The organism is Paenibacillus sp. N3.4 (genome assembly GCF_008017805.1).
In the GTDB taxonomy this organism is placed as follows: domain Bacteria; phylum Bacillota; class Bacilli; order Paenibacillales; family NBRC-103111; genus Paenibacillus_E.
Window position 1 is genome coordinate 1 of record NZ_VRTT01000025.1, and the last position, 90735, is coordinate 90735.

General features: G+C 43.1%; 64 protein-coding genes, 1 rRNA gene, 3 pseudogenes and 1 riboswitch. Of the genes and pseudogenes, 61 read left to right on the forward strand and 7 right to left on the reverse strand.

What is annotated here, in order from left to right; translation table 11 throughout:
• From FU659_RS14595 to FU659_RS37170, 17 genes and pseudogenes are all read left to right on the forward strand, one after another.
• The coding region (locus FU659_RS14595) for a dynamin family protein (RefSeq protein WP_147948259.1) at positions 1–1451 on the forward strand (1451 nt) is incomplete at its 5' end.
• A 22-nt stretch (positions 1452–1473) separates the two neighbouring features.
• Positions 1474–3753: a dynamin family protein gene (locus tag FU659_RS14600; protein ID WP_147948260.1), complete on the forward strand. Its 2280-nt coding sequence runs from the start codon at positions 1474–1476 to the stop codon at positions 3751–3753.
• Between the two features lie 11 nt (positions 3754–3764).
• Positions 3765–4376: a hypothetical protein gene (locus FU659_RS14605; RefSeq protein ID WP_147948261.1), complete on the forward strand. Its 612-nt coding sequence runs from the start codon at positions 3765–3767 to the stop codon at positions 4374–4376.
• Between the two features lie 78 nt (positions 4377–4454).
• Positions 4455–7556 carry an ATP-binding protein gene (locus tag FU659_RS14610; protein ID WP_147948262.1) on the forward strand — a complete coding sequence of 1034 codons (3102 nt, stop codon included), beginning with the start codon at positions 4455–4457 and terminating at the stop codon, positions 7554–7556.
• On the forward strand, positions 7537–8199 hold the full coding sequence (locus FU659_RS14615; protein WP_147948263.1) for an HNH endonuclease: 663 nt from the start codon (positions 7537–7539) through the stop codon (positions 8197–8199). Before FU659_RS14610 ends, FU659_RS14615 begins: the two co-directional genes overlap by 20 nt.
• Positions 8200–8219: 20 nt before the next feature.
• Positions 8220–8423: pseudogene (locus FU659_RS38835) on the forward strand (SMI1/KNR4 family protein); the annotation flags it as partial.
• Positions 8424–8482: 59 nt separating this feature from the next.
• Positions 8483–8605 (forward strand): SMI1/KNR4 family protein, encoded by a 123-nt coding sequence (locus FU659_RS38840; RefSeq protein ID WP_397355756.1) that lies wholly within the window; start codon positions 8483–8485, stop codon positions 8603–8605.
• Between the two features lie 233 nt (positions 8606–8838).
• Positions 8839–9483 (forward strand): vWA domain-containing protein, encoded by a 645-nt coding sequence (locus FU659_RS14630; protein WP_147948266.1) that lies wholly within the window; start codon positions 8839–8841, stop codon positions 9481–9483.
• A gap of 3 nt (positions 9484–9486) precedes the next feature.
• Complete coding sequence (locus tag FU659_RS14635) at positions 9487–9831, forward strand: hypothetical protein (protein WP_147948267.1); 345 nt, start codon at positions 9487–9489, stop codon at positions 9829–9831.
• Between the two features lie 108 nt (positions 9832–9939).
• Positions 9940–10107, forward strand: coding sequence for a hypothetical protein (locus FU659_RS35480; RefSeq protein WP_187274156.1), 168 nt, complete (start codon positions 9940–9942; stop codon positions 10105–10107).
• A gap of 29 nt (positions 10108–10136) precedes the next feature.
• Positions 10137–10463, forward strand: a complete 327-nt coding sequence (locus tag FU659_RS14640; RefSeq protein ID WP_147948268.1) for a hypothetical protein — start codon at positions 10137–10139, stop codon at positions 10461–10463.
• A 190-nt stretch (positions 10464–10653) separates the two neighbouring features.
• Positions 10654–11961: a hypothetical protein gene (locus FU659_RS14645; RefSeq protein ID WP_147948269.1), complete on the forward strand. Its 1308-nt coding sequence runs from the start codon at positions 10654–10656 to the stop codon at positions 11959–11961.
• On the forward strand, positions 11945–13972 hold the full coding sequence (locus FU659_RS14650; protein ID WP_147948270.1) for an McrB family protein: 2028 nt from the start codon (positions 11945–11947) through the stop codon (positions 13970–13972). The genes FU659_RS14645 and FU659_RS14650 overlap by 17 nt, the downstream gene beginning before the upstream one ends.
• The gene (locus tag FU659_RS14655) at positions 13956–15821 is read left to right on the forward strand and encodes a hypothetical protein (RefSeq protein ID WP_147948271.1); all 1866 of its coding nucleotides are present in this window, start codon (positions 13956–13958) and stop codon (positions 15819–15821) included. The genes FU659_RS14650 and FU659_RS14655 overlap by 17 nt, the downstream gene beginning before the upstream one ends.
• Positions 15822–15888: 67 nt before the next feature.
• The gene (locus FU659_RS14660; protein ID WP_147948272.1) at positions 15889–18147 is read left to right on the forward strand and encodes an McrB family protein; all 2259 of its coding nucleotides are present in this window, start codon (positions 15889–15891) and stop codon (positions 18145–18147) included.
• Positions 18122–18939, forward strand: a pseudogene (locus tag FU659_RS14665) (DUF2357 domain-containing protein); the annotation flags it as partial. The gene FU659_RS14660 and the pseudogene FU659_RS14665, both read left to right, overlap by 26 nt.
• Positions 18940–19053: 114 nt before the next feature.
• Positions 19054–19620, forward strand: a complete 567-nt coding sequence (locus tag FU659_RS37170) for a nuclease domain-containing protein (RefSeq protein WP_261807826.1) — start codon at positions 19054–19056, stop codon at positions 19618–19620.
• A gap of 157 nt (positions 19621–19777) precedes the next feature.
• On the opposite strand, the gene FU659_RS14675 is transcribed toward FU659_RS37170, so the two are convergent.
• Complete coding sequence (locus tag FU659_RS14675) at positions 19778–21208, reverse strand: SpoVR family protein (RefSeq protein ID WP_147948275.1); 1431 nt, start codon at positions 21206–21208, stop codon at positions 19778–19780.
• Entirely contained in the window at positions 21205–22362 is a 1158-nt protein-coding gene (gene yhbH, locus FU659_RS14680; protein WP_147948276.1) for a sporulation protein YhbH, read from the reverse strand. The genes FU659_RS14675 and yhbH overlap by 4 nt, the downstream gene beginning before the upstream one ends.
• 647 nt (positions 22363–23009) lie before the next feature.
• Here yhbH and FU659_RS14690 point away from each other — a divergent pair.
• The 8 genes from FU659_RS14690 (at position 23010) to FU659_RS14725 (ending at position 39558) form a co-directional block, all read left to right on the forward strand.
• Entirely contained in the window at positions 23010–24155 is a 1146-nt protein-coding gene (locus FU659_RS14690) for a hypothetical protein (RefSeq protein ID WP_147948278.1), read from the forward strand.
• 475 nt (positions 24156–24630) lie between these two features.
• Positions 24631–31770, forward strand: a complete 7140-nt coding sequence (locus tag FU659_RS14695) for an S-layer homology domain-containing protein (RefSeq protein WP_147948279.1) — start codon at positions 24631–24633, stop codon at positions 31768–31770.
• 683 nt (positions 31771–32453) lie between these two features.
• Entirely contained in the window at positions 32454–33872 is a 1419-nt protein-coding gene (locus tag FU659_RS14700) for a CorA family divalent cation transporter (RefSeq protein WP_147948280.1), read from the forward strand.
• Positions 33873–33942: 70 nt separating this feature from the next.
• Complete coding sequence (locus FU659_RS14705) at positions 33943–34632, forward strand: DUF4145 domain-containing protein (RefSeq protein ID WP_222708557.1); 690 nt, start codon at positions 33943–33945, stop codon at positions 34630–34632.
• Positions 34632–35033 carry a hypothetical protein gene (locus FU659_RS14710; protein WP_147948282.1) on the forward strand — a complete coding sequence of 134 codons (402 nt, stop codon included), beginning with the start codon at positions 34632–34634 and terminating at the stop codon, positions 35031–35033. The genes FU659_RS14705 and FU659_RS14710 overlap by 1 nt, the downstream gene beginning before the upstream one ends.
• Positions 35034–35198: 165 nt before the next feature.
• Complete coding sequence (locus FU659_RS14715) at positions 35199–37310, forward strand: PAS domain-containing sensor histidine kinase (protein ID WP_147948283.1); 2112 nt, start codon at positions 35199–35201, stop codon at positions 37308–37310.
• Entirely contained in the window at positions 37307–38617 is a 1311-nt protein-coding gene (locus FU659_RS14720; RefSeq protein ID WP_147948284.1) for a sigma-54-dependent transcriptional regulator, read from the forward strand. Before FU659_RS14715 ends, FU659_RS14720 begins: the two co-directional genes overlap by 4 nt.
• Complete coding sequence (locus FU659_RS14725) at positions 38614–39558, forward strand: ABC transporter substrate-binding protein (RefSeq protein ID WP_147948285.1); 945 nt, start codon at positions 38614–38616, stop codon at positions 39556–39558. The genes FU659_RS14720 and FU659_RS14725 overlap by 4 nt, the downstream gene beginning before the upstream one ends.
• A 343-nt stretch (positions 39559–39901) precedes the next feature.
• Here FU659_RS14725 and FU659_RS14730 read toward each other — a convergent pair whose 3' ends face one another.
• A complete protein-coding gene (locus FU659_RS14730; protein ID WP_147948286.1) occupies positions 39902–40516 on the reverse strand; it encodes a hypothetical protein in 615 nt (204 codons plus the stop codon).
• Between the two features lie 692 nt (positions 40517–41208).
• Here FU659_RS14730 and FU659_RS14735 point away from each other — a divergent pair.
• The 14 genes and pseudogenes from FU659_RS14735 to FU659_RS14795 all read left to right on the forward strand — a co-directional run.
• The gene (locus FU659_RS14735; protein WP_147948287.1) at positions 41209–42339 is read left to right on the forward strand and encodes a mandelate racemase/muconate lactonizing enzyme family protein; all 1131 of its coding nucleotides are present in this window, start codon (positions 41209–41211) and stop codon (positions 42337–42339) included.
• Positions 42339–42959: an ABC transporter permease gene (locus FU659_RS14740; protein ID WP_147948288.1), complete on the forward strand. Its 621-nt coding sequence runs from the start codon at positions 42339–42341 to the stop codon at positions 42957–42959. Before FU659_RS14735 ends, FU659_RS14740 begins: the two co-directional genes overlap by 1 nt.
• Before the next feature lie 137 nt (positions 42960–43096).
• Positions 43097–43462, forward strand: a complete 366-nt coding sequence (locus FU659_RS37175; protein WP_261807822.1) for a hypothetical protein — start codon at positions 43097–43099, stop codon at positions 43460–43462.
• Positions 43459–43728, forward strand: a complete 270-nt coding sequence (locus tag FU659_RS37180; RefSeq protein WP_261807823.1) for an ABC transporter permease subunit — start codon at positions 43459–43461, stop codon at positions 43726–43728. The genes FU659_RS37175 and FU659_RS37180 overlap by 4 nt, the downstream gene beginning before the upstream one ends.
• A 63-nt stretch (positions 43729–43791) precedes the next feature.
• Complete coding sequence (locus FU659_RS14750; RefSeq protein WP_147948289.1) at positions 43792–44736, forward strand: ABC transporter substrate-binding protein; 945 nt, start codon at positions 43792–43794, stop codon at positions 44734–44736.
• Positions 44737–44749: 13 nt separating this feature from the next.
• Positions 44750–46195: an NAD-dependent succinate-semialdehyde dehydrogenase gene (locus FU659_RS14755; RefSeq protein ID WP_147948290.1), complete on the forward strand. Its 1446-nt coding sequence runs from the start codon at positions 44750–44752 to the stop codon at positions 46193–46195.
• A 15-nt stretch (positions 46196–46210) separates the two neighbouring features.
• A complete protein-coding gene (locus FU659_RS14760) occupies positions 46211–47194 on the forward strand; it encodes an ABC transporter ATP-binding protein (RefSeq protein ID WP_147948291.1) in 984 nt (327 codons plus the stop codon).
• Entirely contained in the window at positions 47124–48479 is a 1356-nt protein-coding gene (locus FU659_RS14765; RefSeq protein ID WP_261807824.1) for a lyase family protein, read from the forward strand. Before FU659_RS14760 ends, FU659_RS14765 begins: the two co-directional genes overlap by 71 nt.
• On the forward strand, positions 48472–49968 hold the full coding sequence (locus FU659_RS14770) for an aldehyde dehydrogenase family protein (protein ID WP_147948293.1): 1497 nt from the start codon (positions 48472–48474) through the stop codon (positions 49966–49968). The genes FU659_RS14765 and FU659_RS14770 overlap by 8 nt, the downstream gene beginning before the upstream one ends.
• Positions 49969–49988: 20 nt before the next feature.
• Positions 49989–51113 (forward strand): Zn-dependent alcohol dehydrogenase, encoded by a 1125-nt coding sequence (locus tag FU659_RS14775; RefSeq protein ID WP_147948294.1) that lies wholly within the window; start codon positions 49989–49991, stop codon positions 51111–51113.
• Positions 51110–52279, forward strand: a complete 1170-nt coding sequence (locus FU659_RS14780) for an iron-containing alcohol dehydrogenase (protein WP_147948295.1) — start codon at positions 51110–51112, stop codon at positions 52277–52279. Before FU659_RS14775 ends, FU659_RS14780 begins: the two co-directional genes overlap by 4 nt.
• Complete coding sequence (locus tag FU659_RS14785; RefSeq protein WP_147948296.1) at positions 52276–52821, forward strand: DUF2179 domain-containing protein; 546 nt, start codon at positions 52276–52278, stop codon at positions 52819–52821. Before FU659_RS14780 ends, FU659_RS14785 begins: the two co-directional genes overlap by 4 nt.
• A gap of 159 nt (positions 52822–52980) precedes the next feature.
• On the forward strand, positions 52981–54285 hold the full coding sequence (rpoN, locus tag FU659_RS14790; protein ID WP_147948297.1) for an RNA polymerase factor sigma-54: 1305 nt from the start codon (positions 52981–52983) through the stop codon (positions 54283–54285).
• An 8-nt stretch (positions 54286–54293) separates the two neighbouring features.
• Positions 54294–55193, forward strand: a pseudogene (locus FU659_RS14795) (NAD(P)-dependent malic enzyme); the annotation flags it as partial.
• Between the two features lie 936 nt (positions 55194–56129).
• On the opposite strand, the gene FU659_RS14800 reads toward FU659_RS14795, so the two are convergent.
• Positions 56130–57263 (reverse strand): glycoside hydrolase family 88 protein, encoded by a 1134-nt coding sequence (locus FU659_RS14800; RefSeq protein WP_187274158.1) that lies wholly within the window; start codon positions 57261–57263, stop codon positions 56130–56132.
• A 266-nt stretch (positions 57264–57529) separates the two neighbouring features.
• On the opposite strand from FU659_RS14800, the gene FU659_RS14805 reads away from it, so the two are divergent.
• From FU659_RS14805 to FU659_RS14835, 8 genes are all read left to right on the forward strand, one after another.
• Positions 57530–59809 carry an AraC family transcriptional regulator gene (locus tag FU659_RS14805; protein ID WP_261807825.1) on the forward strand — a complete coding sequence of 760 codons (2280 nt, stop codon included), beginning with the start codon at positions 57530–57532 and terminating at the stop codon, positions 59807–59809.
• A complete protein-coding gene (locus FU659_RS37185) occupies positions 59794–59898 on the forward strand; it encodes a helix-turn-helix domain-containing protein (protein ID WP_261807827.1) in 105 nt (34 codons plus the stop codon). The genes FU659_RS14805 and FU659_RS37185 overlap by 16 nt, the downstream gene beginning before the upstream one ends.
• A 202-nt stretch (positions 59899–60100) precedes the next feature.
• Positions 60101–61735, forward strand: a complete 1635-nt coding sequence (locus FU659_RS14810) for a type 2 periplasmic-binding domain-containing protein (RefSeq protein ID WP_187274159.1) — start codon at positions 60101–60103, stop codon at positions 61733–61735.
• Positions 61736–61908: 173 nt separating this feature from the next.
• On the forward strand, positions 61909–62868 hold the full coding sequence (locus FU659_RS14815) for an ABC transporter permease (protein WP_147948299.1): 960 nt from the start codon (positions 61909–61911) through the stop codon (positions 62866–62868).
• A gap of 18 nt (positions 62869–62886) precedes the next feature.
• Positions 62887–63765, forward strand: coding sequence for a carbohydrate ABC transporter permease (locus FU659_RS14820; RefSeq protein ID WP_147948300.1), 879 nt, complete (start codon positions 62887–62889; stop codon positions 63763–63765).
• Positions 63766–64074: 309 nt separating this feature from the next.
• Positions 64075–64165, forward strand: a riboswitch (cyclic di-GMP riboswitch).
• A 93-nt stretch (positions 64166–64258) separates the two neighbouring features.
• The gene (locus FU659_RS14825; protein WP_147948301.1) at positions 64259–71065 is read left to right on the forward strand and encodes a non-ribosomal peptide synthetase; all 6807 of its coding nucleotides are present in this window, start codon (positions 64259–64261) and stop codon (positions 71063–71065) included.
• Between the two features lie 138 nt (positions 71066–71203).
• Positions 71204–71545, forward strand: coding sequence for a hypothetical protein (locus tag FU659_RS14830; RefSeq protein ID WP_147948302.1), 342 nt, complete (start codon positions 71204–71206; stop codon positions 71543–71545).
• An 82-nt stretch (positions 71546–71627) separates the two neighbouring features.
• Entirely contained in the window at positions 71628–72893 is a 1266-nt protein-coding gene (locus FU659_RS14835; protein ID WP_147948303.1) for a methyl-accepting chemotaxis protein, read from the forward strand.
• A 91-nt stretch (positions 72894–72984) separates the two neighbouring features.
• Here the strand turns inward: FU659_RS14835 and FU659_RS14840 are convergent, their stop codons facing one another.
• On the reverse strand, positions 72985–73983 hold the full coding sequence (locus FU659_RS14840) for a zinc-binding dehydrogenase (protein ID WP_187274160.1): 999 nt from the start codon (positions 73981–73983) through the stop codon (positions 72985–72987).
• A 217-nt stretch (positions 73984–74200) separates the two neighbouring features.
• Here FU659_RS14840 and FU659_RS14845 point away from each other — a divergent pair, with 217 nt between their 5' ends.
• The 6 genes from FU659_RS14845 to FU659_RS14870 all read left to right on the forward strand — a co-directional run bounded on the left by FU659_RS14845 (position 74201) and on the right by FU659_RS14870 (position 82186).
• On the forward strand, positions 74201–75157 hold the full coding sequence (locus tag FU659_RS14845; RefSeq protein ID WP_147948305.1) for a carbohydrate ABC transporter permease: 957 nt from the start codon (positions 74201–74203) through the stop codon (positions 75155–75157).
• Positions 75154–75996 (forward strand): carbohydrate ABC transporter permease, encoded by an 843-nt coding sequence (locus FU659_RS14850; protein WP_147948306.1) that lies wholly within the window; start codon positions 75154–75156, stop codon positions 75994–75996. Before FU659_RS14845 ends, FU659_RS14850 begins: the two co-directional genes overlap by 4 nt.
• Before the next feature lie 80 nt (positions 75997–76076).
• Positions 76077–77810 carry a cache domain-containing sensor histidine kinase gene (locus FU659_RS14855; protein WP_147948307.1) on the forward strand — a complete coding sequence of 578 codons (1734 nt, stop codon included), beginning with the start codon at positions 76077–76079 and terminating at the stop codon, positions 77808–77810.
• A gap of 17 nt (positions 77811–77827) precedes the next feature.
• Positions 77828–79462, forward strand: a complete 1635-nt coding sequence (locus FU659_RS14860; RefSeq protein WP_187274161.1) for a response regulator transcription factor — start codon at positions 77828–77830, stop codon at positions 79460–79462.
• 117 nt (positions 79463–79579) lie between these two features.
• A complete protein-coding gene (locus FU659_RS14865) occupies positions 79580–80908 on the forward strand; it encodes an ABC transporter substrate-binding protein (RefSeq protein ID WP_147948309.1) in 1329 nt (442 codons plus the stop codon).
• Positions 80909–81046: 138 nt separating this feature from the next.
• Positions 81047–82186: a hypothetical protein gene (locus FU659_RS14870; RefSeq protein ID WP_147948310.1), complete on the forward strand. Its 1140-nt coding sequence runs from the start codon at positions 81047–81049 to the stop codon at positions 82184–82186.
• A 216-nt stretch (positions 82187–82402) separates the two neighbouring features.
• Here the strand turns inward: FU659_RS14870 and FU659_RS14875 are convergent, their stop codons facing one another.
• Both FU659_RS14875 and FU659_RS14880 read right to left on the reverse strand, forming a co-directional pair.
• Positions 82403–82867, reverse strand: a complete 465-nt coding sequence (locus tag FU659_RS14875) for an ImmA/IrrE family metallo-endopeptidase (RefSeq protein WP_147948311.1) — start codon at positions 82865–82867, stop codon at positions 82403–82405.
• An 11-nt stretch (positions 82868–82878) separates the two neighbouring features.
• Positions 82879–83316 (reverse strand): helix-turn-helix domain-containing protein, encoded by a 438-nt coding sequence (locus FU659_RS14880; RefSeq protein WP_147948312.1) that lies wholly within the window; start codon positions 83314–83316, stop codon positions 82879–82881.
• A 232-nt stretch (positions 83317–83548) separates the two neighbouring features.
• Here FU659_RS14880 and FU659_RS14885 point away from each other — a divergent pair, with 232 nt between their 5' ends.
• The 8 genes from FU659_RS14885 to FU659_RS14915 all read left to right on the forward strand — a co-directional run.
• On the forward strand, positions 83549–84061 hold the full coding sequence (locus tag FU659_RS14885) for a sigma factor-like helix-turn-helix DNA-binding protein (protein ID WP_147948313.1): 513 nt from the start codon (positions 83549–83551) through the stop codon (positions 84059–84061).
• A 179-nt stretch (positions 84062–84240) separates the two neighbouring features.
• Positions 84241–84405: a hypothetical protein gene (locus tag FU659_RS35485; RefSeq protein WP_187274162.1), complete on the forward strand. Its 165-nt coding sequence runs from the start codon at positions 84241–84243 to the stop codon at positions 84403–84405.
• Positions 84324–84671 carry a phage tail terminator family protein gene (locus FU659_RS38845; RefSeq protein ID WP_397355780.1) on the forward strand — a complete coding sequence of 116 codons (348 nt, stop codon included), beginning with the start codon at positions 84324–84326 and terminating at the stop codon, positions 84669–84671. The genes FU659_RS35485 and FU659_RS38845 overlap by 82 nt, the downstream gene beginning before the upstream one ends.
• Positions 84672–84900: 229 nt before the next feature.
• The gene (locus tag FU659_RS14895; RefSeq protein ID WP_147948315.1) at positions 84901–85371 is read left to right on the forward strand and encodes a phage holin family protein; all 471 of its coding nucleotides are present in this window, start codon (positions 84901–84903) and stop codon (positions 85369–85371) included.
• Positions 85368–86153, forward strand: a complete 786-nt coding sequence (locus FU659_RS14900) for a glycoside hydrolase domain-containing protein (RefSeq protein ID WP_147948316.1) — start codon at positions 85368–85370, stop codon at positions 86151–86153. The genes FU659_RS14895 and FU659_RS14900 overlap by 4 nt, the downstream gene beginning before the upstream one ends.
• A 225-nt stretch (positions 86154–86378) precedes the next feature.
• Entirely contained in the window at positions 86379–89510 is a 3132-nt protein-coding gene (locus FU659_RS14905; protein WP_147948317.1) for a S8 family peptidase, read from the forward strand.
• Between the two features lie 12 nt (positions 89511–89522).
• Positions 89523–90194, forward strand: a complete 672-nt coding sequence (gene tenA, locus FU659_RS14910) for a thiaminase II (RefSeq protein WP_147948318.1) — start codon at positions 89523–89525, stop codon at positions 90192–90194.
• 449 nt (positions 90195–90643) lie between these two features.
• Positions 90644–90735, forward strand: a 16S ribosomal RNA gene (locus tag FU659_RS14915); the annotation flags it as partial.

A 90735-nucleotide genomic window follows, 5' to 3' on the forward strand; every position in this document is an offset into this window, starting at 1 on the left:
ATGCGATGTATCCTGTGAGAAGTGTCAGCTATGAAATTAGAAGTGGATATTTGGCCGTATTATACAAATGTTTATTAGAATCGAATAACAAATTATCTATTATAGATGAGTATTTTAAAATGTACTTCATGTCTTTTCAGATTACGAAGGAAGATGCAAATCTAATAAAAACAAGTATTCAAGACATTAAGATTTATAGATCCAAGTTGAAACTATCCACAAAAAACCATTGGTACCGAACTGGATTTTTGCAATTTACTAGAGGTAATTATAAGTATTCGCTTTTTGTTGATGAGATACTGCTGCGCTTATATATGCATGAAGGCTCTTTGGAAGTTGAACAAATTATTAGTAGTGCCAAGAAACTAAGAATTAGTAATAAACGGGCCGAACTGCTTTCTAAGTACTGTATAAGTATTTATACCAAGGACAGTAAGGCTTCTGAGGCATTACTATTGTCTATTCAACATTCGAGATTGCACAATGAGATTAGTTTTTTACATAAACGATTGCATAATAATCTGTTAATGAATAGCTACAGAAAGTTTCATGTTCCAGTTGTCGCAACCATGAGTGCTGGTAAATCTACATTTATTAATTCTTTAGTTGGCGATAATATATTTCCATCAAAAAATCAGGCGTGTACTTCAAAATACACATCGATTACTAGCAACCAATTCATACACCATCCTATCGGTCGTTGTAATATGAAAAATACTAAAACGGAATATGCGGGTGTGGTGACTAAAGAAGGACTGCTCAATTGGAATGAAGATCCCGAAGTAGAATCGATTGAACTTGAATGTCATGTAACTGGAATTAGAAGTAGTAAAACTTCAATTGTACTTTATGATACTCCTGGCACTAATTTTTCACAGGATACATCGCATAGCAATATTACTTATCGATTGATGGAAAATGGAGGATTCAACCTTATTATTTATTTGTTCAACGCCTGCAACATTGCTACGAATGATGACAAGATTCTCTTGGAAAAGTTACGCAGAATAATCAATGATAATCCAGAGACGGCTGTTTTGTTCGTGTTAAATAAAGTGGATGAATTTGATGTAGAAGGGAATGACAACCTCCATGAAACCATGAACCAGTTATCAAGTGATCTGGAGGAAATTGGATTTAATAGCCCCAGTATCATACCTACCTCTGCCTATGCAGCAAAATTATTTAAATTGGCGTTAAAGGGGGTGATATTTACCAAAAAAGAAGCTTGGGACTTTGAAAGATTGGTCTCTCAGTTTAGTAAAAGTACGGATGATTTGACACAATCCCCATTAATCAACGATCAGGCCGATAAATTGGTGATTGAAAACCATTCACTTTTTCTTATAAATGGAAACCAGTACTCTTCGGAGCAATTATTAAGCGCTCTTAGGGGCACGAACATCCCGTTAATTGAACAATACGTAGATAATTTAATTATGAATTATTAACACAATTCCGAGGAGGATTAAGATGGCGAAGTTTTTTATCAAGTACAATCCCTTTACGGTCGAATCGTTCATGACTATAAATAATCAAGAAGTTACTGCAATGAGTAAATTATATAACTATCGTAATGAAAGGTTCCAACTGTGGCTTGAGAATTTATTACCAATATTGGTCGATGAGTGTAATGACGACGAGTTGGACATAACCTTTCATGGCACCTTGTTGGATTATGATGACCTGTTGGAGCAAATTCATGAGTATAGTATGAAAAACCCCTCTATCAAGGTGAGTGTCGAACATATAGAGTCACAAGCTTCAACAGCCAGATTTAAAGAGCTCTCGGAGCTATTTGAGTATATGCAGAGTGAATGCCCTTTTGAAGATTTAAGGGATGAACAAATTAAAGAGAATTTCTATAAGGCCTTGAGCTCTGAATTTGAAGTAAGTGTTATAGCAACCATGAGTTCAGGTAAATCGACATTGATTAACGCTATGCTTAGAAGTGAGTTAATGCCAGCCAAGAACGAAGCTTGTACCGCTACGATTGCACGAATTAAAGATGTCGATGGACAGTCCTCGTTCTCTGCAATATGCAGGAATGCACACAATGCTGTTGTATGCCAATATGAAGAAGTGGATTTGGAAACTATGCAGCAGCTTAACAATAATCCAGAAGTTTCTTATATTGATATTGAAGGTGATATTCCTTTTATAACCTCCAAAAGTGTTGAACTTGTACTGCTTGATACCCCAGGACCTAATAACTCAAGGTCGGAAGAGCATCGAGAACATACCTACAGAATAATTAAAGAAAAAGCGATGCCTATGGTACTGTATGTGCTAAATGCTACTCAGCTTGCTACAAATGATGATAATGCCTTACTTAAATCTGTTGCAAAGGCCATGAGAGTAGGGGGCAAGCAGTCGAAGGACAGATTCATATTTGCTGTAAATAAAATTGATACATTTGATACAGAAAGTGAATCTCTTAGCGGAGCATTGCAAAATGTCAAGGATTACCTCGGAAAACATGGGATTGAAAATCCTAATATTTATCCTATTTCCGCTGAAATGGCAAAAGTTATTAGACTGAATCAAAACGGTGCTAGTATGACCACCAAACAACGTGTAATGATGAATAGTTATCATTTGTTTAATGAAATTGAACAGATGCACTTGTCTGCGTATGCCCCCTTGACTCAAAAAAATAAGGACCTACTTGATGAAATAATCCAAACAGCCAAGTCTAATGAGGATCCGTACGCAGAGGCTCTTGTTCATACAGGCTTGCCTGCAGTGGAGATAGCGATTAATGAGTACCTCGATAAGTATGCTATTACTGCTAAAGTAAAAACAGCAGTGGATACTTTTCGTAAAAAAGTAGAAGAAAAAAAGCTGTATAGTCATCTTATGGATGAGTTGAAGGAAAATAATCAGGCAAGAGAAGAACTGAATGAGCGGCTTAAAAAGGTCGAAAAGCAATTGAATGATGGGAAATTGGCAAGTGTATTCAGGGATAAAATCAGAAAGTTGGATATGGTTAGTGAAGCGAACAATCAGGTTGGGACCATTAGAGCTAAGATAACAAATACGATGAAGATCACAGGCTCCTTTAATCACAAGATGACAATAATGGAAGCCGAGCAGTTTATGAATAAATTGGTTAGAGATATTGAGTATTTACAAAGCGATGTAAAAACAGATTTGGAAAAGCTAGTGGATGAAATTATTGTTGATAATGCAACGCAACTTATTAAAGAATATGAACATTATATTCAAAGTTTAATAGAAGATGAGGCAATTCATACGGGCCGCTTCCAGACAGATCAATCGATTACGTATTTAGCAGGAACAGTTCCAGATGCTAAGGAACTCATAAAAAAATATGAGTTTTCTGAGGAGATTAAGACTGGCGAGAAAGAAGTAGATAACCCTAAGAAAAAGGGATTTTTTGGTAAGCTTAAATTTTGGCAACCTGGAAAGATAACTCGTAATGTGTATGAGAGTCGTGATTTCGTTGATCAGGAGATACTATATACTGAATTTGTAAGACCTATTACAGGGGATTTCAATGAAATTCTTGAAGAAGCTAAAGTGAAAACTCAAGAGGAAGCTGAGAAATTCAAGAATTTCTTTTTGAAGGAGCTTGACAAGCTTGATATGACACTGAAGAAAAAGGTTTTAGAATTGCAGGAGTTAAGCGGAAATCAACAGCTTCTAGAGCAGAAGATCAGTGAAAACCACTACAAAAAAGTATGGCTGGATGACTTCTCAGACAAGCTCAATCAGATTCTGGACGTTTAGGGGGAAAAATTTTGTTTAAGCCAAATGACTATTTAGCCGATGCTGTAAAAAATAAAAACCTTATACGAATTTATAATGAGTTTTCTGTAATTGCACATGAAGATCCTTCGTTTTCGACCGGTAAATTTATGAGGACCCTAGAATACATCGAATCACAATCGATTCCTGGCTTGTTCAAAGAGCATGAAGAACGGCAAATCACCTATAATGATGCATATTGGAATGATGCATATTGGGCTTTGATCGTATCCTCTTTACTGGATAACTTTTCGCATAAGAGAATTGATCATTTGAAAACAGTAAGTCAATATCTTTATGGTAAAAAGGAAGACAAGGAAAACAAGGAAAACAAGGAAGTCATTACTCGGACTCTCGCTTCCACTTCTCGAAATCAAAGAAATACAACACCTGAAACTCACAGGGCGCCGACTCGTGTAACTTATGCGAAGAGCTCTCCTCGGGGTATCCGATCAAAAAAAGCACGCCCGATTGCCTTAATGGTAGGAATAGCCTTGATAATTCTAGTGGTATGGGCAGTCGGGATAAAAGTGATCGCCACTGTGACGATTACGATAGCGATTATAGTGATAATCCTACGAATATACGCGAACAGAAGAAAGTGATAGATAGGAATAAAAATAAACACTTGTATGAAAGTACGCTCAAAAATTCTATTGTGAATAAACGAGGAGGTCGTTTTCTTGAATGAACTCGATGTAAGAGAACAAAGCAGTCTAGATACAGCTTTTGAACAAGCTGATAATCTCTTAATGAAGAAGTACATTTCGAATATATCTAACTATCAAGTAGTGCCAATATCAACTGAACTTCAAAATAAAAATGTGAGCAGCTTTTCTCGGTTTTTCAAGATAGAAAGCATAGTCTATGATAAAGAAGAGAATAATTTGGACAAGCTTTCAAGCGTGTATAATGCGATAGCGGGATGCGGCGGCTCTATCGTAATGGTAATAAAAAGCGATGGGAACAGTGTAAGTTTCTACCTTGGTACGAAGTCGGATGAAAGTTCAGTTTCGGCCTGCCAATCGGTATTAGCGAAAGCTCTTAAAGGAAATTTTCCAGGCAGTAATCTTACATTACTAAGAAATAATGAACTTGAACTCGTGGTAAATAATGTATTTAAGACTGAATATGAGAATAGCACTAAATCTATCTCTGCCATCTCGGGCATTTCAAGCTTCAGGACTTCGTTATACGATTCGGAGAAGACAGGCTTCGTGCAGGGAATAGAAAAGCTGATAGACGCCATGCGTGGTGAGAAGTATACGGTTATGTTGATAGCTGATCCCGTTTCTCAGGTGCAAATAGAACAAATAAGAAGTGGTTATGAAAATTTGTATTCACAGCTCGTTCCATTTGCTTCCACGGAGTTGAATTTTAGTGCAAATGAAAGTGATGCTATAACTGACTCGATTACGACGGGATTGTCGAAGAGTATCAGTGAGAATTTATCCAAAACGCAAAGTTACTCTCAAGGATCTGCAAAAAATTACAGTAATACGAAGTCGTCATCAAAGAATGGTGGTTTATCTCTAATAGTAGTAAATGCAGGCAGTACGACTAACAAATCAAGAACAGAGGGTGGTTCGGAAACATGGAATAATACGGATTCTGAGGCTAAAACTTCAGGAGTTGTGGACACTAAATCTGATCAGAAAAGCACTTCTTCAACTACTACAGAAGGACGTTCACGAAGTCTTCAAATTAAATTTGAAAATAAATCTGTTAAGAATCTATTGGGCAAAGTTGATGAGCAATTAGATCGTTTAAATGAATGTAGTGATTTGGGTATGTGGAACTGTTCTGCCTACGTAATTGCGGATGATATTCAAACATCCAAGGTAGTAGCGAGTACCTATCAATCGTTGATGCGCGGCGAAAATTCTTCGATTGAAAATGCTGCTGTTAATACTTGGTCTGATAAGGATAAACTATCAGTGGTAACATCCTACTTGAAAAAAATGCATCATCCTTTGATTGATATAAATGAGAATAACAAGAATGAACTTCCTTACGTAACACCCACATCACTATTGAGTGGGAATGAATTAACCATTCAAGCTGGTTTCCCACAAAAAAGTATCCCTGGATTAGCTGTAATTGAATATGCAGCATTTGGTAGGGAGATTTTATCTCAACAAAGTGATTCTGACAGGAATATTTCTCTGGGGAAAATCTATCATATGGGAAAAGAAGAGACTCTCGATGTAAACCTTGATTTACAGAGTCTTGCTTCTCACACGTTTATTACAGGTTCTACAGGTTCAGGTAAGTCCAATTTGGTCTATAAGCTTCTTACAGAGATTAATGAGCGTAATGTCACCTTCCTAGTTATCGAGCCTGCCAAGGGGGAATACAAGCATGTTTTTGGGAATAGAAGCGATGTCCATGTATTTGGCACTAATCCAGCGGTATCGCCTTTACTCAAAATCAATCCGTTTAAGTTTCCCATCGGCATTCATGTCCTAGAACACATCGATCGACTTATTGAGATATTTAATGTTTGTTGGCCAATGTATGCCGCAATGCCTGCTGTGTTAAAAGAAGCCATTGAAGCATCCTATATGTCGTCAGGATGGGATTTAGAAACGTCACTAAATAAGCATAATGATCAATTGTTCCCAACCTTCGAAGATGTCTTATTCGATCTTAACCGTGTCATATCGAACTCAGCTTACTCGGATGAGGTGAAAAGTAATTATAAAGGCGCGTTATTTACACGCATTAAGTCTTTAACCAATGGGCTAAACGGAAAGCTCTTTAGTAGTGATGAAGTGGAGAACCATATTTTATTTGACAGTAATACGATTGTTGATTTAAGCAGGATTGGTTCGATGGAAACAAAATCCTTAATCATGGGGATCCTGATCATGCGCCTACAGGAACATCGAATGTCACAAGGAGGTATGAATGTCCCATTAAGGCATGTAACTGTTTTAGAAGAAGCTCATAATCTGCTGAAACGTACTTCTACCGAACAAGCAACAGAATCAGCTAATCTTATCGGGAAATCTGTCGAAATGCTAACCAATGCAATTGCCGAGATGAGAACGTATGGCGAGGGCTTTATTATTGCGGATCAATCACCTGGCTTACTTGATATTGCTGTCATTCGTAATACGAACACCAAAATTATTTTGAGGTTGCCTGACGTGTCTGATCGAGAATTAGTGGGACGTTCCGCAAGTTTGAATGATGAACAAATCGTAGAACTAACCAAATTGCAAACAGGTGTTGCGGCTATTTATCAAAATGGTTGGTTATATCCCGTATTATGTAAAATAGATAAACAAGACACATCGCAAGTCAATTATATGTCACCTTCAGTTAATCACATCGAGCATGGAGAGCTAGGTAGAAAAAAAGATATTATTAAATTTCTTCTAAAGGATCACTTAGGTGAGCGTATTGATTATAATGTGGATGATCTGAAGGGGAAAATAATAGCTTCTTCATTTGCCACGGGAATAAAGGCTGAGTTACTAGAACTTATCAACGAGGGAAAAGTAATCAGGTTTACTGAAGCTGCCACGCTTATTAACAGAATGGTTTTTCAAGAAAATAGTTTCAGAAAAGCAATAGCTGCGACCGATTTTGCAGAATGGAATCAGTCTATGTTATTAAATATGGATGAAAGTATCAGGCAACTCGAACCATTGTTTCGAAATGCTGTCTTGCAATGTTTGCTATCCGAGCAGACGAAAGGTGATAAAGAAGTCGAATCCTTTTATTATAATTGGGTTGATTATATGAAAGGTGGGGTAAATGATAGAGACCCTTGTTAAACTTGTGGATGTATCCAAAGAATTGAGTTCTAAAATAAAAGATATGCTGCCTGAGTTTGCAAAGGACTTAAAACCTGAGACAGACAGCATGGAGAAGGCAAATAGCCCGCTAAATAACGATGTTGACTATACGAATCAGCCAGACATTGAATCAGGATCAGACATTGAAAAAGATCCTGTTGCTACTTATAAAGAGCGTATAGATCAAACACCAATTAACAATGGATCATGGACTGGAGATAGAGGTGATTCTAAATTTATCCCCGATGATCCCATAGTACAAGAGGCATTAAAGAAAAATGGGATTGATGGGATTGAGTATAAACAAGGATATCCTGATTTCAGCCCTACCTCTATATTTGATGCACAATTACCCGATGATAAATTAGATGCATCCAACGTAGAACAGAAAAAGGAATGTATTCAGCAGTTAAAAGATGCCATTCAAAAGGATCCTGAACTGGCTGGGAAATTCACTCCCGACCAACTCGAACGAATAGAGAACGGAATCACTCCAAAAGGTTATGTCTGGCATCATGATATTGAACCGGGTAAAATGCAATTAGTTCCAGAATCCATACATCAAAAGTTTGGCCATTATGGTGGACAATATGTTTGGGCTGGCGGAACTGAAAATAGATAAGATGGAAGGGAAAGGCTGATATGGCTAATATTAAATGGATAAGTGCTAAACTAGTGAATCAATCGGTCATTACTAAACTTGAACATGATTTGGAAATTGTTCTGCCAACTGATTATAAAGCTATCGTATCTGAATGTAATGGTGGATCGCCTATTCCACAAACATTTGATATTGGAGATAAGAAGGGATTTGAACTAAATGCATTACTAGATATTACATCTGAGCCTTTTAATGAGCTATTGGATGCATATAAAGTAATCGCGGAACGAAGCAAGAAAAATTGGTGCCTTTCGCTTCTGATTCGTTTGGGAATTATCTTTGTTTTGATTACTCAAAAGATGGCAATCATGAAGTTGTTTTTTTGAACATGATTCCAACAAAGTATATGTTATATGTGATAGTATAACGGAACTGCTTAATAGCTTATACTGATTTAAAAGGTGAGCCAGGTGGAACTGTTCTAGGTTTGAAGAGTTGTAATGGAAACAGCGCAAAGGTCGATTGTTATCGATCAATGGCGCTGTTTTTGTGTTGCAAAATCAATGCATAGATATTAACCGAACAAACTTTCTCTGACACTGAGTTGACCAACGCATTTGCTACACTACAATCAGAAGTCCACAAGAGAGGAAGATACACATGAACGCACCCATTCAAACCACGCACGCTTGGAATAACGAGTTTTGGCCAACGGGAGGAACGGAGAAAGCATTCTTGCTACTCGAAATGAAAGGGAATGCTGGTATTCAATCGGAGCGAGCACCAATGAATGTATCGGTAGTGATGGACCGCAGTGGATCCATGTCAGGTGCGCCGCTTGCGTATAGTAAGAGAGCTTGTCAGTTCATAACGGATCAAATGAGTAAAGAAGATATACTCAGTATAGTTGCCTTTGATAATGAGGTAGAAACGGTTTTTACTCCTCAGCATGTCACTCACAAGGATATGATGAAGCATAAAATTGAAAGCATCCAAACAGGTGGATCTACCAATTTGAGCGGAGGATTGCTGAAGGGGATCCAGTATGTTGTTGAGGAGAAATCAAACGGGAGCATCAACAGGGTTCTGCTATTGTCAGACGGACATGCAAATGCAGGTATCACAGATCGCGAGAAGCTGCAGTCTATATGCAGATGTGACAGAAATGCGGGGGATGACAAGATCTGGAAACCTGGAAAAACTGGTACCCCTCATCCATTAGAACATACAGCTCAATTTCGAAATCTGAACAGGAATCGGCTTGATCAAGAGGAGAATAATCCGAAATATATGAAAAGGTGTTGAACAATGATATATAGAGAACAAAAGCTAGTGATAGATAATATAAATACTGGTGTCCTAACATTACTCGAAGGTAAAGTAATTAATTACATATTAAAAGACTTTGATATTAAACATATATATTTTGATTCTGATACTTCAGTGTCAGATATGAAATATTTCTTAAATCTAACGATGGACGAAACATATGAACTGGCACGAAATTTAATTGACAAAAAGTATGTTTGGACAATGGGTGACGATCTGAATAAAAACAAACTATTGAATGCAACCTTAAAGACGGCTCGCATGCATGATGAATGGAACGAAGAATTTGCAGAAATGCACTATTGGGGGGCTGACTCGGTCTGAGGTTTAATAAATTTAGGTTGAAGAAGGAACGTACGTTTCCTGACAACTAGATGTCAAGCTTATCTTTTATACTAAGATAATAAGAACGGTAGAAGGGAGATAATTAACATGCAAACGATCGAACTAACTGAAGTAATACTGAAATCTAATGGTTGGGCCTATCTCTTTGACTTGTCTCAATCGGACTCGCAAGATGATGATGAAATCAACGAACACATCAGGAAAATTTATTTGTCTGCCGTCGAAGCATTGTATAAACAAAGATCCAAAAAGTAAAAAAAGGTCCCTTCGTTATTTGGAATTGTTTGAAGAGACTGGTTGGTGATGACAATCAGCATACAGACGGCTACGTATTAATCATAACTCCTTTTTATCACGAGGTTGTAGGAAGAGATGTTGATCCTATTGTTGAAGAAATGTGGAAACATAAAGGCTATATTAGAACCTCGTCAGCGACACCTATATTAGAAGGGGCTGTACCTGTTTGTTTTTTTGAAGATGGGGAGGCTTATCCTATTGAACTGGATCAGGAATTTTTCTCTCAATTGTCCGATTTATTCGAAGAACATCAATATATGCTCTCGCTTAGCAATCCGGGTATGACGATCCGGTCTAATCCATATGAAACCTAGGAGACGACTACGGTCGTCTTTTTCATTTCACATCATATGCTGCTGGACAGGACTAAAGGATCATTTTGTCGAATTAACAAGAAAGGGATTTAATTCCACGGGGAACATACATTCCATGACAAAGAGATGACCCATTCCTATGATTTAATAGTAGTAATAGACTAATAAATGAATCTAAAGGAGACACCATATGGCTGCAAAAGTTAAGAGCAATAAAGAGACGGTAATAGACCAAGACTCTTGGCTAGAAATGATATATAAACTGCTTAGTGAAAATGAACTACGTAAAATTGCAACAATCATTCAGCCTCAAATCCAAGGTTTTACGGCGAAAAATCTAGTGAAGGCTCCATTAGCTATGCTGCGTAAGAAAACGATTGAGAAACTAAGGCAAAATATGAATAAATATATCTGGATGAAAAAATGGTTTGAACCGACTGTATCTAAGGTGAAGGAGGAGAAAATAAATTTCGAAGAATTTTATCATAGATCTAGGCTTGGAGATCATGTTACACCAGCTGAGGCCGTTGCAATAACCGGTATATTATATCCTGAAATGTTCAATGAGAATAAGAACACAATGCAACAGAACATAGAAGGGAAGAAGCACCCTTTAGAGGACTTGGGGACGAAGAAGCTCGCCCCTAAGAGGCAGCTTCAAGTAAAAGCATTAGCATGGGAGGACTCTTCAGCAAAGGAAGCATATCGTTTGCTTATTCAAGAAAGTTTGGGTCTGAAGCTGGAACTAGAGGGTAGTGTGAAAGATTGGGTACAAGAGAAAAGTTCAGTAGAAATCGGCGAAATCTCTTATCTTGCTTCCACTAAAATGGAGGAAATCAACAAATGGACGGAAGGGGAAAAGGCAGCTTTTTTTCAGATGGCATTTCATGATAGTCAAAAGGTAATTTGGAAGATGATAGAGGACCTTTTAAAAGAAAAGAGTGAGCTGGAAAAGGAAGACAAGGCAAAAGAGAAAAAGCTGAAAAAGCTCGAGAAGCACAACACCGAGAGAGAAGAAGTAGAAATGGCGCTAAAGAGACAGATGACCGAAATGGAGAAAAAGTTAGCAGAAGCTGACAATGAATATGAAAAATCAGTTGCCGAGCTGCAAGATGAGATTGAATGTCTTAGGCAGCAACAAGGGGCTAGGGAGCAGGTCGCTGCTGCACAAGTAATGGATGAACCCCTCCTAGTTACAGAGTCGGAATTTGTACTTGTTACACGCTTTAACCAGGAAGAATATGCGAGTATGCTTCCAATAGGTCAAATTATACATATTCAAGATGTTTCTGACTTTCTGGATTGTCAGCTCGAAGATGACGTGAAATACATATTCATACATTCCGATTGTTTCACATCGAAAGAGCAATTTTACTTAGATGAGATCGTAGAACTTTTTGAACGGCCATTCAAATCGGTAAGCGGCAGTAGTGCGGCTGTAACTAGACAAATCATCTATTATTTAGAAGGAGCCATTATCAATGAAATTAACACGTGAACTCACGAGTGATATAGAAGCACGTTTAAAGAAAGCGGTTTTCGTCGGAAGGCTAATGACACAAGAAGAATTAGCCTATTCTATGCTTGAACCGGTAAAAGAAGATAGTCAGGAATTCCTTATATTTCAAATCAAATGTTTGTCGGATATACCAGACGAGCTTTCACAACATTTTGCATTCCAGAACAAAATCTTTCGCGGCAGCACGCGGAGCCCCAATAATTTACAGAAAATAAGATCTCAGCTTGTCCCCAATTTCGATCGTTTAAAATTAGAAGATCAGAGGAAAAAGTTACAGCAAAGCTTGGAGAACAAACTTATGCTTTTCTCGCTGTATGCAAGCAGTACGAATCTTTTTCTGGATATTCTAAAGATTGAAGAGATGGATGATCAAGTCTTAGATGATAAATACGAAATGATCTCAGGTCCTCTTTTAGGCGTGAACGAAAAAGGTGGGGACTTTGATGAGCGATTGAAACAAGGTAGACCTTTCGTTTTGCCGCACCACCCCGATTTATTCCGAAATCCTTCTCTTATTTATCTCGATAAGGTTCTTTACAGTAAGGTTAAGCTGAAAACGTCAGGCAATCCTAGCACATACTATTTGCAAAATCCTGATGAGGTCCGCTGTTTGGAGGTCTCGCATGATTTCTTTAATAACGTTCTGATTAGACTAGCGGATCAAGTTTACGTAGTTGGTTCCGGATATTATCATAAGCTGCTAAGAGAAATAATGGCCAATGGTTTTTCATTGCAGGAAGCTAAAGACAAACGGCTTGAGAGAAAAAAGAAACAGCTGTTAACGGGAAAATCGGAGACAGAGGGTAAAGAGAATGATTCAAAAGTGATTGAACGAAGCCAAAAACAAGAAAAGATCGGAGAGGTAAAGGCTGGAGCTAGTGAATCTACCTTTATGGGCAATTTACTGGATAATGCCATTACGAAGGGGCTATATTTTGACCAAACTGACCTCGTGAATTTACATCTGAGCTTAAAAACAAATATGCTGACCATCATTGGGGGAATGTCTGGAACAGGGAAGTCACAACTCGCGCTATTGTATGGAGAGACTCTCGGTCTCGAATACGGTATTCATTTAAAATTACTCCCCATTTCGCCATCGTACCACGAACCAGGAGATATATTGGGCTTCATGAACCCAACCACTGAAGTATATCAGGAGAGCGAAACAGGACTTGTTAGTCTATTGATGGAGGCTGAGTCCAATCCTGAGCAAATGTATATGCTTATTTTTGATGAGATGAACTTGGCTCAGGTGGAGCACTGGTTCAGTCCGTTTATTTCTTTACTTGAACTAGAGAAGAGTAAGCGAGTGCTTCAGCTGTATCATTCACAGATCCAGTGTAAGAATGCATATCCATCTGAAGTGAAAATCGGAGATAATGTCATTTTCGTTGGTACGGTGAATTTGGATGAAACAACCAAAGCATTTTCTCATCGTCTTCTTGACCGGGCAAATGTCATTACACCACGAAAACTAAACTTTAAAGAAGTACGCGACATGCAGAAGCATCTAGCCCATAGACCATACATGACTGCTCAGACTTCTAAGTCCGTTTTCCGGGAGGGGTGGATGCGCAGCTTAACTGGGGACATCTCTGATTTGACTGACGACGAGATCTCACTTATGGATCAAATTCATAGCACGATGCAGCAGGCAGATAGCGGGCAGGGAATCTCTTTTCGGGTGATACGTGCGATTGCACATTACGTCAGCAATGTTCCTGCTCTAGCTGACGGTTCAATGGCAATAAGCCGCGGAACTGCTTTAGATATACAATTTAAGCAGCGAGTTTTATCCAAGCTCTCCGGGATGGAAGCAACCATCGGGAGGCTTGTAGGATTATTTCATGGAGAGGATTATCAGGAAGGCCATCTCACCCGTATTCTTCAATCTGCATCCAGTCAGAAGATTTCTACTTTTGAGCAATCGATTCAATTGCTAAAGAAAAAGGCGAAAGAGCTGACGGTACATGGTTATGCCAACTGATTTGCCTTTTCTCTTAACCTTATGGGAAGGGGAAGGCTCGTCGGTTAGACGAATTCCCCTAGATAACCTTACCATGCAACCGACACATGTTAGTCCTGTTCAAATGACAGAAAATCTGCAGCTTAGTGTTGAGTTTACTGTTTGTGAGGAAGAGGCCGAGGTTATTTTTCTTTGGGACCATTTAATCGATCGGAACGAAACAGCGACGGAACAACCCATTATACTTTCTTCGGACTATAAAAAACACGTTTTGACTCGTGGCTTTGAAGAATACCCATGGCGCTGCGGTTTGTATCAGTATCGAGTTATCTATCAAGGAATTACCTATTATGGAACGTTCGAGATTGTACCTAGAAATGTTACTGAAGAACAGATGGAGTCCATTCATTTTACGTTAAATCAGACTTTGGAAGGCTTGGTTCAGGATTATTTGAAAATGAAACGAGCCGTTGCAGATCCAGGTGAACTTGAACAATACGCTTCATGGAGGTATTTCACTTGGTATAAAGGAGTTGAGAAGCAGCTTCTTCAGGCGATGAAGGCAATTGAGTTGAATTACGAAGTAGAGCTAAAGCAAAGCTATGTGATTGAGTCCATTGAACGCAGACAAACATTAAAAAGCGTTCGGTGGAGTGCATGGGGTAATGGCGCTAGATATGAAGGAGTTAAGACTTTAAACCGACGTATGGAGCTGCACGCGGATTCGGAGGCGAATCGCCTAATTAAACACTGGGTGCGGTCGTTACTGGATACTATGGGACGAATAATCGTTACTCTCCAAACAGATTACGATATTCTTTCCTTACAATATGATCGACTAGAAAGTAAAATTGAACTGGAAGAAATGAATATTCAAGAGTTGAGACAACGTAAAGTTGTATCAAGGGATCACTTAGATCAAACATCTAAAATGATTTATGGGAATAAGCAGAATTTAATCAAAATAGCTAAGCAGCTTACTGAACTACAAAAGTTTGAGCAACAGTGCCAAACTAATCAGGGTACGTTAAGAAAAACGATCCATTCTATATTTTGGAGAGATGTACAGGACCAGGCGCCTCGTCGATTACTGCTCGGTCAGCATCATGCTTATAGTGTTATTTATGAGATTTGGAAAGGTTCAACTTCGTGGAATAAGGTAAACCGTAACGAACCCAAAGATTTGCTTGTACCGGTTATTAAACCTACCTCTCTTTTATACGAATACTATGTTCTCTTTAAGACCATAGAAAGCTTTCGTTGTCTTGGGTACGAACCACATCAGGATACGATCACAGAGCAATTACAGAAAAGTTTTTACCTGGGAGGCTTACAAGAAGGAACTACTGTGAGGCTAAAAAAGGACTCGAGTATCATTGTGATTACGTATGACCAGCAGGTAGAACATGTTGAACAAATTGCGCTAGAGAACCAAACTCACTTCTTTAGTCCAGAGGCTAATCGTAGACCAGATATTCGCATTGACTTATATACCGAACCTTCAGAATCTAGTGCGTCAGAATTTCTTTCTTCTTTCATACTGGAAGTTAAGTATCGTCCTATTTGGAATATTTATTCAGATATAGGTTACACCGAAGCGATGCTGCAAATGTCAAAATACTTCATGTTTCGGTATGTAAGGTTGGAGAAGGGGATCAAAAAATACGAACGGACACCGGTTCATAATGTCATATGTATCTATCCCGGAGATGAACAACGAGAGCCATTAGTAGAAACAGGATGCGGCTCGTTTCTTCAATTATATCCGGGCAAACAGGGTGACACCGTTGGATTGGATTTGTTAGTGTATACTTTTCAAAATTGGCTAGGCTGGAATGCTTCTTTAATGTCAGAAGATAGAAGTAAATGATAATGGCAGATCCTAAAAATAATCAAGTTCAGTTTAGTTAACCTATTAAAAACCAAGGAGTGCTTACATGATCAACCTTTCAAATTATCAGCAAATTTTCGATATTGATAACACAACGGAACGATGCAAGAAGGTTAACGAAACCATGGAACAGTTCTGGAAATCAGAACTGGATCAGTTAGCCGAGGGATTGCTTGGTCAGGATTTCAGAATTGCTACTTATGGACAGACATTAATGACTACCTATCATGACTCGTTAAATCCCAAATATGCGGAGCAGAAGAAAGACACGAGCATAGGCAAAAAGTATTTTGCTCAGATCGTTCGTAAAATAGGGGGTACTGATGTCAGTCTGCTGACACTGGAATTTAACGGTGTAGAGAAGCGGCTCTACGTTTACACAGAGCTCAGCTTCTATCAGGCTTACGAGCTGATACAGACGGGTAGCATGAATGAGATGTTGGCTGAACTGGATCCTCAAATTAAGGTATTTACGAGAAGTGGGGCTTTCACAAAAAATGAGATTGAGCGCTCTACTTTGGAACAGACACTGTGTGATATGGTGAAACCTAGAACAAGGCCATGGATTTATTTCGGTCTAGCTTTACCTCTGGAAGGGGAGAAAGCAATCTCGGACATTGTAAATCTTTTAAGACAAACATGGGAACTGACGGCTGCAATATGGCAATATTCCTTAGCATATAAAGAAGAGAGCGCTAAAGCTACACATATCATGGAGCAAATTGCTTCAGTTGAAGCAACATACTCCGTTTCACTTTTTGGTCATCCCTATCAGATTCATTATGGGGCTGTCGAGAATGAGAAATCGGGTACGCGCCAACAGGAGTTTACATTGAAACGGGAAGGTCAGACGATTGTACAGGGCTGCTTTTATTATAGTGAGTACGAAGTGAGGTCCGCCGGATCCAGACCAATGCTTGCTATTGATGTGGAAAGACATAATCACATCTACACCAATGTGGCAGTTCTGCTCGATGATAACCGTAAGGAGTGGTGGATTAACAAGGCATTCCGAACACAGAACAAGAACAATGAGGACTTGAAGAATCAGGCTCTTGATTTGTTGAAGCAGCACGGCATGCGAGTACGTAACGATAATGAATACTATATGGCCACGTACATTAATTCTGAGCAGCGGTTTGAAGAAGATGTTGCAAAGATAAAGGGAGATTTAGCGTGTGCTGCCTTATTGTTTGCTCATATAAGTGGTCGGGGCAAACTAAACTTTCTTGAAAGCGATTCTCTCGGTGGTTTAGAAAGGGACGATAATAAGATAAACACGAATAATGATGAGTCAATCGAAGGTTTCGAATACAATAGTAATTTTAATTTTTCAGTTATTTATGATGCTATTCAGAATTGTTCTCTAACGTTTGACAAAAATTTGATCCGAGATCTGCATCTGAACTTGACGGCTTTAGATGATAAGCATTTCGTTATCCTAAGCGGTATCTCGGGAACTGGAAAAACACAGTTGGCCAAACTGTATGCGAATGCAGTGTATGGTTTGTCCTATGAAGCGGACAATCCGTATTTGTCTATTATTCCTGTCCGTCCTGATTGGACGGATGCGACTGCTCTATTCGGGTATTACAGTTCCTTTGAACAGCAGTACATCATGACTGAATTTTTAAAAGTAATTCTGCATGCTCATGAGGAGAGGGAGAAGCCGCATTTTATTGTGCTAGATGAAATGAATCTCGCCCGCGTCGAGTATTATTTAAGTGATTATCTGAGTGGGGTCGAGTCACACAAGGAAATTCCATTGCATAACCGTGATGATTTGAACCTCATACCTTCCAAGATCAGCATACCGCCTAACGTATACATTATTGGTACGATTAATGTAGATGAAACGACTCATAGTATTTCGGACAAAGTACTCGATCGTGCATTTGTTATGACATTAAGTGATGTGGATCTGGAAACATTTTGGAGCCGAGTAGATGATGGTGTTAGAGTAGGGCTGCAGAACGAATTTACCTTTTTGATGCGGCTGCATGGTTTATTGGCTCCTCATCACCTGCACTTCGGATATAGGACGATGAATGAGATGATTCAGAAGATGAGCCGCCATCTAACGTTGGACGTTGAGCATCAAACGTCAAGAAAAGCTATGATGGATCGAGTTATTTCAGAAAAAGTACTTCCTAAGCTTAGAGGTGATGATCGGATAGCTGAGCTGCTTGGGGAATTGAAAGAAGCGTTCGCTGAACATTTGGGCGAAGAGTCAACAAGCCACGGTCATATTCATCGTATGGAGAAGGAGCTTTTGCGTTATGGAGCAACACAGTTCTGGCGGTAATTTTCTGCTGCGATTAAATGGTGAGACGTGGGTTACCTTGGAAGAAGCCTATCTGACCGAAGCGACTACATATGACTGGAAGTATGAAGTGAATAGCTCGGAGCAACCGCCCTCGATTCATTTTTGCGGCTTGCCGCATTTTCCGCACAGGTTGGATGAAAGGGAAGTTTATGGTCAATTGACAACACCTTTCTATAGCGGACAGGTTTCCTTTGAAATTAATGGGGTGAAGTTCGATTCCTATATTTATCCGGATACCCGGAAGATGACACAGGAGCAATATCACCTCATGTTAAGCGATATTTTGCAGGAAGCGTCTCTTTGCTTCGAGCATTCAGATATCAAGACAGGGATTGATGCCGATCAGCATTCGCGTGAGCTTACTTTGGCACAATGGAGCTATCTGGAAGCGTCATTCGCATCACTTGGAAGCATGATCCGTCAAGTTCTCGAGCAGCCGACCCGAGTGCTTCAAGCTCGCGAACAGCAGGTGAGACGGGATCGTGTGAAATGGTAGATTCTCAAACACTGGCATGGCTTGAACGAAACAGGGGGCGCAGTACTTCTGGAACCATCCCGCAAACAGTGAAATCGTCTGTCCGAGAAGACAGCTATAACACTTATGAGAATAGGATGTTAAAGCGACGGTTAGTAGAACTTAGGCATCTGTTGAAGCTTTATGGGAAAGCGAGTCGGGGAGAACGTGCGATAAGGGCAGAGACCTATGCAGATAAAGTAGGCTATTGGTTGAGAGATTCATTTTTCAAACAAGTCATACCCTATCAAGGGGCGATACACATTTCTCAAGTTTTTCGAAAACATCCTGTATACCGGCAGTGCTATCAGTGGTTTGATCGCTTGTACAAGCATGGGAACGAACGAATTGGATTGCAGTACAACTATCCGTTGAAAGAGACCTTCGCGCTTTATGAGATATGGTGCTATATGCAGCTTGTGAAGGTTTTTCGGGAGAAGGGCTTGCTCAAGGACAGCAGCGGGTTGTTTCAAATCAAACGTGAGGGACTATTCCTTCATTTTGCCAAGCATAACGAGAGTGTTGTCCATTTAAAAAGTGGTATGCGCCTATCTTATCAGCGGGTGTTTCAAAATAATTCGCCGCACTTCTACACCTTTACACAGAGAATGGTGCCCGACATCGTGATTGAATCAGGGGATCACTTGTATATTTTGGATCCCAAATATCGGGTTGCAACCAATTTGGGTACGGCACTAGGCGAGATGCATAAGTATCGGGACGGTATCCTGGATTGTAGCAACGACGAACGAGCAGTGCAGAACGTTTTTATTCTGACCCCATCTGCAAGCGATGAGCTTCGCTATTTTACAGCGGATTTTCAGGACAGGTATAAAATGGGTGCTATAAAGCTTACGCCTGGAGGCGATATGAGCGCACTAAGCGACTGGATAGATAAATTGGTGGCACAAGAAAAGGAGGAGTGCCTTGATTGCTGAAATTTTATTCCAGGTTGCTTAAAGAAATTTGGAATGAGCGTCACGCATATCTCATATTCATGGCTCCATTCCAAATTCTGCTTCCTGTCGCGAAAAACCTCAGTTCTCACGAATAAATCGTGGAGGCTGAGGTTAATTACCGTTTTCAATCCAAAGGTTATAAAAACCGCCGATGATGCTTCTTCCCATCATAGGTGAATAAAACCGGCTTATCTTCAACAACCGTATGCATGTGAACCGGTTTGCCCCAAAGCTTGTAAATATACGGGAGCGTCCGCTCGACATATTTGAGATCCAACTCCATGCCTTCGAAAGAATGCTTTAGATACAGTTCGCCGCTCCGCTGATAGTCACCATCCTCTACTTCAATATAAGGAAATCCGCCATTCACGCGGGAGTAAATGAGTTGATCCCGGGTATTCTCCCAGGTTTTATCCGTGATTTTCCATTCTGGGCCTTTCTTCTCAAAAATGTAAAGATCAAGCTCTTCGACAAGAGCTTTGTTCATGTAATTTCGAATAAATGAGGTGTCGGACTCGTATTCGCGGACCTCAAACATTTTATTTCGTCCATCCCCAGGCTTACGCCCGTGCCTTTTAATTTCCTCTTCGGTCGGGTTATCCCAACGTTTCTCAATATCTTCATAAATTTTCAAGCCCAAATAATACGGATTCAAACTATGGCGAGAAGGCACGACGACAGAAGAGTTGAGTTTGGAATATTCAATGGTTTCTTCCTCCGTCAAATCGAGCTCGCGCAGGATGCGTTGATGCCAGTACGAAGCCCAGCCTTCGTTCATGATTTTCGTTTCCAGCTGCGGCCAGAAATAGAGCATCTCATCACGCAGCATGGTCAGAATGTCTCGCTGCCAGTCCTCCATATAAGGCGAATTTTCTTCGATAAAGAGTAGAATATCTTTTTGCGGCTTAGGCGGGAAGCGTTTGGTTTCCTCTTTATTTGGAGCGGGCGCTTTATTTTTTATTTCGAGATCCCATATATCTTCATACCCATAGGTTGCTTCGGATCGGGGAGCAGGTGTAGATGCTTTATGAATTTCTTGACGTTCGCGCGACTGTCCATAGGTTAGCGTCAGCACCGGATCAATATGCTCTTGAATGGCGAGCACAGCATCGATGAACTGTTCCACTTCGTCAATACCGTGTTCGATTTCATACAGGCGTATTCTTTCTGCGGTAGCGGACATGCTCTCCACCATATTGCGATTCGTTTTTGCAAAGCGAGCATTATTTTTGAAAAAATCACAGTGCGCCAGCACGTGTGCGACGATAAGTTTATTTTGAATAAGCGAATTGCCGTCTAGTAAGAAGGCATAACAAGGATCCGAGTTAATGACGAGCTCATAAATTTTGCTTAGTCCCAGGTCATATTGTGTTTTCATGCGATGAAAATTTTTGCCGAAACTCCAGTGACTGTATCGTGTTGGCATCCCATAGGCACCGAAGGTATAGATGATTTCCGCAGGACAAATTTCATACCTCATCGGATAATGATCGAGCCCAAAGCCCTTAGCAATTTCCGTAATTTCATCAATGGCGTATTCAAGCTGCTGTCTTTCGGATTTGCTCACGGTGCAGCCACCCCTTCCTTTTTGGTGAAAAAGGTTTTCAGTGCTTTATATACCTCGCCTTTCTCGCGAATGACATAATGGAGAAATTTCGGGTCGTTGATATGGCGGAAAGCGGACATTAGCGTACTGCTGCGATTATATTGGTTTACTTCTCCATAGCCGAACATGTTGGAACGCTCCATTAATTGCGTTATAAGTTTCACGCAACGTTCATTATCTGACGTTAAATTATCACCATCTGAGAAATGGAACGGATAAATATTGAATTGCGATGGTGGATATCGCTTATCAATAATATCGATGGCTGCTTGGTAGGCCGAAGAGCAGATGGTGCCGCCGCTTTCTCCCTTGGTGAAAAATTCTTCCTCTGTGACCTCCTTGGCTTCTGTATGATGAGCAATAAAGACGATCTCCACGTTTTCATATTTCGTTCTCAAGAAGCGCGTCATCCAGAAGAAGAAGCTGCGCGCTATGTATTTCTCGAAGGAGCCCATACTTCCTGACGTATCCATCATCGCAATGATAAGCGCATTGGAATGAGGCTTCTCGACTTCATCCCACGTTTTGAAACGTAGGTCATCAGGGCTTATATGGTGAATACCTGGAGAGCTAGTACGCGAGTTTCGGCGTATATTCTCGATAATCGTGCGTTTTTTATCAATGTTGGACATAATTCCCTTTTTTCGAATATCGTTGAAAACAACTTCCGTTGTCGTCATATTTCGCTTATCCTTCTGCTGTAAATTCGGCAGCTCCAGCTCAGCAAACAGCATATTCTGCAGTTCCTCCATGCTGACTTCCGCTTCATAATAGTCTTCACCGGCTTGATCGCCGGCTCCTTCGCCTTTGCCAGGACCTTGGGCTGGCTGCGGATCTGTTCCAAGGACATCGCCTACCTGAGAATCCCCGTCACCTTGACCGACATGTTTCCCTTTGCTGTAGTTGTACCGAAATCGGTATTCGTCCAGACTCTTTATAGGAACTTTCACGACTTGTTTACCATTGGACATGACGATGCTTTCATCGGTCACCAGATCCGGAAGATTTTGCTTAATGGCTTCCTTCACTTTTTCCTGATGTCTGGTTTGATCCTGGTATCCTTTGCGGTGAAGCGACCAATCCTCTTTGGAAACGATAAATAGGGGTTCTGTCATGCGGACACCTCCTTAGGGTTGATCTTGGAAATGATATGACAAGCTTGACGCTGAAAGAGACTTGGGTTGGAATAAAGCTTGTTACTAAATATATTCAAGTGTGCGGGGGATATGTGATGGGAATTGGATTTAATCGTTTGCCATATGACAATCGGTTATAATGGTAGTAGCAACGAATGATGGTAAGCTTCATACTACTTATACTTGGCATTAATTATCATCTGCCGAAGAGTCTAAAAGGTCCTGATGACCCCGCAATTAGACAGATGATTGAGGATTCTGAAAAGGACATTAAGAATGGGAAGGTTTATTCCACAGATGACATGATTGAAGCGATTAAGTTGGTGAATTGTAATTGATCGTTCAATAGACCGAAACGGCTCGGCGTCGATTCCAACAAATCAAGAGCGATCATTATACACAACAAGAAACAATCGACTACAAGATCAGTATACTTCGGCGAGTGGAAGAGGAAGTCGTCAACATGGGAACGATCTTGCCTTCGTATGAATATCGCAACACCTATTATTGCATGGTTGATCGTTATGCAGTATCTTATAAAGTCTTGGATGAGGGTGAGAGATAGGTGATCACCTCCTTCAAGCACAGTGCAATGAAACGAAATCTTAAATAAGAGGTCTACTTGGGTGTATTCGCTCAAACAGGCTTTTTTTTGTGTCATTAAGTTCCTTTTTTTCATCCCGATGGATATCCGACATTCCGTTCGCAGTGACGCAGCGATGGCTGTGGAGCATTGGCTGGACAAAGCCAGAATTTTAGAGGAAGCGAAGAAGAAGCTGGATCGTGAAGTAGCCGAGAAACGCAGCCGATTCCTGCAGTTGACCCGCAATCAGGAATGGGATGCGGACCTTAGTGGCAGCCTGCAGCATATGATGGGCGAGATCAGGTGGGAAGAGTATACCTATGCCTGGGAGTTGCTTCAGAGTATTAATGAGCATGCCAAGAACGAACTTGAAAGCTTGGCGGATGATAAGACGAAGGCTGAGCAAGCTCGTGACATGTGGACGGATAGAGCCTGCTACCGTGTAATTAGTATCGTCAAGTCATTGAAACAAATGACGAGCCGGATGACTTTCGTCAACCAGGGTGGTCATCGCTACCCGCTCATACGCATGGATATGCGAAACGGAGATTTGCCGGAAAAGCCAGAAGACATTCGACTTCTGCTTAGAGAATACTTTGTCCGAACGATCGATGAGCTGTCCGATCAGTATCCTGATTTTGGAGATGTTCCGAAAAATGAGCTGGAGAAACGGATGAGTGACAGTCAAATTGTACTGACCTCATTGAAAAGTCGTTACCCGACCTTGCACGTGTACAAACCGCAGACGACGAACGTTTTTCTCCATGAAAGCCCCAAAAAGCATCATTATACGGAATGGGAAACCCTGAATAAGGGTTCAGTCACAGAGGCAAAAGGTAGCGGAGGCCAACTCCTCGCAGCGCGCACGATCGTTATGATGATGCTGATGACCCATAAAAGGCAGATTCGGCAAACAAAGCAATGGTCCGTTCTGATCCTGGATAATCCGTTCGGACAAGCGGTCTCGCCTCACATTTTGGATCCGATTTTTGCCATTGCAGAGAATCTCCTTTTTCAGTGGATTGTACTGGCTCCTCCTGAATTGATCAAACTGGATGTCAGCAGACGATTCCCCGTGTTCTGGGAACTGGAGCTCAAACGCCAAACGCATGGTGAAACAGTAACAGAACGTTTGCAGCATGGAGGCAGGACGTTTGAAGGGCAAGTGGATTTGTTTGGAGCTTGGTAAGGAGCATTTTTCTCCAACTTTACGCATGCCATCAAGATTCATTGTTTTAAGCGCAGGATTGATCAAAGTCGCGAAGATTATTAACAAGGTAAGGGAGTGTCAACGACTGAGCTTTTGAAATCAGTGTACCCTAAGGATTTTGTTAATGAATATTCGTTCGATCATCTGCCTACCAACTGTTAGGACAAAGCTGGAAATTTAGAATTTATTTTGAACAAGTAAATGATGTGCTCACGATTGTGACCGTTTTATTTCCTGGAAAAAGTGATGAACCATTAGAGTTCAAAAAGTCTGCTTGATCTCCGCGGCAACGCAACGGAGATCGAGCAGACTTTTTAGTTTTATAAGTTTCCGCAACCTCTTTCGCTATTTTTCGACAAAAAGGCATGTTTTGTGAGAATTTTGAGAGAGACATTTGGTAAAATTCGGGATGATAGGAAAGAAAACTCGCAAACAAGCTAAGGAGGTATAAAAGATGATAGCTAGTATGAAGAATCAAAGGACATTGATAAGCTGTTTAGTCATTTTTTCATTACTATTTTCAATGATCTCGTCCTCAATACCCATCAAGGCGCATGCTGACGAATCGCAAGCAGGTTTGTCGCTTGTGCAGTCGGTTTCACCTGCAACGGTTGGTGCGGGACCTGGAACTAGATATCCCTATACGGTGACAGTGAATCTGGGATACGCAAGTGCAGGCGCTACAGACACATTTTATAATGTGGCCATCAAGTACACCTTGCCGCTAGGAGCTATTTATGATGACACGGAGCGGTCTGTGCATGTGTTATCTGAAGCATACGATCCTAGAACCAGAATAGTAACTTTTCAGATGGGAAATTCATCTGCTTCTTCGGAAGCTGAGAAGCATAAATTTCAGGCAGGTTTGACCGGCGATGTGAAAGTGAAGTTCCACTTTCCAAGCCCAAGCGTGTATCCGGATGGCGCAGTCATTCCGTTGACTCCTGCTGAAATCAGTGGGAATTTGAACAGTTCCACAGGAACGTTGCAGTCGAGTATGAGCAACAGTCCGGAACTGACCTTTTCTTTACCGGCCGCTTGGAGGGTTAACACGAGCGGGCCTTCCTATGTGAAGCTCTCGAACAATCAAGCGCAGACACAAATTCAGTCCACGTATACGATTGCTCTCACGGGCGGGAACATTCCGCTTAAGGATGTTGAACTAGTCTATACGTTGCCAGATGATGCAGCTTATGTGTCTTCCACCCGCACACCAAAGAGCATCGATAACGGCAAAGTCATCTGGCAATATGCCGATGTAGCGGTGAGTGGCGACAGCTTTAGCGTCACTGTAGCCTATTCGATTAACAGAGGCTCGGGCAGCGGTGTTACCTCAGGCAGCAGTCGCACGAATACGGTGACAGCGACCGGTTACCCCATTCAAATCGATAGCAAAGGCGTTCTCCAGAAGGCGGCAAATCCGCTCGTATTTGCGAGAAACGCCGACTCTATGACAACAACTTTCCAACAATCAACAGCCTCTTGGGGTGTAAAGGCTTATGTCAATCCCGAGACCATATTGACATTGGATCCAACCGTATCCGAGGTGCAGGTGAATTACAGCCTTGTTGTCAATGGCGGTGATATCGATATGGACCACGTTGTCCTATCCTATGAATTGCCGGCTGACGCTACTATCGTGAGCTCGGACGGTGGCAGTTATGATTCGAATACCCGTGCGGTCACTTGGTCAATGAATGGGATTCAGGCTGACAATTCCGCAAGCCGCTCTGTCACGGTATCCTTTCCGATTGATCGAGCGAACAACGGCATAGGCGTTAAGGACGGTTCGGAAAGAACCGCTAAAGCCAGCGCAACCGCTAAAATTGCGGAAACGAATGATGCCATCGGATTTAATCCGGCTAGCAGTGATGCAAAGACGACCTTCAAGGACTCCACTGCTTACTGGCATGTGGCAACAATGTCTCCTTCAAGCGTTGTTTTGCCTCATGAAGGAGACAACTTTATTGATGTCAACTACCAACTTCAAATCGAATCGCAGGAATGGGGAAATATTCCGTTAAAGAATGTGACGCTTACGCATTTTATTCCCGACATAGCAAGCAGTGCGCACTTCAGCGAAGTTCCAATGACGGTAACCCATCATACATACGCACCAAGCGTTACCGGCATCACATATGAGCCAAATGTTACGGGCAGCACGTACGGAACTAGTGTTACGAGCAGCACGTATGGCACGACATATACGTGGGTTTTCAGCGATGTATTACCAAACAGCCCGCAGATGGTTAATGTGACAGCTCGTTATCCTGTCATACGTCCGGGATATGATACGGGTGTTAAGCCAGGAGATTCTGTTGCGTTAGAATCGATCTTGGTAGGCTATCCGATTACAAGATTAGGAGAGGCATCTGAAACGCGGTATGCATTCAAAGCTGGGTATGACAAATCAAATATCATTACAAACTTTGTAGAGGATGTCATCCCTCGCCCTTCTGTGACTGCAAATATTTCGGATTACAACAAGCTGCAACGCGATAAACATTTCGATATCGGTTACGATGTCGTGTACGAGTTGAATGCAATAAATCCTTCATATAATAACGAGACGCTACGCGATGCCGTTCTAAGCGATGACGAGCTGCCTGGCACGATTGATTACAATGAAATTCGTTTGGGGCAATCGTCGTATGATGTCGGATATTTATTTGAATACAAAACGAATCAAAAAGACTGGACAAGCTACGGAAACGGCTATCGCACGAAGACAGAAGCAACCATCAGCATAGCCGAGCTCTCATTGGCCGTCAATGAGCAACTGTCCGGCATTCGGATTGTGTACTCCGAAGCGCTTCCTGCCGGTTTCACCTATGATAAGAAGGTCATGAAGCTTGCAGGTAAAGTCAATGCGCAGGCGCAGCATGACACGCTGCATGCAAACAAAATGAAGCTGGATTACAAACACCGGATATTCAATGATATTACCGAGCCTAAATCAGTAAGTGATGCTGTAGAGTTCCGTGTGCTTCATAACACGGCATGGATCGATCAATTGCAAGTTACCAAGCTTACACCTGGTGCGCTGCACTATCCGAACACGAATATAAGCCTCCGGATTACGGCAGGGAATCATACTCGCCTTGCCACGGGAGCTCTGCGTACTCCCGTACTAGTTGCCGTCGTGCCGGCAGGGTTTGAGTATGTCGAGAGCACGTCGTGGTCATCATCGGATACATCGGCAAACGGTCTGCCGGCTCCGACCAAGCTGGATATGATTAAGAATTACCCCGTTCAAGGCCAAACAACGTTGAAATGGTCATGGGATGCAGGTAAATTGCTCAAGATGGGCGAAACGGTTCAATTACAGTTTGATGTGACAGTTAAGTCATATGCAACGGCAGAAACGCACGTGCTGAACGCATATATGTACGGTGAAGAGAACTTTCTGTCACAACCAGGCATTCCCAAAGTCGATGATACGAATGATTTGGATCAAAATAACGGTACGCCGAAACGCTTGAATGGCGCTGGAGCCAGCATCGCGGTACGTGAAACGCCTGGCATTAACTCCTCTTTGTGGCTGAAGGGAGCGTTGGATGCTGCATTCGACAAACATCCTGCAGTAGGCCTCACAACGCCTGGCGGAGCCGCTGATTACAAGCTGGAGATCGTGAACGCAGGCAACACATTCTTGAAACGGGTTGAAATTGTCGATATTTTACCCTATGTTGGGGATACTGCGGTATTGAATATTCAGTCATCACGGGGATCGAGCTGGACCCCCAATATGATTAGTGAGCTTACTCAAGGACAGATTGAAGCGATTACCGATGTGTACGGAAACAAATCGAAAGCCAAGGTAGAAGTTTACTACAGTACAGCAACGAATCCGATTCGCAAAGGGCCACGGAATGAAACGATCGGTTTGCAAACCCCGAATTGGTCGATAACTCCGCCACAAGACAAAACTCGAATCCATTCTTTGAAATTCGTCATCACGAACTTTGCGGAGGATAGCCGGGGACTGAGGCCCGGCAGCAAGGCGGAGCTGATCTGGCAGATGAGGGCTCCTCTCGGAACGCCTGCCGATGCAGTAGCGTGGAATTCTATTAGTATGGAGGCAACGACATACAGCATCTCCAATGGCGAATCGAATCTGCTGCCTGCGGAGCCGAATAAGGTAGGTATGAAAGCGCTGGCCAACCCTAAGGGGGAAATCGGTAATTTCATCTGGTATGATCAGAACGGCGATGGCTTGAAAAATGATGGCTATGACCAGCAATTTGGGGGGCTTAACGGCATAACGGTTAATCTCCATAAGAAAAGTGATGGGGCAATTGTGGATACGACGCTTTCCGGCTTTGATCAGGCAGGCAATCCGGGCTTCTATGCTTTCCCTAATGTGGAATCAGGAACTTATTACGTATCTTTCACGCTGCCGGATAGTATGGATATAACAGTTGGTGGCAAGGATTCAGCCGGTTTTGTTGATGGTCAAATCATCCGTACAGGCGATATTACCATCAACATCAGCGATGCAGCTCAGAAATCATATCACTCCGCTAATTTGGGGGTAGTTGCCAAAGCAAGCAAGAAGCCGGATATTATCATTATTAAGAAACCGATTGGCTATAAGAATGATGTCGATGTATTCGTCCCCTATCCGGAAGGAGGGCCGATTCCGCCCATTACGGTTGGTCAAAAAATTGTGTACATCGTTGTGGTCAGCAACCCAGGCGGTATTCCTTTAACGAATGTTAACGTGTTTGACGACTCAGAGCCAGGCGGGTTCAAATTTGTAAAAGCCGTTAATAAAACGGTCAGCAGTGATTTGGAGCCTGTCGAGAAAGATCCTAACTTAAAAGCCTCCAATGATACGAAAAATGTAATTGTTATTCAGAAGCTGGATGTAGATGATACCTACGAATTTGAGGCCGAGTATAAAGTGCTGCCAGAGGATGCCAAAGGTACACCAGTAGACCATGAGATCAAAGTCAAAGCGAACGAGCTGAATGATCAAGGGCATAAGGACACTCCAGCAAAGCAAGCAAATGCGCCGGTTGACCTTGCGGCACTGACATTCGCTGATATTGTCTACTTGGTGAAAATGCCAGGTAAACCGGAAGTCGTTGAGATAAGAGGCAAAGACATTGCTGATTTACATGTAGGCGATATCATTCAGTATAAGGTAATCCTTAAGAATATTGGCAGTGTAGCATTGCCGGACATAACGGTGACGGATGCGAAAGCGAATGTATCGAAATCTATTGATAAGCTTGATGCCGGAGCTACGATTGAAATCAGTTCGGCGGAACATGAGATCGTTGAGAGTGACAGAGGTCAAATCGTCTATACCCTTAAAGCGAAACAGAGCAAGCTGAACGGTGATCTCACGTTGCAAAGCACGGTTACCGTCGGGGCTGCTATTCCTGGACCAACGCAGTTAACGGCAGAAGCAGGCAATGGTCAAGTGACGCTTCATTGGGCTTCGTCCGCAGATGCGGAGAAGTATGCGATTTATCAAGGCACGGTAGACGGTGAATACGGTGATACACCTGTTGCTCTAGTGACTGAGCCTTTAACAACAGCAATTGTGACTGGGCTTGAGAATGATACGATCCATTATTTTATCATACGCGCGATAATTGGCAATCGCTTCAGCGGCCCATCCCATGCAGTCAGTGCGACGCCTACCGCATCCACGGTGCCGCCTGAAGAACCTGAAATTGATAGGCATACAGGATTTGTGCAGGACTTGGCTTTGAATGTAGATTTAATTCCTACTTTGGGATGGACAGATGCTTTATATGCAAAGAGTTATAAAGTGGTCGTATCCAAATCGCAAAACTTCGATACCTTGGAACAGGCGTTTACGCTACAAGCACCAGCTGCATCCTTGACATTGGATAAGCTTGAACCAAATACACAGTATTACTGGAAGGTAGAGGCGCGAAATGGCAAGGGAACAACATCTTCGCAAATCTATACGTTTATAACAAAACCTGTACCGGGTGCGCCAACCGATATAAAAGTGGTGGCAGGTGATGGAATTGCTACAATTTCCTTCGCTGCGCCTATAGATAATGGGTCTGGACCCATTTCTGAGTATACAGTCATCTCCAGTCCAGGCGATACTATTGCCAAAGGAAGCTCAAGTCCCATTATAGTTCGCGGCTTGCGAAATGGTGTTGCCTATACATTTACAGTGAAGTCGAAGAATGATGTTGGTGAAAGTGCCGCATCCTCAACATCGCATGCAGTAACACCGCATGCTGATGACACGAGCCTGCCTCAGAATGAAACGATAACAGTGAACGTAGAAAATGGTAAGGGCACTGACGGATCGATTATTTCGACAGCTGTCATTAACAGAACGACGGATGCAAGCGGTAGGAAGAAAGATTCTGTCACCTTTACGTTAGAACAAGCGCTCAAAACGACGGAACAGCTCGCGGCAGCAGGTTCAGACTCCGCCAAAATTGTCATTCCCGATCCAAGAGATGAAGTCGCGGAATTGAACGTGACACTTCCGAAGGAATCCACAACGAAATTGGCAGACAAAAAAGTGAGCCTGGAAATGAACACGAACAATGTGCGTATCATAATCCCGAGCAGTTCGTTGCAAGGATTGATGGGCGATGTGTACTTCCGACTCGTGCCAGTCAAGGTGGAGAGCGAGCGGAAGGAAATCGAGAATCGAGCCAGAACGGAGCAAGTGGTGCGTAAGGTTGCCGGAAACAACAATATCGATGTCGTCGGTCGTCCAATGACGATTGAGACGAACATGCGGAGCCGTCAGGTGACGTTGGTGCTTCCGCTTGGCAGTGCTACGTTCAGTAAGGAACAGCTGCAAGATCTCGGTATCTTCATTGAACATAGCGATGGGGAGAAGGAGCTTGTTAAAGGGGAAGTCGTCCCTTACGATGGAACTGGCAAGCTCGGCATCCGGTTCACTGTCAATAAGTTCAGTACGTTTACCGTTGTTCAAATGAACAGCAACAAGCAGCCAACTTTGTCGGATGACATGGCTGACAAGCGTCATAAAGCTTATATCTTGGGATACGAGGATAACAGTTTCGGACCGGAGCGACCGATCACTCGCGCGGAAATGGCGGCAATTTTATCCCGCGTATTTGAGAAGGCAGAGAAACAAGGTCCCATCTCCTATACGGATATAGCTGCAGCGCATTGGGCGAAAGGCGCCATCGATAAAGTAACAAGAATGGGGCTGATGGACGGTTATCCAGACGGTAGCTTCAAACCAGAGCAAACGATCACTCGTGCAGAAATGTCGACTATCACAGCCCGTTTGATTAACACCGCGACAAGCGAAGGCGGTAGTTTTCCTGACGCCATCGGTCACTGGGCAGCCGCATTCATTCAAAAAGCGAAGACGGCGGGACTTATTAATGGCTATGAGGATGGAACATTTCGTCCGGATCAGACGCTCACACGGGCAGAAGCCGTCACTTTGATCAATAAGCTTCTTGGCCGAGGACCGTTATCCGGTGCAGCTAAACAATGGAAAGATGTTTCTGAGCAGCACTGGGCGTATGCAAACATTCAGGAAGCATCTATCAACCATGCCTACGAGAAGACAAACGGCGGGGAACAATGGGTCCCTACTCCTTGATACAAAAATCGTTCATAATGTGTGTTTGATTTTATGGAAAGAAGAGAGTGCCCCTGCGGCAGACAGTAAACAAGAGTTCATGGAAACATGGACTCTCACCTGTCGATCGCAGGGGATTTTGTTTTGGGTATGGTTGTAGGAATTTGAAGTATGTGGAAAATGCTCACCCAAAGCTTAAAGAAGTAGCAGATGCCTTTAAGTTGCATGATGAACAGCAAATCGAGCAGACTTTTTAAGTTGCTTCTGGTTTGTTCCATATATTCTTTAGGGCGCGGTTACGATTCCACATTAGATAAATGATGGTTTCTCGTTGATGGGATTGGGACGGTTCGTATGGGGGCACCTGCACACTCACTCAGCTGTAAATCGCGATATTTCGGTGGTTGTAGCGTTTTCATTGGAATATCACCTATGATTTTGAAGTAACACCTTGGGTAAGGTATCCTTCGCAATTATTGTGGCGAATTACAAAAGTCAAGTGTTTTTTATCTTCCTATGCTTTTTGACTTTTACCAATATTTATCTCGAACTGCATAGGTCATGTGATTAAATAAACCATGGAATTAAAAGGAAAACATAAAATTTTGTAGAAATATGTATCGTTAACTAATTTAAGTTCCTGCTCATTGATCGTGATCTCGTGAGTTATTTTCGGTAGGATTGTTATTCTTGGAGGGCTAGCTATGTTAAACGAGAATAGTGTGAAACAACAAATTACGTATTTATTAATTCCTTTTGCTTTTAAAGAGGATCTAACTAAAACATTAAAACTTGTGAACTTGGATGTGTTTAGGCAAGAACAAGATGATAACGCACAAACACATTTTTTTGATTATATTAAATGCTTGGTGAAAAATGAAGGGGAAATAGGAGAGTCTATTGGGAAAAAATTTATCCTTGATCAGGGCGGTAGAAAAAGGGTGGGGCTGCCTCCAAATTTGAATACGGGATTAAGCTTAGTAGTTGATGGAGAACCGTTGGCTCAAATTAGCATCACTGAAGTATCTTTATATTTATTTGAATCTCAGGTTGGTTTTCTTATATTCAAGGTTTTTTTTAATGGCGAATTCAATTTTGATCAAGTGATTCAAGCTAATTACTATATGAAGAAATTTGTTCAAAAAGATATTGTTTTATCATATAGAATTGGGCGTTTAGTCACTGACGTTCAAGAGGTACAATTAGGAGAAGTGATTCATACCTTAACCGAATCTCTGAATGTAAAAACCTTCTTTGAGGGAGAAAATCAAAAGCCAAAACAAGCTTTAGTCTACAGCACTACATTGTTAAAAGGAACCATTTCTGATCAAAAACAATTAAATACCTATTTATTTCGTGCAAGACGTGCTTTTAAACATTCCTATTTACCAAGTGATTCAGAATTAGAGGCAAGTTATAGCGCTGAAGTGTTGCCCTTATTTCGAAACAGTCATTGGGGAATTTCACTGGAGGGGTTAGCTAATATTATTGAGACAGTTGGTGTGGGAACAGAGGTATCTGAAACAAATGCTTTCTTTGGCGGAAACTATTCTTACCATATTGAGAAAGCATATCTTTACATGTACATATTAGCCTTACACCAAAGATTTGGACTTTTACATTTGTCTATTGAAGCCTCCGAGTTTTCTAAAAAGTTTGATGATTATATTAAAAATCCAACGATTCAAATTAAAGATGTTATTCATATGAACTTGAAATTGGTACGTTTTAAATTAAGATCAACTTTTACGCAAATTTCAAATGTTACTCATCAGGATAAGCTGTATGCAAATATGAGAAAGGTCTTAAAAATTGAAGAACTGCTTAGCGAGCTGCATGCAGAAATGGAATCATTATCAGCCTTAATGCAAATTGCCGAATTAAGAGAAAATCGTGAGAACGATCAAAAAAAAGTTGAACAATCAGAAAAATTCCAAAGAGCTCTTGGTGTTGTCTCATTCATATTTTTGCCCTTTGGAGCTTTAACGGGTTTTTTCGGTATGAATTTCAAATTTACTAGTACAGAAAACCTTCCGAATTTATATTTCTTGTTAAGTATTCTTTTGATTTATATGGTTGCATTTTTTGTATATTGGCTTTGGATTCATCCTAAAAAGGAGTAACTATTATTTCTTTTGATATAAAATTAAAGCAAATAACGTATGGGAGTAGGATATGAAAAGGATGGAGTCTATGTATAGTCATGGTGTTCAGGGAGAGTTGCTCGACAAATTAGAACAAAGTAAAAACAGCACGATACAAGCTATATTGAAAGAGTTAAGAAAATTCAATGCGTTACGAGAAGAAGAAGTAGAGTTTGCGATCATATCTGCTCGAAAGTCTCTAGATTATATCATCCGGAGTTCGTCCACGCTCGCAGATATTAAAGCTGGGACAAAACCGTTAGATGGATTAATTGATGAACTATTAAAGGTCAAGTTTTTACCCAGTGTTATCCACAAGCATTGTAAAATTATTAAAGAATTTGGTAACATTGCTGCCCATGGTATCACAGCAGATTTCTCAGATGTAGAGTCCAGTGAACTAACCGATATTGAGGTAAGTATTTGTTCCTATTCCTTAAATGCAGTGGTAAGTTGGTATGCAACGAAAGTATTACAAAAAGTATTAGATATTTTTCCATTTAAAATTATTGCCGGAAAAGAAATCACTGAAGAACAAATTGTTGAGGCTATTGAAATTGATAATAATGTGTATAGTGAAGGATTTCGAGGAATCTATCAGGTTTGTATGGAATGGTACCATAAAAACCCTGACATTTACAGATTCATTATTGATCAAAACATTAATAAGGTTGTCGGTTACATTAACGCTATGCCTATAGAAGATGAAACTTTAAGGCCATTGAATCAGGTAGTTTGATGGATACGGATATTCTTGCTTCTGACATTCGTTCCTATGATCTTCCTGATATCTATAAACTTTATTTGTGTTCTGTTGCCATATCTCAAGATTATCGTGGCAGTGTTGCGTTTAAAATGCTCTATGAAGCATTTTTTAATCGGCTATTGCATTTAGCCCAACAAGATGTTTATATCTCGGAAATAGTTGCAGATGCAGTTACAGAAGAAGGCAAAAAATTGTGTGAGTTCCTTGGTATGAAACAAGTGAAGGTCTCCAATCACGATTCTTCGATTTACAAGGTCTCTTTGCTGCCACCTTCTATTCGTGTTACGACAGATAAAGCGAAAATATTTCAAACCCTCTATCAAAAGAAATACGAGGAATTCAAGGATCTGCTTGATATCAACCAGCATCTTTAAATCATTTAGAATAAAGTCTGCCCAATGTCCTGTGGCTACACAGTGAAGATTAGGTAGACTTTTTAAATTGCTTTTGGTTTGTTCCAGGTATCCTTTAGGGCGCGGTTACGATTCCACATTAGATAAATGACGGTTTCTCGTTGACGGGATTGGGATGGTTCGAATATGATGGTTCTGTCCAAAGATGAGGTGATAGGAACTGTGGCGTTTTTTCTGCAAGCCTTTACAAGCCGGCTGACTCGCAAATATTTATTAATCTTTTCATTGATCTTAATCATTCCGACGATTATCATTTACCGCTTGATTGTGAGTTACGCTCAGAATGTCATGGAAGAGCATATTGCCCGCGACAATTTGATCGGAGCTGATGCGATAGTCAAACGGTTGAATGCGGAAATAACGGATGTAGTACTGCAGCTTCAACTGATTGCGGGTCAAAATTTAGCTTATCGAACAGATGTAAAAACGATGTATGAGAATGCCAAGCAAACCATAGCCAAGAGTTCTATGCTTCATGCCATTTATTATGTCGATAATGAATCGCAGCTGCTGTTTGAGGCCCCTTTTTCGCCAGAAATGCAAGCGGTTTCTTATGCGTATCCCGGTCTTGAGCATGTAAGATGGAGTTATACGTATATGGTTTCGGGGCTGCTGGAAAATTATCATAAAGAAACCGCTGTGACCATTGCCGTACCTGTTTACTATAAAGATCGCACCTTTCATGGTGCTCTAGTGGCTGAACTAAGTCGGGATTATTTGTCCGAGATGCTGCGTACCATGAGCGCGAGCCGCGAAGGCTTTAGTTATTTGTTGGATGTGAACGGACGCGTTATTGCCTCGTCGGACGAAGCTATCCTTGGCAAAAATTTGGGGAACGATCCGATTGGACAACGGTTAATGGTCGGTGACTCAGGTCTTATTACAAGCTTATATCAAGGCCGAGATAGTATTGTAGCTTATCAGCAGATACGTGATAATTGGGGATTGGCACTGGGTATTCCTCAAGATATTGCTTTTCAACCGGTTCTGCTGCTGGGCCGCGCGCTGACGATCAGCTTTTTAACCATATTCGTGTTATCGCTATTTCTTATTTTATTTGGCATGCGGGGATTGCTGTACCCGATCATTCATCTTACTCGGTTTGCCAAAAAATATAGGCAGGAGCATACCTTGGAAACTCTTCAACCAGGCCGGATGGATGCCAAGGATGAGTTGAGTGAACTTACCGGAACGATGAAAGCACTTACGCATGAGCTTGATTTTAAGGAACGTTTTCTAAGAGATGTCATTGAAGGCATCCCTTACGCACTGGTAACGATCAATCATGAAGGCTTGATTACGCATGCCAACGAAAAATTTTATCATTTATTTCAAATACATCGGGCAGATCCCGCAAATCGGCATATATCCGTTATTCCGGAATTGGCGGATATTTCATTGTTTCAGGGAGAAAGAGAGCTCACAGTTCTTGGCGACAAAGGAGAGCGGAATATTGTTCGCACAGTAACGGCTCCCTTTCAAAATGGTGTCCTTGCTGTTCTGCAGGATGTGACGCAAATTAGGCTGCTTGAAGAGCAAGTCAGCCAAAGCGAAAAGCTTGCTCAAATGGGCCAAATTACGGCTGGAGTTGCCCATGAACTGAAAAATCCGCTTGCCGTGCTCGCCAGCAGCTCGGAATTGTTGAGGGATGAAATGCTGGAACAGCATCAGGATTTTCAATTAATTCGTACCCTTGTGGACGATATTGATGAAGAGATTGCGCGAATGAGCGGCATTGTCAATCAATTCTTGTCTTTTGCCAAAACCAAAAGCGAGCATGAAAACTTGATTGAAATCGATGAACTGATTGAAAGGGTTTTGCATCTGCTGCGTATCAAATTTAACGAATCGCAGGTAACCGTAAATAAGCAATATGATACACTGCTGCCTTTAATCTTAGGAAGAACCAATAAGTTGATTCAATTATTTCTCAATTTGTTCCTGAACAGTATTGACGCTATGCCGGGCGGCGGCTTATTGACATTAAGCATTAAGAGAAATGAATTGTTTCTTGAGGTTAGAATAGAAGACTCCGGCGAAGGGATCTCGCAGAATGATATGCAGTGGCTCTTCAATCCTTTTTTTTCCACCAAGGAGCAAGGGACGGGAATTGGACTCACCATCGCTGGTGAAATTATTCGGGAACATGGCGGGGAAATTCAAATCGAGAGCATGCTGCAGCAGGGGACGACGGTCATTTGTAAATTTCCCATTCAACGAAAGGAGATCATTTTATGACATACCGAATACTGGTGGTTGATGATGAAGTAAAGCTTTGCCGCAACATTGCCATTAAGCTGGAACGACGAGGCTATAAAGTTGATGCTGCCTACGACGGGAAATCAGCGATTGGCATGATCGAGCTTGCTGCGTATGATGCGGTTATTTTGGATGTGATGCTGACCGATATGACGGGTCTTGATGTCCTGCAAGCGATTAAACAAAAACATCCATCTTTGTTGATATTCATGTTAACGGCCTATGGCAATGTAGAAAATGCGGTAATGGCTATGAAGCTTGGAGCTGTTGATTATTTGAATAAACCAATCGAATTAAAGTTGCTTGCAGAGAAAATTGAGAAAGCTTTGCCACTGACAGGTACGGAGGAAATGGCAGGTACGTTAGCGTTTGCAAGTGACCAGATGAAACAAATTCGGGACGTGCTGGAGCGGGTTAACCAAACGGAAGCCAGTATTTTGCTGCTGGGCGAAAGCGGAGTAGGTAAAACGGCTCTAGCCAAGTGGATCCATCAGGAGAGTCATCGAAATCAGCATCCTTTCATCTCTTTAAATTGTGCGGCTATTCCTGAAAACCTTCTGGAAAGCGAATTATTTGGTTATGAAAAGGGAGCCTTTACGGGAGCGGTCGATACACGAATCGGCAAATTCGAAGCGGCGAATCAGGGAACTATTTTTCTCGATGAAATTGGTGAGATGTCATTGGCAACACAGGCCAAATTGCTGCACGTGATTGAGGAAAAGCGGATTATCCGGCTGGGCAGTCATCAGGAGCGTTATATGGATGTTCGCATCATCGCGGCAACGAATCGAAACATTCAGGAATTTGTTCGTGACGGAAAGTTCCGTGAAGATTTATACTACCGCTTAAATTTAGTGGAAATCACCATTCCCCCCTTGCGTCAACGTAAAGAAGACATTGTTGTTCTTGTTGGACAAAAAATACAGGAGCTTAATAACAAATATAGGAAATCTGTCATGGCCTCCGAAGAATTGAAAAAAGCTTTCGAATCGCTGCCGTGGCATGGGAATATCCGCGAGCTTTTCAACGTTCTTGAACGTATGCACATTTTAAAAACAAATGGACACCTGCATATCGGTGATCTTCCGTCCAATTTGTCCGCACAAACAGATCGTAAAATGAATGAATCACCATCAGGCAAGCTGCAGGATGTCCTAGAGGAGGTTGAGGAGAAAATGATCGAGGATGCGCTGTTGCGTTCGAAAGGAAATCAGACCAAAGCTGCCGATCTGCTCGGCATTTCCCGCAACACCTTAATTCATAAGATAAAAAAGAGCAAAAGATGAAATCCAAAGTGGGGTTATATTTAGCCGTTGCCATGTTTATTTTGTTGCTATCTGCTTGTACCCACGGAACATTAGAAAAGACCAGTGAATTGAACAAGCCGCTTCCGCTTAATAAAACGAAAATTACAGTAGGGTCGAAGTCCATGACGGAGCAATACTTGCTGCTCAAGATGACTTCATTGGTGCTGCGGGAGCATGGTTACCCCGTGAATGAAATGGTGACGCTGGATAGCGACGCAGTTCGAACGGCGATGGAAGCTGGAGTTATCGATCTGTACTGGGAGTATACAACGACAGCCCGGCAATATTACCAAAAGCAGCCGCCTATCTATGATGCGGATGAAGTGTACCGAGCAGTCTCGGAAACCGATGCGAAGAAAGGCATCGTTTGGCTGCCAAAGAGCAATTTTAACAGCAGTTGGGCTTTGCTTATGCGAGATGACGTGGCTCAGCAATTGGGTATCCGCACGATCTCTGACCTTGCTCGGGTGTTCAAAGAAAAGCGCTCGACGATGAAGTTTGCCACCAATGATGAATATCAGCAAAGAGAAGACGGGATAAAGCGGCTTCAGGATATTTATGACTTTGTTGTTCCTAAAAATCAACTTGTAGCGATGGATACCAGTTTGCTGCCTCAAGCGGTGAAAGAGTCACGTGTAGAAGTGGCAGTGGGTCTCGCTTCCGATTCTCGTATTAAAGATCATCATTTAGTCATTGTTGAAGATGATCGTCATTTGTTTCCGCCCTATCAGGCGGCTCCGGTGATTATTAAGAAAACGCTAGATCAGAACGAGGAGATTAGTGGACTCATAAAGCCGATTGCGGAAGTCATCGACAATAACAATATGAGGGATTTGATGTACCAGGTGGATATTCTGCATAAGGATGTTACCCAAACTGCACGTGAATTTTTATTGCAAAAGCATATTTTACAGCCATAAAGGCTGCGAATGGCCATGATACTTGATGAACTGCATATAAAGATAAACACGGAGGAAAACCGTGTTTTCAGTTGAGGGGAGCCATGAAAGTGGCTCCCTACTTTATGTTTATTCTTTATGAAGTATGAATCGGGAATAATAAAAGTAGCAAACAAAAGAAGTCGTCATCTAAAAATAAATCCCATATCAATAAACGTGTGATAAATAAGGAAAGTTCCTGAGCAGAGGGTTAATTAGAAGTATTAGACGAGGATTAGAGGAGTTGTGTAACAACAATGTAAAGAAGACAAACCAGAATTTCACATAGGAATTGGCTTGTCTATTCTCGTTATAGCAAATGGAATCACGTTATCAGTCTATACAATACCCCAGATGTGAAGACGTAAGAAATAATGCACAGGATTGATATGGCAATTGAAGTTGGGATTGGCTTTTCAATAATCCGCTTAGTCTTCTCGATAAAAAGAGTTACAAATTTGTTCTTTCTCACTTGATTGGCTTGGACACCAACGGCTAATAAATGCCCCATGAGAATGTAAGCAATTCCGATGCATAGGGAGAACCCAATTAAGCCAAAAGTTATATATGAATACTCGAAGGTAGCCAACAAGCCTTTATTTTGTATGACTTCTCCTATGGAGTGATATGAGGTGTATTCTGGAGTTTGAACCATTTTCAGATTAAGATGAGCTGTATATAAGAGCAGTGTGATAAGGGATATCCACCAAAGATATAATTTTGAAAACACTTTATTTATTACGAGATTGAAAGATACGAGTAATACTTTTTTCAATCCGAATAATACAAGAACTGTAAGCAACCAAAAGATGATGTTGTTGTATTTTAAAAATAGTGAGGTCAATAACACCATAACTACTACTGCTATTATTTGTGAATCTGAATCTTTAGCTCTAGGTTTGTGCTTATAGACTTGTATTGTGCGGTGTTTATTGTCCATAAAATACCTCCATTTTCTGTGTCTATATGTAATACGTTTTAAGACTGGAAATGGGTTCATTTTCCTCTAATAGGAATTTACAGTTAGCCCAATATTGTAGGTATCGCCAACATTTGAGGAGTGAAGGTATTTATGTCTCAAATTATACTAAGTGATATTCGGAAAAACCGAACGCATAGGTGGGACTTCATTAGATTCAAAGAAGGTAGGGAGATGTGAAACACCTGAAAAGCACGTTGAAGAATTTGCCGACTAGCTAAATGCTGTTGAAGGAAAACTAGATATCGTTATGAAAAAGATTGAGGAACTAAATGAGTATAAAATTGAGGAAGGACCAATGATAATCACAATTGAATAGAGGAGATGAAACGCCGCTTCCTTATGGGAGTGGTTTATTTTATTATTTGGGTGGGAGAAAATTTTGGGTCATATTAATGATGAGGATTTAAGGGTTTGACGATTTCTTTTGTTTGCTATTTTTATTCTTCCTTTTTAATTATTCATCCCATTCTGTTTTACCATTCATAATACGTGAGAAATTGCCCAGTAAATTTACAGGTTGCTGTAAAAATTTTGTGCAATCGCTTACAAATTTAGGGGCACTACGAGTTTAAACGCTGATTTTATAACGGTGCGATGAATTGGCACGGTTCTTGCTGTATATAGAGTATCCGTATAAATGAGGTGAAGAGATGAAAATTACAGCTATTGATATCAAACATTATCTACTTCCCCTAGACCCGCCATTCAAAGCGGCATGGGATCCGAATCCAAGAAAGAAATTTGCTTCCACCATTGTGAAGGTTCACACCGATGAGGGGATTACAGGGATTGGCTCAGGGGATTTAATGACCGGATTCGAAGGGCACGAGCATTTGTTTATTGGTAAAGACCCTTTTGAGATTGAGCGACATGCGCAAGTTATATACAATATCGATTTTCATTATGGGCGCTGCTGGAGTTTGGATCTCGCTTTATGGGATTTAATGGGCAAAGCGACGGGTCAACCTGTTTATAAGCTGCTCGGGGGAAGAAATAATAAGCTTTTTGCATACGCTTCCAATGGCGAAATCGTGGAGCCCCGTGTTAGGGCTGAGCGGGCACAGCAGTTTATCGAGCAGGGATTCAAGGCAATGAAAATCCGCTTCCATCATGCTGACGTTCGCGATGACATCAAGGTCGTCGAAGAAGTACGAAAAGCAGTCGGTAGCCGGATTGAGATTATGATCGACGCCAATCAAGGTTGGAAGATGCCATGGGACACGGAAGGCACCTGGGATCTCAAGAAAGCCTATCAAGTGGCCAAAGAATTAGAGCAGCTTGGCGTATTCTGGCTCGAGGAACCACTGCCGCACCATGATTTCCGCGGGCTTGCGAAGCTTCGCGAGATGACAGGCATTCGCATAGCAGGCGGAGAGATGAATCGCCGCCTGCATGATTTCGTGGAGCTGAACCGTTTGGGTGCGCTCGATGTGTATCAGCCTGATGTCGCTTTATCCGGCGGGATTACGTACACCAAGAAAATTGCAGATCTTGTTCAAGCGGATGGTGCCTGGTTTAGTCCGCATACTTGGACCAATGGAATCGGTGTTCTAGCTAATCTTCATTTGGCCGCTGCTGTCAGCCATTGTCCGTATCTTGAATTTCCTTACGATCCGCCATCTTGGTCAGCGGATCGCAGAGATTTCGTCATGGCAAACAAGCTTGAGGTTGACGCTGACGGGTACTTGAATCTCTCCGATGCGCCCGGACTCGGCATCGAGCTCGATGAAGAAGCGCTAGAGAGATATGCCTATAAGCATGTATACGTGGGTGAAAGCTGATGAGCTACTTGTTTAATAATCTGGATAAGGTGGGGGAGCTGTTTGGACAGCATGTGATGCTGACATTTACATCACTGGGTATTGCGTTATTGTTCGCCATCCCGATTGGTTTCTTGGTAGCGAAATACAGGAAGCTTTATACGCCAGTAACCGGGGTGTTAGGTATTATTTACACGATTCCGAGCATGGCGCTTTACGCGACATTGATTCCCTACACCGGACTCGGCGTGAAAACAGCTACGATTGGACTCGTTGCCTATGCACAAATGATTTTGGTGCGAAATGTGGTAGCGGCTATCAAAGGAATTGATCCTTTGATGCTGGAAGCAGCCAAGGGAATGGGCATGAGTAAATGGCAGATCGTCATGAAGATTGAAATGCCGCTCTCGATTCCCGTGATTTTGGCTGGGATTCGTATTGCTACTGTGTCTATCATTTCGATTGGCACGATTGCGGCATGGATTGGCGGTGGCGGACTCGGAACATTGATTTTCCAAGGCTTAAACCACCAACATACGGGGAAAATCATAGCTGGTACTGTTGCTATTACGGTTTTGGCCATTTCGGCGGATGTCATCTTCCGTCTCATTGAAAAATGGCTTCGCCCGAAGATGGCATAAAGCGAAGCTTACAAAGAGTGTTTTTCAAATGAAAAGCTTAGTAGAAGCTTACGATGACAGTTTTCCAAATGGAAAACTCAGCAAACGCTTACGAAGAAAGTTTTCCAAATGGAAAAACTTTAAGGAGGTGCTGCAAATTGCTATGGAATGAAATACAAACCTATTTTCGTGAGAACGCATCCGTTTTTTGGGGTAACTTAATAAGTCACATTGAACTCAGTATCGCCGCTATCGGTGTTGCCTTGATTCTTTGTGTGCCGCTTGGGATCTGGATTTCACGAAGGCTTACTGTCGCGGATTATATCATCAATGGAATCAATATGTTCCGAGTTGTGCCGAGTTTGGCTATTCTGGCCTTAGCCATGCCGATCCTTGGCGTCGGATTTGCTCCCGCTCTCCTTGCATTAACCGTGTTGGCCTGCCCTCCTATCATTATCAATACTTATGTGGCGTTCGCGAAATTGATGCCGGTATTAAGGAAGCGGCCAAGGGGATGGGCATGACGCCTATGCAAATGACCATGAAGGTCGAGCTGCCGCTGGCGCTTCCGGTGATGCTGGCTGGCATACGCACAGCATCGGTTGAAGTTATCGCCAGCGCAACACTTGCCGTATTGATCGGCGGACAGGGTCTTGGCAGCTATATCATCAATGGGGTGAGCATGATGTCCAAGAGTTATTTACTCATAGGAGCGGTACCGGTTGCTTTGCTGGCTTTAACGAGTGAATTTGTATTCGCTTACATTCAAAGACGTTCAAGTTATACGTGATCTCGATCAGTTTTGCTCATACGAGCGATTGATATATGAAACCATGAAAAGGGGATATTTCACATGAAAAAACACTTTTTGACTTTATCTATTTTGGCTATTTCTACTGCAGCCGTTTTGGCAGGTTGCGGCAGTGGCGCTTCCAAAGAGGCATCATCCGGTGGCACATCGGCGAAGAAATCAAATCTCACATTAACAGTTGGCTCCAAGGATAATACGGAAAATCACTTGATTGGTGAGATGTACGCCGAAATTTTTGAGGATATGGGCATAAAAGTTACCCGTAAATTGAGCCTTGGAGGCACAGCACCTACGTTCGAAGCGCTGAAAAAAGGCGATTTAGATATTTATCCTGAGTACACAGGAACGGGTCTAACCGTGATGTTAAAGCAGCCTGTTGAAAAAGATCAAAAGAAGGTTGAGCAAGCGCTTAGCGAGGGCTTTAAGCAGTGGAATCTGGAATGGTTGGAGTCCGCTCCGGAAAACGCCACATACGGCTTTGCTACAAAGAAAGAAATAGCGGATAAATATAAGCTGGAAAGCATTTCTGATTTGGCTGCGCACAGCAGCGAGCTGATCCTGTCCTATCCGCAGGAATTCGACGTTCGTGATGATTCACTGCCGGGTCTGCAAAAAGCTTATAAAGACAAGGGAGGCTTCAAGTTCAAGAAGCAATTCCAAATCGATTACAGTCTTCGTTATAATCCGTTGAAAGAAGGACAATCAGACGTAACGGTATCCGTGGGAACAGACGGACAAATAGCGGGTATGGGCTTAAAGCAGTTAAAGGATGATATCAGCTTTTTCCCGATTTATCATGTTGCTCCGCTGATTCGTAAAGAAAAGCTGGATAAAGAGCCTGCGATTAAAGACCGTTTAAACCAATTGTCAAAGCTGCTGACAGACGAAGCGGTTCAAAAAATGAATTGGCAGGTCGACGGTCCGGATAAAAAAGAAATTGAAGCTGTAGCTAAAGCTTTCCTGAAAGACAAGAAACTCATTAAATAACACGGAGGTCCTTATGCTAACGATAGAAACTAAACTTTATATAGAGGGGGAGTGGACGGAGGCTGGATCCAGTCTCCGCTCCCCTGTTTATAACCCGGCAACGGGAGAATGGTTGACAGATGTTGTTCAAGGCGGTCAGGAACAAGCAAAGCTGGCTGTTGAAGCTGCACATCGCGCGTTTCCGATCTGGTCTCGCACAGCGGCTGAAGAACGATCTGTTTGGCTTCGCAAAATGTACGATGCTATTGTTGCAAATGCTGATCGGTTAGGTGAAATTATGACCCTTGAGCAAGGGAAGCCTTTCGAAGAAGCGAAAGGTGAAGTGCTTTGGGGTGCGGATTTTCTTCTTTGGTATTCGGAAGAGGCGAAGCGGATCAACGGAGAAATCATCCCGTCCTCACGCACGACACAAAAGATACTTGTCCAACGGCAGCCCATTGGTGTCGTTGCAGCCATAACACCTTGGAATTTCCCTACCTCTATGATTACGCGGAAGCTGGCTCCGGCGCTTGCTGCAGGGTGCACAGTTGTTATCAAACCTGCTCCGGACACACCGCTGTCCGCCATCGCTTTGTTTGAAATTTTTGATCAAATCGGTCTGCCGAAAGGCGTTGTCAACTTAGTGCTTGGCGATGCGGAGGCCATCGGTCGTGAGTTTTTGGACAATGAAAAAGTTCGTAAAATCAGCTTCACGGGATCAACGAAGGTAGGCAAATACTTGCTGGAGCAATCGGCCAAACAAGTGAAAAAAGTTTCATTGGAGCTAGGGGGACACGCCCCGTTCATCGTATTCGAAGATGCTGATTTGGATGCAGCGGCCCTAGGCTTGATGTATAACAAATTTCAAAATGGAGGCCAGACCTGCATTTGCGCAAATCGCATTTTCGTGCAGGCATCGGTGAAGGATGTTTTCATCGATAAGTTTACCAACCTCATGAAACAACTTCGCGTTGGCAATGGGATGGTACCCGGGATGCAAATGGGACCTCTCATTCATGCTGGGGCTGTGGCTAAGGTGCAGGAGCATGTACAGGACGCGGTGGCTAAAGGGGCTGCGCTTGTTTATGGGGGCAGTCCATTAACTGAGGGTGATTATGGCAAAGGAAGCTATTTCGCACCGACGGTTTTGGCGGATGTAACACCGGATATGAAGATTTTTAATGAAGAAACGTTTGGACCTGTAGCTCCTTTCCTTACATTTGAGAGCGAAGAGGAAGCAGTTCGCCTTGCCAATAGTACAGAGTACGGACTGGCATCTTATTTTTACTCTACCAATTTGGCACGTACGATGCGTGTTGCGGATGCTCTTGAATATGGCATGATCGGCATTAATGAATCGGCACTTGGCTATGTGCAAGCACCCTTTGGAGGAATCAAGCAAAGCGGGATAGGTCGAGAAGGTGGACAGCACGGCGTTGATGATTTCTTGGAGTACAAATATGTGAATCTGAATTTCTGATGAGGTGAGTAGTGGATGAGCATTTCATACAAGCAAGTGCACAAACAGTATCCGGGTGTTCCTGTTCCAGCTGTTGACCAGGTCAATTTATCGGTTCGAGAAGGTGAGTTTATTGTCTTCCTCGGCCCATCAGGCTGTGGAAAAACAACGCTGCTCAAAATGACCAATCGGTTGTATGACCCGACCTCGGGAACAATCGAGATCGATGGTACGGATATTTCCACGATGCAGCCAGAAACCTTACGCCGCCAGATTGGTTATGTCATTCAGCAAAATGGGCTATTTCCTCATATGCGGATCGAAGATAATATCGCTGTGGTGCCGCGCTTGCTTCACTGGAGCGAACCCAGTATTTCAGCCCGTATCGATGCATTGCTAGAGATGGTCCATTTGGATCCAAAGACGTTCCGCAAAAGGCTGCCAAGCCAGCTTTCGGGTGGTCAACAGCAAAGAGTGGGCATCGCCCGCGCGTTGGCGGCTGACCCTAGTATTCTACTCATGGATGAGCCATTTGGCGCCATCGATGCCATTACACGTTTGAGCTTACAGGATGAACTGCTGCGCATTCAGAGACGTACGAAGAAGACGATACTTTTCGTAACTCACGATGTGGACGAAGCATTTAGGCTGGCTGATCGTATTGTTGTCATGCAAAGCGGGAAAATTGTCCAGTTCGATACGCCTTATGCGATTATTACAAGCCCTGTGAATGAATTTGTTAAACAGTTAGTAGGGGACCGGGACATATACCGCCGAATGAATCTGCTCAAAATTAGCGATATTTTGCAAGTGAAGGATGAAGATAAAGGAGCCGTTGTCAGCACGAATCCTGTTGTTCATCTGGATGAATGCGTCAAAGATGTGTTTACTCGCTTAGTTGAAACAAGAAGCAAAGAATTAATTGTGGTTAATCACATGAATTGTCGTGTTGGAACGATTGATATCGATACGATTCTGGATCAAATGGAAGAGCACGGACGTACCTATGCGCAAAGTTGAAGACGCTTTTGGCACACTGGAGTTGCCCGATGATGTGCTGTACGGAGTGCAAACAGCGCGCACAGTTTCCAATATGAGCTTTTCCGGACATAGCTTGTCGCAGTATCCGATTTATATCCAATCTCTGGCAGCTGTAAAAAAAGCGGCGGCGTTAGCCAATGCAAGGACTGGAATCATTGACCCAGCCATCTCTGCATCCATTGTTGGGGCTTGTGATGAATTAATCGCAGGAAAGCATACGGATCAGTTTCCTGTGGATGCCTTCCATGGAGGCGGCAGCATCGGTATCAATATGAATATCAATGAAGTCATAGCCGCTCTGGCAGGTGACCAGGTGAATCCTGCGGATCATGTGAATGCCTCACAATCTACGGCAGATGTTTGCCATACGGCGATCCGAATTGCACTGATAGAAACGGTTAAGCCCCTGGAGCAAAGCTTGCTTCAAATAATCCAGACCCTGGAGCTAAAAGCGGAGCAACTGAAACCGGTGAGCACCATTGCGAGAACATGTTGGCAGGATGGCATGAGGGTTTCCGCGGGTGTATTGTTTCAGGCTGCAGCTTCTGCCTTGAAACGCCGCATTGAAGCAGTGAGCCTGGCAGTTGAGGACATACACCGAATCAACTTGGGCGGTACTGTTATTGGTTCGGGTATGGGCGCGAGCAGTTCTTATCGGGAAGCGGTAATTCCACTTTTGGCCGAGGTCACGGGGCTTCACTTACAAGAACGAGCGGATCTATATGATGCCGCGCAATATCCTGACGATTTAGGACGTTTGTCTTCCGAGATACGTCTGACGTCAGTCGTGCTTGTCAAACTGGCTAAAGATTTGCGTCTGCTGTCTTCAGGACCAGAGACCGGACTCTCAGAGCTGGTACTTCCGGCTGTTCAGGCGGGATCCTCTTTTTTCCCAGGTAAAGTAAATCCGGTTATTCCGGAAACCGTCATTCAGTGCGGATTATTAATCAATGGCAATGACTCGGTGATCCAATCGGCAGTAGAGCTTGGCGAAGTGCATTTGAATTTGGCCGACGGTTTGATGGGGACTCTTCTGCTGGATAACATGCAGATGCTTTGGCGTGCAGCTGTTATTTTTGAATCAAAATGCTTGTTTGGCATTACGGTCAATGAGGACATCTGCAAAAGATATGCAGACAGCTTCATTCCGCTAATCGTCGATTTAAAGGAACAATATGGCTATGAACAGGTTGCTTTATGGATAAAACAATGGGGACCTCAGCAAATCAGAGAGAAATTCGGGAGGAGCGAGAAGCATGAGTAATATACAGCCTGCCCAATTGGATTGGGCTCAAGATTGGTTAAGAGGGACGAAATCTTTGTATATCGGCGGGGAATGGGTGGAAGGCGGAGGTTCACTGTTAAGCTCGATCAATCCTGCAAACGGGCAGGAGTTGGGAACGTTTCGCGGAGCTGATGAAGAGAATGTGAATCAGGCGGTTGCCGCTGCTCGTGAGGCTTTTGAAGCTGGCGAATGGAAGTCGATGTCCCGCAAGGAACGGGGACGCATCATGTGGAAAATCGCGGCATGCATCCGCGAACATCATGCGGAACTGGCGACACTGGAGTCGCTGGATAATGGGAAGCTGTACAAAGAGGCTTATATCGACGATGTGACGGAAGCAGCTGAGCTGTTCGAGTATTACGGCGGCTGGGTAGATAAATTTTATGGTGAAGTGAGTCCGGTTGAAGGCAATTTTACCAGCTTTACGACCAAGGATCCAATCGGGGTATGCGGTCAGATCGTTCCTTGGAACTTCCCGATCGTGATGGGCGTGTGGAAGCTTGCTCCTGCCCTTGCCATGGGGAATACGGTCGTTTTCAAGCCTTCAAGCGCAACGAGCTATTCCATCATTCGTTTATTTGAAATTATTCATGATTCGTGTTTGCTTCCGAAGGGAACGATCAACCTGATCCTTGGCGAAGGCCGAATCGGTTCATATATTACCCGCCATATGGGCGTGGACAAAGTTTCTTTCACAGGCAGCACAGGAGTTGGCAAACAGCTCGTTCACGATTCCGCGGATTCGAACTTAAAACCTGTGACGCTGGAGCTTGGCGGGAAATCGCCTAACCTTATTTTCGCTGATGCGCCGAATATGGATGCTGCCATCGAACGCTCCTTCTATGGTTTGTTTACCCATAAAGGGGAGAAATGCTCAGCGCCGACAAGGCTGTTCGTAGAACGGCCTGTTTATGAAAGAGTCGTAAATAAGCTTACGGAATATGCTGACGGCTATAAACTAGGTGATCCTTTTGATTCAGAAGCGCATCAAGGACCTCAGGTTTCCAAAGCACATATGGAAAGTATTCTGGGTTATATCCAGAAAGGCGTAGAGCAAGGAGCTCGCATTGCAGCCGGCGGTTATCGTGACACCGAAGGTACGAACGAACAGGGATATTTTGTAAGGCCCACGATCTTGGCTGACGTAACAAATGATATGATCGTGGCTCAAGAAGAGATCTTTGGACCGGTGCTTGTTGTAATCGCTTTTGATACCGAAGAGGAAGCCGTTCGATTGGCGAATGATTCCATATACGGATTAGCTGCAGGCCTTTGGACGAATGATGTGGCTAGAGCGCATCGAGTAGCTAAGAAGCTGGATGCAGGCCAAGTATTCATCAATCGATATGGCTGCTACGACTATGCAAGCCCATTCGGCGGTTTTAAGCAAAGCGGATGGGGCAAAGAGTACGCCATTCATTCCTTGAACTCCTATACAAAAACAAAAGCAATATGGATTGCTCATTAATATAGAGAGGAAGTACCAAAATGAAAATGAAAGCAGCCGTGATGACGGAAATCGGAAAACCTCTTTCTATTACTGAAGTAGAGCTCGCCGAGCCTAGGGCAAATGAAGTGTTGGTCAAAATTGAAGCAACCGGCGTATGTCACAGCGACTACAACGCCTTATTCGATGAGACAACGCTGATCCCTACCATTCTGGGCCACGAAGGAGCTGGCACTGTTATGGAGGTGGGTCCGAATGTGAAAACAGTGAAACCCGGAGATAAGGTCGCCTTAAGCTGGGTTCCGTTTTGCGGAACCTGTGAATTTTGTCAGACAGGCAAGGTGAACTTGTGCGAATCCGCATTTGGACCGATGTTTGCAGGCACACTTCTTGATGGAACAACCCGACTGAGTATGAATGGAAATAAGGTGTATCATAATTCGCTTTTATCGACGTTTGCCGAGTATACGGTTGTCCCGGAAATGAGTTGTGTGAAGCTGCCGGATGAAATGCCTTTCGCACAAGCATCCTTGATTGGCTGTGGCGTGGCTACCGGTTATGGAGCCGCTGTACGAGCAGCGGAAGTAACGCCAGGCTCAACGGTAGCCGTATTTGGCATCGGGGGCGTTGGCGTTAATGCCATTCAAGGAGCCCGTATTGCGGGTGCCTCCAAAATCATTGCTTGCGATTTAAAAGCACAGAATCTCGAAATTGCCAAGAAGTTCGGAGCTACACATACCATTAACGTTGGAGAAGTCGACGTACCCGAGGCCCTAAGGGAGCTGACCGGAGGCTTCGGTGTCCATTATGCGATTGATTGCACGGGAAATACAAATGCGGCCTCATCGGCGTGGCAGGGGACTCGCAAAGGCGGAACTATTGTTGTCATAGGCGCTTTCAATCCTAAAAAGGAATTGGCGCTTCCGGCAGGCGGATTTCACCGAGTCGGCAAAATCCTTAAAGGCAGCTTTTACGGGGATGTCCATCCGTTCCGTGATTTCCCCATCATTGCCCAATTGTATTTGGACGGTAAGCTTGAACTGGATGAACTGGTGCTTTCTCGCATTCGTTTGGATGAGATTAATCAAGCATTTGACTCGTTTCATGATCATTCTTGCTTAAACGTAGGACGGACCATCATCGAATTTGGGAGGAACGGACAATGAATGGATTTGAATTTCAAGCGAAGACGAAACTAGCATTTGGTATTGGACGTTCCCATCAAATTGCGGATGATGTTAAGGCCCTGTCCAACGTGTCTATAGCGGTGCTGATCACGGACCCGGGACTTGTTCATCTCGGAGTTCCGGAACCGATTCTTCAGGCTCTTCAGGACGGCGGCATAGAAGCGTATTTGTTTTTCGATGTGCAGAGCGATCCGTCCAGCACATCAATTGACCAGGCAGCTGCCATAATCCGAAATTCAGGAGCAGACTGTGTCATCGGACTAGGCGGCGGCTCGGCCATGGACGTGGCTAAGATGGCAGCGTTGGTTGCGGGAGCAGCTCATCCTGCGGAGCATTATGCATTAATGGCGCATCCTTTCGAAGCGAAACGGGTCAAATCGATCATGATTCCGACGACTTCGGGTACGGGGGCAGAAGTAACCAGTACGGTCGTATTCTCCACAATCGAGAAACGCAAAGTTTGGGGCTGGGATGCGGACATGGGACCGGATCTGGCTGTGCTGGACCCGACACTGACCGTCGCTTTGCCCCCGCACTTAACGGCAGCAACCGGTCTTGACGCGATTGTCCACGCCATTGAAGCCGTTGCAGGAAAACGCAGCAACGCAATGATTCGGGCACTCAGTCTCGAAGCGATTCGTTTACTCAGTCAATCGCTGCTTACAGCTGTTAAGGAACCGGCCAACCTACAGGCGCGTGGCGATCTAAGTCTTGGCGCAATGCTCGCAGGTATGGCCATCGAACAAGGAGGCACGGGAATCGCTCATTGCATAGGTCATGCGCTGGGTACGCTAGGGCGTGTACATCACGGGCGTGCAGTGGCCATTGCGCTTTACGATACGTATGACTGGAACATAGAAGCCAATGTTTCGACTCATGCCGATATTGCACGCGCGCTTGGCGTCATCGTTCAGGGGCAGGATGACCTGGCCTTGGCTAGGGCAGGCGCTGCCCGGTTCCGTCAGCTTGTTGAAGCAAGCGGACTTCAGCTTTCGCTTGCGGGGGAAGGTTTAAGTACAGCGGATTCGGATACATTTGCTGAAATTATGCAAGCGGAGGAAAATGCGCCTATGCGCAATAATAACTGTCGAGCTTCTTCCACCAGTGAGCTTAGACAGTTTGCTCATGCTATTTTATCTCGATGACAACACTATTGATCATTCTTGCTCTGCAGGTTACTTATGTGACCATGCTGACAACTCGGTTTATCCTGATGGTCAAGGGGTTTCGTTACATTGCTGCTTTGATGAGCGCTTTTGAGATCGGTATTTATGTCATTGGCTTCAAAATCGTGCTGGATCATTTGAACGAACCGATTAGCTTGATCGTATACTGTTTAAGTTATGGGTTGGGCATTCTTTTAGGGACAAAGGTAGAAGAACGCTTGGCACTAGGATTCGTAACGGTTCAAGCGGTGACCAGAGATGAATACGGACATATGGCTGGGGAACTGAGAAGCAAAGGTTACGGAGTTACGGTATGGCCCGGTGAAGGGAAGGAAGGAGCGAGATGGGTGATTTCCATGGTCATTCATCGCAAAGAACAGCAGCTGCTTTATCAAGAAATCTTAGCCATCGATCCGCAGGCTTTCGTTGTGTCGTATGAGCCGAATTTGTTTCATGGTGGTTTTCTAATCAAAAAATCATTGTGGAATCGGCCTCCTTTGGTAGAAATGAAACGGAAATAGTGGTGTAAAGGCCGGTGTTCCTCATGGGAACATCGGCTGTTCCCGTATTTTTCATGAGGATTTGTATGTTTTTACTAATAATGAAGTAAGATGATCATAAGGAAATACTGCGTATGAAAAAGGCCACTTGGGACGGGTTTTAAGTTGGGGGTGTGAAAAATGTTCCACAATCTTGTAACCGCTGTAGCGCAAAATGTTCATTTGCATGTAACACCGGAGCTCAAACAATCTCTTTTTATATTGCAGCAATCTTCGGAGGAGCTGGGTGAGTTTCTGCAAATGAAAGCCGTAGAGAATCCGATGCTTAATATAGAATGGCCCTCTATGCGTTTTGGGATCGGTACGTCTTCGAATTTGGCAAGCATAGATTCTAAAGATCGCTTGTTAAGCAATATTAGTAAAGCTGAGGATACCATTGAATCCATGCTGCTTGCTCAGCTTAGGGTGAAGAATATTTCTATGAGCGCCTATGCTGTTGCAGCTTATTTGGCCGGGAACCTCAATGAATCCGGATACTTGGATGTTCCAGTTGCCGTAGTTTCTGAGGCACTCGGTATAGGCGAAGAGGAAGTCATAAAGGTACTGGTGTACCTGCAAGCCTTGGAACCAGCGGGTATCGCTGCCCGGGATCTAAAAGAATGTTTATTGCTGCAAATTAGACGTGATTCTAATCCCGACCCATGGGCAGAGATTGTCATCGAGAAATATGTGCAAGAACTCGCCGGAGGCAAGTTAAAACAAATCGCAGACAAGCTGAATCTTACCTTGGATATACTTCGGAGAACACAGAATTACATCCGTACGCTCAATCCTCGCCCAGGGATTTCATTTGGTGAACAAACGCAAAGTTATAGGCTTCCGGATGCTATCATTCAAAAGGAGCACGGAGAATATGCGTTGTACATGACCGACGCTTATCTTCCGAAAGTGGCTCTTAACAAGGAGTACCACACCCGTTTATTGGGAAATATGACCAAAGAGGGATCACTTTATCTGCGGAAGCAGACTCATGATGCGGAGCAACTGGTCAAAAGCCTAGAGCAGAGAAAAACAACATTAACGCGGGTTATTGAAATCATCTTGGATGAACAAAAATCTTTTTTTGACGTTGGAGTTTCCCATTTAAAGCCGATGAACTTAAAAACGGTTGCCGCGCGTCTGGATCTTCATGAATCAACGATCAGTCGTGCGGTGCAAAACAAATGTATCCAGACTCCGCAAGGTTGGTATGAATTGAAGTTCTTCTTCCCCTCCGGTATATCCACAACTGACGGAGAGAATACATCCGGAGAGAGTATGAAATCGGAAATCAAATCTTTGATTCATCAAGAGGATAAAAAACATCCGTTATCCGATCAACAGCTAACGGATCTCTTGGTCAAGCAAGGCATTCAAATCTCACGGCGAACAGTTATGAAGTACCGCGAGGAAATGAAAATTCCCTCATCGAGGCTTCGTTCCTAGCCTTGCTTACGCTCGCGGGTGTTGATGCGTTCCCGATTTGTTTGGACACACGGGATACGGACGAAATCATTCGAACCATTAAGGCTATTAGCCCGATATTCGGCGTTATTAATCTGGAAGATATTAGTTCCCCGCGATGTTTTGACATTGAAACTAGGTTGGCTGACGAATTAGACATACCCGTTTTCCATGACGATCAGCACGGAACAGCGGTTGTTGTGATAGCAGGTCTTTTGAATGCGCTTAAGGTTGTTGGGAAACGGATTGAAAATATCCGTGTTGTGGTAAATGGGATAGGTGCAGCAGGCGTATCGATTTGTAAAATGCTGCTTTCAGCGGGAGTTACACGTCTTGTTCCTGTGGACCGAGAAGGCGCGATCCTTCGAGGAGGAACCTATTCACACCTCATGTGGCAGTGGTTGTCGGAGCAGCCTCAGGTTGAAGCGATTGAGGGTCTCTTGCCCGATAGGCTGCAAGGCGCTGATGTGTTTATCGGCGTTTCGAGGGGAGGCTTGCTGCATGCACAAGATGTGCAGCGCATGGCAACCAACAGCATTGTATTCGCTATGGCCAATCCGCACCCGGAAATTGACCCAGAGGAAGCTCTCCCTTATGTGCGCGTTTTCGCAACAGGACGCAGCGATTATCCAAATCAAATTAACAATGTGCTGGTATTCCCGGGCATTTTTAGAGGAGCGCTCGATTGCCGGGCACGCCATATTAACGAGCCCATGAAGCTTGCGGCAGCGAGAGCCATTGCTTCCGTTGTTACGGAGAGCGAACTGAACGACCAGTATATCATCCCTAGTATTTTCAATGATCAGGTGGTGATTAAGGTGCGTAAAGCTATTATCGAGGCTGCTATTTTAACGGGAGTAGCGCGCCGAATCCCTCCTGATTTTAGATAATGTTACAGTCGTCGTTTTCTTGTTTTGCTTTTCTTAAGGCTCCGACTATTCTTGGTTCATTAGTAACTTACCAAAAATTACAAGGGGATATAGCGGTAAAGTTTGCTCAATTACAATAAAATGACTAGGACCCTATCTTCATTAGTAACAACGTAAAAAATCTGCTCAATCTCTCGCTGCTGCGAAATGAGATCAAGCAGATTTTTTTCAGTTGCTTCTAGAAGTGCCTGCAGATTTTGTGTACGTGATTATTTAAATTTGATAAGTCTGTTTTTCATTCTTAAAGAGATGTTGCCAGTCGCTTCTCTATCTGTAACGCTGAAAAACAGCTTTAAATCTCAAGTTTTCGTCCGTTCTCTCATTTTTCATCTCTGTAAGTCGGTTTTTCATTCTTACAGAACCGCTTTCAGGGACATCTCTGTCTGTAACGCTGAAAAACAGCTTTTAATCTCAAGTTTTCGTCTGTTCTCTCATTTTTCATCCCTGTAGTAAGTCTGTTTTTCATTCTTACAGAACCGCTTTCAGGCACATCTCTATCTGTAACACTGAAAAACAGCTTTAAATCTCAAGTAGCTCATCTGCTCGGTGCTTTTTCACCTTTCTAAAGCTGTTTGTGAGACTGTTGAACAACTCCAGATCGTTGGTCTACAATCGATATTTATGAGGGAAGGGGCATGAGAGAAAAATAAATAATCGATTGAAAACGATCAGACAGCCCTACTATCTGCTTCTTAGTCAAACTTTAATCTCCTAAAAGAGTTGTTAGCCCAGTCTCGTTTTCCGTATTACAGCAATCAGTCAGGAACTGATGGCTATTCTCGAATCAAGTCTGCTGCAGTACTTAGTCATTCTTTTGCTGCAGCACTTAGTCATTTTTTACGTCTGCACTTAGTCATTGTTTACGTCTGCACTTACTCATTTGTTTTGCCGCGTCACTTACTCATTTCGTTCGTACCAGTAGCCTGGTGCTCCTTTTGTAAGTCTCATTAATGCTTCCACATAAAAGTAATCACCCCAAATGACAAAATCGTCAGGGGAAAGATCGCCACGCACATAATAAGAACCATGCTTCAACAAGCCTTCCGCAGAAGGGTCATCCTTCGTAGAATAATTCGTAACCAAGGAACTCATGGATCGTTCGACCGCTTGTTTAAAAAACGAGTAGTCGGGATCTTCTTCGTTCAAATGCTCCAATAGTTCCAATATGCCGCAGCAGGCGATGGCTGTCGCCGAACTGTCTCGGTAATTGTCAGGAGCATCGGGTAGATTGAAATCCCAATAGGTCACATAGTCTTCCGGCAAATGTTTAATAAAGTAATGGGCCATTCGACGGGAGGTTTCCAGGAACAGAGGATCCTTCGTGTATGTATAAGAGAGAATAAAGCCGTAAATTCCCCATGCTTGTCCACGCGTCCAGGTCGATCCGTTGGAATATCCTTGATGGGTGCTTCCGCCAACAGGCTCCCCCGTTTCCATATCAAAAGTGAACGTATGGTAGGAAGAATCGTCCCCCCGTACCAGGAATTTTCTGCTCTTGGTGGCATGAGTGACGGCAACCTCAAGGAAACGGGCATCTCCGGTTTTCTCATAAGCCCAATAAAGGAGCGGAAGATTCAACAAGCAATCAATGATGATGCGACCGCCGTTTTGCGGATCTCCTGCTTGACCCCATGCTTGAATATATTGCCCTTCCGGTCGCCATCGTTGTAATAAGACTTCTGCCGCACGGAGGCCAAGAGCTTTCGCAGATTCATCTTTTTCGAGGATCCATTGAGCTACCGCTGAAGGAAGATAGAGAAAGCCGATATCGTGATGATCGAGAACCTTATGTGTATCCAAGCGGCGTTCAAAACTTGCAACGGTTTGTACCGCTGCTTCCCGGTAGGCTCCGTCCGCTGTGTATTCGTAGCACATCCACAGCAAGCCGGACCAAAAGCCTTCCGTCCAATCTTCATGGTCGCTTCTTTTATAATCGCCTCCATGAATGCCTGTCCAGGGAAACAAATCCCCGAATTTGCCGATATTGTTGCGTGTTTTAACCAATACGTCATCCATTGCTGCAGTCCACATGTGCATCCCGTCCTTTGTCCGTATGAATTGTACCCGTTCATTATAAGTTGAAGGTTAGAACGGAAACAGATTGAATAACGCCAATGTGAGTTCGAAAAAGAAAAGCGAATGAACAATTTGTACAATTCGATTTACAGTTTCTACAGGATGGCTGAAAAGGCACGATTTTGGGCATATCTGGTTTTACTTAAAGGGCCGGTTTATGTCACAATAGAACAACCTGAACGTAGGTTACAAATCGGCATTTTCGCTCGGAGGGAACTATTATGAAGCTGGAGACAATTTGGAGAAAGCGAAAGAGTGTCATTTTCAGATGGCTCGTTTCCTACACAGCGGTCGTTTTTTTGCCTATCCTCATGAGTGTAATCATGTATCGGGAAGCCAGCATCAATTTGAAAAGCGAAATTAACCGCGCTAACGATGTATTGCTGGAGCAGGTGCGCGATAAAATTGATGCGCAAATTGACAGTATGAAAAGGCTGGATACAGAAATTACATGGAACTTGAAAATCCAGGATCTGTTTTATACGAATAAACCCAAAAATGAAGCTCAATATACAGCTTATCAAATCGTAAACGATTTTAAAGTTTATAAAACGTCCTATCCTTCTATCGATGATTTTTTTGTGACATGGGACCAGGAACAATCCGTCTTATGTCCGGGGTGTGTTCGGGATTTTCAAGTCGCTTACGATACGTCATATAATACGGGCGCGAAAACCTATGAGGAATGGTTGCAATCGGTCTTACATTCTTCGGGCAATAGGTTCATTCTGCTCCCCCGATCGGATGCCTCCGAACCTAAGCAATCCTTAGCATATATTACCCATTTGCCAGGCGGGACTAGGGCAAAGTCTCCAGGTACTGTCGTGATTATGACGGATGTTGCTTGGTTTCATAAAGCGGTAGAGAATATTCAAGGTTTTAGCGGGGGACAAGTGTTCATTATGGATGAATCTAACCGCGTATTAATCTCTAATACCAACGAACCGCCATCGGCACTCGTCTTGGAGCAAGTAGAGCAAGCGGAAAGTACCTCCATGTATAAGAAAAATACATTTGATCAATCTGAAATCTTTTATAATAAGTCCGCTGTATCAGGATTAAAATATGTCTCCATTATTCCCAGCCAAATTTATTGGAAAAAAGCCGAATATGTTAGACACTTCACTTACATCAGTATCGCCATCAGTATTTTAGGAGCTGCCCTTTTGACGTTTTTCTTCATGCGTAGGAATTATTCACCGATTCAAAAATTGCTCCAAGTTCTGGCCGGAAGTAATAAAGATAAGGACGAAAGGCCGAATGGAGACGAAATGGGCTTTATTCAGAAAGCCGTTGTGCATGCACTCAGTGAGAAGGAAGCCATCTATTTACAACTGCAGCAGCAGCACCATGTCCTTCGCTCCAATATGCTCAATCGGCTGCTGAAGGGTAAGCTGGATGCGCACATCCCTTTTCAGGATGCTTTTGCTAAGTTTGATATTCGACTGGAATCCGATGATTTTGCCGTTATTTTGTTCTACTCCGAGGATGTGGAAGCCTTCTATTCCGGTTACCCTGAAATGGAGCTTCAGAACAAGAAAAGGCTGCTGTATTTTATAATGACGAACGTGGTGGAAGAGCTTGTTGGGCAAAAGGGGCATCGCGGCTATGTGGCGGAGCTTGATGAAATGCTGGCCTGTATCGTTAACTTCAATGAGGATGAAAAAGATCATCGCAAGGAAGACTTGCGTTTGATTACCGCCGAAGCCCAACAGTTTCTATTACAGCGATTTCATATCGAGCTTACCTTGTCCTACAGCGGTATTCATCCTACATTGGTCGGGATTTCGCAGGCTTATCAAGAGGCGTTGGATGCTATGGAATATAAATGGGTTTTAGGAAAGGCTGAGATCATTTCTTTTGATGAAATTCAAAAAGGTGATCTATCGGTGACGCAGCTTGGTTATTACTACCCGCTTCAAGTCGAACAGCAGCTGATCAACTTCATTAAAGTAGGTAATTTCGATAAGGCGAGCGTAGTCTTGAAGGATATCGCCGATCGGAATTTCAGTAAACCGTTAGCGTCCCTCACAATGGCCCGTTGTCTCATGTTTAATATGATCAGTACGATGATTAAAACAATTAATGAGATCGGTGGCACGGAAGACAGCTTCTTGGCGAAAAATCCCCATTGGATGGATCAAATTGCCGCTTGTGACACGATTAAAGAAATGTATGAGCAGCTCATATTTATACTGAACGACGTATGTGCTTATGCCGCATCGCGACTAGAATCCAATGTCACGAGGGTCAAAACGGATTCTCTTCGTGAGCTGATTGCTGATGTCATGGACTTTGTTCAGCAGCATTATGACGATATCAATCTGAATGTCAGCATGATTGGAAAGCAATTCGATATGAAGCCAAGTTATTTGTCACAGCTGTTCAAACAGCAAAATGGGGAAGGGCTGCTCGATTATATCGGGAAATATCGCATTGAAAAGGCTAAACAGCTCATTAGTCAAAGCAAATTCCCGTTGCGGATATCGCGAAACAAGTAGGCTTTAACGAAGCTGCTACCTTCATTCGTGTGTTTAAGAAGTATGAAGGCATCACACCAGGCAAGTATAAAGAACTAGAATCGATGTAGGGAGCGGACGATGGCGTCCTCTTCCTCTTTTTTTAGAAAAATTGTTAATCAAATTGGACATTGTAAACAAGTGTGAAACCTTTTTATCAATGGTTTTGGCGCTTTTCATTATATATTTCTACCTATGCATTCATCATAATGAGACGAGTAAACACATGCAATTGATAAATAGACACAAGCTATTATGGGAGGGACAATAAACATGAAACAGAAAAGAAAATTTTTTGCATCCGTTGCACTTCTGACGATGGTCGGTGCGGTGGTCGCAGGATGCTCCGGCGGTAAGAATGAGGCACAGCCCAAAACAACAAGTGGCACCACGGAGATCGCAGCAGGCGGCAGCGTATATCCGCTGAAAACAGACAAGAAGCTGACTTATTGGGGAGAATTGAACGGAAATGCTTCCAGTGTAAAACCAACCTACGATCAAGTTCCTTTTTTTCAGGAGTGGCAAAACCGAACGGGAGTCAAGCTGCAATTCCAACAGCCTCCTGCAAACCAAGCTAAGGAATCGCTTAACGTGCTGTTAGCATCCGGAGAGCTTCCGGATATGATCGAGTATACTTGGGGGACCGACTTTCCTGGTGGCGCACAGAAAGCAATTGATGACGGTTATATTCTTAAGCTAAATGATGCCATCGATAAATATGCGCCAAATTTGAAGAAATACCTAAAGGAACATCCGGAAGTGGATAAGCAAATCAAAACCGATGATGGCAGCTATTATGTGTTCCCATTTATTCGTGGCGATGAAGTGCTAAAAACCTATCAAGGTCCGATTGTTCGTAAAGATTGGTTGGATGAGCTTGGCTTGCCAGTTCCAACAACAATTGATGAATGGTATACGGCGCTTAAAGGATTCAAGGAGAAGAAAGGTGCAGCAGCCCCCCTTACCTTCCTAGGTACACCTACAACGTTGTTTGGATTAGACGGAGGCGCATTCATCGGCGCATACGGCGTTATCAAAAACTTCTATTTATCGAATGGCGATGTGAAATACGGTCCAATGGAACCGGGCTACAAGGAATTCTTAACAACGTTCCGCAAATGGTATGAAGAAGGGCTGATCGATAAGAACATTGCGACTGTAGATACCAAAACCATGGATTCCAATATGACATCGGACCGCAGTGGAGCCAGCGTATGGAATTCGGGAGCGGGTCTGGGCAAGTGGCAGCCTCTAATTAAGCAGAAGGATCCGAAATCACAGCTTGTGCCGGCACCTTACGCGGTTCTTAAGAAAGGCGATAAGCCGTTGTTTGGGCAAAAAGACTTCTCTTATGTGGCAGCCGGTTCTGTCGCTATTTCTGCCAAATCCAAAAATGTCGAAGCGGCTGTTCGCATGTTGGATTACGGATATAGTGAAGAGGGACACTTATTTTTTAATTTCGGTACAGAAGGCACCAGCTACAAGCTGGATAATGGCTATCCGAAATATACCGACACGGTCATGAACAACTCGGATCACCTTGCTCCGGCACAAGCGCTAGCTTTATATGCTCGCGGCGGATATAACGGACCATTCGTCCAAGACAAGCGATACATCGAACAATACTTGACGATGCCAGAACAGAAAGATGCGATTCAGTTATGGTCGCAAACGGATGCCGGGAAATATGCGCTGCCTCCGATTTCACCGAACCCGAAGGAAAGTACTGAACTGGCAACGATTATGAATGACGTGAATACGCTAGTCGATGAAATGAGCTTGAAAATTATTCTGGGAGCAGCGCCTGTAGATTCGTTTGACGGATACGTAACTAAGATGAAATCACTCAAAATTGATCGGGCCATTGAAATCAAAAAAGCAGCTTTGGACCGTTATAATAAGCGCTAATCGAAGGGCTGCGGGGAGTTACCTCCCCGCTTTTCTTTACCACATCAGAAAGTATAAGTTTTCGGCTCCCGAAAACCGCTTTCTGATTGGCGATAAAACCAACCTCTGAACGCGGTCGCTCATCATTGAATGGCCTCGATAGAGGGTTTCTCATCGGGAGGAGGAGTTTATGTATGAACCGGAATCTCAAGGCACCACTACTTAGGCCTTCTGCAGATGTTTCATTTCGTTCTAGAATAGTGAAGGATTTCCTGCTAAATAAGTATTTATACCTCATGATGCTCCCTGTCTTGGCGTACTATATTGTGTTTCAATACGCTCCTATGTATGGAGCCATCATAGCCTTTAAAAACTACACGCCCATGAAAGGGATTATAGGCAGCGATTGGGTTGGCTTCGACAATTTCAAGAATTTTTTCGATACGTATTACTTTTGGCGTATTTTAAAAAACACGGCGGTCATCAGTCTATACTCGTTATGTTTCGAGTTTCCAATGCCAATCCTTCTTGCTCTTTTACTAAACGAAGTAAGGAACAAGGCGTTTAAGAAAACAGCCCAGTCGATTGCTTACATGCCCTACTTTATTTCTATGATCGTCATTTGTGGGATGATCAAAGATTTTACAAACAGCGGAGGCTTTATTAATACACTGCTGATGCCCCTATTCGGCGGGGGTGGCGAAGCCATGCTTCAAAAACCGGGGATGTTCCGGTCCATCTATGTGTTGTCGGAGATTTGGCAGCGAATCGGTTGGGAATCCATTATTTACATGGCTGCTTTAACGGGAATTGATCAGGAACAGTATGAAGCCGCGCGAATAGACGGGGCATCGAGATTGCAGCAAATATGGAGAATTACGCTTCCCGGCATTTTGCCAGTCATCGTTATCATGTTCATCTTACGAACAGGAAACTTGCTAAATGTTGGGTTTGAGAAAATCATCCTGCTGTATAATCCCGTTACGTATGAAACAGCTGATGTTATTTCCTCTTTCGTGTATCGGAAAGGATTACTCGAATTTAATTGGAGCTATAGCTCGGCGGTAGGTTTGTTTAATTCGGTTCTAAATCTGATTTTATTAATAACGGCGAATCGATTGAGTCGTAAAGTGACAGAGAACAGTTTGTGGTAACGGAAGGAGGAGTGAAATATGCCAACAACAACGACGAGCCTATCCGAACGAATATTTGATAGATTTGTTTATTTAATATTATGTGCACTTATGGTTGTGACGATTTATCCACTTCTGTATGTCACATTCGCTTCGCTCAGTGATGCCGGTCAAATCGTATCTCACCAAGGGCTGCTCTGGAAACCGCTAGGCTTTAGTCTGGAAGCCTATAAACGGGTCTTTTCTAACTCGGCCATACTGAAGGGATACGGAAATACGCTGTTTATTGTTATTGTCGGCGTGCTGGTTAATCTGTTTTTAACCGCACTTGGCGCATTTGTACTTTCACGTAGGAATGTTTTATGGAATAAATTGTTTACTTTCTTGATTTTATTTACGATGTTCTTTAATGGCGGATTGATTCCTCTTTATTTGCTAGTTAAAGGTGTCGGACTTATGGATTCACTTTGGGCTGTTATTATTCCATTCGCGATTAATACATTTAATTTGATTATTATGCGGACTTCGTTCATGTCGATTCCAGAAGCACTTGAAGAATCCGCGAAAATAGATGGCGCCAATCATTTCGTGCTGTTGTTCCGAATCATACTGCCTTTATCTTTGCCCGTTTTGGCAGTCATCTCACTCTACTATGCGGTGGATAAATGGAATGGTTGGTTCTATGCCTCACTTTTCATTAAAGATAGGGATCTATTCCCGCTGCAAGTTATTTTGCGTGAAATATTGATTTCAAACTCAACGGATAGCATGTCATCAGGGGGAGGCGATCAGTTTCAAATCGGTGAAACGATCAAATATGCAACCATCATGGTTGCCACGGTACCGATTTTATTTGTATATCCCTTCCTACAGCGATTTTTTGTTAAAGGCGCCATGGTTGGGGCTGTTAAAGGCTAATGTGAAAAATGACGACAACGAATTGCTAGTCCTATGTTTCGAACTACCTATAAAAAGTCTGCTAGAGCCTATAAAAGAAGCTCTAGCGGACTTTTTTTATGCTTCAAGAACTAGTAACTTTGGACCATCCTGTAGGTTAAAGTAAGACCTTAGGGTGAGTGTGAAGCAAATAATTTCATATATTCGACAAATTTTTCTAAATATTAACACAGATATGAATAAGTAATTGTAAATTGAGTTGAAAATTATCTATCAAATGGTAAAATGAACAGGTAATATATGCTAATAATGGATACCATAATATGACAATTGCATAAGGGGCAAATCCGCCGGAAGACGGAGACGCAAAGCTAAAGGGGCCAACATGCGCAATATGTGCATCAGCCAGCCAGTTGCCAAGACTGAATTTGTTAATCAGTAGGGCAGCTCCAATTGGCAGAGTTGCTTTTTTTATGCAAATAAGGAGCTTAACACAGAGAAGGGTGGGAAAATAATGTATTTGGTTCTTAGCAACGAGAACAACATTAAGGAATATTGGCATAACAAATCAGATAGTGCTGAAAATAAAACTATACTTGCTCCGGACGCAAAATCGACAGACCGCACCACGCTATCAACCATTACACATAAGTTTCATCATGAATCCTTGCATGCGATTAGACAGGCCTGCGAACTGGCGGGCGCTGAACCATCCACAGTCTTATACACGGCTTGGTTCGTGCTGCTTCAGCGGTACTTACGTACGGAAGAAGCTTCTTTTGGAGCTTTTCTACCTGGCGAGGACAAGATCATTGTCATACATATGAACACCTCTTCAACTCTTTCATTGGATGAACTGGTCGAGCAAACACAAGCCGCCATCGACTTCGAACGCCCGTATGCATTGACACTAGATGAGCTTCAGGAGTTTAATGAGAAGTTTGGTCTTGAGTTAATCTTCAACACGACTGTCAGCATGGAGGAGTCCTTCGGGTCCCACAGTACTTCTTATATGCCGGAGAACGACTTGTTTCTTCGTTTTACATGCAATGAAACAATTGAAGTGGAAGCCACCTATCGGGAATGCGCATATGAGTTTGAGACGGTACAGCGATTGCTCCAGCATGTAGAACATATCGTGATGACTTGGATCCAACAACCTCAATCAGCGATCGCAAATATGGATTATATCATGACGGATGAAAAGGAACGCTTGCTTGCAACGTTCAACCCAACAAAGCATGACTTCTCATCGGATTTTACAATCCACCAATTGTTTCAGATTCAAGCCGCACAAAAGCCTGAACATACAGCGGTCGTATGCAGTGATGAAAGAATGTCCTATAAGGAGTTAGATGAGCAATCCAACCGTTTGGCCCGAATACTCGTTAGCAAAGGTATAGGTCGAGGTGACATTGTTGGAATTATGGCGGGTTCTTCTCATCAGATGGTGGTCTCCATTCTGGGTATCTTGAAATCAGGAGCCGCCTATTTGCCGATTGACCCGAATTATCCTGCTGAACGTACTCGTTTCATGTTGGAAGATAGCAAGGCAAGATTGTTATTAACAACGCCAGGCATCCTTCTTGAGGTTGCATTTGAAGGTGAATCGCTGTCTGTTAACGAGGATTTGTTAATGGGTGAAGAAGCCAAGCCGCTTTCAATCCAAATCGAGCCAACAGACTTGGCCTATGTGATTTATACGTCCGGATCAACGGGAACGCCTAAAGGTGTTATGATTGAGCATCGCTCGTTGATTAACTTAGCTCAGTGGCATCAGGAGCATTTTAAAGTCACGGATAAAGACCGAGCTACTAAGTATGCAGGTTTTGGCTTTGATGCATCAGTTTGGGAAATATTCCCCTATTTGATATCCGGAGCATCGCTGGTGATGATTCCTGAAGAGATACGTCTTGATGCGGAAGAATTGAATAATTATTTTGAACAACAAGGAATTACAATCAGTTTTCTCCCCACTCAGCTATGTGAGCAGTTCATGGGATTAGACAATACGTCCCTGCGTGTGCTTCTAACAGGGGGAGATAAATTAAAGACTTTTCAGGCTAAAGGCTATGAGCTGCATAATTGCTATGGCCCAACTGAAAATGCTGTCGTAACCACGTCGCATCTCGTTACACAATTGACGGATAACATTCCAATCGGAAAGCCTGTTTATAATTCTCAAATTCTTATTATGGATGCGGTTGGCAAGCTGCAGCCAATTGGCATTGCCGGTGAATTGTGCGTGAGCGGGGTTGGACTCGCACGAGGCTATTTGCATCGACCGGAGTTGACTGCTGAGAAATTTGTTCCTCACCCGTTCGTTGAAGGTGAGCGTATGTATCGGACAGGCGATCTTGCTCGCTGGCTGCCTGATGGCACCATTGAATTCCTCGGACGTATCGATCATCAGGTGAAAATTCGTGGTTATCGCATTGAGATCGGAGAAATTGAGCAGCAGCTTTTACAGCATAAATCCGTACAAGATTGCGTGGTCATGGCCCGTGAGGATCAGTACGGTGCAAGTTACCTGTGTGCGTATGTCGTTGCTCCAACAACGTGTACGCAGCGTGAGCTTGCTGACTTTCTATCCGCTCGACTGCCGGAATATATGGTTCCACCGCGTTTTGTGACGCTTTCTAATCTGCCGGTAAATGCGAACGGAAAAGTTGACCGGAGAGCGCTCCCGGAACCCGAGCGAGCGACTGAATTTGCTGTAGTCACAAGTGCGGCAAATGAAACAGAACGACAGCTCGTAGAGCTATGGCAGACTGTATTAGGTGTCATAAATATTGGACTCGACGAACGTTTCTTCGAAATTGGCGGGCATTCTTTGCAAGCGGCTGTCCTTCGCGGACATATCGAAAAGCAATTTGGCGTGAGATTGCCTATAAGCGAATTATTTCAGTATACAACGGTCAGGGAGCAAGCTCTGAGAATCGTGGGCAGCAATAATTTGGGTGTCATTCGTCCTGCAATTGAACCGGCGCCAATATCCACCTACTATCCCGTCTATCCTGCGCAGAGACGGATGTATCTGATCGAACAGATGGAAGGTGTGGGCACGGCCTACAATACGCCGATGCTGCTGCGCATCGAAGGTAAACTTGATGTTGGTCGATTGGAGCTAACCTTGCATCAGTTGATCCAACGTCATGAAATGCTGCGTACCTCTTTCCTATGGGTCGGCGAAGAAATTGTACAGATGATTAAGGACTACATTCCCTCCCGACTAGCGATTCGCAAAGCTGCAGAAGAAGAAGTAGCAGGAATCATGCGCACATTCGTGCAGCCGTTCAATCTGGGAGAAGCCCCACTCATGCGTACGGAGTTAATTTCCTGCGCCGAACAATTGCATTTTTTGCTGCTTGATTTCCACCATATTGCTGTGGATGGGGTCTCCATGCATCTGTTCTTTGAGGATTGGAGCAAGCTATATGCCGGGGAGGAACTGCGTTCCCAAGCGATTCAATTTAAAGATTTTTCCGTGTGGTACGGCCAACCAGAAAACGCTGCTGCCCGAAACAAGTTACAACATTACTGGCAATCTACCTTAGCGGGTGAGATTCCTATTTTGCAGATGCCAACCGACATGGAACGTCCTGATGTTCAAAGCTTCAAAGGCGATACGCTTTCGATTCAGTTAGGGTCTTCCATCACCAGTGATTTGAAAAAACTTGCAAAATCAACGGATACGACTTTATATATGATTTTGCTTGCTGCTTACAACGTGCTGTTAGCGCGTTATTCCGGGCAAGAGGACGTCATTGTGGGTGCGCCTTTCGCTTGTAGGACCGAAAATGAGTTCCAGCACATGATAGGTATGTTCGTTAATACGCTGCCACTGCGCAGTTATCCAGAGAAAAACAAGCCGTTTTCTGTGTTTTTGCAGGAAATAAAAGCTTCTGTGCTTGGCGCTATTGAACATCAAGAATATGAGCTTGAGCTCGTTTTGCAGGCGTTAAACATCCCACGTGTACCGGGAAGAAATCCGTTATTCGACACTTTGTTTGTGATGCAGAATACGGGACGTTTGACGCCATCCATGGAGGGGACCGAGGTTACGGTAGCCCCGTATGTGGAGCCGATTGCCAAATATGATCTGATGGTGGATGTGACGGAAGAGGAAGCAAACATCCGCATCGACATCCAGTATTGTACGGATTTATATGCACAGGAAACGATGGAACAGATGAGTCGGCATTACGTGCGTATTCTCGAAGCTGCTGTTTCTTCGGACCTCGTGCTGTCGGAAATCGTTCTGCTGGATGAGAGGGAAGTTGCCGAACAGATCTATGGTCGCAACGAGACGAGAGCTTCTTATCCTAAGGAAGCGACGATTCAGTCGTTGTTCGAGGAGCAGACGCTGCGGACGCCAGACCATCCTGCTTTGGTGTTCGGCAGCGAACAGCTAACATATAGAGAATTGAACGAGAAGGCTAATCGTCTTGCGCATACGTTAATAGACAAGGGCATTCAAGCCGATGAAGTTGTAGGTTTGATGGCTGACAGATCGCTGGAGATGATCATTGGATTACTTGGCATTCTTAAAGCCGGTGGTGCTTATGTGCCGATCGATCCTGAATATCCGGAAGAACGCATCAATTACATGCTGGCAAGCAGTGGAGCGAGACTATTGCTGACACAAGATCAGCTTTCCGGTAAAACAACATTCGAGGGTGAAGAGCTATATCTGGATCACGATGACGTGTACAGTAAGCTTTCGGACAATCCTGAGAAATGCAGTACATCTGCGGATCTGTTATATGTTATATACACGTCTGGAACGACAGGCAAGCCCAAAGGCGTTATGATAGAACACCGTAATTTGGTCAACCTGATTCATTACGAACATACCCAGACGAACGTAGATTACAGCGGTAAAGTTTTGCAATTCACAACGTTAAGCTTCGATGTATGCTCACAAGAGATCTGGTCAACCTTGCTTGCAGGCGGTACCTTATGTCTGGTTACCAACGATACGCGTCGTGACGTGGGCAGGCTGCTCCAAGTGATTGAAGAGGAAGGAATCAATATCCTGTTCATGCCTGTTTCGTTCCTGAAATTTATTTTAAACGAGAAGGAATATACAGATCGTTTCCCTAAATCTGTTCGGCATATTATTACGGCTGGCGAGCAACTGATCGTACCGGAGAAGTTCAGAGAGCATTTGCGCCGTTATCAAGTGTTTCTGCACAATCATTACGGGCCTTCAGAAACGCATGTAGCCACGGCTCTCACAATAGATCCTAATGGGCCTATTCCTGAAATTCCCCCAATCGGCCGACCGATTGCGAATACGCAAATTTACATTTTGAATGATCGTTTGCAGGTCCAGCCACCGGGAGTTCCGGGTGAGCTTTATATTGCGGGTGATTGTGTTGGAAGAGGTTATTATGGGCAGGATCACCTGACAGCTGAGCGTTACTTGCCAGACAAGTTTGCAAACGAAGGAAAGATGTACAAAACCGGAGATCTGGCCCGCTGGAATGAGGATGGTACGCTTGAATTCCTCGGAAGATTGGATCATCAGGTGAAGATTCGAGGATTCCGTATCGAGCTTGGGGAAATCGAGAACACGCTGCTCAACCATCCAGTAATTAAGGAAACAATTGTGCTGGCCAAAGAAGATAACAGCGGAGGACGTTACTTGTGTGCGTATATCGCTGTAGAGGAAGAGCTTAGCGTTATGGAGCTGCGGAGCCATGTAGCTGAAAGCTTGCCGGATTATATGATCCCTTCCTACTTTGTACAGCTTCCTGCCTTGCCGTTGACGCCAAATGGGAAAATTGACCGCAGAGCCCTGCCTGACCCAGAGCCAGATCAACTGCTTGGCAGCGGCAACGACTATGTGGCGCCACGTACGGATGCAGAAAGCCGAATTGCAGAGGTATGGCAGGATTTGCTTGGCATAAGCCGAATCGGCATTCACGATAATTTCTTTGAGTTGGGCGGACATTCGCTTAAAGCGGCAGTTATGGTCGCGAGACTTCAGCAGCAGTTTGAAATTGGGATTAATGACGTATTTGAACATCAAACCATTGCGGCTTTATCTACCAAAGTTAAAGCGACGTCGAATCATTTAATGGAGAAGCTTGCGCTTCTCAAAACGGCTCATACTTCCGCATCAGCACTTCGCTTTGAAGCAAGCGAAGAGGCTTATCGATTAAAGAATGAGAAGTATGCCCAACTGGATCTGACCAAGAAAGTTGCTTATAGCCATGTGCTGCTGACAGGAGCAACCGGATATTTGGGCATTCATCTCCTGCGAGACATGCTGCTCCATACTGCTTGGCAAGTCCATGTTATTGTTCGTGGAGATTCGGATGAACAAGCTGCTTCCCGTTTGCGCGATAAGTTGGCTTTCTACTTTGGCGGCACTGTAGACGAAACACAGTGGAGTCGGATATGCGTCCATCGAGGTGACCTTACACAAGAGCGCTTTGGTTTCTCGGAGAACACATACATGGAGCTGTCAGGCACAGTTGATGCTATTGTGCATTCAGCAGCAACAGTCAAGCATTACGGCGCATATCATTATTTTGAACAACATAATGTAATTGCCACCGATCGACTGCTTGCATTTGCTAAACTGAACCGAGCTAAAGACATGCATCATATTTCTACTTTAGGTGTAGCAACGGGGAAAATAGCGAATCAAACGGCTGTTCACTTTACTGAATATGATCTTGATCTGGGGCAGCAGCATGAGAATTATTATGCCAAAACGAAGCATGAGGCAGAACAACGTGTTGCAGCAGCACGTGAGGCAGGAATTCGTTCCAGCATCTACAGAATCGGCAACATTGTGTTCCATTCTGAGACTGGCAGATTTCAAGAAAATATTGAAGAAAACGCGTTCTACACGATGATGCAATCGTTCATCCGACTTGGTATGGTGCCTGAAATGGAACCAGACACGGATTTCTCTTATGTCGATGCGTTGAGTAGGGCGGTGGTCCTGCTTATGCAGCCAGTGGCGCTGCAAAATGAGATCTTCCATCTGTTTAATCCTCATCGAGAGAGCTTGCATCAAATCTTGGCGGACGGACGATTGAAATGGGATGTAAAGTCAGGGTCATTCGAACAATTTATCGATTATATGATCGCTAAGTATGAGGCCGACATTTGCAGGGAAGAGATTGAGAAGATCATGCTGCACTATGGCTGGCTGGAAGAGCATCATAGTGAGACGATGTTTGAGATAGCTGTTGGAAAAACAGTGTCTGTACTTTCCTTGTTAGGTTTTCAATGGCAATCTGTCGAACAGCAGCAGATTGATGCGATGATTGCTTACTGCAAAGAAGTGGATTTCTTATAATTCGACATAATTTTTTATGAATCGACATACAATTTTTCATAAAAATAGATTAATCGACAAATTTTTCTTTACTTCAATGTAAATTTTGGTAAAATCAATGGAGTACATATCTGAAAAAACAACAGGAGGTAATAAATCATGTTTCAAATAACTTACGATCAAGTTAAGAATCGAGTTACGGTTAACGTACAAAGCATTTCAATGGAGGAGGTAGAATCCTATCTCCAAGAATTTAAGAAAGTTCTTACTTTGGTGAAACCCGGTTTTACAGGTTTAACTGACTTGAGCGGCGGAAAGTTGTTTACGCAAGAAGTTGCGGTAGCATTAGGGCCCCTAGGAGAGCTTTGTGTTCAAAAGGGTTTAACGAAATGGGCTTATTACACGGGTTCTGCCGTTTCGAAAATGCAAATGAAACGGATGTTTGGCGATATTGTCGTTTCTTTTGAAAAATTAGAAGATGCTGAGGCGTTTCTGAGCTAAATATGATGATTCGCAAAAAAGCCTGGATCCCAGGCTTTTTTGCAAAAATGACCAAAAAAAGATAGCGGGTTGGTGTATAATATTGAATTTTTACAAAGATAAACAGCTTATGATTTCTTCATCGGTTCTAGCGCTGCTGCCTATTGTCTTATCTTTCCTATTTTTTATACCGGGAAGAGGATGGGCTTCATTTTTAATCGGCATTTTGGTCTTGGCTGCTGCTTGTTTCTTCGGAGCTTACTTTATTATTAACCGTATCAAAGGTACAACGGATAGTGAGCTGAATCTTTTGGCAGCTGAAATAAAGCGTGTGGCTGAAGGAGGCAGGTCGACAAGCGAGCTGAATTTCAGCAGTGCAACGACAAAAGCGGCAATCCATGATTTCAATAAAGTGGCGCATGCGCTGAATGAAGTTGTAGGTGAAACCGAACATTACGTCAAGGATGTTAATTCAGCTGTAGAAATGGTGAAGTCGACTTCGGAAGTCGGACACTTTGTAGCTGATCTTATAAGTGAATCGACTCGAAATGTGGCTGAGGAATCCAAAAAGCAAATGGAAGTTCTAAAAACCACAGTGAGAACGATGTCAGAGATCTCCTCCGCTATTCAGCAAATTGCCAGCAGCTCCGACGAAGTAGCAAGCACTTCCGGAGAAACGTCCCACAAGGCAGCTATGGGTGGAGAAACGATTCAAGATGCGATTGCCCAAATTACCAAAACGGATGAAGCGCTAGAGAAAATGCTGGAGCAAGTCAATCGGCTTGGAAGCCGATCCAAGGAAGTGGAGAAATTCGTTTCCGTGATTACGGAATTGTCCAGTCAGACTCATTTGCTTGCATTGAACGCAGCCATCGAGGCGGCCAGAGCAGGCGAATACGGCAGCGGCTTCTCCGTTATTGCCAGCGAAGTCCGCAAGTTGGCCGAACAGTCAGCAGAATCTGCGAAACAGGTTAGGCTGATTAATGGCATGATTCAACAGGAAGCGGATGAAGCTGTTTCATCTTCGGCCCATGTGGCAGCGGATATGAAGAAAGGAATTGCTTCACTCAATCAAGCCGGAACCACGTTTGTCTTTATCCAAACTTCGATTGAAGAAGTAAGCACGCAGATTCAGGAAGTGTCTGCGGCAGTAGAGGAGATTTCGGCACATACAGAAGAGGTCACGGATTCACTGGGCCAGACGGAGAAGATTTTCGATAATGCCAGATCAGAAATGGACAATATTCGCATGGCGTCTGAGGAGCATTTCACATCCATGGGTCAAACCATGGAAGCGGCGAATACGTTGTCTACACTGACTGAAGAGTTGAAGCGTAAAATCAGTCAAACCCCCTCAAACGTTCAATAGAAGTAAAAATGATTGTTTATTATCGAATAGGCGGAAGCAAAAAGAAGCATAATCGGATCAGCTTTTGATCCGATTATGCTTCTCCGTGTTTTCAGCCCTCCATAGGGAGAAGTAGCACTTTCCCCAAGGTCATATTCGCAGCATATTGATGAATCGCAGTGACAGTTTCACTCAATGGGAAGCATTGGCTGATTTCAGTCTGGATATCGGTGCCTATGGATTTCTTCATAGAACCTTGCAGGGCAAGAAGTTCAAAGATGGATTGCGTTTTCACCCAATCCGAAGCCCAGAATCCGGCGATGCGCTTACGTCGGAAGACAAGATCATCGGCATTGATGGTCGTCGTGCTTCCGCTCAAAAGGCCATATTGAAAGAGTGTGGAGCCATCTGGCAGTGAGGACAGAATACGACCGGTCAAATCGCCACCCACCGCATCGAAGCAAACGGCAGCACCAAGCTCAATGGACTTACGCTTTAGGTCCATTTCGAAAGTGTCAGAGTTGCTGTTGAGGATGTGCTGTGCTCCGATTTCTTCGAGCAACTCTCTTTGCTCGTGCTTGCGAACGACGCTGATAATAGGCAGATTAACCTGTTTGCCAAGCTGCACCAGGATCTTGCCTAGCGCACTGGCTCCGGCCGTTTGTACAATCGCTTTAGACTTGAGCTGCTTCGCTATTTTGACCATTGCTAAAGCGCTTGCCGGATTGACGAAGAAGACAGCGCCTTGCTCGTCCGTTACTTGATCCGGCAAAACCATACATGTCATAGCGCTTGCCTTGGTGTACTGTGACCAGGATCCGAATACTTCGGATACGAAGGCAACACGCTTGCCCTTTAACATACGCGCCACGAGGCTGCTGCCTGTCGCGATGACCGTCCCGCATCCTTCCATCCCGCCAACTGAAGGCAGCGTTCGCTTTATCCCGTAATGACCGTTAAGAAACAATAAATCGGCTGGATTAATGGATGCCGCATGAACTTTAATGAGGACTTCGTTACTTTTAATCTCAGGTATGGAAGAGGTGCCGTATTCAATACCTGAAATTCCGCCATACGTCTTAATTAATGCGGCATTCATTGTTGTAGTCATGCTCATAGACCCACCCGTCTGTTTACATTCTTTAAAATAATGTTCACCCATTATTATATAATACTGTGGGTTATGTGGGAATAATGACATTTATGTACATCTTGTTGGATCACGCAGTATTCAATCTCAGAGAAAGAGTGTTCAATCCTTCATGGTCATCCCTCCTTGGCTTTTTTATACTAGGTATATAAAGAACCAACTGCAGAGGTGATAGCATATGAAGAATGAGATTTCAGCTCCTAGAATTGATCTACAAGCTGTTAAGAAATCCAAGAAAGCAAGAAGATGGGAAACACCGTTTACTGGTTATTTATTTCTTACTCCTTGGCTTATCGGCATTATTTGTTTAACTTTATGGCCTATGCTGCAATCCTTATACTACGCGTTCACTGACTATTCGATCCTTGATAAGCCTCATTGGCTGGGATTGGATAATTTTCGGACGATTCTTAGCGAAGATGATACGTTCCTTCAGTCGTTAAAGGTGACCTTGTGGTTTGTTGTCATTTCGGTTCCGTTGAAATTGGCTTTTGCTCTCCTTGTTGCGATCCTGCTTAAGAAGGATATTAAGGGGATGAAGGCCTATCGCACGATGATCTACCTACCTTCCTTAATTGGCACAAGCGTGGCAGTTGCCGTACTTTGGCGCAATATTTTTGGCGATGATGGCATTATTAATCAAGCTTTGAAGGTCGTAGGCATTCAAGGCAAAGCATGGATCAGCGATCCTTCAACAGCGCTTGGCACATTGGTCATTCTTGTTGTTTGGCAGTTCGGCTCCTCCATGGTGATTTTCTTGGCTGGTCTCAAACAAATTCCCAATGAATTATATGAGGCGGCAGAGGTTGACGGCGCATCGAAAGTTCGCCAATTTTTCTCGATTACATTCCCGATGCTCTCACCGATTATCTTATTCAATCTCGTCCTGCAAACGATCGGTTCCTTCCAAACCTTTACCCAAGCCTTCGTTATTACGAGGGGGGGACCTGTTCACTCCACACACGTCTATGCGATGTATTTGTATGAACGCGCTTTTGACCGTATGCAAATGGGGTATGCGTCAGCACTTGCTTGGATCTTATTGATCATCATAGCGGTCGCGACAGGTCTACTGTTCGCCAGTTCCAAATTTTGGGTCTTTTATGAGACCGAATCTGGGGGTAAAAGCAAATGACAAGGAAGCTAACTTCAATGAATCGCCATATCATTCTTCTTGTTTTTAGCCTATTGATGATTTATCCCGTCCTGTGGTGGTTGGGGGCTTCCCTGAAGCCTGAATCAGAAATGAGTGCTCCCGGTTTGTTTCCCTCCACTTTCATGTGGAATAATTTCTCAGATGGTTGGTCGGCCTTGCCTAAATATACGTTCACAAGATATTACATGAATACGTTCGGATTAATTCTTGGGGTGATTTTTACAACTTTCGTATCTACGAGTTTGACGGCTTTTGCCTTTGCTCGGCTCGATTTTCCGCTTCGGAAAATGTGGTTTGGGATCTTATTAGTGACCATGATGCTGCCTACGCAAGTTACACTCATTCCGCAGTACAGCTTGTTTAATCAATTGGGCTGGGTCAACACGTATTTACCCTTTTTTGTTCCTCATGCACTGGCTGGGGGAATTGGCGGTTCTTTCTTCGTCTTCCTGCTTGTCCAATTCATACGTGGATTGCCAAGGGATTTGGATGAAGCAGCCAAAATTGATGGCTGCAGTTGGTTCGGTATTTACTGGCGCATTATGCTGCCATTAATTCGTCCGGCACTGGTCACCGTAGCGTTATATTGTTTCCTTTGGAACTGGGACGACTTTCTCGGACATTTGATTTATATCAATTCGCCTGGGAAATATACGGTAGGGCTCGCTATCAAACTATTTGTAGATACACAATCTGAAGGTTCTTGGGGCCAACTGATGGCGATGTCGCTATTGTCCATTGTACCGGCTATCATCTTGTTTTTTTCGGCGCAACGGCATTTTGTTGAAGGTATTGCTTCTGGTGCGGTCAAGGGATAAGATATATGGATATTTCCACATAAAAGCTGCGAAGCCTATTCGCGGCTTGTTCTTCTATTCGGTAGAGAGAAGGGATATTCTTGACGCGCAATCCATTCAAAAAGTATCGGATCGATTATTTGTACTTCACTGCTTTCGCCGGTATTATTCTTTTGCTTATTGTTTCTTCCACGTGGTTAAGTGTGCGATATATGACCCGTCAGAATGAAGATAACGCCGCGTACTATCAGCAAAGGCTTCTTCACGAGACGAATAAGCAGCTGGATCTGTTGGCGAGATCGATGGATCAGCAATCGTTAAATATATCGCGTAATTCAGATTTGCAAGATGTGATTACCGGGCGAAACACAGATCCTATTAAAATCCGCCTGCTTTTGGATTGGTTGTCTGATCAGGTCTACAGTACCTCTGAAATCCATTCCATCTATATTTACAGTGACAGGCCAGCATATACAGGAGCCACAAGCCCTATACAATTCAAGAGTCTGCAGGAGACAGATCCGGATACCCAACTGATGCTCACTACCATTGAACATGCAGAATCCGCGTGGACGCCGGAACATACATTAATCAGATACGAACAGAAAAAACAAGTCGTCAGTATTAATCGTAAAATATATTTAAACTCCGGACAATTTATTGGCGTTCTTACCCTCAATGTAGATGCCGAGGCGATTCGTGGACTCATGTCCGAACCGTCTAATCCTGCGAACAGGAATTTGTTGGACAGTGGAGGACGTTTCCTCATGGCAACTTCGAACTTTGATCAAGGTGTTGTTAGTTTGACGCAAAATCTGTTGGCCCGTAATCCCGAACTATCGAATGGCAAGCTGAAAATGAATACGGATAAAGATGTTAGCGTCTTTGTCGTATGGGAGCGTTCCTTTACAACCGGCTGGGTGCTGCTGGAATTGACGCCATGGTCAGAGATGAAGCAAGGCACAGGGGATATTGTTCGCGTCTTAGTATGGATTGGGTTAGTGGTTATGATCATTGCCATGGGCGTAACGCTGCTTATTTCACGGCAATTTACGAAGCCGTTAAGGAAAATGACGCAATTGATGAGCAAATTCGATCTGGAGCGAGAGACAATCAAGGTACCCAACGATTACTCCAATGAATTTGGACATGTATTTCGAGGGTATAATCGTTTGACTGAACGCATCCTTCAATTAGTTCATGAACTGGAAGATCAGCACAAGCTGCAGCGGGAAACCGAAGTACGAGCTTTGCAAGCGATGATTAATCCCCATTTTTTATATAATACGTTAGATCAGATCAATTGGATGGCGATTGAAGCCCGCCAGAATGAAATAAGCCGTGCATTGGCTCTGTTGGGAAAAATGCTGCGTATTGGCCTTTCGAATGGGGCAACGCTTATTCACATTCATGAAGAAATCGCACATATTGAATGCTATTTAGGTATACAAAACATTCGTTGGGATAATCAATTGCAGTATACCATTGAAGTGGATCCAACGTGCAGCGATCTGTATATTCCGAAAATGACCCTACAGCCCCTCGTTGAAAATGCCGTCGTACATGGGTTTAATGGGCAAACCTCGGGACATATTCAAATTGTGGTAAAGCAGGAAGTGGGCGATGTATGGATTCGCATTTCGGATAATGGAGCAGGTCTGCGAAATGGTTGGGAAGATGCTCGGCCTCGTACGCGAGGGGGGTATGGGCTGCGCAATGTCAGGGAGCGGCTGAAGTCTTTGTTTGGTTCTGAATATACGGTTCAGCTTGAATCCGGAGCATCGGGAGGAACCCATGCTATTGTGCACATACCCGTGATTAGTTCGACGAATTAGGAAAGTAGGTGGCCTCCGTGTGGACGATTGCTATTATTGATGATGATCGTAAAATTGTACAAAGTTTATGCAACGCCATCCCCTGGGAACAGTTCCAGCTCTCGCTTGTCGGGGAACAGTACAACGGTGTGGATGGCTTGGAGCTTATCCGTGCTGTGAAACCTGATATTGTCATCGCGGATATTTATATGCCTCAAATGAATGGCTTGGAGATGATTGAGACACTAAGAAACGAGGGCTTCGAAGGAGAATTTATTATTCTGAGTGGTTATTCTGACTTTGAGTATGCTCGTCAGGCGATTCGATTAGGCGTTAAAGAATATTTAATGAAGCCTGTTACCTTGGAGGAGCTTCACCACGTTCTGGGAAGAATGATTGCTGAGTTAAATGAAACCCACCATAAACAGCATGAACAAGCGAATTTATTGCGAAAGATCCAAGAATACGAGCCATTTGTGGAAAAAGAAACGCTTAAAGCGATCATCACGGGTACTTGGGAATATGGGCAGGAAGAAAGCCTGATAGGCCAAAAAGAATGGTTGGCTAATGGCAATCGTTATTTAGTTTTGGGGATGGCGATACATCCGTCCGGCCGTTTGGAACGTGCCTCCATGGCAGAATGGAGTTTGTTTCGATTTGCCGTTCATAATATTTTGGAAGAAACGGCTTCCGGCGAACAGGCAGGCGTCCAGATTCTCATGCTGCATAATCATCAAGCTGTCGTCCTCTTGTGGTCAAGTGAGGAAGCGGCTGATTTAATGGGACTGGCCTTGCGTTTAGCCGAACAAGTGTCCGGTAATGTGTTTCAATATCTCAAGGTGAAAATTGTGTTCGGTATCGGCACGGTCAAACAAGCTTGGAAGCAGATCGCGGATTCTACAGAAGAAGCTTTTTATGCCATAAATGCCAATCGCCATCGCATTCTTAATCGATCGGAAGTATACGGGTACGATCAGGCGGATAAACGGGTGCATGCCTTCACGCCAGAAGATAGTCCTACGAGCAAAGAGACAAGAGTGCGTTCTGTTTTGTATTTCCAACGTATTTCGGAAGCCATTCGGTATAACCAAGCGGAAGAAGCTTGTCGTTTGGTTGGTGAATTCGCTGAGCATTTGACTCAGTTGGGAAGTGTAACGCTTCTGCACCTAACGGCAACGGAGCTATGGACGATTGTTAAGTATGCAATGCAAGAAGTCGATATTGCGGTCGATGACAGTTATCCTGTTCTTGAGATGCAGCAGGAGATTAAATCATTAACCGATGCTTATGCTTTTGAAAATTGGTTAACGTTAAAAATCAGGGAGCTGTGCGGCAGTCGACAGTGGAAGGAAAACCATAAACATAAGGAAGCTGTCGATTTTATGGTGCAATATGTGCACGATCATTACGGCGAAGAGATTACACTTGAAGAGCTAGCTGATAAAATTTACTTATCCAAAAATTATTTGAATCAGATATTTAAGAAATCCACCGGTGAAACATTCGCCAACTATCTGCTTAAGGTACGCATGGAAAAAGCGGAATCTTTGCTATTACAGGGTCATTGCATGATTTATGAAGTGGCTGAAAAGGTTGGATTTAATAATGTAAACTATTTTAGTACAGTTTTTAAGAAGGTAATGGGTCGCAATCCAAGCGAATTATTGAAATAAGTGTGATGAAATTTGAAGATGAATCGTTCTAGATTACATTTATCAAACAAAATCCTTCCGTATAATAAGAGATAAGAACACAAACTACGAGCTCGACATACAAAGGGAGGAATAACAATGAAAGCTGTACAAAAGGGGTCAGCGGCCATTCTATCACTCGCATTGCTTGCTTCATTAACGGCATGTGGGGTTAAAGAGGATAAAACACCGGCGTCCACAGCCACTGCCGCGGCAACGGCCAAGACGGTGGATTCGGCAAAACCGGTGAAACTGAGAATCGTTTGGTGGGGGGCACAGGCTCGTCACGACGCAACTATGAAAGCGCTTGATCTTTATACCAAGAAACATCCGAATGTAACGTTTGAACCTGAGTTTTCCGGTTTTGATGGGTATTTCCAAAAGTTAGCTACACAAGCAGCGGCCGGGAATGCTCCTGATATTATTCAAATGGATGCTGCTTACTTAGCAGAGTATGCGGGACGCAATCAACTAGCTGATCTCAGTGCTGGTGTGAATACTGCGGATCTCGATAAATCGTTATTAGATACGGGCAAATATAAAAGTAAACAATATGCCATTCCACTCGGAAACAATGCGTTAGGTATTATTTACAATAAAGCGGCACTGGAGAAGCTTGGTGTTAGCGCGCCTAAGAGTGATTGGACGTGGGACGACTATTTCAAAATGGGGCAAGATGCCAAAGCTAAATTGAGTGATGGCAAATTCCCGCTCCTCAATTCCTTAACGGATTACGTTTACTACGATCTTTATCAGTTAGGTAAAGGCAAAGGCAACGCGGTAACCATTGATGGTAAATTCAATATTGATAAAACGGTTTGGACCGAATGGGTTAACAAGCATCAAGAACTCATGAAACAAGGTGTTATGCCGCCGGCTGAAAAGCAGGTTACGGATAAAGTAACAGATCCTAAGCTCGATCTGCTGCTGAACGATACGATTTTAGTTCGCCGCGCTTATGCTGCAGAGTTCCCAGGCTATGATACAGCGAAACAAAATACATTCGGTTTGGTCAAGGCTCCAAGAGCCACACAAGCCAGCGGTTATCTGAAGCCATCCATGTTCTGGTCTGTTAGCGCCAACTCCAAAAATACAGAAGAGTCGAAGAAATTTATCGATTGGTTTATCAATGACCCTGAAGTGGGTGACGTGCTCGGTACAACACGGGGAATCCCTGTTGCTCAGAAAGTGCGGACGTCGCTGGACAGCAAGCTGACAGCTACCGATAAAACACAAATCGAGCTGATCAGTAAAACGGCTCCGGATGCAAATCCGTTTAATCCAGGCGCACAAGGCTGGGGGAACTTCCAGAAAGATTACACAACCATCATGGAGACTTTGATGTTCGCAAAAACGACTCCGGATAAAGCTTATGATGAGCTAGTGAAAAAAGCGAAAGAATACGAAAAAGCGACGCCGGCTAATTAATGGTTGGTATGAAGAAAGAGACCCGTTGAGCTGGGTCTCTTTTTGTTGTTGTGTGATGTTTACATTTGAACATTGTGGTTTTAAATGAGTCTATACTTATATTCGTGTGTGAAACAAAGTATAGGGAGATGCGGATATATGAGAAAAGCGAAGGTTATTCAAAAAGTCGCAGCTATTACAGTTATAATTTTACTTATTGTATCTTGCAGTAGAAAAGAATCAATTCATACATTCACAGAGGCAGCAACAGTAACACCAACAAAAGACCCAACTGAAATTTCGCTTACTAATAGGCAAGAAGATTGGGAGAGCTACCTTTATAGGCTTATAAAGAACCGCGAAGAAAATTTATTATATACACAGCAGGATTTTGAAATAGATCTGGCTGAATACATAAAGCAAGGTAAGATTTCCTTACAAAATGACCCTGCCGAAATTAAGGCAATAATAAATTCTATTGACTCTTCATTCCTAATAGACATAGATCATGATGGCATTGATGAACTGTATGTCATACAGTGCGAAGGTTCAATTAGACAATACTATGGAACTGTGTTCAAAAAGAAAAATGAAGTTTATGTAGAGATGAGTGAATTTAAAGGGCATATTCTCCCCGTTAGATATAATAATGATGTACATTTTATTAGTATATTTAATAATTTTGAAACGAAGCATACAGAGGCAGTGGTTGAGTATGAAGTAAATGGCTTGGCTTTTAAGCCAAAAGAGATTTTGAATATAAACTATTTGTATGATGTATCAGCTGTTTCCAAATTAATGGGTAAAATGATTGATAATGAATATTTGAATTCTTTAAGCAGCTACGAAATTTCGGATTCCAATTTTGCAAATATGCCGGAAATATCCAATGAGTCATCTTATGATGTAAAAGTAACAGACGAAAAGTATAAAAATACATTTAATTGGACTATAAAATTATGGCTTACATCTGTAGGATACGCTCCGAATAGTTGGGAGATTAGTTCTAAAGATGAAAGTACACATAAATTTAATGGCATGGGACAAATTGAAACAAATGGAGATAAAGTCACTGATGATTCGGTGCTTTATGGTTGGAAGTTTTTCAAGGATGAATTTGATCAACTATTCTTGATAAAAGTCTCTTATCCTTTTTTTACATTGGAAGATCGTAAAGATGGAGATTTAATCTTACAATTATTCAAGTTTAATAAGGATTTTGTTGAGGAAGTTGAAAAAGTGCGTATTGAGCCTGAGGTTGAGGTTAATTACTGTCTTTTATCTTTGAGGTGTAATTAATTGTGGCATCATCACTGGATGGTGCTTTTTTTAATGCCAATGAGAAATCCTAGGAGCCAAAAAAAGGTTTTGACTTCTAATTCCAGTGGTGCAAGAGGGGAGATTTTAACCGCCTCGCGGTTTTCGCTTGGCGGCAAAATTAACTTTGTGCTTTGTTATGCTAGGGTGAATGGTTCTGCTTGCCAGATGTCCATTCAAATGTGCCAGGTCCATTGGTTAAAGTGAAAAATGAGAATCCTCATTCTTCCATATGTTTCGTTTAGGTTGAGGCCTTTGCTTTAGATGAGCGACTTCTTCAGGAACACCGCATACAGCAGCAGCCTCATAAATCGTCATGCCGTTTAATAACAAAGCATCCGGAATAAGCAGATTAGCTGCAAACTGATTGGCTTCTCTCTCATATTTACCTGGATTAGAGATAGAATGCTCATCTAACCAGAACCGACTTAAACCAGGGTGAAGCCGATCATGGCCAATTTCATGCGCACATATAAATCTTTTCCATGCCTCGCTTAAATCCTCATGAAGAACGATAAATTTTTGCCGTAAAACTTTATAATACAGACCGCGTGTACCATCTTCGAATTTAGCATATCGAATATTGATGTTTAAGCCTTCGGCAATAAGGAAGGGATCATTGGTCTTAAATTTTCGAATGAGCTTCTTTGTTTTTTCATGCAAGCGGCATCCACCTACTCTTTATTATCTTCTGAGGTGTTAGTTTTGTCGGGCTTCTTCCTGCCGTAAGTCTTTTTATTCATTTCTTTGGCTTCCCAGAAAAGGCCAGTCAGCACATCCATTACGCGTTGGCGAGCTTCACCTTCGATCGGTACACCGTCGAACATAACGGGAACATCCTCTTGCAGCATTTTCTTGAAATCCCTATTGTCTTTGGATGTAGCCCACTCCGGAGTTATGGGCTCTGATTGACCGTCTTCTCCCGTGAAGTAGTCTAGAGGCTTGTTAAAATAGTCAGCTATCGTCTGTAAAGCACCTACTTGGGGGTCTTTGGTACGACGATTCAAAATCTGAGTTAGGGTCGTGTAGGGGATCCCGGTATCTTTAGAAAGTCTGTATCTGCTAATGAGATGAACCTTCATAGCCTCTTCAATTTTCTCTGATATGCTCATCGTATCTACCTCTCATATATCTCTTATAAGTTATAACTTAATATAGTAACAATATCTCATAAGAGTTAGATATGTCAAGAAGTATACAGATAAAGGAAGAAATAGATGGAAAATATCACTTATTTGAGACTTACATTGGATTGTTAATATCTCTATAGAGTGATAGTCTAGCATTCAAGGAGGCTATTGATGAGAGATTTCCAATATCAGATAAGGGGCTGAGTGATTCAAAATGGTTCAATCAAATCCATGGTTAATTAGCATTAGCGAGTTGGAACAATCCTATAGAGGAACCTACCACTCACTAAAGAAAGCAAAGGAGCGTTCAGAAGATGTAAGAACCATCCAGATGATTACGCAAATGATTTCGGATGTCGATTTCGCCATAGAGTGGATGCATACGGGTAGGCGTCCAGGCAATAAAAGAGGCATCGAACGTAGATCCGCCTATCAGAGGGAAAAATTGATGGACCCAATCAGAATGCAGGCTTATGCACAACAAAACCATGCGGGGAGCCCTTCCAATTTAACAGATGGGCAAAGGAATCAGCTTGAGATGGCTTTATCTCGGCTTAGTGAGCGGGAGCGGGAATGTTATGTGATGGCACATGGCCATTGTCATTCGATGAGTGATATTGCTGCCATGTTGAATATTCGTAAAAGCAGCGTTCAAACATTTGTAGAAAGAGCTCAGAATAAAATATCAAAGGACTTGCAAATGAACTTATTCCTTTTAGTGGAATAGGTTCTCTTTTTTGTTTGTCGTACGGATGCCACTTAGTTATGAGAACACTTGTTCGATATAAGAGGAGGATAGCTTGGTAATTCAAACGGAAACCGAAAATGAACGTTCTCGTTTGCCCTGCCAGATGGCTTTAAACTGGGTACAAAGAAAGTGGAAACATTTTTGCAGAGGCAGGTGAGATGATAGCGATGATTGGAATTGAAACGGATGTTCTGAGTGGGATACTAGGAAGGCTAAACGAATTGGGAGCAAACCTGCCCAAATACGTGGAGAAGATTCCGCCAAACTTACAAGAGGCTGCTTTGTATGTTTTACAAGTGAGCAGCGGGCAGACGAAGGCCTAAAGGAAAGATATATACGATCATTATTGTATAACGTACATTTCTTCCCCGAGCCCCATAGTTTGACGAAGAAAGCGGACTGTCGGTCTATGGCTGAGCGTTTTTATGAGTCTTTGGAGTATGTTGAGATTAATGGTCAATTCGTTCGAGCGCATGATTTGAAATACGAAGTCGTGGACGAAGTGCTTCATTTCTTCCTCAGCTTGGATGTTCCTCTCATGAAAGAAAGACCAATAGGAACAAAAATGCTTCATATTAAAAAGGAGTAGGAGGGGAATGTTTTGCTAATGGTGACTGCTACAATAGCATTGATCATTTCATAACAACTATTCATAAACGTTCCGACAAGCAACAAAGAATGTTGTCCGCATTAACTAACTCGCACTTGGTTTGGACGAGAACGGCAATCTGTTGTAAGCGGAAGAGTGAAAATATAGACAAGCCCCGCTCATTACAGCGGGGCTATTCACATGCCATAAGAGACAAAAGGAGGTATTCATGGACGTAAGACTCGTAGCAGCCCATCTATTTACAGCTGCAGCCGGGGCAACGGGAAAAGAGGTCACCTATGGAGGTGTTTTTGCTGTGGTTGGAACATTTATTGCTGCGGCGATAGGCGGCTGGGACGTAGCCTTCCAGTTTCTTGCCTATATGATGGTCGCGGACTACATTACAGGCGTACTTGGGGCGATAAAGAATAAGAGGCTTAATAGTGATGTCATGTTTTGGGGCGGGATTCGCAAAGGGGTTGTGATGCTGGTTGTCTGCTTAGCTGTAAAGCTCGATCTTATTGCTAGTCAAATCGTAGGAGGTCAAGCCCCTGTTTTCCGAACACTCGCGATTTGCTTTTACGTCGGTCGAGAAGGCTTGTCTTTAATTGAAAATTCAGGAGTGCTGGGAGTTCCGTGGCCTCCCGCTATGAAGGAACGACTCTTACAACTTAGGCAGAAAGGGGAGGAAAAGAAATAAACAAAGGGTTTGATTGCGCTACGCCACTTTCTACGAAAACAGCAGCTCTTTTTGCCAGTCAAGGTTTCACATTCGTTGGTCGATATTTAGCTGAAGAGGGCTCATGGAAACGTCTTTCGCCAGCCGAAGCTCAATTTATTTCTAACTCTGGATTGCACATTGTTTCGTTCTTTGAAAAAGGGGCGAGTCGAGCGCGTGAAGGAGCTGCCGCTGGCACGAAAGATGGGAAATTGGCCCTACAACTTGCCAAAGTGGTTGGACAACCCGTGGGGTCAAGCATTTATGCAGCCGTGGACTACGATGCGTCTTCTGTTGATTTGAACGCGATCGAAGCTTATATGCGCGCTTTCGATGCAGAGATTATCGGCTATGAACTGGGCGTCTACGGTTCTTATTCGATCGTGAAAGAAATGTTTGAACGTGGCGTTGCAAAGAAACTTATGCAGACCTACGCATGGAGCAGAGGGAAAAAGTTCAACCCTATTAGTCTTTATCAATATCAAAATGACACTACTGTCAATGGAATTAGCATCGACCTCAACGAATCAAATGGCGATGCAGGAGGGTGGAGAGTAGGAGTGGCGATTCAACAGCGAGCAGAACTCGATCGTGGAGTAGCAAATACCATCATTCAAACATGGATCAAACCAGATTGGGACAAGGCCGAAGTTAATAAAAAAACTGCATCCAAAGAGACGATAGCCGTGTTGATTGAACAGCAGCGATACTACAATTGGTTAGCCATTCAGCTGCGTAAAGCCTCTGGACAATTTGAAGAATGATATAAAAGTGCTGAGATAGACAACAAACATTCAGAAGGATCTTGAATAGAAAAAACTTAAGCTCAAGCTTCCAGTTTGAGCTTTTCCCTACTCAATCGGTTTGTCTGCGTATCTTTTTCCAATTCTAGCATTTCAAACAAAATCTTAATGCAAACTTTAGTATACATAGTAATTATTGCCTCTTATAATTGGAGTTAATTTCTAATAATTACGAGGAGGCAAAAAGTGAATATTCTCAAAATCAGGTTCAGAGCAAAGTACCTCATGCTTGGTGTTTTAGCAGTTAGCATCTTTATTAATAGTGGAATTAACCAAGTAAATGCGGAGGTGATGCAGCCTTCCATAGATCCCATTCATGCCAATGTGGATGAATCATTAATTGTTCCTGGACAAGTTATCGTCAAATATAAATCTACTACACGTGGAAGATCCTTAATGGGAGAATCGATTTCATCGGTAGGGTCTCAACGTTTCTATAATGTCCATTTTTCTGAGGACGTGAGTGTTGCTCAAAAGATGAGTGCGTTGCAGAGTGATCCTGATATTGAATATGTAGAACCTGTATTTAAAGTCAAGATAACGGATCCTCCGAGTAATTCAGTAACAGCCTCTGTGTATACATCTAATGATTTAACCTATATGAAGAACTGGGGCAAAACGGTTACTGAGTTAACCTATGCCGCTGAAAAGACGACGGTGACTCAGCATGCAGCCGTTACCGTGGCAGTTATCGATACCGGGGTTGATTTGACTCATCCTGATCTTATTCATTCTATTGTACAAGGGTATGATTTCATCCATAACCAATCTAACGCCCAAGATGATAATGGTCACGGTACAAATGTAGCTGGTATTATCGCGGCGAAGGCGCACGATACGTCCGGATATTCTGGCGTGGCACCTGGGGCAAAGATTATGCCGATTAAAGTTTTAGACAGCAAAGGTGGAGGGAATACAGCCACGATTATTCAAGGTATTCAATACGCCATTGACCATCATGCGGACATTATTAACTTAAGTCTGGGCAGCAGCATTCCGAGTAGAGCTATGCAAGAATTACTAAGATCCGCTTTCGCCAATAACATTTTAATAGTTGCGGCCGCAGGCAACGATAGTAACCATTGGATTAACAATGAGGTAGGTCAATTAGACGACCCGCAAAAAGATACGCATCGTTATGCCTTTTTGTCTTCTTATCCAGCTGCTTTTCAAGACGTTGTAAGTGTTGGAGCTATTGAACAATTGGTAGATAGCCGTTTAACCATTGCTGATTTCTCAAATGTAGGAAAAATTGATGTAGTGGCTCCTGGAGTAAATATATATAGTACCTATTTAAATGGTGGATATGGTTATATGTCAGGAACATCGCAAGCAACTCCATTTGTTGTTGGGTATGCCGCTCTTCTCAAAGCTTACAATCCAAATTTAACGAGTGATGATTTGAAATCTATTATTTCTACAATGACCAAGGGGAATCTCTTGGATACGAATCATCAGTATAATTATGAGAATTTTAACGCCTATGAAGATGAGGCTGTCACATTTGAAATGGATTATGGCAGAGGCCTTATTAATGGTAGGCTGGCATTCGAGATCCCACGTCCAAAACTATCGCTCATACAAGATACAATTTCACAGGATCGTAAAATAACACTCAAAGTGACAGTGGAAGATTTATCAGGACATTTGCTAACTTATCCCTATCCAATCTCCATTAATTCTCGACTTTTTAAAGAAAATATACCATCTAGAGAATTTGATTTTTCTGCAGAAGGCAGCACAGTAGATAATTTAAATAATGGTTTTGCAAATATATCGATCGCATTAAATGAGGCTAGCCCTAAAGATGTCTATCATTATTACTATTTTGCAGAGATGTTGGATGCAAATAATTATCAAAGACGTTCCAATTATGTGCACTCCGTTCGCAAACCTGTTGCTCCTACAGCCAGTTTAGCAAGTGGCACTTATACGGGTACTCAGAAAATTTCTCTTTCTACGACACAAAGCGGTGCTGACATATTCGCTCTTTTAGTTGAGGGTAATAAAGTAAGATCAGGCAAAGTCTTACCGGGCGCAGCAATTGAAATTAAAGGTCCTAATTCCTTTCTTTCCGTATATTCGGAAAAAAACTACGTAGACAGCGACTTCTCAGAGTATGTGTATAACATTAAGCCTGCACCGGTTGGCGGAGGGGGTGGGGGTTTTATGCCATCACCAACTACGGATAAAGTAGAAACAGTAGTTGATGGTAAGAAAATTTTGGAGTTGAAGGAAGATAAGAATAAGCTTTTGGAGCGGTTGCGTTCATCAAAAGAAAGCTTAGATCTTGACGCTACTTCAGAAAAAGGATTTGACAAGCTCTCTGTTGAACTGCCAGGAGAAGTGGCGCAAAAGGCCGTTGAAGCCAACCTTCCTATTGTTATTAAGTCGAATGGTTTCCAGGCTACGTTTAATCCCAAGGGAGTCTTACAGCAAAATACTTTTAGCAAGCTGCAGTTTAAAGCAGAATTGATAAAAAAGGAAAATTATCCCATTGATATGGGGCTTGCATCTTCGGTCTATGATTTTGCAATTGAAATAGATGGGACGAAGATTAGCAGCTTCAACGCACCTATTGAAATGAAGTTTAATCTCGATGCGAAGAACAGTATTCATGATGCTAAAAAAGTAGGGGTTTTTTACTTCAATGAAGCGACGCGTAGTTGGGAGTACGTTGGAGGAACATTAAATAACGATCAGACGATTAAGGTGCAGCTTTCTCATTTTTCCAAGTATGCTGTGCTGGAATATAGCAAATCTTTTAGCGACATCAACAAGCATTGGGCACAAAATGAAATTGAAACAATGGCTTCGAAACAAATTGTTAATGGAATAACGGATAGTAGTTTTGAACCGGAAGCTAATATTACTAGAGCACAATTTGTAACCTTATTGTCAAAAGCATTAAGACTTCCAAACAGCAGCACGGAGACTTTGAATCCTTTTAGCGATGTTTCTTCAAAAGCTTGGTACAAGGATGTTATTTTAGCTGCGCATCAAGCTCATTTAATAGACGGGATTTCAGATGATCAATTTGCTCCTGATTTAACCATAACTAGAGAGCAGATGGCCGTAATGATCGTAAATGCTTATCTTTATGCAACAGGCAAAAGCTTGGCGGATATACAAATCACGCAAGAGCAAAAGTACGATGACGAAGGCACCATCAGTGAATACGCAAGGCAATCCGTAAGGATTGCGAATAGTTTTGGTTTGATGAAAGGAGCTACTGCATTGGAATTCTCCCCCATGAAAGTAGCTACTCGAGCGCAAGCTGCTGTTGTTATTTTTAGAATGTTGGAACAGATTAAATAAGGGGATTCAACGATGACATTCACACAACATTTGGTTACCAAATATCAGGATGCCTGGAGTCAGACTCTATTGCATCCATTCGTAAAGGAAATCGGAGAAGGCACACTCGATCGAAATAAGTTTCGTTTCTATATGATTCAGGACTATTTATATCTGATTGATTATGCAAAATTGTTCGCTTTGGGAACAGTAAAAGCAAATGATCTCCAGACAATGACTGAGTTTGCAGCTCACCTTCACTCCATTTTGCACGAAGAAATGTCTCTTCATCGTTCTTATGCCGCTCAATTTGGAATTTCAAAAGAAGAGTTAGAGCAAGCTGAGCCTTCACCTATCACATTAGCGTACTCTCATTATATGCTTCACGTAGCGCAGAATGGCGGATTAGCAGATCTTACTGCAGCGTTGCTGCCTTGTATGTGGAGTTACTGGGAAATTGGCCTTCTGTTGAAGGAGATTCCTGGAGCCCAAGATCACGTTGATTATGGAGAATGGGTACTGATGTATAGCTCTGATGAATTTGGAGCGTTGGCTCAGTGGTGCATCGGTTTGATGAATCGACTGGCGGAAGGGAAGCCTGCAGCTGAATTAGCCAGATTAGAAATCATATTTTTGAATACAACGCGTTATGAGACTTTGTTCTGGGAGATGGCTTATCAAGGACAAATGTGGAATCTTAATTAGATCAAATGTTTAGTTACAGCAAGGTCATCGAAGAGCTTCTCGAGTTGGCAGAATGAATGTCACTTTGGGAGGTTCTTTTTTTATCATCGAATTATAAGTTGCGTAACGATGCTCTATGTGCTATATTATGATTCCTGTCCAAACAGGGCGTGCAAGTGATTCGTAGATTCTAAGTATGTTGAGTATCTTCATAAATGGATGAAAAAAAGCTTGCAATTAAAAATCCAATATGGTATATTATTTCTCGCTGCTTCGGTAACACGGCAGCGAACGAAAGAAATTGATCTTTGAAAACTGAACAACGAGTGAGTAAGCACGAACGAGCAATCGTTCAAAAAAGAGATTGTAAAATCTCGCTAGCAACGCAAATGAGCAATTAAGCTTTCAGATATACGGACATAATATAGGGAACTTTGATCGTAGATCAAAGTCTCTCTGCTAAGTCCACTATTATGGAGAGTTTGATCCTGGCTCAGGACGAACGCTGGCGGCGTGCCTAATACATGCAAGTCGAGCGGAGTATTTCCTTCGGGGAATGCTT

Bases quoted from the DNA above. Each gene is read 5' to 3' on its own strand.
- FU659_RS14600 (WP_147948260.1), top strand. From the start codon at position 1,474: ATGGCGAAGTTTTTTATCAAGTACAATCCCTTTACGGTCGAATCGTTC.
- tenA (WP_147948318.1), top strand. From the start codon at position 89,523: ATGACATTCACACAACATTTGGTTACCAAATATCAGGATGCCTGGAGT.
- FU659_RS14820 (WP_147948300.1), top strand. From the start codon at position 62,887: ATGCCAACAACAACGACGAGCCTATCCGAACGAATATTTGATAGATTT.
- FU659_RS14755 (WP_147948290.1), top strand. From the start codon at position 44,750: ATGCTAACGATAGAAACTAAACTTTATATAGAGGGGGAGTGGACGGAG.
- FU659_RS14770 (WP_147948293.1), top strand. From the start codon at position 48,472: ATGAGTAATATACAGCCTGCCCAATTGGATTGGGCTCAAGATTGGTTA.
- FU659_RS14695 (WP_147948279.1), top strand. From the start codon at position 24,631: ATGATAGCTAGTATGAAGAATCAAAGGACATTGATAAGCTGTTTAGTC.
- FU659_RS14740 (WP_147948288.1), top strand. From the start codon at position 42,339: ATGAGCTACTTGTTTAATAATCTGGATAAGGTGGGGGAGCTGTTTGGA.
- FU659_RS14850 (WP_147948306.1), top strand. From the start codon at position 75,154: ATGACAAGGAAGCTAACTTCAATGAATCGCCATATCATTCTTCTTGTT.
- FU659_RS14750 (WP_147948289.1), top strand. From the start codon at position 43,792: ATGAAAAAACACTTTTTGACTTTATCTATTTTGGCTATTTCTACTGCA.
- FU659_RS14840 (WP_187274160.1), bottom strand. From the start codon at position 73,983: ATGACTACAACAATGAATGCCGCATTAATTAAGACGTATGGCGGAATT.
- FU659_RS14715 (WP_147948283.1), top strand. From the start codon at position 35,199: ATGATGGTTCTGTCCAAAGATGAGGTGATAGGAACTGTGGCGTTTTTT.
- FU659_RS14810 (WP_187274159.1), top strand. From the start codon at position 60,101: ATGAAACAGAAAAGAAAATTTTTTGCATCCGTTGCACTTCTGACGATG.
- yhbH (WP_147948276.1), bottom strand. From the start codon at position 22,362: ATGACAGAACCCCTATTTATCGTTTCCAAAGAGGATTGGTCGCTTCAC.
- FU659_RS14700 (WP_147948280.1), top strand. From the start codon at position 32,454: ATGTTAAACGAGAATAGTGTGAAACAACAAATTACGTATTTATTAATT.
- FU659_RS14775 (WP_147948294.1), top strand. From the start codon at position 49,989: ATGAAAATGAAAGCAGCCGTGATGACGGAAATCGGAAAACCTCTTTCT.
- FU659_RS14705 (WP_222708557.1), top strand. From the start codon at position 33,943: ATGTATAGTCATGGTGTTCAGGGAGAGTTGCTCGACAAATTAGAACAA.
- FU659_RS37180 (WP_261807823.1), top strand. From the start codon at position 43,459: ATGACGCCTATGCAAATGACCATGAAGGTCGAGCTGCCGCTGGCGCTT.
- FU659_RS14870 (WP_147948310.1), top strand. From the start codon at position 81,047: ATGAGAAAAGCGAAGGTTATTCAAAAAGTCGCAGCTATTACAGTTATA.
- FU659_RS14710 (WP_147948282.1), top strand. From the start codon at position 34,632: ATGGATACGGATATTCTTGCTTCTGACATTCGTTCCTATGATCTTCCT.
- FU659_RS14845 (WP_147948305.1), top strand. From the start codon at position 74,201: ATGAAGAATGAGATTTCAGCTCCTAGAATTGATCTACAAGCTGTTAAG.
- FU659_RS14865 (WP_147948309.1), top strand. From the start codon at position 79,580: ATGAAAGCTGTACAAAAGGGGTCAGCGGCCATTCTATCACTCGCATTG.
- FU659_RS14720 (WP_147948284.1), top strand. From the start codon at position 37,307: ATGACATACCGAATACTGGTGGTTGATGATGAAGTAAAGCTTTGCCGC.
- FU659_RS35485 (WP_187274162.1), top strand. From the start codon at position 84,241: ATGATAGCGATGATTGGAATTGAAACGGATGTTCTGAGTGGGATACTA.
- FU659_RS14645 (WP_147948269.1), top strand. From the start codon at position 10,654: ATGGCTGCAAAAGTTAAGAGCAATAAAGAGACGGTAATAGACCAAGAC.
- FU659_RS14635 (WP_147948267.1), top strand. From the start codon at position 9,487: ATGATATATAGAGAACAAAAGCTAGTGATAGATAATATAAATACTGGT.
- rpoN (WP_147948297.1), top strand. From the start codon at position 52,981: ATGTTCCACAATCTTGTAACCGCTGTAGCGCAAAATGTTCATTTGCAT.
- FU659_RS14760 (WP_147948291.1), top strand. From the start codon at position 46,211: ATGAGCATTTCATACAAGCAAGTGCACAAACAGTATCCGGGTGTTCCT.
- FU659_RS14830 (WP_147948302.1), top strand. From the start codon at position 71,204: ATGTTTCAAATAACTTACGATCAAGTTAAGAATCGAGTTACGGTTAAC.
- FU659_RS14785 (WP_147948296.1), top strand. From the start codon at position 52,276: ATGACAACACTATTGATCATTCTTGCTCTGCAGGTTACTTATGTGACC.
- FU659_RS14880 (WP_147948312.1), bottom strand. From the start codon at position 83,316: ATGAGCATATCAGAGAAAATTGAAGAGGCTATGAAGGTTCATCTCATT.
- FU659_RS14735 (WP_147948287.1), top strand. From the start codon at position 41,209: ATGAAAATTACAGCTATTGATATCAAACATTATCTACTTCCCCTAGAC.
- FU659_RS14655 (WP_147948271.1), top strand. From the start codon at position 13,956: ATGGTTATGCCAACTGATTTGCCTTTTCTCTTAACCTTATGGGAAGGG.
- FU659_RS14825 (WP_147948301.1), top strand. From the start codon at position 64,259: ATGTATTTGGTTCTTAGCAACGAGAACAACATTAAGGAATATTGGCAT.
- FU659_RS14805 (WP_261807825.1), top strand. From the start codon at position 57,530: ATGAAGCTGGAGACAATTTGGAGAAAGCGAAAGAGTGTCATTTTCAGA.
- FU659_RS14615 (WP_147948263.1), top strand. From the start codon at position 7,537: ATGATAGAGACCCTTGTTAAACTTGTGGATGTATCCAAAGAATTGAGT.
- FU659_RS14780 (WP_147948295.1), top strand. From the start codon at position 51,110: ATGAATGGATTTGAATTTCAAGCGAAGACGAAACTAGCATTTGGTATT.
- FU659_RS14725 (WP_147948285.1), top strand. From the start codon at position 38,614: ATGAAATCCAAAGTGGGGTTATATTTAGCCGTTGCCATGTTTATTTTG.
- FU659_RS14895 (WP_147948315.1), top strand. From the start codon at position 84,901: ATGGACGTAAGACTCGTAGCAGCCCATCTATTTACAGCTGCAGCCGGG.
- FU659_RS14650 (WP_147948270.1), top strand. From the start codon at position 11,945: ATGAAATTAACACGTGAACTCACGAGTGATATAGAAGCACGTTTAAAG.
- FU659_RS35480 (WP_187274156.1), top strand. From the start codon at position 9,940: ATGCAAACGATCGAACTAACTGAAGTAATACTGAAATCTAATGGTTGG.
- FU659_RS14730 (WP_147948286.1), bottom strand. From the start codon at position 40,516: ATGGACAATAAACACCGCACAATACAAGTCTATAAGCACAAACCTAGA.
- FU659_RS14630 (WP_147948266.1), top strand. From the start codon at position 8,839: ATGAACGCACCCATTCAAACCACGCACGCTTGGAATAACGAGTTTTGG.
- FU659_RS14815 (WP_147948299.1), top strand. From the start codon at position 61,909: ATGAACCGGAATCTCAAGGCACCACTACTTAGGCCTTCTGCAGATGTT.
- FU659_RS14885 (WP_147948313.1), top strand. From the start codon at position 83,549: ATGGTTCAATCAAATCCATGGTTAATTAGCATTAGCGAGTTGGAACAA.
- FU659_RS14660 (WP_147948272.1), top strand. From the start codon at position 15,889: ATGATCAACCTTTCAAATTATCAGCAAATTTTCGATATTGATAACACA.
- FU659_RS14800 (WP_187274158.1), bottom strand. From the start codon at position 57,263: ATGTGGACTGCAGCAATGGATGACGTATTGGTTAAAACACGCAACAAT.